The organism is Lysinibacillus boronitolerans JCM 21713 = 10a = NBRC 103108 (assembly GCF_000772935.1).
Classification (GTDB): domain Bacteria; phylum Bacillota; class Bacilli; order Bacillales_A; family Planococcaceae; genus Lysinibacillus; species Lysinibacillus boronitolerans.
Genome location: NZ_JPVR01000070.1, coordinates 1 through 115,343, shown reverse-complemented (window position 1 = coordinate 115,343; position 115,343 = coordinate 1). Strand labels below are relative to the sequence as shown.

At 37.5% G+C, this 115,343-nt stretch carries 115 protein-coding genes, 1 pseudogene and 3 riboswitches (1 of these 119 running past the window's edge); of the genes and pseudogenes, 25 read left to right on the top strand and 91 right to left on the bottom strand.

The features are described from left to right. The 4 genes from CD31_RS08880 to mutY all read right to left on the bottom strand — a co-directional run. Positions 1-178 carry the 5' portion of an ABC transporter ATP-binding protein gene (locus CD31_RS08880; RefSeq protein WP_036076981.1) on the bottom strand. 1,568 nt of this gene lie to the left of the window's left edge, so only the first 178 of its 1,746 coding nucleotides appear in the window; the start codon lies at positions 176-178; the stop codon falls past the left edge of the window. A gap of 179 nt (positions 179-357) precedes the next feature. Beyond that, positions 358-909, bottom strand: a complete 552-nt coding sequence (ntdP, locus tag CD31_RS08875; protein WP_016995055.1) for a nucleoside tri-diphosphate phosphatase — start codon at positions 907-909, stop codon at positions 358-360. A gap of 318 nt (positions 910-1,227) precedes the next feature. Then, positions 1,228-1,404, bottom strand: a complete 177-nt coding sequence (locus CD31_RS22960; protein ID WP_008173504.1) for a gamma-type small acid-soluble spore protein — start codon at positions 1,402-1,404, stop codon at positions 1,228-1,230. Positions 1,405-1,484: 80 nt separating this feature from the next. After that, positions 1,485-2,534 carry an A/G-specific adenine glycosylase gene (gene mutY / locus CD31_RS08870; RefSeq protein ID WP_016995054.1) on the bottom strand — a complete coding sequence of 350 codons (1,050 nt, stop codon included), beginning with the start codon at positions 2,532-2,534 and terminating at the stop codon, positions 1,485-1,487. 200 nt (positions 2,535-2,734) lie between these two features. Between mutY and CD31_RS08865 the strand changes: the two genes are divergently transcribed. Further along, positions 2,735-3,721 (top strand): metal-dependent hydrolase, encoded by a 987-nt coding sequence (locus tag CD31_RS08865; protein ID WP_016995053.1) that lies wholly within the window; start codon positions 2,735-2,737, stop codon positions 3,719-3,721. A gap of 35 nt (positions 3,722-3,756) precedes the next feature. On the opposite strand, the gene CD31_RS08860 is transcribed toward CD31_RS08865, so the two are convergent. Genes CD31_RS08860 through recX form a run of 3 tightly spaced genes read right to left on the bottom strand, consistent with a single transcriptional unit; the run spans position 3,757 to position 5,156 of the window. Continuing rightward, positions 3,757-4,026 carry a YfhJ family protein gene (locus CD31_RS08860; RefSeq protein ID WP_036076979.1) on the bottom strand — a complete coding sequence of 90 codons (270 nt, stop codon included), beginning with the start codon at positions 4,024-4,026 and terminating at the stop codon, positions 3,757-3,759. Beyond that, positions 4,027-4,356: a YfhH family protein gene (locus tag CD31_RS08855; protein ID WP_036076977.1), complete on the bottom strand. Its 330-nt coding sequence runs from the start codon at positions 4,354-4,356 to the stop codon at positions 4,027-4,029. Next, positions 4,353-5,156: a recombination regulator RecX gene (gene recX, locus CD31_RS08850; RefSeq protein WP_036076974.1), complete on the bottom strand. Its 804-nt coding sequence runs from the start codon at positions 5,154-5,156 to the stop codon at positions 4,353-4,355. Before recX ends, CD31_RS08855 begins: the two co-directional genes overlap by 4 nt. Positions 5,157-5,361: 205 nt before the next feature. Between recX and CD31_RS08845 the strand changes: the two genes are divergently transcribed. The 3 genes from CD31_RS08845 to rlmD (CD31_RS08835) all read left to right on the top strand — a co-directional run bounded on the left by CD31_RS08845 (position 5,362) and on the right by rlmD (CD31_RS08835) (position 8,580). Further along, the gene (locus CD31_RS08845) at positions 5,362-6,270 is read left to right on the top strand and encodes a TIGR01777 family oxidoreductase (protein WP_036076971.1); all 909 of its coding nucleotides are present in this window, start codon (positions 5,362-5,364) and stop codon (positions 6,268-6,270) included. Between the two features lie 68 nt (positions 6,271-6,338). Beyond that, positions 6,339-7,163, top strand: coding sequence for a polysaccharide deacetylase family protein (locus CD31_RS08840; RefSeq protein ID WP_016995377.1), 825 nt, complete (start codon positions 6,339-6,341; stop codon positions 7,161-7,163). Between the two features lie 37 nt (positions 7,164-7,200). Then, complete coding sequence (gene rlmD / locus CD31_RS08835) at positions 7,201-8,580, top strand: 23S rRNA (uracil(1939)-C(5))-methyltransferase RlmD (RefSeq protein WP_081977481.1); 1,380 nt, start codon at positions 7,201-7,203, stop codon at positions 8,578-8,580. Between the two features lie 325 nt (positions 8,581-8,905). On the opposite strand, the gene CD31_RS08830 is transcribed toward rlmD (CD31_RS08835), so the two are convergent. Both CD31_RS08830 and CD31_RS08825 read right to left on the bottom strand, forming a co-directional pair. Continuing rightward, positions 8,906-9,541 carry a hypothetical protein gene (locus CD31_RS08830; RefSeq protein ID WP_036076970.1) on the bottom strand — a complete coding sequence of 212 codons (636 nt, stop codon included), beginning with the start codon at positions 9,539-9,541 and terminating at the stop codon, positions 8,906-8,908. Positions 9,542-9,779: 238 nt separating this feature from the next. Next, positions 9,780-10,964: an MFS transporter gene (locus CD31_RS08825; protein WP_036076968.1), complete on the bottom strand. Its 1,185-nt coding sequence runs from the start codon at positions 10,962-10,964 to the stop codon at positions 9,780-9,782. A gap of 373 nt (positions 10,965-11,337) precedes the next feature. Between CD31_RS08825 and CD31_RS08820 the strand changes: the two genes are divergently transcribed. Then, a complete protein-coding gene (locus CD31_RS08820; RefSeq protein WP_016995373.1) occupies positions 11,338-11,523 on the top strand; it encodes an SE1561 family protein in 186 nt (61 codons plus the stop codon). Between the two features lie 40 nt (positions 11,524-11,563). On the opposite strand, the gene CD31_RS08815 is transcribed toward CD31_RS08820, so the two are convergent. Continuing rightward, the gene (locus CD31_RS08815; protein WP_036076966.1) at positions 11,564-12,364 is read right to left on the bottom strand and encodes a YwqG family protein; all 801 of its coding nucleotides are present in this window, start codon (positions 12,362-12,364) and stop codon (positions 11,564-11,566) included. Positions 12,365-12,552: 188 nt separating this feature from the next. Between CD31_RS08815 and CD31_RS08810 the strand changes: the two genes are divergently transcribed. Then, complete coding sequence (locus CD31_RS08810) at positions 12,553-14,091, top strand: fumarate hydratase (RefSeq protein ID WP_016995371.1); 1,539 nt, start codon at positions 12,553-12,555, stop codon at positions 14,089-14,091. Between the two features lie 272 nt (positions 14,092-14,363). Further along, a complete protein-coding gene (locus CD31_RS08805) occupies positions 14,364-16,268 on the top strand; it encodes a heavy metal translocating P-type ATPase (protein WP_036076963.1) in 1,905 nt (634 codons plus the stop codon). Positions 16,269-16,514: 246 nt separating this feature from the next. Here the strand turns inward: CD31_RS08805 and CD31_RS08800 are convergent, their stop codons facing one another. Both CD31_RS08800 and CD31_RS08795 read right to left on the bottom strand, forming a co-directional pair. Then, complete coding sequence (locus tag CD31_RS08800; protein ID WP_016995369.1) at positions 16,515-17,432, bottom strand: YihY/virulence factor BrkB family protein; 918 nt, start codon at positions 17,430-17,432, stop codon at positions 16,515-16,517. Positions 17,433-17,454: 22 nt separating this feature from the next. Further along, entirely contained in the window at positions 17,455-17,781 is a 327-nt protein-coding gene (locus tag CD31_RS08795; protein WP_036076961.1) for a hypothetical protein, read from the bottom strand. A gap of 177 nt (positions 17,782-17,958) precedes the next feature. Here CD31_RS08795 and CD31_RS08790 point away from each other — a divergent pair, with 177 nt between their 5' ends. Beyond that, positions 17,959-18,180, top strand: a complete 222-nt coding sequence (locus CD31_RS08790; RefSeq protein ID WP_016995366.1) for a DUF1128 domain-containing protein — start codon at positions 17,959-17,961, stop codon at positions 18,178-18,180. Between the two features lie 55 nt (positions 18,181-18,235). Here CD31_RS08790 and motB read toward each other — a convergent pair whose 3' ends face one another. Together motB and motA are read right to left on the bottom strand one after the other, a co-directional pair. After that, complete coding sequence (gene motB / locus CD31_RS08785) at positions 18,236-19,000, bottom strand: flagellar motor protein MotB (protein ID WP_036076959.1); 765 nt, start codon at positions 18,998-19,000, stop codon at positions 18,236-18,238. Then, positions 18,984-19,787: a flagellar motor stator protein MotA gene (gene motA, locus CD31_RS08780; protein ID WP_004225583.1), complete on the bottom strand. Its 804-nt coding sequence runs from the start codon at positions 19,785-19,787 to the stop codon at positions 18,984-18,986. The genes motB and motA overlap by 17 nt, the downstream gene beginning before the upstream one ends. A 193-nt stretch (positions 19,788-19,980) precedes the next feature. Here motA and CD31_RS08775 point away from each other — a divergent pair, with 193 nt between their 5' ends. The 3 genes from CD31_RS08775 to CD31_RS08770 all read left to right on the top strand — a co-directional run bounded on the left by CD31_RS08775 (position 19,981) and on the right by CD31_RS08770 (position 22,240). After that, positions 19,981-21,222, top strand: a complete 1,242-nt coding sequence (locus CD31_RS08775; RefSeq protein ID WP_036076957.1) for an aminopeptidase — start codon at positions 19,981-19,983, stop codon at positions 21,220-21,222. A 140-nt stretch (positions 21,223-21,362) separates the two neighbouring features. Continuing rightward, positions 21,363-21,497 carry a hypothetical protein gene (locus CD31_RS24015; protein WP_016995362.1) on the top strand — a complete coding sequence of 45 codons (135 nt, stop codon included), beginning with the start codon at positions 21,363-21,365 and terminating at the stop codon, positions 21,495-21,497. Positions 21,498-21,676: 179 nt separating this feature from the next. Further along, positions 21,677-22,240, top strand: coding sequence for a beta-class carbonic anhydrase (locus CD31_RS08770; protein WP_004225593.1), 564 nt, complete (start codon positions 21,677-21,679; stop codon positions 22,238-22,240). A gap of 72 nt (positions 22,241-22,312) precedes the next feature. On the opposite strand, the gene CD31_RS08765 is transcribed toward CD31_RS08770, so the two are convergent. Beyond that, positions 22,313-22,900, bottom strand: a complete 588-nt coding sequence (locus CD31_RS08765) for a GNAT family N-acetyltransferase (RefSeq protein ID WP_016995361.1) — start codon at positions 22,898-22,900, stop codon at positions 22,313-22,315. A 158-nt stretch (positions 22,901-23,058) separates the two neighbouring features. Further along, the gene (locus CD31_RS08760) at positions 23,059-23,883 is read right to left on the bottom strand and encodes a polyphosphate kinase 2 family protein (protein WP_036076955.1); all 825 of its coding nucleotides are present in this window, start codon (positions 23,881-23,883) and stop codon (positions 23,059-23,061) included. Between the two features lie 199 nt (positions 23,884-24,082). Between CD31_RS08760 and CD31_RS08755 the strand changes: the two genes are divergently transcribed. Next, positions 24,083-24,796: a hypothetical protein gene (locus CD31_RS08755; protein WP_036076952.1), complete on the top strand. Its 714-nt coding sequence runs from the start codon at positions 24,083-24,085 to the stop codon at positions 24,794-24,796. A gap of 28 nt (positions 24,797-24,824) precedes the next feature. Here the strand turns inward: CD31_RS08755 and map are convergent, their stop codons facing one another. Next, positions 24,825-25,580: a type I methionyl aminopeptidase gene (map, locus tag CD31_RS08750; protein WP_004225600.1), complete on the bottom strand. Its 756-nt coding sequence runs from the start codon at positions 25,578-25,580 to the stop codon at positions 24,825-24,827. A 162-nt stretch (positions 25,581-25,742) separates the two neighbouring features. Next, entirely contained in the window at positions 25,743-26,303 is a 561-nt protein-coding gene (thiT, locus tag CD31_RS08745) for an energy-coupled thiamine transporter ThiT (protein WP_036076950.1), read from the bottom strand. 133 nt (positions 26,304-26,436) lie between these two features. Then, positions 26,437-26,544: riboswitch (TPP riboswitch) on the bottom strand. 126 nt (positions 26,545-26,670) lie between these two features. On the opposite strand from thiT, the gene CD31_RS08740 reads away from it, so the two are divergent. Beyond that, on the top strand, positions 26,671-26,994 hold the full coding sequence (locus CD31_RS08740) for a magnetosome magnetite crystal formation protein family (RefSeq protein ID WP_036076947.1): 324 nt from the start codon (positions 26,671-26,673) through the stop codon (positions 26,992-26,994). 55 nt (positions 26,995-27,049) lie between these two features. After that, complete coding sequence (locus tag CD31_RS24010; protein ID WP_280522773.1) at positions 27,050-27,172, top strand: hypothetical protein; 123 nt, start codon at positions 27,050-27,052, stop codon at positions 27,170-27,172. Between the two features lie 40 nt (positions 27,173-27,212). On the opposite strand, the gene CD31_RS08735 is transcribed toward CD31_RS24010, so the two are convergent. The 9 genes from CD31_RS08735 to CD31_RS08695 form a co-directional block, all read right to left on the bottom strand. Next, positions 27,213-30,293 carry an AAA family ATPase gene (locus CD31_RS08735; RefSeq protein WP_036076946.1) on the bottom strand — a complete coding sequence of 1,027 codons (3,081 nt, stop codon included), beginning with the start codon at positions 30,291-30,293 and terminating at the stop codon, positions 27,213-27,215. Beyond that, on the bottom strand, positions 30,290-31,447 hold the full coding sequence (locus CD31_RS08730) for an exonuclease SbcCD subunit D (protein ID WP_036076944.1): 1,158 nt from the start codon (positions 31,445-31,447) through the stop codon (positions 30,290-30,292). Before CD31_RS08730 ends, CD31_RS08735 begins: the two co-directional genes overlap by 4 nt. Before the next feature lie 141 nt (positions 31,448-31,588). Next, positions 31,589-32,491 (bottom strand): SGNH/GDSL hydrolase family protein, encoded by a 903-nt coding sequence (locus CD31_RS08725; RefSeq protein WP_036076942.1) that lies wholly within the window; start codon positions 32,489-32,491, stop codon positions 31,589-31,591. A gap of 29 nt (positions 32,492-32,520) precedes the next feature. Beyond that, positions 32,521-33,750 (bottom strand): aminopeptidase, encoded by a 1,230-nt coding sequence (locus tag CD31_RS08720; protein ID WP_016993483.1) that lies wholly within the window; start codon positions 33,748-33,750, stop codon positions 32,521-32,523. A gap of 1 nt (position 33,751) precedes the next feature. After that, positions 33,752-34,900 carry a DEAD/DEAH box helicase gene (locus tag CD31_RS08715; protein ID WP_036076941.1) on the bottom strand — a complete coding sequence of 383 codons (1,149 nt, stop codon included), beginning with the start codon at positions 34,898-34,900 and terminating at the stop codon, positions 33,752-33,754. A gap of 212 nt (positions 34,901-35,112) precedes the next feature. Continuing rightward, complete coding sequence (gene cuyB / locus CD31_RS08710; protein WP_016993481.1) at positions 35,113-35,814, bottom strand: cysteate racemase; 702 nt, start codon at positions 35,812-35,814, stop codon at positions 35,113-35,115. Then, positions 35,811-37,043, bottom strand: a complete 1,233-nt coding sequence (locus tag CD31_RS08705) for a carboxylate--amine ligase (RefSeq protein ID WP_036076939.1) — start codon at positions 37,041-37,043, stop codon at positions 35,811-35,813. The genes cuyB and CD31_RS08705 overlap by 4 nt, the downstream gene beginning before the upstream one ends. Before the next feature lie 55 nt (positions 37,044-37,098). Further along, complete coding sequence (locus CD31_RS08700) at positions 37,099-38,088, bottom strand: C39 family peptidase (protein WP_036076937.1); 990 nt, start codon at positions 38,086-38,088, stop codon at positions 37,099-37,101. A 232-nt stretch (positions 38,089-38,320) separates the two neighbouring features. Then, positions 38,321-39,817 carry a class I adenylate-forming enzyme family protein gene (locus tag CD31_RS08695; RefSeq protein WP_016993477.1) on the bottom strand — a complete coding sequence of 499 codons (1,497 nt, stop codon included), beginning with the start codon at positions 39,815-39,817 and terminating at the stop codon, positions 38,321-38,323. 234 nt (positions 39,818-40,051) lie between these two features. Here CD31_RS08695 and CD31_RS08690 point away from each other — a divergent pair, with 234 nt between their 5' ends. Next, the gene (locus CD31_RS08690) at positions 40,052-40,645 is read left to right on the top strand and encodes a metallophosphoesterase family protein (RefSeq protein ID WP_036076934.1); all 594 of its coding nucleotides are present in this window, start codon (positions 40,052-40,054) and stop codon (positions 40,643-40,645) included. Between the two features lie 37 nt (positions 40,646-40,682). On the opposite strand, the gene CD31_RS08685 is transcribed toward CD31_RS08690, so the two are convergent. The 6 genes from CD31_RS08685 to CD31_RS08665 form a co-directional block, all read right to left on the bottom strand. Next, the gene (locus tag CD31_RS08685; RefSeq protein WP_036076931.1) at positions 40,683-42,434 is read right to left on the bottom strand and encodes a methyl-accepting chemotaxis protein; all 1,752 of its coding nucleotides are present in this window, start codon (positions 42,432-42,434) and stop codon (positions 40,683-40,685) included. A gap of 282 nt (positions 42,435-42,716) precedes the next feature. Then, positions 42,717-43,301 carry a DUF305 domain-containing protein gene (locus CD31_RS08680; protein ID WP_036076929.1) on the bottom strand — a complete coding sequence of 195 codons (585 nt, stop codon included), beginning with the start codon at positions 43,299-43,301 and terminating at the stop codon, positions 42,717-42,719. Positions 43,302-43,403: 102 nt separating this feature from the next. Continuing rightward, positions 43,404-43,592, bottom strand: a complete 189-nt coding sequence (locus CD31_RS22955) for a cysteine-rich CWC family protein (protein WP_081977478.1) — start codon at positions 43,590-43,592, stop codon at positions 43,404-43,406. Between the two features lie 79 nt (positions 43,593-43,671). Continuing rightward, positions 43,672-43,869: a hypothetical protein gene (locus CD31_RS08675; RefSeq protein ID WP_036076927.1), complete on the bottom strand. Its 198-nt coding sequence runs from the start codon at positions 43,867-43,869 to the stop codon at positions 43,672-43,674. 12 nt (positions 43,870-43,881) lie between these two features. Continuing rightward, positions 43,882-44,091 carry a hypothetical protein gene (locus tag CD31_RS08670; protein WP_004225632.1) on the bottom strand — a complete coding sequence of 70 codons (210 nt, stop codon included), beginning with the start codon at positions 44,089-44,091 and terminating at the stop codon, positions 43,882-43,884. A 44-nt stretch (positions 44,092-44,135) separates the two neighbouring features. Next, the gene (locus CD31_RS08665; protein ID WP_036076925.1) at positions 44,136-44,369 is read right to left on the bottom strand and encodes a hypothetical protein; all 234 of its coding nucleotides are present in this window, start codon (positions 44,367-44,369) and stop codon (positions 44,136-44,138) included. 134 nt (positions 44,370-44,503) lie between these two features. Between CD31_RS08665 and CD31_RS08660 the strand changes: the two genes are divergently transcribed. After that, positions 44,504-44,998 carry a L,D-transpeptidase family protein gene (locus tag CD31_RS08660; RefSeq protein ID WP_036076922.1) on the top strand — a complete coding sequence of 165 codons (495 nt, stop codon included), beginning with the start codon at positions 44,504-44,506 and terminating at the stop codon, positions 44,996-44,998. Between the two features lie 39 nt (positions 44,999-45,037). On the opposite strand, the gene CD31_RS08655 is transcribed toward CD31_RS08660, so the two are convergent. After that, on the bottom strand, positions 45,038-45,805 hold the full coding sequence (locus tag CD31_RS08655) for a DUF2935 domain-containing protein (RefSeq protein WP_016993467.1): 768 nt from the start codon (positions 45,803-45,805) through the stop codon (positions 45,038-45,040). Between the two features lie 193 nt (positions 45,806-45,998). Here CD31_RS08655 and CD31_RS08650 point away from each other — a divergent pair, with 193 nt between their 5' ends. Beyond that, positions 45,999-47,672 carry a ribonuclease J gene (locus CD31_RS08650; RefSeq protein ID WP_016993466.1) on the top strand — a complete coding sequence of 558 codons (1,674 nt, stop codon included), beginning with the start codon at positions 45,999-46,001 and terminating at the stop codon, positions 47,670-47,672. Between the two features lie 44 nt (positions 47,673-47,716). Here CD31_RS08650 and CD31_RS08645 read toward each other — a convergent pair whose 3' ends face one another. After that, the gene (locus CD31_RS08645) at positions 47,717-48,370 is read right to left on the bottom strand and encodes a restriction endonuclease subunit S domain-containing protein (protein ID WP_016993465.1); all 654 of its coding nucleotides are present in this window, start codon (positions 48,368-48,370) and stop codon (positions 47,717-47,719) included. 213 nt (positions 48,371-48,583) lie between these two features. Between CD31_RS08645 and CD31_RS08640 the strand changes: the two genes are divergently transcribed. Then, positions 48,584-48,973 (top strand): helix-turn-helix domain-containing protein, encoded by a 390-nt coding sequence (locus tag CD31_RS08640; protein WP_004225641.1) that lies wholly within the window; start codon positions 48,584-48,586, stop codon positions 48,971-48,973. Between the two features lie 40 nt (positions 48,974-49,013). Here the strand turns inward: CD31_RS08640 and CD31_RS08635 are convergent, their stop codons facing one another. Then, positions 49,014-49,889 carry a radical SAM/SPASM domain-containing protein gene (locus tag CD31_RS08635; RefSeq protein ID WP_016993464.1) on the bottom strand — a complete coding sequence of 292 codons (876 nt, stop codon included), beginning with the start codon at positions 49,887-49,889 and terminating at the stop codon, positions 49,014-49,016. A gap of 195 nt (positions 49,890-50,084) precedes the next feature. Here CD31_RS08635 and CD31_RS08630 point away from each other — a divergent pair, with 195 nt between their 5' ends. Beyond that, positions 50,085-50,498 carry a hypothetical protein gene (locus CD31_RS08630; protein WP_016993463.1) on the top strand — a complete coding sequence of 138 codons (414 nt, stop codon included), beginning with the start codon at positions 50,085-50,087 and terminating at the stop codon, positions 50,496-50,498. Positions 50,499-50,732: 234 nt separating this feature from the next. Here CD31_RS08630 and CD31_RS08625 read toward each other — a convergent pair whose 3' ends face one another. The 3 genes from CD31_RS08625 to CD31_RS08615 all read right to left on the bottom strand — a co-directional run bounded on the left by CD31_RS08625 (position 50,733) and on the right by CD31_RS08615 (position 55,551). After that, on the bottom strand, positions 50,733-52,136 hold the full coding sequence (locus CD31_RS08625) for a SpoVR family protein (RefSeq protein WP_016993462.1): 1,404 nt from the start codon (positions 52,134-52,136) through the stop codon (positions 50,733-50,735). A 44-nt stretch (positions 52,137-52,180) separates the two neighbouring features. After that, positions 52,181-53,338 (bottom strand): sporulation protein YhbH, encoded by a 1,158-nt coding sequence (gene yhbH, locus CD31_RS08620; RefSeq protein ID WP_036076919.1) that lies wholly within the window; start codon positions 53,336-53,338, stop codon positions 52,181-52,183. A gap of 317 nt (positions 53,339-53,655) precedes the next feature. After that, complete coding sequence (locus CD31_RS08615) at positions 53,656-55,551, bottom strand: PrkA family serine protein kinase (RefSeq protein ID WP_036077019.1); 1,896 nt, start codon at positions 55,549-55,551, stop codon at positions 53,656-53,658. Positions 55,552-55,763: 212 nt separating this feature from the next. Between CD31_RS08615 and CD31_RS08610 the strand changes: the two genes are divergently transcribed. Together CD31_RS08610 and CD31_RS08605 are read left to right on the top strand one after the other, a co-directional pair. Next, on the top strand, positions 55,764-56,759 hold the full coding sequence (locus CD31_RS08610; RefSeq protein ID WP_036076918.1) for a M23 family metallopeptidase: 996 nt from the start codon (positions 55,764-55,766) through the stop codon (positions 56,757-56,759). A 263-nt stretch (positions 56,760-57,022) separates the two neighbouring features. Next, a complete protein-coding gene (locus CD31_RS08605) occupies positions 57,023-58,717 on the top strand; it encodes a methyl-accepting chemotaxis protein (RefSeq protein ID WP_036076917.1) in 1,695 nt (564 codons plus the stop codon). Positions 58,718-58,773: 56 nt separating this feature from the next. Here CD31_RS08605 and CD31_RS08600 read toward each other — a convergent pair whose 3' ends face one another. From CD31_RS08600 to CD31_RS08575, 6 genes are all read right to left on the bottom strand, one after another. Next, positions 58,774-59,454, bottom strand: coding sequence for a hypothetical protein (locus CD31_RS08600; RefSeq protein WP_036076915.1), 681 nt, complete (start codon positions 59,452-59,454; stop codon positions 58,774-58,776). 139 nt (positions 59,455-59,593) lie between these two features. Continuing rightward, positions 59,594-61,084: a sodium:solute symporter family protein gene (locus CD31_RS08595; protein WP_036076913.1), complete on the bottom strand. Its 1,491-nt coding sequence runs from the start codon at positions 61,082-61,084 to the stop codon at positions 59,594-59,596. Between the two features lie 21 nt (positions 61,085-61,105). Beyond that, complete coding sequence (locus CD31_RS08590; protein WP_036076910.1) at positions 61,106-61,858, bottom strand: SDR family NAD(P)-dependent oxidoreductase; 753 nt, start codon at positions 61,856-61,858, stop codon at positions 61,106-61,108. Beyond that, positions 61,848-63,599, bottom strand: coding sequence for a methyl-accepting chemotaxis protein (locus CD31_RS08585; RefSeq protein ID WP_036076908.1), 1,752 nt, complete (start codon positions 63,597-63,599; stop codon positions 61,848-61,850). Before CD31_RS08585 ends, CD31_RS08590 begins: the two co-directional genes overlap by 11 nt. Before the next feature lie 107 nt (positions 63,600-63,706). Then, positions 63,707-63,792, bottom strand: a riboswitch (cyclic di-GMP riboswitch). Between the two features lie 219 nt (positions 63,793-64,011). After that, the gene (locus tag CD31_RS08580; RefSeq protein WP_004225659.1) at positions 64,012-64,206 is read right to left on the bottom strand and encodes a hypothetical protein; all 195 of its coding nucleotides are present in this window, start codon (positions 64,204-64,206) and stop codon (positions 64,012-64,014) included. A gap of 141 nt (positions 64,207-64,347) precedes the next feature. Next, entirely contained in the window at positions 64,348-64,842 is a 495-nt protein-coding gene (locus CD31_RS08575; RefSeq protein ID WP_036076905.1) for a YehS family protein, read from the bottom strand. A gap of 185 nt (positions 64,843-65,027) precedes the next feature. Here CD31_RS08575 and CD31_RS08570 point away from each other — a divergent pair, with 185 nt between their 5' ends. Beyond that, positions 65,028-65,231, top strand: a complete 204-nt coding sequence (locus tag CD31_RS08570) for an alpha/beta-type small acid-soluble spore protein (protein ID WP_004225662.1) — start codon at positions 65,028-65,030, stop codon at positions 65,229-65,231. A 71-nt stretch (positions 65,232-65,302) separates the two neighbouring features. Here CD31_RS08570 and CD31_RS08565 read toward each other — a convergent pair whose 3' ends face one another. Continuing rightward, positions 65,303-66,499, bottom strand: a complete 1,197-nt coding sequence (locus tag CD31_RS08565; RefSeq protein ID WP_036076903.1) for an MFS transporter — start codon at positions 66,497-66,499, stop codon at positions 65,303-65,305. Between the two features lie 267 nt (positions 66,500-66,766). After that, complete coding sequence (locus CD31_RS23310; RefSeq protein WP_140423007.1) at positions 66,767-66,949, bottom strand: hypothetical protein; 183 nt, start codon at positions 66,947-66,949, stop codon at positions 66,767-66,769. A gap of 168 nt (positions 66,950-67,117) precedes the next feature. On the opposite strand from CD31_RS23310, the gene CD31_RS08560 reads away from it, so the two are divergent. Then, the gene (locus CD31_RS08560) at positions 67,118-67,621 is read left to right on the top strand and encodes a hypothetical protein (RefSeq protein ID WP_036076901.1); all 504 of its coding nucleotides are present in this window, start codon (positions 67,118-67,120) and stop codon (positions 67,619-67,621) included. A gap of 119 nt (positions 67,622-67,740) precedes the next feature. Here CD31_RS08560 and CD31_RS24170 read toward each other — a convergent pair whose 3' ends face one another. From CD31_RS24170 to CD31_RS08495, 14 genes and pseudogenes are all read right to left on the bottom strand, one after another. Next, positions 67,741-68,100 carry a methyl-accepting chemotaxis protein gene (locus CD31_RS24170; RefSeq protein WP_258860056.1) on the bottom strand — a complete coding sequence of 120 codons (360 nt, stop codon included), beginning with the start codon at positions 68,098-68,100 and terminating at the stop codon, positions 67,741-67,743. A gap of 60 nt (positions 68,101-68,160) precedes the next feature. After that, positions 68,161-68,469 (bottom strand): annotated as a pseudogene (locus CD31_RS24165) (PAS domain-containing protein); the annotation flags it as partial. Between the two features lie 314 nt (positions 68,470-68,783). Further along, positions 68,784-69,572: a carbon-nitrogen family hydrolase gene (locus CD31_RS08550; protein ID WP_036076896.1), complete on the bottom strand. Its 789-nt coding sequence runs from the start codon at positions 69,570-69,572 to the stop codon at positions 68,784-68,786. Between the two features lie 5 nt (positions 69,573-69,577). Continuing rightward, a complete protein-coding gene (locus CD31_RS08545) occupies positions 69,578-70,846 on the bottom strand; it encodes an MFS transporter (RefSeq protein ID WP_036076894.1) in 1,269 nt (422 codons plus the stop codon). Positions 70,847-70,860: 14 nt separating this feature from the next. After that, positions 70,861-71,523 (bottom strand): DUF2848 family protein, encoded by a 663-nt coding sequence (locus CD31_RS08540; protein ID WP_244905054.1) that lies wholly within the window; start codon positions 71,521-71,523, stop codon positions 70,861-70,863. Then, positions 71,516-72,184, bottom strand: a complete 669-nt coding sequence (locus CD31_RS08535) for a GntR family transcriptional regulator (RefSeq protein WP_036076890.1) — start codon at positions 72,182-72,184, stop codon at positions 71,516-71,518. Before CD31_RS08535 ends, CD31_RS08540 begins: the two co-directional genes overlap by 8 nt. A gap of 661 nt (positions 72,185-72,845) precedes the next feature. Beyond that, positions 72,846-73,430, bottom strand: coding sequence for a TetR/AcrR family transcriptional regulator (locus CD31_RS08530; protein WP_036076888.1), 585 nt, complete (start codon positions 73,428-73,430; stop codon positions 72,846-72,848). 30 nt (positions 73,431-73,460) lie between these two features. After that, positions 73,461-73,775: a DMT family transporter gene (locus CD31_RS08525; RefSeq protein ID WP_036076887.1), complete on the bottom strand. Its 315-nt coding sequence runs from the start codon at positions 73,773-73,775 to the stop codon at positions 73,461-73,463. A gap of 3 nt (positions 73,776-73,778) precedes the next feature. After that, positions 73,779-74,120, bottom strand: a complete 342-nt coding sequence (locus CD31_RS08520; protein ID WP_036076886.1) for a DMT family transporter — start codon at positions 74,118-74,120, stop codon at positions 73,779-73,781. 469 nt (positions 74,121-74,589) lie between these two features. Next, positions 74,590-75,597 (bottom strand): DUF4179 domain-containing protein, encoded by a 1,008-nt coding sequence (locus CD31_RS08515; RefSeq protein ID WP_036076885.1) that lies wholly within the window; start codon positions 75,595-75,597, stop codon positions 74,590-74,592. Then, positions 75,575-76,117, bottom strand: a complete 543-nt coding sequence (locus CD31_RS08510; protein WP_036076883.1) for a sigma-70 family RNA polymerase sigma factor — start codon at positions 76,115-76,117, stop codon at positions 75,575-75,577. Before CD31_RS08510 ends, CD31_RS08515 begins: the two co-directional genes overlap by 23 nt. 411 nt (positions 76,118-76,528) lie before the next feature. Then, the gene (locus tag CD31_RS08505; RefSeq protein ID WP_036076881.1) at positions 76,529-77,497 is read right to left on the bottom strand and encodes a tRNA dihydrouridine synthase; all 969 of its coding nucleotides are present in this window, start codon (positions 77,495-77,497) and stop codon (positions 76,529-76,531) included. A gap of 286 nt (positions 77,498-77,783) precedes the next feature. Then, positions 77,784-78,767, bottom strand: coding sequence for a bile acid:sodium symporter family protein (locus CD31_RS08500; RefSeq protein WP_036076880.1), 984 nt, complete (start codon positions 78,765-78,767; stop codon positions 77,784-77,786). Between the two features lie 11 nt (positions 78,768-78,778). Next, positions 78,779-80,164, bottom strand: coding sequence for an FAD-binding oxidoreductase (locus CD31_RS08495; protein WP_036076879.1), 1,386 nt, complete (start codon positions 80,162-80,164; stop codon positions 78,779-78,781). Between the two features lie 224 nt (positions 80,165-80,388). Between CD31_RS08495 and CD31_RS08490 the strand changes: the two genes are divergently transcribed. Further along, a complete protein-coding gene (locus CD31_RS08490) occupies positions 80,389-81,141 on the top strand; it encodes a FadR/GntR family transcriptional regulator (protein ID WP_052125358.1) in 753 nt (250 codons plus the stop codon). Positions 81,142-81,283: 142 nt separating this feature from the next. Here the strand turns inward: CD31_RS08490 and rlmD (CD31_RS08485) are convergent, their stop codons facing one another. From rlmD (CD31_RS08485) to CD31_RS08415, 16 genes are all read right to left on the bottom strand, one after another. Further along, positions 81,284-82,651 (bottom strand): 23S rRNA (uracil(1939)-C(5))-methyltransferase RlmD, encoded by a 1,368-nt coding sequence (gene rlmD / locus CD31_RS08485; RefSeq protein WP_036077017.1) that lies wholly within the window; start codon positions 82,649-82,651, stop codon positions 81,284-81,286. A gap of 109 nt (positions 82,652-82,760) precedes the next feature. Continuing rightward, positions 82,761-82,883, bottom strand: coding sequence for a cytochrome bd oxidase small subunit CydS family protein (cydS, locus tag CD31_RS24005; RefSeq protein ID WP_004225690.1), 123 nt, complete (start codon positions 82,881-82,883; stop codon positions 82,761-82,763). 13 nt (positions 82,884-82,896) lie between these two features. Then, the gene (locus CD31_RS08480) at positions 82,897-83,922 is read right to left on the bottom strand and encodes a cytochrome d ubiquinol oxidase subunit II (RefSeq protein ID WP_016995189.1); all 1,026 of its coding nucleotides are present in this window, start codon (positions 83,920-83,922) and stop codon (positions 82,897-82,899) included. Then, positions 83,919-85,265 carry a cytochrome ubiquinol oxidase subunit I gene (locus CD31_RS08475; RefSeq protein ID WP_036076878.1) on the bottom strand — a complete coding sequence of 449 codons (1,347 nt, stop codon included), beginning with the start codon at positions 85,263-85,265 and terminating at the stop codon, positions 83,919-83,921. Before CD31_RS08475 ends, CD31_RS08480 begins: the two co-directional genes overlap by 4 nt. A gap of 442 nt (positions 85,266-85,707) precedes the next feature. Beyond that, positions 85,708-86,622: a diacylglycerol kinase gene (locus tag CD31_RS08470; protein ID WP_004225701.1), complete on the bottom strand. Its 915-nt coding sequence runs from the start codon at positions 86,620-86,622 to the stop codon at positions 85,708-85,710. Positions 86,623-86,694: 72 nt separating this feature from the next. Beyond that, entirely contained in the window at positions 86,695-87,258 is a 564-nt protein-coding gene (locus CD31_RS08465; RefSeq protein ID WP_016995191.1) for a thioredoxin family protein, read from the bottom strand. Positions 87,259-87,416: 158 nt separating this feature from the next. After that, on the bottom strand, positions 87,417-88,844 hold the full coding sequence (gene gatB, locus CD31_RS08460) for an Asp-tRNA(Asn)/Glu-tRNA(Gln) amidotransferase subunit GatB (RefSeq protein ID WP_016995192.1): 1,428 nt from the start codon (positions 88,842-88,844) through the stop codon (positions 87,417-87,419). Position 88,845: 1 nt separating this feature from the next. Further along, entirely contained in the window at positions 88,846-90,309 is a 1,464-nt protein-coding gene (gatA, locus tag CD31_RS08455; protein WP_004225706.1) for an Asp-tRNA(Asn)/Glu-tRNA(Gln) amidotransferase subunit GatA, read from the bottom strand. 24 nt (positions 90,310-90,333) lie between these two features. Continuing rightward, complete coding sequence (gene gatC / locus CD31_RS08450; protein WP_004225708.1) at positions 90,334-90,621, bottom strand: Asp-tRNA(Asn)/Glu-tRNA(Gln) amidotransferase subunit GatC; 288 nt, start codon at positions 90,619-90,621, stop codon at positions 90,334-90,336. Between the two features lie 233 nt (positions 90,622-90,854). After that, on the bottom strand, positions 90,855-91,994 hold the full coding sequence (locus CD31_RS08445) for a CamS family sex pheromone protein (protein WP_016995193.1): 1,140 nt from the start codon (positions 91,992-91,994) through the stop codon (positions 90,855-90,857). Positions 91,995-92,113: 119 nt separating this feature from the next. Then, entirely contained in the window at positions 92,114-94,117 is a 2,004-nt protein-coding gene (gene ligA / locus CD31_RS08440) for an NAD-dependent DNA ligase LigA (RefSeq protein ID WP_036076877.1), read from the bottom strand. Positions 94,118-94,132: 15 nt separating this feature from the next. Continuing rightward, positions 94,133-96,382, bottom strand: coding sequence for a DNA helicase PcrA (pcrA, locus tag CD31_RS08435; protein WP_036076876.1), 2,250 nt, complete (start codon positions 96,380-96,382; stop codon positions 94,133-94,135). Positions 96,383-96,414: 32 nt separating this feature from the next. Next, the gene (gene pcrB / locus CD31_RS08430) at positions 96,415-97,104 is read right to left on the bottom strand and encodes a heptaprenylglyceryl phosphate synthase (protein ID WP_036076874.1); all 690 of its coding nucleotides are present in this window, start codon (positions 97,102-97,104) and stop codon (positions 96,415-96,417) included. Positions 97,105-97,215: 111 nt separating this feature from the next. Further along, entirely contained in the window at positions 97,216-97,536 is a 321-nt protein-coding gene (locus tag CD31_RS08425) for a YerC/YecD family TrpR-related protein (protein ID WP_004225717.1), read from the bottom strand. A gap of 15 nt (positions 97,537-97,551) precedes the next feature. Beyond that, positions 97,552-98,607 (bottom strand): DUF3048 domain-containing protein, encoded by a 1,056-nt coding sequence (locus CD31_RS08420; protein ID WP_016992376.1) that lies wholly within the window; start codon positions 98,605-98,607, stop codon positions 97,552-97,554. A 69-nt stretch (positions 98,608-98,676) separates the two neighbouring features. Further along, positions 98,677-100,398: an adenine deaminase C-terminal domain-containing protein gene (locus CD31_RS08415; protein WP_036076871.1), complete on the bottom strand. Its 1,722-nt coding sequence runs from the start codon at positions 100,396-100,398 to the stop codon at positions 98,677-98,679. A gap of 199 nt (positions 100,399-100,597) precedes the next feature. Here CD31_RS08415 and CD31_RS08410 point away from each other — a divergent pair, with 199 nt between their 5' ends. Next, the gene (locus CD31_RS08410) at positions 100,598-101,023 is read left to right on the top strand and encodes a YgaP-like transmembrane domain (RefSeq protein ID WP_052125357.1); all 426 of its coding nucleotides are present in this window, start codon (positions 100,598-100,600) and stop codon (positions 101,021-101,023) included. Positions 101,024-101,129: 106 nt separating this feature from the next. On the opposite strand, the gene purD is transcribed toward CD31_RS08410, so the two are convergent. The 14 genes from purD to CD31_RS08340 form a co-directional block, all read right to left on the bottom strand. Then, a complete protein-coding gene (gene purD / locus CD31_RS08405) occupies positions 101,130-102,386 on the bottom strand; it encodes a phosphoribosylamine--glycine ligase (protein ID WP_036076870.1) in 1,257 nt (418 codons plus the stop codon). Between the two features lie 82 nt (positions 102,387-102,468). Further along, entirely contained in the window at positions 102,469-103,995 is a 1,527-nt protein-coding gene (gene purH / locus CD31_RS08400) for a bifunctional phosphoribosylaminoimidazolecarboxamide formyltransferase/IMP cyclohydrolase (protein ID WP_036076868.1), read from the bottom strand. A gap of 113 nt (positions 103,996-104,108) precedes the next feature. Beyond that, positions 104,109-104,678, bottom strand: a complete 570-nt coding sequence (gene purN / locus CD31_RS08395) for a phosphoribosylglycinamide formyltransferase (protein WP_004225729.1) — start codon at positions 104,676-104,678, stop codon at positions 104,109-104,111. Beyond that, positions 104,678-105,733, bottom strand: coding sequence for a phosphoribosylformylglycinamidine cyclo-ligase (gene purM, locus CD31_RS08390; protein WP_036076859.1), 1,056 nt, complete (start codon positions 105,731-105,733; stop codon positions 104,678-104,680). The genes purN and purM overlap by 1 nt, the downstream gene beginning before the upstream one ends. A 95-nt stretch (positions 105,734-105,828) precedes the next feature. Beyond that, a complete protein-coding gene (gene purF / locus CD31_RS08385; protein ID WP_004225733.1) occupies positions 105,829-107,253 on the bottom strand; it encodes an amidophosphoribosyltransferase in 1,425 nt (474 codons plus the stop codon). Continuing rightward, on the bottom strand, positions 107,229-109,463 hold the full coding sequence (gene purL, locus CD31_RS08380) for a phosphoribosylformylglycinamidine synthase subunit PurL (protein WP_016992381.1): 2,235 nt from the start codon (positions 109,461-109,463) through the stop codon (positions 107,229-107,231). The genes purF and purL overlap by 25 nt, the downstream gene beginning before the upstream one ends. Then, entirely contained in the window at positions 109,450-110,133 is a 684-nt protein-coding gene (purQ, locus tag CD31_RS08375) for a phosphoribosylformylglycinamidine synthase subunit PurQ (RefSeq protein WP_036076857.1), read from the bottom strand. Before purQ ends, purL begins: the two co-directional genes overlap by 14 nt. Positions 110,134-110,135: 2 nt before the next feature. Then, positions 110,136-110,384 (bottom strand): phosphoribosylformylglycinamidine synthase subunit PurS, encoded by a 249-nt coding sequence (gene purS, locus CD31_RS08370; RefSeq protein WP_016992383.1) that lies wholly within the window; start codon positions 110,382-110,384, stop codon positions 110,136-110,138. Positions 110,385-110,386: 2 nt separating this feature from the next. Continuing rightward, positions 110,387-111,097, bottom strand: coding sequence for a phosphoribosylaminoimidazolesuccinocarboxamide synthase (gene purC / locus CD31_RS08365; protein ID WP_036076856.1), 711 nt, complete (start codon positions 111,095-111,097; stop codon positions 110,387-110,389). A gap of 128 nt (positions 111,098-111,225) precedes the next feature. Then, complete coding sequence (gene purB, locus CD31_RS08360) at positions 111,226-112,521, bottom strand: adenylosuccinate lyase (RefSeq protein WP_016992384.1); 1,296 nt, start codon at positions 112,519-112,521, stop codon at positions 111,226-111,228. A gap of 13 nt (positions 112,522-112,534) precedes the next feature. Then, on the bottom strand, positions 112,535-113,659 hold the full coding sequence (gene purK, locus CD31_RS08355; protein ID WP_036076853.1) for a 5-(carboxyamino)imidazole ribonucleotide synthase: 1,125 nt from the start codon (positions 113,657-113,659) through the stop codon (positions 112,535-112,537). Then, positions 113,656-114,144, bottom strand: a complete 489-nt coding sequence (gene purE, locus CD31_RS08350; RefSeq protein WP_016992386.1) for a 5-(carboxyamino)imidazole ribonucleotide mutase — start codon at positions 114,142-114,144, stop codon at positions 113,656-113,658. Before purE ends, purK begins: the two co-directional genes overlap by 4 nt. 212 nt (positions 114,145-114,356) lie before the next feature. After that, positions 114,357-114,455: riboswitch (purine riboswitch) on the bottom strand. Between the two features lie 93 nt (positions 114,456-114,548). Further along, positions 114,549-114,743, bottom strand: coding sequence for an NETI motif-containing protein (locus tag CD31_RS08345; RefSeq protein WP_036076850.1), 195 nt, complete (start codon positions 114,741-114,743; stop codon positions 114,549-114,551). 136 nt (positions 114,744-114,879) lie between these two features. Next, on the bottom strand, positions 114,880-115,146 hold the full coding sequence (locus CD31_RS08340; RefSeq protein ID WP_036076848.1) for a hypothetical protein: 267 nt from the start codon (positions 115,144-115,146) through the stop codon (positions 114,880-114,882). Between the last annotated feature and the right edge of the window lie 197 nt (positions 115,147-115,343).

Genomic DNA, 115,343 nt, shown 5'->3' with positions numbered 1-115,343 from the left:
CTTTTGTTTTTTCTACATCTGTTAAGTCATCTGCTGCAATAATGTCATCCAATACAATCTTAATGAGCAGTGGAATAAATAGTGGAATAGCAAATTTTACTATACCAATGATAATCGTTAAAATAATTTCCCATGTATATGGTTTAACAAAGCGCATATATCGCTTAATGCTTCCCAATTTATCATCACATCCTTACAAAAAGAAACAGACATTCGAAGATGAATGCCCTAAGTATTATAGCAATATTTTGATTAAAATACAGTTATAGTGACTTTATAGCGAACTATTTCGATTTTGCCTTTACAGCTCTCTGTTCCCCACCAATAAAAAACACCTATTAGTTAAACTAATAGGTGTCATGAACGATCATCTGACTGCATATCAAGCTGGAATTTGTAACGATTTGTCCAGACATCGATGAAATCGGGTGCAAAAGGTCCTCTTTTTTGTTGAATCCAGCTTATCAATTTATCGACATTGCGCTTTAAAATCTTATCTATGACATCAGGATAAGACATTTCCTTACGATGGAGCTCATATTCATCCTCGTCTAAAAGGGTATAAGACATGTCAGGAAAAACTTTAATATCTAAATCATAGTCGATATATTTAATGGCATTATTATCGAAAACAAATGGTGAGCTTAGATTGCAATAATAATACACACCGTCTTCACGTAGCATACAGATGATGTTAAACCAGTGTTCCGCATGGAAGTAGCAAATAGAGGGCTCTCTCGTTAGCCATGTACGACCATCGGATTCTGTCACAAGTGTCCGTTCATTTGCACCGATTACGATATTTTTCGTTCCTTTTAAAACCATCGTTTCTTGCCAAACACGGTGGATACGGCCATTGTGCTTATAACTATGTATTTGTATCGTTTCTCCTTCTACCGGTAATGCCATTTTGTTAGCCCACCTTTTCGTCTATGCTACCTAAATCTAGCAGTCTCTAGTATATTATAGCAATGTGTACGCGAAAGGTGTAGTTAGAAAACCACAAATTTCACTACGCTATTTTGAATTTGTATAAAATTTAGTCAATTATAAGCGAATTTTATTATAATGTCAGCTTTGATGGGATTTTTTAGTTAATTACTTAGAGGATTTCCTTTACAGCTGACGATTTACTTACCTAAACAATTTAAAAGGGGCTGTCTTTTTCATCTTTTCGGATTTAAGACAGCCCCTTAGAGGTAAATGCAATTATGCAGTTACAAAGTGTTACTCACCTAAATCTTGGTTAGTTTTTGAGAAACGACCAGAAGCTGGAGCTTTCTTTTGCTCTGCTTTCGCATTTTGCTTTTGCACTTCATTTACGTCTGTTTCATAACCAAATTCTTCACTTTGACGTTGCATGTTTTTATTCGGTTGGAAATTTTGGTTGTTTTGTTTTTTCATCCTTCATTCACCTCCACGCTAGTTATTGTGTACGGAGGTGATGACTTTTATGCTCATGATTTGATGATTTTAAGAAGGATTTATTTTCCTGCGGTTTGCTTTTTTACTTCATCCCAAATTTTTAGCATAGGAACAGGCATCGGTAATAATTCTATTTGCTCACGGCTTAGCCAATCACCTAGCTCAGTGGACTCGGATTTTATATAATAGCTATTTAAATGCCAAGTTAAATGTGAAAAAACATGTTTAAATGTAAGTAGCTCCTGTTTGGCCTGTGCATTGACTGTATATTCCTTTGTAAAGTTTTCTGCTGAAGATTGACTTGTATCAATCATTGGAAATTGCCATAGGTTAGCTAGCAGACCTTCCTCAGGACGTTGCTGCATTAAAAATTGACCTTTGTCATTTTCATATACGAGCACATCATATGTGAGATGCTTCATTTTTATCTTTTTTGATTTGACAGGTAATTTTTCTGGCTCTCCCTCATTAAAAGCGGTGCAATACTCTCTGACTGGGCATAATAAACATTTTGGAGAGGTAGGTGTACAAATAAGTGCACCTAGTTCCATTAAGCCTTGGTTAAACGATGAAGCATGATGAGGATCAATTAGTTCCTCAACCGCCACTTCAAAAATTTTCTTCGTTTTCGGAAGGGCTATATCATCATGTATATCAAGCACTCTACTTAGAACCCGCATAACATTACCGTCAACTGCATGTTCAGGCTTATTATAGGCAATACTTAAAATAGCGCCTGCAGTATAGGGACCAACACCTTTTAATTTAGATATTTCATGGCGATTGTCAGGTACTATACCGCCGTAATTTTCTAAAACCTCACGAGCACCTGCTTGTAAATTGCGAGCTCGGGAATAATAGCCAAGACCTTCCCAATGCTTTAATAAATATTCTTGGGGTGCTTCCGCAAGCAAATCTAATGTTGGAAAACTTTCCATAAAGCGATTGTAATAAGGAATAACTGTGTCGACACGTGTCTGTTGTAGCATCACTTCAGATACCCAAATTTTATAAGGGTCTGTTGTGTGTCTCCAAGGCAAATCACGCTTCTCTGTGTTAAACCAGTCAACTAATGATTGTCGAAATTCTGTTACATATGGGTAATTCACAGTGACCTCCGTTGTTTTTACGATTTAATTTATGATGAAAAGGGTATACAATAATGAAGTAAAGAATATTCGTGAAAGATCGACAATAATCGTCTCTTTCACATGAATGTCAAAATATTTCAATATACCTTTTATTATTTTTGAAATAAAGTTGTATGCACATTGTACTCGATTTTAATGCATACTAGGAGTGGATATTTTTGGATTCAGGTACACATTTCGTTATGGGTATTGCCCTTGGCGGTCTTGCATTAGCCGACCCTGTAGTAGCCGATCATTCAATGACTTTTACAGCAGTAATGGCAGGTACAATTATTGGCTCACAAGCTCCAGATGTTGACACTGTGTTAAAACTACGTAATAACGCCATCTATATTCGACATCATCGAGGAATTACACACTCACTACCAGCTGTAGCTATTTGGCCTATTTTAATTACCATTGTTTTATCACTAATTTTGCAAGACGTGAATGTGTTACATTTATGGCTTTGGACATTTTTAGCTGTGGCGCTTCATGTTTTTGTCGATATTTTTAACGCATATGGTACACAAGCAATTCGACCCTTCTCTCGAAAATGGGTTGCATTAGGTGTCATTAATACATTCGATCCCATAATCTTTTCCTTACATTGTGTCGGAATTGTGTTATGGGCATTTGGTACAAATCCAGTATGGACATTCAGTATCATGTATATCGTTATCGTGATTTACTATATTTTACGATTTGCCGTGCAAAAAGCAGTAAAAAATGCGGTGCATCATACCATTCAAGATGAAGAATATGTCATTGTAGCACCTACTATGCGCTTTTTTCACTGGCGAATCGCAGCCAAGTCCAAAACTCATTATTATGTTGGGCGTGCATATGGAAGGACTGTTAATATTTATGATAAATTCGAAATTAAGCCTTTGCCTAAAACGGCTCTTGTAGATGCTGCAATGAAAGATCCTAACTTAGCTGCATTTGTGTCCTTCTCCCCTATGTACCGATGGGAGATTTCAGAGCTTGAAAACGGCCTAATAGAAGTACGGTTAATCGATTTGCGTTACCGTAGTGACAATCGTTATCCTTTCGTGGCCGTAGCACATTTAAATGAGGCGAATGACATCATTACGTCTTACACAGGCTGGATCTTTACAGAAGATAAGCTCCAGAAAAAACTTCAAATTGGTGCAAGTAATTAAGCAGTAAACCCTGACCAATATTGGTCAGGGTTTTATTATTGTACCATATCATCACTAGCATCTAGTAAATGTATATATTTCGGATTACGCCCGGCAAATGCGTGTAGTTTATCACCGTAGCTAGCAATTAATTGACGAACAAGCTTTTCTGTATACTCTGCTCCACGATAATCATACCCTGCTTTCGCGGCAGTTGATTCAAAATCACTCCATAACAACTCTACCCAAACCTGCGCCCGTCCAACAGACATCTGAGGATTCTTTGCAAGTAACTCTGCTGTTAGTTTCTCAATTTTTTCATCCATTTATTTGCCCACCTTTACTGGAGAAAGGATAGATACTGGTAGTGCCTCTTGGTACTTGTCCCCGCCTAAACGGTGACCCCAAGCAAAGCGTCCCTTTAAATAATCTACTTGGAAAAACTCATTATCTGAACCATCAATACGATACATTTCTCCTGGAACGATCGTATCAAGATCCACTAAATAAGCCGCAGCCATTAAAGCTTTGCGTTCATAAACAGCAAATTCATTGATGATTCCTAGCTGTTCAGCCTTTCGAGCTTTCTCTTTTAGAAATGCAATTTCCTCTCGCAATTCATGTTCAGACATAGCTGCATAATTTTTTTCACTCATTCTTCATTCTCCTTCTCTTCTATAAAACGGTCTATTACTTCTATAGGAAACCCTTTTTGATAGAGCGCCTGTTTAACCTTCATCTTTAGCTCATAACCAGTATACTTCGATACGTACTTTTTCCAAACTTTTTCGCCTTGAGCATCGAGTAACTGCTGCCAGTTGTCATCATCCTGCCCTATCTCAACTTGGCTAAGCACCTCTTCCACTATCGAAAAAGCATAACCTTTTCTTAATAAGTAATCTTGAATTTTGGTCTTAATTTGTGTTGGCGTCCTCTTGCTCTCCGCACGAACAATTTTCTCAGCAAGTTGCTTAGCAAGTTTTACTTGTTCCTCAAAACTATAAGTAGCAAGCACCTCATCCTGCAAGTTTTTCTCAATGCCTTTTTTGATCAGGTCTTGTCTAATGGCTCTCGGCCCTTTTTTCATAGTGGCTTTCTTTGTATCAAGCAATGCCTTTGAATAGTTTTCATCATTAATAAAGCCATAGGATTTTAACTTTTGGATCGCCTCTAACACTACAGCTTCTCCAAATTCTAAGGCGAGTAGTTTTTTCTTAACCTCATGCTCACTTCGCATTTGATAAGATAAGAAGTTTAGCCCCTTATTAAATGCCTTACGTATCTCATCTTCATAGGCAATTTCTTGGATTTCAAATTCATCGAGCACCTTTCCCTTTGTTAAACCAAACTGAATAAGAATGGCTTCATCAACCGGAAAAGCATACTCTTCATTTAAATAGATATTGTAGCGTTCAGGATTGTTTTTTTGACGTGCAATTTTCGTGATCATACGCATAGCAAACACCTCACTATTGTCATTATAGCATTTCTTTATAGGGAATCTGACAATTAGCGCGGTTAATTCCCCTCTGTTTGCGGGTATTCTCTTCCCTTCCACGGGTAAACTTCCTGCTCGCAATGAATGCCTAAAGATGTTTACTTTCTGGTTACATGATAAACTTATTAGTAAGCTTTTTTATTCGAGAAAAGAGGTGCTTGTTATGAAAATTGTGATTGCAGGTGGTACTGGCTTTGTTGGAAAAGCTCTTATACAGCTATTGCAGGACAACGGACATGACCTTTTTGTCTTAACACGTCATAAGTCTAGGCTAGAAAACGGCGTTCACTATGTTCAATGGCTACAGCAGCAGGAGCAATCTTTGGAAATCTTTGAAGGTGTGGATGCCTTTGTGAATTTAGCAGGTGTTTCATTAAATAATGGTCGTTGGACAAAAAAGCAAAAGAAAGCAATCTATTGGAGCCGAATGAATGCCACATTGGAAATAGTACGAATAATGGACATGCTCACAATAAAGCCAAAAGTCCTTATCAATGCTAGTGCCGTTGGTATTTACCCAACTTCCACAGAAACCATCTATGATGAAGATTTTACGGATTACGCAACTGATTTTTTAGGCACCACAGTCCACGATTGGGAGCGACATGCGAAACGAGCAGAAGCATTAGGCATTCGTGTAGCACTTGCACGCTTTGGTGTCATCTTAGGTAGAAATGGTGGCGCACTTCCACCAATGCTATTGCCCTATCAAATGCATGTGGGTGGAACGATTGGCTCTGGAGAGCAGTGGCTTTCATGGGTACATATTGAAGATGTAGCACGTGCGATTTATTTCGCTATTACAAATGAAAATATACATGGTCCATTTAATATAACAGCACCGCATCCAATGAGAATGAAGGAATTTGGTCAAATGATTGCAAAAGTTATGGACAGACGTCATTGGCTAGCTGTTCCTAGCTTTGCGATGCGTTTAGCTCTCGGCGAACAAAGCAAACTTGTGTTAGAAGGACAACAAGTGCTACCAACCCTTTTAGAACAACAACATTTTATATTTAAATTCCCTTATTTAAAGCAAGCACTTGAAAATTTGTTAAAGACTCAAGATTAGAAAAAATTAAGTTGGATAATTTTTTTAGAAATTACGCATTCTAATGAAAAAGAAAGGATGCGTTTTTTATGTGGAAACAACATATTGTAGGCGCGGTAATTGCTACTTTTATTATTGCCGCAGGAATTAGCTTTAATCCATTTTTTGCTGCCGGTTCTGATGAACACCATTGGGGCTTTAAACGCGCTCAAAACGGAGAGCAGGCAGAAGCAGGCGCACAGCTCGATCAGTTACTCGACAAATATGGTGCGATTTATAAAGGGAAGGCAGATAAAAAAATTGCCTATTTAACATTTGATAATGGCTATGAAAACGGCTTTACTGAAAGTATCTTGGATACATTGAAAAAAGAAAATGTACCTGCAACTTTCTTTTTAACTGGCCATTACTTAGACAGTGCTAGCGATTTGGTGAAACGCATGGTGAAGGATGGTCATACTATCGGGAATCACTCATATGGACACCCTAATATGGCTCGACTTTCGCCGGATGGCATGCGTGCAGAATGGCAAAAGTTTGATGGCAAATTACGTGAATTGACAGGCATCGATCGTACAACATATGCTCGTCCACCTGAAGGTATTTTTAATGCAAAAGTGCTAGAAGTGGGCAATGCTGAAGGTTATCGCCATATTTTTTGGTCTGTGGCCTTTAAGGATTGGTTGAAAGATGAACGTCGTGGGGCAGATTATGCTTATAATGCACTTATGGAACAATTGCATCCTGGTGCTGTTATTTTAATGCATACAGTAGCACAGGATAACGCAGAAGCATTACCAATGTTTATTGCAGAAGCTAAAAAGCAAGGTTATACTTTCTTATCACTTGACGATTTAGTATTAGAATACGAAGATTTCCCTGTTGCTTTGCAATCGCCTGCTCCTTCGCTATAATGGGGAGATGACATTATAGAGCAGGGACGTGGAACGTTTGACGCAGCAAACAACAATGACCGTGGGACAAAAATTCCCACTAACAATAAAAAGGCTAGGTATTAATGGTGAAGGTGTAGGATTTTATAAACGCAATGTAGTATTTGTAAAAGGAGCTATTCCTGGAGAAGAGATCACAGCACAAGTAACAAAAACACAACGTAATTTTGCTGAAGCAGAGATTTTAGCCATTCGTAAAGCTTCAAAACATCGTCAGGAAGCACCTTGTCCAGTGTACAATGAGTGCGGCGGCTGCCAGCTTCAGCATATGACCTATGAAAAACAGCTAATAGAAAAGCGAGACATTGTTATACAAGCATTAGAGCGTTATGCCAAACCTTTACTCGAAACAATTGAAGTACGAAAAACTCTTGGTATGGATGATCCTTGGCATTATCGTAATAAAAGCCAATTCCAAGTGCGTAAAGAAGGCAAGCGTGTTTATGCGGGTTTATTCGCTGAAGGAAGTAATAAGCTATTAAACATTAATGATTGCCTCGTTCAGCACCCAATTACTTCCAAAATTACCGTCGCCACTCGAAAAATCTTGCAAAAGCTAAATATTACTATTTACGATGGTCGTACACTAGATGGTTTAGTGCGTACGATTGTTGTACGTACCGGGATTCGTACCGGTGAGACACAAGTTGTTCTTGTCACAACACGAAAAGAAATCCCTCATTTAGCTGAATTAATTTCACGTATTAAAAAAATTGATCCAAGTATTGTATCCATTGCACAAAATATTAACCGTGAAAAAACATCATTAATCTTCGGTGATGAAACCATTGTACTTGATGGCAAAGAAACAATTCATGAAGAGCTTGGCGAATTGGCTTTTGATTTATCTGCCCGCGCCTTCTTCCAACTAAATCCAACACAAACAGTTCATCTATATGATGAAATTAAAAAGGCTGCTGCTTTAACAGGAAAAGAAACAGTCGTTGATGCATACTGTGGCGTTGGCACAATTGGATTATGGTTAGCAGATAAAGCAAAGGAAGTTCGTGGAATGGATGTCATCCCTGAAAGCATTCAGGATGCCCGTAAAAATGCTCGCAACCATGGCTTCAAGCATACAAAATATGCGGTGGGTACAGCGGAAAGTGTCCTAGCAAAATGGCGCAAGGAAGGATTTACACCAGATGTAATTACGGTAGATCCGCCACGCACAGGACTAGCACCTGAGTTTATTCGAACAGTCCTTAAACTAAAACCTAAGCGTTTTGTTTATACCTCCTGTAACCCATCCACTTTGGCAAAGGACTTACAACAATTAGCGAAGCTTTATGACGTTGAGTATATTCAACCCGTCGATATGTTTGCACAGACTGCGCAAGTGGAATGCGTGGCAAAACTTGTTTTAAAAAACAAATGATATGAAAAGGACGTATCCCTTTGGAAACGTCCTTTTTCTAATGCACAGCACAAGCTGCCTGGTGGATGATGGATGGTCCAGAAAAGTCGATACCTTAACCAATAACCCAGGATTTAAATGACTATTAAATGTTAAATTTTCAGCTTTTATCTAAAGAACTTTAAAACGTAAGCTTTGTACTTTCACCTTTTACCTTTGAGCTTTCAAATCAGTTTAGTTGAAAGTTACATTGGAGTAAGGCATGTTTTACGTTTTAACTCGCACACATGCCTTGAAGCGCGAGCGACTTTTCGTTTTCCATTTTCGCTAGGCCATGCAAATTTTGTTAAACTTGTACTTCAATAAAGGTTGTGGCATTCGACTCTGATAAGACAGCGTCAACCTCTGATTCAAATTCTTCAATCCGATTGCTCAATTTCTCAATTTGTTGTTTAACATTTAGGGGATCAATGATTTCAAACTCATTTCTTTTCATAAATGTTTCGGTATGTAATTTGACTTCCTCTGGTGATTGTTTATCTTTATTGCCCAGTATGTTAATTAAATAGGTTTCCAGCTTTGCAGGTAACGCATCATTTTCTTTGGCAACTGTATTAATAGCTGAACGATGCTGATGTTGTATAACTTCTAGCAAATTCTTTTCGTATTGAATGGATTGTTTCCGTTCAATTGCCTCTGCTACAGTCATTTCCTCTTTGCCCACCATCACCTTTGTGTTTGCATTGGACTGCACAACTAACGCTTTTATTTTATTTCGATAGGAAATTAAACCTACCACTTTATCATAAGATGCTTGCATTTGTTTTTCATATTCAGGAATGTCTACACCATTAATTTTACGATTGCTTTTTCGATTAGCTACGACTGCGCTAACCTCATTTGTTGCTGCTTCAATTCGTAGAGTCAGCATTTTTAATTCTGTTAAAGCACGGTGGATAGATAGTTTTTTCATTTCTGTCATGATAAAAACCTCCTTTTTAAGCAAGTGTTCTTTTATTATAAATAGAAGGATTGATAATGTCCAAAAATCTCCATTTTCTTTTTTATTGCTTTCATTAGAACATGTCTGTATAATAACTTTCTAGGTGCCAAACCTATGTAACATGGACGGAACATCCTTGTTACGCAAAAAACGCCATAACAGCACGGATTTGCTGGGCGTTTTTTGTTTTTTGAGCGGGAGATGAGCCCCGCTCTTTTTATTTTGCCATCGTTGGTTGTTGATGCTTGCGGCGTCCAAATATAAATAAAACGATTGCAACGGCTAGCAAAAGCATAGCCACAAGTAAAAGGAAGCTATAATTTTTTACATATTCTAAATAAACTCCACCTAAAAATGGACCTGTTAAGCTACCAATACTTAGAGCAATTCCGCAAAGTAAATTCCCCGTAGGCAGTAGCTCCTTTGGCGTCAAATCAGCCATAAATGTAATCCCTAAAGAAAACATCGAGCCAACCAGTGTACCCGTTAAGAAAAATGCGACAGCTACAGCGAATTGTGAATGCTCTAAAAAGCTTGCAATCGCAAAAATAATTGCGCCACCAAATGAACCAATCATCAAAATATTTCTTCTCCCTACTTTATCTCCTAGTGCACCGAGCGGCACTTGCGTTAAAATACCACCAAATGTAAACACAGATAAAATGATAGGAATCATGCCGACTTCAAAGCCCTTGCGTAATGCATAGACAGGAAACAAGGCATTTAGTGAAGACTCCAGAAAACCATAAACAAATGGACCTAAAAAGGCAATCCACCCAAATAAAATAGCCATTTTATACCGTTGCCATCCTCTGGCATTTAAATCACCTGTTAAACGCTCAGGCTTTTCATTTTGTAAGAGAAATACAAAGGACCATGCAAAGAGGCACATTATTGAAGATACGTTAAACGGTAGCGCTTCAGCAATTTCAATGAGCTTCACCATAAGTGGCCCAACAGCAAAACCTATGCTAAATGATAAGCCATAAATGGCCATCCCCTTCCCTAAGCTTTTATGATCTGCTGTACTTGTAATCCATGTTTGAGTGGCATAATGCAAGGCATGATCGCCTACACCAATTAATAAACGAAGGACAAACCAAAAGGTCACACTTTTCCATAAAGGAAATGTAAGTAAAGACGCAAAAACTAGTGCTCCACCAATTAAAATAATCGGTTTATAGCCCCATCTGCGTAAGGGCTGCTCGATAAATGGTGAAATTAGTAATGTCCCTATGTATAAGCCAGTTGCATTCAAGCCATTCAATGCAGAGGATACCCCATCTCGTTCAAATATTATCGAAATAAGCGGTAAAAGCATCCCTTGAGAAAAGCCTGATATGGATACAATTAATACTAGAATGGTAAATCTTTTTTTGCTGTAATCTGAGAAGTACGTCATTTTTTCCTCCAATATCAAGTCATTCTTCCAAAGAACAGCATACCAAAAAGCCTTAGCGCTCACCACATGTGATTTTACGCTAAGGCTTAACTAATACTTATCCTCATTTAATTGTATAAACACGAATTTCGGCTTTTGAATATTACCGATTACTTGTTTAAACTCCCTCCTTTTCGAGTTAGCGTTGGCAAATGACTTTTTTTCAATCAGCTCCTTTACTTTATCTTAAAACAACTTTAACATACATCCTCAATATTGTAAATATTCTGTCTATTGTTTTTTAAAATTAATCTCTTAGTCCTAGGTGTTTACCTAAACATTGAAATTTAAGCTCAAATCCGCTACGATGAAAGGGATGAAATGAGGTGTACGAATGTCAAAGCCAATCACTGATAAAGAGCAACAAGTAACCTATTTAAAAGAGCGTCTAGAGATGTTTTTAGAAGTATTAGATGCCCTTGATCCTGAAACAGCTGAGTTAGAAGATATTGATCGCTTAATCCAAATGATGGATGATTTAGAGGACAAAATGGAGCAATTTCATGCTCGTGAACAATAATGAATAAAAAACAAGCGAGCATCGTGTGCTCGCTTGTTTTTTAATGACAATCCCAATTATAAAGTACCTTGCTAAAATCTTTATTCATTAACTCTTCCTCTGTGATAAAGAAATTGCCAACGCCACAATCGCCCCAAAGAATATTGTCGCCGACACTATCAATCTGTAACAGCATAATGATTGAATCTTTATAATCTCCATAAGCTCGAGGATCCTCTTGCGTAAAGAATGGATACCCTCCAATTTTATGTCCATCACCAGTCATAGCATCATAGAAGCTGTCTTCTAATGCTTCATCATTCTCCAAAGCTGTTAAGATGCTAGCGTACTTGTCGTTGCTTCTAAAATCATCAATCGACATTGGTTCAACGCCTGTAGTAAAGGATAATGCCATTTCACGCTCAACAGGAAAATATAGTTCCTCATCATCTATTTCTATAAAAGAAAAATCTTGAATAAGCTGTGCTTCATCTTGCGTAACTTGTTCATGAAATATTACACGAAAGCCTTCTTGATTTTGCCCATTATCAAAATCCATTCCTAAAACATCGTCATAACCATCAATATAAAATTGCAGTATCCCCTCTTTTGGGAAATTGGATAAATGCTTTGGAACCTCTGCAAAGTTAATTTGAGCTAATAGCTTTAACGGTTGTCCCTTTTTGTTTTTCGGATAGTCCATTGCCAACGGGAAATAAGGATCTCCTGCAAACTTACTTTGAAATAAAGTTGTTTTACTTATCTCCGTATCAACCAATACTACAGGCTTCAATGTTCCTTCTATTAAAGGTCTATATTGTTCGAAAGCTTCTGGTAATTCAAGTAAAGTTTTAGCAGTCATGCAAGTTCCTCCTAATAATGGATTTATTCTATTTTAGAACAAACGTTCTGTAAAATCAATACCCCTCTTCCATACTATTAAAATATGCTTTAATTTAGGGCTCTTAGATAACGGCTCTTTTTTTCATTAGTTGAAAAGAGTATAATGTAACGTGGAAATAATCAATTTTTCTATGGGGGGCAATACCAATGAATCTACAAACTTTGGAGAAGAGTCTTTACGATTTAATTACTGAAACATCTACAAATCTACCTAAGGATGTACGTCGTGCTATTAAAAAAGCAAAAGAAGCTGAGAATGCTGGTACTCGTGCAGCAATGAGCTTAGACACAATCGCAAATAATATTATTATGGCAGAAGATAACGTGTCACCAATTTGTCAGGATACAGGACTACCAACTTTCAAAATTTATACTCCTGTTGGCGTAAACCAATTAGAAATTAAAGCTGCAATCAAAAAAGCAATCAACGATACAACTGCAGATGCTAAATTACGTCCGAATGCGGTGGATTCATTATCTGGTGCAAACAGTGGTAATAATCTTGGTGATGGTCTGCCAGTGATGAAATTTGAACAATGGGAAAAAGATTACATTACAATTAAGTTAATTCTAAAAGGTGGCGGCTGTGAAAATAAAAACATTCAATACAGTCTACCATGCGAATTAGAAGGTCTTGGTCGTGCAGGACGTGACTTAGATGGTATTCGTAAATGTATTTTACACTCCGTATACCAAGCACAAGGTCAAGGCTGTTCTGCTGGTTTCATTGGTGTAGGTATTGGTGGAGACCGTTCTTCTGGCTATGATTTAGCAAAAGAGCAATTATTCCGTCATGTTGAAGATACAAATCCAAATGCAGATCTTGCAAAATTAGAAGAGTATGTTGTTAAAACAGCTAACACATTTGGTATCGGTACAATGGGCTTCGGTGGTGAAGCAACATTATTAGGCTGTAAAATTGGCGTCATGCACCGTATTCCAGCTTCTTTCTATGTATCAGTAGCATATAATTGTTGGGCTTACCGTCGCATGGCTGTGGACATCGATCCTCAAACTGGCGAAATTTTGAATTGGCACTACCAAGAAGGTGAAAAAATTACCTTCAAAGAGAATGAAGTAGCTGCTACAACAGAAGATACAACTACAGATGTAGTAGAACTTACTGCGCCAATTACTGAAGAACAAATTCGTTCATTAAAAGTTGGCGATGTTGTTTCTATTACTGGTCGTATGTATACTGGTCGTGACGCCATCCACCACCATTTAATGAGCCACGATGCACCAGTTGACTTAAATGGACAAGTTATTTATCACTGTGGACCTGTAATGGCTAAGGATGAAGAAGGCAATTGGACAGTAAAAGCGGCTGGTCCAACTACTTCAATTCGTGAGGAGCCTTATCAAGGCGATATCATGAAAAAATTCGGTATCCGTGCTGTTATTGGTAAAGGTGGAATGGGACCAAAAACATTAAAAGCGCTTAATGAGCATGGTGGCGTTTACTTGAATGCAATCGGTGGAGCAGCACAATACTATGCGGACTGTATTAAAGGCGTTGATGGTGTTGATTTAATGGAATTTGGTATTCCTGAAGCTATGTGGCACTTAAATGTTGAAAACTTTACAGCAGTTGTAACAATGGATTCACATGGTAACTCACTACATGCAGATGTGGATAAATCATCATTAGAAAAACTTGCTTTGCATGCAGAAAGAGTTTTCTAATTAAATAGTAAGTAGCGGTAACTCGTTTTATTGCACAATTTTGTAAGGCACAGAATATTCCTAGTGAATAAACTGTGCCTTTTTCAATTTACAATCTTTGTCTAATTGTTTAAAATTCATCAAACTTCCTACTTTATTTTTATAAATTCCTTTGTTATAATAATTCTAAATAAAACAGATGGTAATTGAAATCCATTTTCAATTGAATAGCTCGAAATAATGTTATTTTATAAAGGTTTTGATATTGATTTTCATTATCAGGAGGGATATAGATGGAATACTCTAATCGAGAAAACATAAACTTAATTGAGAAAATAAAAGAACATGCAGAATTAATCGCTGCATTAATGGCTGGAATTTTCATCTTACTTGCATGGCGTTTAGACTCAAGTGGACAAACAACAGCTTCTGTTCTATTATATTTAATTGCCTTTTGTGTAGGTGGTTTCGCTAAAGCAAAAGAAGGCATTGAAGAAACCATAGAAGAGCGAAAGTTAAATGTTGAGCTATTAATGGTATTAGCAGCAATTGGCTCAGCAGCAATTGGCTATTGGACTGAGGGTGCCATCCTAATATTTATTTTTGCAGTAAGTGGTGCACTTGAAACATATGCGATGAATAAAAGTCATCGTGAAATTTCAGCCCTTATGAATTTACAGCCAGAAGAAGCATGGTTAGTGCGTGGTGGATTTGAGCCGATGAAGGTGTCCGTTTCCACATTACAAATCGGGGATCATTTATTGATTAAACCTGGTGAACGCATTCCTGCAGATGGAATTATTTTCAAGGGCCAATCTTCCATTGATGAATCAGCTATAAGCGGGGAGCCCCTGCCTATCTCAAAAGGTGAAGGTGACGAAGTATTTGCAGGCACAGTAAACTTAAATGGTGCTATTACAATGGAAATGACAAAGGCGAATTCAGAGACACTTTTCCAAAAAATTATACAGCTCGTCCAAAGTGCTCAAAGTGAAAAATCTCCCTCTCAGCAATTCATTGAAAAATTTGAAGGGACTTATGTAAAATTTGTTTTACTTGGTGTTGCCGTCATGATGTTTCTTCCCCACTTCTTGCTCGGCTGGGACTGGACAACAACCTTTTACCGAGCAATGGTGTTATTAGTAGTTGCTTCTCCTTGTGCACTCGTTGCGTCTATTATGCCTGCAACACTTGCTACGATATCAAATGGTGCAAAAAATGGTGTGCTATTTAAAGGTGGTTTACACTTAGAGCATCTTAGTGTATTACGTGCATTGGCTGTCGATAAAACAGGTACTTTAACTCAAGGAAAACCAGTTGTGACAGATTTTATTGTTCGTGATGGCGTAGAACGTGATACGGCTTTAGCAATTCTCGCAGGAATTGAATCTCAATCCAATCATCCCCTTGCCCAAGCTATTACCTCATATGCTAAGGCTGAAGGAATCGACGTATTGCCACAGGCAACAATTGAAGATATTCCAGGCTGGGGTATTAAAGGAACGATTCAAAACAAGGAGTATCAAGTAGGCAAACCAGAGTTTGTTGATGCGCAACTTGCCAACAATTTTGCAAATAGTGCTGTAACTAGACTTGCAGCAGAAGGAAAAACAGTTATATTCATTCGCGACCAACAAGGAATTGTTGCATTAACAGCGCTAAAAGATACTGTACGCAATGAAGCTAAGAAAGCTATAACACTATTAAAAGAACTTGGTATTCAAGTGGTGATGCTTACAGGCGATAACGAAAAAACAGCCAAAGCAATTGCTCAGGAAGCTGGCGTTACGGAATATGTTGCGGAGTGTCTGCCCGAAACAAAGGTAACTGAAATGAAACGATTACTTACCCAACATCAATTCGTAGGTATGGTCGGCGATGGTATTAATGATGCCCCTGCACTGGCTACTGCAACTACTGGCATTGCTATGGGTGAAGGCACAGATGTTGCGCTTGAAACAGCGGATGTTGTGCTGATGAAAAACGACTTATCAAAAATTGCCTATGCTGTTCGTTTATCACGTAAAATGCAACGTATTGTGAAACAAAATATTTTCTTCTCTATCGGGGTAATTGTCTTATTAATCGCCTCTAACTTTTTACAAGTAGTCGACTTGCCTTTAGGCGTAATCGGACATGAAGGTAGTACAATTCTAGTTATTCTAAATGGTTTACGTATGCTCAATAAAAATGTTTAACATCAATCAAGCCTCAGCGTAATTACGTCCAGATTGTTTTCAAGCTTGCTTGAAAGCTCCTCTTCAAAATCTGTGACATCCGCTGGGGCTTTTATCTTGTTTCAGGCGTTTTCTGGACACCCATTGAACAATTGGTGCATTTACCTCACCACTTATAGAGGTGGACGTTTTCAGCTGAATCAAGATAAAATAGCCTCGCTACTCATTATGAGTATAGCGAGGCTTTTGCAAAAGCTTATTATTTCCTTATCGACGAATTTCCTTTTGAAGCGCTCTTTTCTGCATTGTAGCGTTTAATACGCCACCAAAGATTAAAATGATTCCCGTAAAGTATAGCCAGAGCATTAAAATAATGACGCCACCAATACTACCATATGTAGCAGAATAATTTGCAAAATTATTAATATAAAAAGAGAAACCATATGTGACTGCTAACCAAGCAAGTGTGGCAAATAGCGCCCCTGGCCATACGCCCATTATTTTCAAACGTGGACTTGTATTTGGCACAAACCAGTAGATGCCCATTAATACGATAAAAATCAATAATGGCGGTATTGACCATCTTAATCTATGCCAAACTGATTCAAACTGCTCCTCTATTCCGACGATTGAGAAGAGGAAATGGCCAATTTGCTGACCAAAGACTGGCAATAAGAGAGCAACGGCAATAACAATAACGAGGGCGATTGTAAAAACTAGTGATAAGCCCCTATCTAATATACCTGCTCTCCCTTCTGTATCATAGGCTTTATTTAAGGCACGAATTAGTGCATTAATGCCTTTAGATGCAGACCAAATTGTACCTAAAACCCCAATGGAAAGTAAACTACTGTTTCGATTTGTTAAAATCTCATTCAGTGTATTTTCAATAAGCTTATACACTTCATCTGGTAATATATTCACTAAAAATGAATAGACCTGAGTTGTTTGCAAGTTAAGATATGGTAGTAGTGTTACCAAGAAAATAAGTAAGGGGAAGAACGATAGTAAAAAGAAATAAGCCAATTGTGCAGCAAGCGCAGATATTTCAACTCGCTTGAGTCGACCTATTAAATCTTGGATAAAGCCCTTGGATGTCATAATATCAATCGCTCCCTCATCTGGAGAGACAAACGTTTTTACAAATCCAAAAGTATTATGCAATGTTGCTTTTTTCTTTTCCATACAATTCCTCCTAAAACGCCCTTCACTCCTTATGAGGTAACGTAAAGGCTGTTTTCGTATCTTCAATCATTCCCTGTATCGTGGAAGGTAAATCCTTAAATTCATCCACCTTTTCAGCAATTGTGTTGACATTATCTGACACGCTTTCACAAAGCACCTTTGCCGCGAGTACTTTTTCCTCAACCAAAACCTGCAATTCTTCTCGATTTGCTGCATAGTATGAGATGGCTTCCTTCATCTTTTTTGTTGAGGCAATTGTTTTTTCACGTGTAGCGCGATCTAACATACTTAATGCTGCTCCTACTGCTGCTCCTGCTACAATAGATGCTAATAATTTACTTTGACCCATATTAAAACCCCCTGCTTGTATAGTTGGATATTCCCTATTATTTCATAAATAAACAGTCTTCTGCACTTATTCTACCCAATAACAGTCTATTTTTAAAGCAATGCCCAAATACGGAGTTGACATTTTTTTTATTCAATGAAATGATATGTGCGAGGATTACGAAAGGTAGGGTAAAAAATGGATTTATCAGTTCCGTCTAAAGAAAACGTTGTGTATATGGTTGATCAAATGAAGGACAAGCTTCGTATGGTGAATGTCGATGCGATGAAATCAGAAAACTTCGATGAAGCAAATTATGAAGATTTAGTGTATCTATATGAAATGGTTATGAAAAGAGAAACTTTTAGTCCAAGCGAAATGCAAGCGATTGTTGCTGAATTAGGATCTTTACGTAAATAGGTAAAATGAAAAGCTATTAGCTAAAGACATTTGTCTGCTGCTAATAGCTTTTTTATTACTGTGAACTCTTCGTTTCTGAACCATCCTCAGTAACTAATGGTTGAATTAATACTTCTACACGACGATTCTTTGCGCGTCCTTCGGCTGTGTCATTCGGTGCGATCGCGCGATACTCGCCGTTTCCTTTTGCACTAAAGCGCGTAGGATCTAATTGGTCATTACTTTCAATAAGAAGGTTTAAAAAATTCGTTGCACGCAATACAGATAGCTCAAAATTTGATGAAAAGTTCGGACCTGCTGGTACATTATCTGTATGCCCTGTAATAACAATGTTTCGGGCTGGATCAGATACCAGCATTGTTGATAGCTCTTTGGCAATAGGGACATACTCAGGTTTAACTATTGCCTGCCCTGGATCGAATAAAATACTATCACGGATAGTCACTAGTAGCCCTTCATCCGTCATTTCTGTGGCAAATTGATCTTCCATTTCATTGACTGCAATAAAATTATCCACACTATCTTTTATTTCAGCTAACTCCTGTTGATCCTTTAAATAGGCAGAGTTTTGCTGTGGCGTTTGGTCGCTATCCGCATTCGGAGTAGGCACTGGTGCAGGCTGGTCTAGAAAACTAGTTCCACCATCAAAGACTTGACTAAAAACTGCCGACATTCTTTCTAGCTTTTCTTGATCGACTGAACTTGAGGCAAACAAAATAATGAACACGGCTAGCAGCAAAGTTAAAATATCTGCGTATGGCACTAACCAAGACTCATCAATATGTTCATCATGCTTTTTTTTCTTAGCTTTCTTTGCCAAGGCCACCCGCCCCGCTTTCACCAGAAATTTGACGACGTTCTTCCATTGTTAAGTATGATGATAGTTTCTGTTCAATAACACGTGGTGCCTCCCCTTCTAATACTGAAAGGATACCCTCAATCATCATTCTCTTTTGTTTTACCTCTAAAGCAGATTTACGCTTTAGCTTGTTCGCAAATGGATGCCATAAAACATACCCTGTAAAGATACCGAGTAGTGTAGCCATGAAGGCAGCTGAAATAGCATGTCCTAGCTTTTCGATATCATTCATATCAGCCAATGCGGCGATTAACCCTACTACTGCACCAAGAACCCCTAAAGTAGGTGCATATGTACCTGCTTGCGTAAAAATAGCTGCTCCACTAGTATGACGTTCTTCCATCGCTTCTACTTCTTCTGTTAGGACATCACGTATGTAGTCAGCATTTTGACCATCAATTGCTAATGTAAGGCCATTTTTTAAAAATGGATCTTCAATCTCTGAAGCCTTACTTTCAAGTGCTAGTAGCCCTTCGCGACGAGCTAAGTCAGCCCATTGTGAAAACATTTTAATAATCTCTATATCATTTGCTAATTTTGTTTCTTTAAAAAGAATTTTAAATAGCTTTGGCACACGCTTTAACTCCTGCATAGGAAAGGCAATTGTTACTGCGGAAATAGTACCAAAAATGATAATTAGGATAGCTGCAGGGTTATAAAATGCAGATAAACTTACACCCTTCATTACCATCCCTGTTAATAATGCTACTAAAGCAAGTATTAACCCTATAATCGACGACTTATCCATTCTAGAACCTCCAAATCTCTACTATCTAATGTTATTTCGTCTTTTTTTCCATATTTTAAATATATTTATTTCTAGTATAAATGTATTTCATATATTTTTCGATGTAATTAATGCTTTTTATTCACATTTCGACCATTTTTGATTATATTGAATTAAGAATAATACACTTAACTGTCTTAAATTGAAGGGGGATATGATTTTGTTATTATCGTTTGACACAAAATTACTAAAATATGCAGAGTTAGCGGTGAAAGTAGGAGTAAATATCCAAAAAGATCAGTATCTTTATATAAGCTGTTCGACTGATAATCTAAAACTCGCACAAATAATTACTAAAATAGCCTATAAAAATGGTGCAAAACAAGTTTTTGTCGATATATCCGATGATGAACTTGTACGTGCTCGCTATGAAGGAGCACCAAAAGACTCATTTGATTTTTTCCCACCATGGAAAGTGCAGGAACGTGAATGGTTAGCTGAACACGGTGCTGCCTTCTTAAGCATTAGCTCACAAAATCCAGATTTATTAAAAGGTATTGAGCGTGATCGAATCATGGCATTCCAAAAAGCATCTGGCCAAGCACTTGCAAACTATTATCATTGGTTGCAAGCAGATAAATTTAGCTGGTCGGTCATTGCTGCTCCTTCTAAAGCTTGGGCAGCAAAGGTCTTCCCTCACCTACCAGAAGAACAGCAAATAGATGCATTATGGCAAGCTATCTTTGCAGCCACACGTATAGACGTTGAAAATCCTGTTGAAGCTTGGCATGCCCATGATCAGGAATTACATAGCAAAGCTGATTACTTAAATGCAAAGCAATTTAAGTCACTGCACTATACGGCACCAGGCACGGATCTAACAATTGAACTGCCTCCACATCATGTGTGGACAGGAGGTAGTAGTAAAAGTACACAAGGCCAAACATTTATGGCCAATATGCCAACTGAAGAAATTTTTACAGCACCGTTAAAAACAGGTGTTAATGGTTATGTATCAAGCACTAAGCCTTTAAGCTATGGCGGCAATATTATAGATAATTTCACCTTAACATTTAAAGATGGTCGAATCATTGACGTCAAGGCGGAGCAAGGCCAAGAAATTTTAGCTTCTCTTATTGAAACGGATGAAGGTGCTCATTACCTTGGTGAAATAGCATTAGTGCCACACAAATCACCTATTTCACAATCCAACCTATTATTTTACAATACATTGTTTGATGAAAATGCATCCAATCATTTAGCCATTGGTAGTGCCTATGCATTTTGCATTGAGGGCGGCAAAGAAATGACTTCTGAGGAACTAAGTGCGCATGGTCTTAACCAAAGCTTGACACATGTAGACTTTATGATTGGCTCGAATAAAATGAATATAAACGGAATAACACATGATGATCAAATAGACCCGATATTTCGTGATGGAAATTGGGCATTCTAAATAATCCATTCCTACTAATAGTATTCTAGGCTAAGTATGTTAAGGTTGTCATAAATTATCCTTAGATTTTCCTAGTAACCTATTGTATAATTGTTTTAGGGAGTTTTAGTAGATCATTTAAGTAGAGAGGAGCTCTAATAATGTTCGTTACAACTGTTCTTGGCTTTTCAGTAGTTTTATTAATTTCAATGGGATTCTTCATCCACTACCTACAAGTTGGTTTAGATAGCAAGTCTTCAGTAACTGTAGATCCAAAGCCAAACGAAAAATTTTAATGTGTAAAAAACAGCTACTATTATAGGTAGCTGTTTTTTTATAGCTTATAAGTTATTTCATCTACTAAAGCGTATGAAACTGCTTCTTTATTGTAAAAATTATCTGAATACAGTCTTTATTGTTTGCATATTGAAAATTTTGCTCTACAATATTTTTTGTAAGGAAGGGAGCAATATTCATGACAATGTTACAAGATATTCTAGAATTTAACAAAGAGTTTGTACAAGAAAAAAAATATGAGCCATTCATCACTACGAAATATCCTGATAAACGTATTGTTGTTTTATCTTGTATGGATACTCGTCTTGTAGAGCTTTTACCAAAAGCGATGAATTTGCGTAATGGCGATGTAAAAATAGTGAAAAGTGCTGGTGCGTTAGTAAGCCATCCTTTCGGTGCAGTTATGCGTAGTTTATTAGTTGCTGTTTATGGCCTACAAGCTGATGAGGTGTATGTCGTTGGACATTATGACTGTGGTATGAGTGCGGTTGATCCTGATGCCATGCTTAGCGAAATGGTACAACGAGGCATCGATCCAGAAACAATCAAAATGTTGGAATATTCCGGTTTTGATTTAAAAGAATTTTTACGAGGTTTCGGTGATGTAGCAACAAGTGTTAAGAAAAGTGTCGATACAATTCGTAATCACCCACTAATGGTTAAAGACGTACCTGTTCATGGTTTAATAATTGATCCAAATACAGGTCATCTAGATTTAATTGAAGATGGTAATAAACAATAAAATTATTTCTTGATACATTCATAAAAGAACAAGTGCCTATCCTCACTATGTGGAAGATAGGCACTTATTATTCTATTCATCCTCTAAACGTGCATACATATAGTGATCTACCCAATGACCATTGATATACAGTAGCTTTCTTAGCAGACCCTCCTGCTGGAATCCAGCCTTCTCTAATACACGCATGGAGGCATTATTTTGTGTTGATACATAGGCCTCTACACGATGTAGACCAATTTGTTCAAATGCAAATCGAACCACCATATTCACAGCTTCTGTGACAATGCCCTTTCCAACATAAATCTCATCCATCGCATAGCCAACAAATGCACTCGAGTACGGTAAGCGTTTGACAGCATAAAGTGCAATATGCCCTATTAGATTGTTTGTACCATGCTCAAAAATACCAAACGTAAATTCACGCTTTGACTCCATTAAATAGAGACTTTCTTGGATTTTTTTGTATTGAGCATCGACTGTATAGTATTCAGGTCTTTGTAGTGGCTCGTATATAGACCAAAAATATTTATTACGGCTTACGAGACCCGTTAAACTTCGTGCATCTTTTTCTTGGAATGTGCGGATGTAGCATTTTTCCCCCTTTATCGTTACCACATTCCCACCCTTTTTTCTTAATAGATTCCAAATTTTAAGCACCATTTCTCCACACTAGCCTTCCAATAAAAATCAATACATTTCTCTTTGTTACATTGGTCAATCCGTCATTCCAAACCCTATTTTTATATTATTGTATGTAAAAAAAGAGGCTGCTACAACCAAAACAGCTCATGTCTTATTGTCATAACAGCACAATTCAATTATTTAGTTTTTTGTTCTTTCTTTTTCTCGTTTACTATTTCTAAGCTGGAGGAATCAGCATCCTCTAGTTGTGTATTGTCTAACACATTTGTTAAATGAAGACCACGTTTTTGAGCCTCTCGTTCAATGTGTGCAATGGTTTCTTGTAGCACCTGTACACGGGCATACTTTTTGTCATCTCCAGCTACTAAGATCCATGGCGCATCTTTTTTATCTGTCTTTTCAAACATCGCGTTTGCTGCTTCAATATACTGAGGTGTTTTATCTCGATTGCGCCAATCCTCGGCTGTTAACTTCCAAGATTTGTAAGGGTTTTGTTCACGTTCTTTAAAGCGTTTTAATTGCTCCTCATCTGATACATGAAGCCAGAACTTAATGATTATGTAATCTCCTGCAGTTAAAATCTTCTCAAAATTATTAATTTCTTCATAAGCACGAGACCATTCATCCTTTGTTGCAAATCCTTCGATGCGTTCTACTAATACGCGACCATACCACGAGCGATCAAAAATAGCGATTTGCCCATGCTGAGGCAATTTTCTCCAAAATCGTTGTAAATAATTGTAGCGTAATTCATGAGCTTGAGGGGCAGATATAGGATGTACAACATAACCGCGAGGATCGACACGTTCGATTAATCGTTTAATAGCGCCACCTTTACCAGCCGCATCCATTCCTTCGAATACCAAAATCAAGCCAATCTTGTTTTTTAATAAAAATTGTTGTGCGTTCAACATCTCATATTGGAGTACTTTTAATTTCTTTTTATACATTTTTTTGTCTAGTTCAACAGTTAGATCTAGATTTTTCAAATTTTGTGTCATGAAACTTCACTCCTTTTATTTGGATATTCTTATTGTACTAAAGAAAGATATGGATGCCTATCAGACATGGTAAATTGTAGGTATAAATAGTAAAACAACACAATACATTGTTGGAAATTTCCGTTATAATAAAAAAAGTGACAGTACTATACTTATTTGTCTTTTCCCTATACAATCTAACACGAAGGGAGAGGAAAACATGCCTCGGTTTATTATGATGACAATCTCTTATCTTGTCTCAATCATCCTAACCTTTTCATCCTTTTTCGTGAACATCAACGGTCAATCTTTGCTAGAAATCGCTAATCGTTTTTCTGTTGTATTTGCACCAGTTAGTGTAAGTCATGTAATTTGGATTATCATTTATTTTTTACTCGGTTATTGGTTAGTTATGAACATGAAAAAGACAACTTTGAAACAGTCTGCGCTTTTTAGTTGCATAAATATATTACAAGCATTGACGTTATACGTCTGGCATCATGAGTTATTTATTGTTTCTCTTGGCATTACATTACTCTTAGTCTTGTATTTATTTATGTTGTATAATACGTACCCTCTTCAGGACAAAGCCTTGTCTGGTCGTATTCCTTTCTCCATTTATTTGGCATGGATGACATTTATTTTTATAACAAATACAAGCTTTACGTTAACGGCTTATGGTTGGAATGGCTTTGGTCTCAGTACGCCTCTTTGGGCAGTGATTTTACTGACATTAGGAGGAGTAATTGCACTACATATCCGTTTCCATCACTTTGATGTTATGTTTCCGAGTGTTTTTATTTGGGCTTATATTGGAATCGCCATACATAATGGTTTTGATGAGCTACTTGTCACTACAGCTGCTTTATTTTTATGTGGTGTTCTCTTTGTTGGCATTTTATTTATTAAAAAAAATCCTGCCTACCAAAAATAAATTGGTTAGCAGGATTTTTCATTGCATTCTATTCTTCGTCTAATGACGTTAAGATAATCGGTTTATCTTTTGTCACAATGACTGAATGTTCGATTTGAGCTACAAGTGATTTATCCGGTGTCACGAATGTCCAGCCATCACCAGCTTCTACGATATGCTCTGCATTTGCTGAGATAAATGGCTCAACCGCAAGTACCATACCTTCTTTCATAATGGTAGAATCCCATGCATCGTAATAATTTAAAATATGGTTTGGTTCATCGTGTAAAGATTGACCTAAGCCATGACCTGTTAAATTCATAATAACAGTTAGGCCATTAGCATTTGCCTCGCGTTCAACTGCTTTACCAATTTGATTTAATTTAGATCCAGCCTTTACCTTTGTCATTGCTCGATCAAAAGCGCTTTTGGCAACACGACAAAGCTTTTCTTTGTCCTCATAGCCATCACCAACAACAAATGAAATTCCTGTGTCAGCAAAATAACCATTTAAAGAGCCAGAAACATCAATATTTACGATATCCCCTTCTTGAATAACACGCTTTCCTGGAATACCATGTGCTACTTCTTCATTAACACTAATACATGTATACCCTGGGAAATCATATTCTCCCTTTGGTCCAGAAATAGCGCCTGCCTCTGCAAACATGCGGCCAGCAATTTCATCAAGCTCAAGTGTTGTAACACCTGGTTTTGTAGCAGCTTTCATCGCTTCACGAATTTCAGCACAAATGCGTCCTATTTTTTTAAAAGCTTCAATCTCTTCTTGCGTTTTTACAATCATGTATAACGTCCCTTTCATCTAATATCTATTCTTTAATATAACATAACTTTTTATGCGTATAACGATAAACGCTTTAAATATTGTATGCTTACCTACTTTGCAAAGTGCTAAAAGAGCTATTCACGACAAAAAAGTCCCTCCACTCATGTGAAGGGACTTGCATTAAGCTTTTCTTTGCATTAATTGTGGAGCGGCTGTGAATAAAAGAACACCAACGATTGCCGTTAATATAGTTGCTGGTAGCATATATGTACCATTATAGATGATGGAATAGATCCATGCATTTTGGTCGCCCGCATATTCGGCAAAAAATACAGCACCAGCAATTGTATGTGCTGTGTATCGTAAGAAGCCTGCGAAAACGGTACCTATTATTATATAAAGTGCCATTTTTGTTTTATTCATATGTTTAGCAGCGTCTAACACTGGTCCACGTACAACCGCCGCTAAACCTACAACTGTAAAAGCAACTCCATAATCCAATAATCCTTGTAGCCAGTGCACTATATAGGAACCAAACATTGTTTGCATAACACCCACAAGTAGTCCCGTTGTTAACCCAGCTACTAAGCCCCAGCGAAATGCTATTAACATAATTGGTACCATAACAAGACTAACTGAACCGCCTTGTGCCCATACTTTAAAGGAAACTTGATCCAGTACGAGACCAATCGCTGCAAAAATCGCAATCTCCACTAGCATTAATAGTCTTTTTTTGTCCATACATATTCTCTCCTTTGTTCCGATGTAGGATACAAGAGCAGGAATAGAAAAGCGCTGATACGTCTCTTTCTGACACCTTTTTCCTTTAAGAATGAAAAAACGATGTCAGGACAGAGCCTCACATCGTACAAGTGTCGGTTTCTATCCACATCCCTACGCAAGCGTTAACTTACAGGTTCGAAGAGTCAAGGCATTACGTGCCCAGTCTCAGCTGACATCATCAGCTCCCCTTGTGGTCGTTACATCTGAATTTATTTGAACAATCTCATTGTACGCAATGGATAGGAGGATTACAACCTTCTATACAATATATTTTTTGAAACTTTGCTGTTTTTCATGCGTAAATATTTAAAAAGGAGGTACAACTATGGAGAATCAAAAAATTTTAGCTGCCTTTAGTTATCTTAGTATTTTCTTCGCCCCTTTTATCGTTCCATTAATTGTTTATTTTGTGACAAAAGACAGTGATGTAAAAAGACATTCGATTCGTGCACTTGTCTCTCATTTAATACCTTTTGTTTTTGGCATTCTATTCTTTATTGTCTTTGTTTTTTCTACATTTAGTTTAGATCCAACCTCCAGTAACAAGACCATGATGATTATTTGGTTTACTTCATTCGCCATCTATGCGCTCGTCTCACTAGGTATTGTGATTTGGAATATAATTCAGGCTGTTCGTGTTATCCGTTAATGTTTTATTTTTAAGTGAAACAGGTAGTAGTAATTGTAAAAGGAGCTGTTTTGGGATGAAAGTATCAAACGTTGTAAAAACTGCCGTCAAGTTAGCACCTATTGTTATTCCTATCGTAAAAAAAGTAATGGCTGCAAAAAAGGGAACAACGCCTACAACCCCAGCTAGAAAAAAATAAAACGAAGGCGTATTCCTTTTTCCGGAAATACGCCTTCGTTTTATTTCACTTCAAAATGGGTTTGACTATGGCCATTCAATGTTTTTTCCACATGTAAAACCGCTGGCATCGCAGATTTCAATTCAGGTACATGAGAAATTACACCAATCATGCGACCAGAATCCTGTAAATCAATTAATGTATCAATTGCTTTATTTAGTGATTCCTCATCAAGTGAGCCAAAGCCCTCATCAATAAACATCGTTTCAATATGAATATTACCTTGGAAGCTTTGAATCACATCTGCCATCCCCAATGCAAGGCTTAACGAAGCATTAAATTTCTCGCCACCTGATAATGTTTTGACATCTCGTAATTGATCCGTATAGGCATCATAAACATCAAGACCAAGTCCACTTTGCTTCGCATGCTTTTCTAACCTATCTGAGCGTCTAAGCTCAAATTGACCGTTTGATAAATGATATAGCCGTATATTGGCAGCTACTGTAATTTGATCTAAGTAATTAATTTGGATATAACGCTCAAAGGATAGCTTTTTCGAGTTTTGTCCATTTAATAATCCATAGAGCTCCTTTACTCGCCCTGCTTCTTGTTCAAGTAAATGAAGCTCTTTCGCTATTTCTTTCACCTTTTCACTAAAGCCTTGGCATGCTTGTGCAAATCCATTCATCTGTTGCAAACGTTTAAATGCTTCCTCATAGGAAATACGATGCTGTTCTACCCTTGCTTCCATCGCCACTAAATCTTGCTTCTCTTTCCCTTGAAGATATGTAGCCCCTTCGGTAATCTGGATTTGCAACGTGTGTACTTGTAAAGCATAGTCGCTACATGCTTTTCGAAGTGCATCTAATTGTATGACACTCCGTTTAGCAGTAGCATAAGCCTCATAGCTTTCGAAACCTATTTCTTGCATATTTGCTGTAAATTGCTGAAGCTTTTCATTTATTTTAAGCTGCAATTCCTCAAAGGACTGTTTGGCAATTTCTACAGTTAGTGTTGCATTGCTAGCCGCTTCCTTTGCAGCATGTAAATTTTCTTGACTTGCTTGCCAACTTTTTTGAAGCGCTTCTTTCTGTTTGCTAACAGCCATAAGTTGTTGCTTTAATTGCTGTAAAGTTGGTAAATTAGCAGGCATCTGCTTAAGCTGTTCTTCTACAACTGCTTCTAATTTTGTCCATTCTTTTATCTGCTCCGCTAAATATTGCTCTAGCTTTGTTTGCTTATTCCGTAGTTGCTCTATTCGATCATGCTGATGCTTTATTTTTAATCGCACATCAGCTAGTTGATGATTAATGGCTTTTAATGCAGCAATCTCCTGTTCCACTTCATGTAAGGTAACGATGATTTGTGATTGGTCTTCTTGTTTAATATTTTGTGCCTCAAGTTGTTGCCAGGTATCTTGAAGTAGTTGCTGCGTAGATGCTAAAAATGCCTCTTTCTCTAGATACTTACGTTCGTCTGCGGATGCCTTCGCTCTTAATGCTTCCACTTGAGTAAGCTCAATCACTTCCAGTTGCTCATTGTGTGCTTTCTGATGTGTCATACTACCACAAACAGGACAAGGCTCTCCTTCCTTCAGCTGTTTGGCTAAAATACTAGCCTGACTCGTCAGCCACCGTTGCTGCAAAAGTTGAAGAGCCTCTTTACTTTCTTGATAGAGACTTTCTGAAGCAACTACATCCTGCCTAGCTAACTCTACGGCATGTTTATATTTCTCCGCTTGCTTGATTAAAGCAACCTGTTCCCGTAGTTTCGGTAATTGTTCTAAATAGCTTTCATAGGGTTCAACCTGTTTCTCATAGCCTTCTAATGATTGAGAAAAATGCTGTAATTGCTCTTGTTCATTTTCCAAAAGTTTGAGGTTATCATGTACTGCTCGTTTTGCATTTTCAGCATACTGCTCTGCTATTTGCAGCTGTTGTACATTGTGTTCATACGCTTCAAATTTCGGTAATAGCGCTAGCATCTCTATTTCCTGCTGTAAGATTTGCTGTCGTTCAGATTCTTTAGCCTCTTCTATCTCATAATTTTCTTGTGCTTCTTGCAACTGTTCTTGTGACTGCTGTTGCTTAACCTTTGCTTGTTGAAAAGCTAGTTCTTTTACATTCAGTTCAGCACGTAAATCCTTGCATTGTTGTTCTTGCAGCGTAAGTCGCTCTGCTTGTTCTGCTAAAGCAATCTCCTGCTCCTTTGCTTGGTATAAATCCTGCTGTTGTAAAAGGGTTTGCAACCGCTGCTGTCGATTAGCTTGCTCATCGAATTGCTCATTAAGCGTTTTTGCTAAGCGATAATATTCCTGCTCTTTTTGATGAAGGCTATACGCTTCTTCATAGTGTAGCAGTTCACTTTCTCCACATTTCTTATAGTAGCTAAGCTCCTCATCAAGCGCCTCTGTCAGTTGATGTAGATTCTCTGTATTATCAGCAATCAATGTGAATAAAGCGGATGAACGCTGTGGTAAGGCACCCACAATTTGACCAAGTAAATGTTCTTTTAATTGTTTGGCACGCTCAACATCACTTTCAGCCTCTTTACGCTTGGCATCAAGCTTTTTTGCCATGACACCGAAACGATCTGTTTTAAAGATTTTCCGTAAAATTACTTCCTTATTTGTTGAATCAGAGGTTAATAGTTTTCTAAATTCACCTTGAGGTAACATCACAATTTGGCTAAATTGATCTTTTGTGAGACCAATAATTTCCTGTAACTTCTTATCGACTTCAAGCGTTTGCTGTTTCTCTACAATGCTATAATCCAGCTTTCCCTCTTTTACTTCTGCTAGCTCTATTTTCTTCCCAGTAACCGTTTTATTTTTTTCTTTAATATGACCTGGCTGTCGTACTATTTGATAGACTTTCCCATGCATTTCAAAGACGAGCTCTACAGCTGTATATACATCATCAGGCGCAAAGCCGCTTCTCAGTAAAGCTGTATCCTGCCGATCCTCCCCACTACCTGATCCGTAAAGAGCATAGCAAATAGCATCGAAAATAGTTGTTTTACCTGCACCCGTTTTTCCAGAAATGGCAAACAATCGATGCTCCCCTAGCTCTTGAAAATCAATTACTTCCGTGTCTTTATATGGACCAAACGCAGTAATTGTTAACTTTAATGGCTTCATTTTACAGTCTCTCGCTCCTCATCTAATAATTCCTGTAACATCTCTGTGAATAAGCGTTCCGTATCTTCATCAGGCTGAACGCCAATAATATTAGTGAAGAATGAACGGAATAAATCTATATCCTCTAGTTTTTCAGCCTCTACCACTTGTAGTTCACGTGATGTATCTTGCCTTAGTACCTTCCGTTCCACATGCATAGCGTGGGGATATACACTACGAATACGTTCCATCGGTGAAGTCACAGATATTGTATCCGTCAATCTAACAAATACATAATCCTCACTTGGTGTGTGCGTTAATAACTCCTCTAATTGACCTTCTACTACTCGCAGATCTCTTCTTGGCACAAGCTTTCTTTTACTTACTGTTGTATTACCTTGTTCATCTAATTCGATGATTAAAAAGCCTTTTTCATGTGAATACTCAGATAACGAATATTTTAAGATAGAGCCTGCATAGCGAATGGTTTCATTTAAGACAAAATGTGCCTTATGTAAGTGCCCAAGTGCCGTATAGTGAAAAGGCTTAAATAAAGCTGCATTCACACAATCTGAGCCTCCAATGGAAAGTGGCCGCTCGGAATCACTAGTATTGGCTTCTTCCTCACCATACTTCGTCACAAAGGCATGTCCAACAAATACATGACGCTTACTTGTGTCCATGTCTTCCGTGATATGCTCAATAATTTTTTGCATGGCGTCTTGATGAGAACGGATTGATTCTTCTTCAAAGATGTTGCGAATAGCTGCTGGCTCCGCATAGGGCACTAAATGGAAATGCACTTCTCCATGTTGATCATTCAAAACAATAGGTACATGATTTTTTGTAAATTGACCCTTAATATATAAACCACTATCACTCATTAAACGACTACCAAAATTTAAACGACCTGCACTATCATGATTTCCCGCCACTGCTAGAACAGGAATCTTCTTCTCTAATACTATTTTCGCTAATACATCATTTAATAAATTAACTGCCTCAATAGGAGGCATCGAACGATCATATAAATCACCTGCGATGATAATTACATCTGGTTTTTCCTCATCTATTGCTTGTATAAATTGTTGAAGAATATAATGTTGATCTTCTGTCATATAGACGCCTTGAACAAGCTTTCCTAAATGCCAGTCTGCTGTATGAAATATTTTCATTCTAGTACCTCCTAGTCTTCTCTATATTTTAGCATGACTATTCCCCATCTAGTGCTCTCTAAAGGTTTAGTAGTTCTAGCCAAAATTGGTTTTCATAGAAAAAAGCATCTTATTAGGTAAGATGCCTTAGATATCAATTATTTAGATGTATTTGATAAATGCCTTATATCCTGGGAATCCCTGAATCACGTAAGTCGTACGTGGAGATTGATGTTGTGCTACTTTTTGCTGCTGAGGCTTCACTGAGAATTGTTGCTTGAGGATATCCTCAAATGACATAGGATTTGGCTCTGGCAATTCTGATGAAGAGATGTTTAATGCACCACTACCACTATAAACCTGTAAAAATGAGTTAGCCATTTGTCGATAGCCTTCAAAATTTGGATGGACATCTGCACTATTTGGTAAGTAGTTAGTTGCATTCAATCCAAAGGCATCATAGACATTTATATAAGCCGCTCCAGCTTGCTCTGCTTGTTGTTGTAAAATCGTATTTAATCTAACTAGCTGTGCATTGGTTCCTTCTTTTTGCGTCGGATGAACTGTTGGATAAGCAAAATAATAGCCTATGACATAGATTTTTGCATTAGGCGCACGTTCTTCTAATTCAGCCAAAATCGATATCATATTTTTTCTTGCCAAATTTAAAGCGTAATCTGCCTGAAGCTGTGAAAAAGCTAAGGTCCCTGCATTTGGGTTTACCTGGACAAGACGTAATAAATCATTAGCCCCTGCTGAAACTGTAATAAGTGTCGCATTTGCTAATAAATTTTGTGCTTCCTCAGTTCGTATTCGTTCTAATACATCCGCCGTAGTAAAGCCAGGAAAAGCCAGTTCTTTTGTATAAAATGATAATTGACCAATCGAACTTAATTTCATGGCAATCAAATCACTATACCCTACATCAATTTCTTTGTAGGGTGTTTGACCCGCTGCTAAGGAATCACCAATCGCCACATAGCTTTCTGTTTGAGCAAAAGCAGATGAAACCCAAAAAGTTATGAATAATATTGTCATACCTAGCAAGCTACATATTCGTTTCATCTGCTTCCCTCTTTTCTTTTTACTAAAGGTTAAAAAGCCCAGCTACCCTTGCGGAAAATTGGCTCAACTGTACCATCAGGTAAAATACCATCAATGTCCATTTCACCACTGCCAATCATGAAGTCTTCATGCGTCACAGAAATATTGGCACCCAAAGCTTCAAGTTGACCGTTTTCTAGGTCTCTACCGCCTTCTAAGCAAGTCGGATATGCCTCACCAATGGCTAAATGGTTTGAAGCATTCTCATCAAACAGCGTATTGAAATATAAAATCTCCGACGCTGAAATAGGTGATTCGTGTGGGACAAGTGCTACTTCACCTAAGTAGGATGAGCCTTCATCCACTTGAATAAGCTCTTGCAATAAATCATGCCCTACTTCAGCCTCTGCCTTAATAATTTTGCCCTCTTCAAATGTTAATTTAAAGCCATCGATGATATTGCCCTGATAGACTAATGGCTTCGTATTACTAACATAACCGTTTACACCTTGTTTCATTGGAAGTGTATAAACTTCTTCTGTTGGCATATTAGCCACAAAAACATTATCTTCTGGTGTTTTACTACCACCAGTTAGCCATTTATGCTGTGGTGCTAAAGCAATTGTTAAATCTGTACCTGGAGCTGTATAGTGAAGCTTTGCATACTTTTTATTATTCAAAAGCTGTGCACGAGATTCTAAATTAGCTACATGCTGACGCCAATTATCAACTGCATTGCCTTCCCCAATATGCACTGTTTTAAAGATAGCTTCCCACAATGCAGGCACCTGCTGCTCTTCTGGTAATTGAGGGAATACCTTTGCTGCCCATTTAACTGAAGGAACAGCTACAATGGACCAAGCAATTAAATCCTTCATGACTGCATTCCGATAGTTTTTCAATGCTGCCCCTGATACTTTTTGATGTGTTGCTAGTCTGTCTGCTGGAATTCCTGTTAGCTTATCAGGATCTGCTGCATCAATCCATAATAGAGCTCCTTTACGTTCAATCAGTTCATCACGCATTTTCACAACCCATTCAGGGAAGCGATTAAATTCCTCATCGGAAGCATGCTCAAAATAAGCACGATCCAATTCATCATCGGAAAAGTTTACATGAACACGGCCTGCCCCAGCCTTATAAGCCTCTTTTACAACTAAACGGGCAAAATCTAAAGCATCCACAGATGTATTGACTAATAAGTACTGACCTGGTTGGATGTTCACACCCACTTTTACTGCAAGCTCTGCATATGCCTGTAATTTCTCTTCAAATGTCATACTATTTCCCTCGCTTCTGTCCAATTGTTTTAGAATTACCTTCAATCAGCTGGCCATCATGCCATATTTTTTGCACAGGCTTGCCTGGAAGTTCCCTTGTCCATTTTTTATAGGTTTTTTCATCACGATAAGATAATAAGGTTAATACTTCACCATCTGCTCCAGCACGGCCAGTACGACCAGAACGATGCAAATACTGTTCAATTGTTCGTGGAACATCAACATGAATAACATGTGTTAAACCAGCAATATCTAAACCACGAGCTGCAATATCTGTTGCAATTAAAATACGTGCGTCCCCTTTACGGAATGCATCTAACGCTTTTTTACGTTCTTCTTTCTTCATATCAGAATGGAGCGTAACAATCGGTGCTGAACGGTATTGTAGTTTTGTTTCCTTCATTAATAATTGATCGATATTATTAACAAAAGCCAGCGCCCTTAAACCCTCAGTATGGGAAAGTCTGCGCAGGAAATCCGTTTTATCACGCTCTTCTACCTTCACAAAAGAATGGACAACTTTACCGACCTTTAACATGTCCTCAGGCTTAATTTTAAAACGTAGAGGCTCAAACATCATACGACTTGCCACTAATTCAATTTCCTCTGTAATCGTAGCCGAAACAACAACTACTTGTCGGCCATAGGCAGAACCTTCGATAAAGGATTTAATAACAACACGGTATTCACGACTTAGTAATTGATCACATTCATCTAAAATAACCGTTTCGACTTCTTTGAGTTTTAACTTTCCTGCTCGTGCTAATTCGTTTAAACGTCCAGGTGTGCCAACAACAATTGTTGGCTTTTTCTTCAACTTTTCAATTTGACGAGCAGAATTGGCACCACCAATCAGCTGCTGAACAGTAATGTCTGTTCCAGCTGTCCACTCACGAATGACTTCTACGATTTGCATAGCAAGCTCTTGTGAGGGAGCTACGATCAGTCCTTGTGTTTGCTTTTTTGCCCCATTCACTTTATTTAATAATGGTAAGACATATGCTAACGTTTTACCTGATCCTGTCGGTGACTCCGCTACAATATCTTTGCCTTCAAGCATAGCTGGTATCATTTCATCTTGAATTTTCATGGGTGTTTCAAAGTTCCATTTTGCTTGTAGTTCTTCTTTTAATAAATTAATGACTGACATGTTATTTCCCACCTTCTATCTACTTGACACTAGTTTAACACACTCCGTAGGTTCCTACTTTATATGTACGTAAGCAATTGTCTAATCGTTTCAAGAAAACATTGCTTGCTTTCATAAAAAATCTGCTTCACTCAACACGGCTGACCACAACTCTTTCAAGAATTGTAGCTTACCCGTGAAAAGCAAGCAGATTCTTTTCAATTCATTTAACACTAATCGACTAATTCATAACCACAAGCTAAAATGGCACATTCAGCTAAAACGATTAATGAATCAATATAAATGTTACTTAGCTTCAAATCTCTGTTAACAATAGAAAGCTCTGTACAACCTAATACAATTCGATCGCAATTTAATGCTAGCATCGCCTCTTCTATCGGTTGCCAATCTTCTAGCGTAACATCCTTCCCAGCCTTGACGTAATCATAAATGATCGACATCACATAGGATCTCATTTCATTATCTGGAACAACTGGTGTAATACCAAATTCCTCAAGTGCATCCTGATACATCCGTGACGTTAACGTGCCTGTTGTTGCTAAAATTCCTACACGCTTCGCTCCTAAATCAGCAGCACGCTTCGCTGTTTCGCGAATCATATGCAATACAGGTATAGGAGAACCTTCTTCAATTTCATGATAAAACGTATGTGCCGTATTACATGGGATAGCAATTACGTCTGCTCCTACCGAAGCTAGTTTTTTTGCATCCTCAATAATGACAGGAACTGGGTTATCCTTTGTATTATCTAAAATAAAAGCCGTACGGTCAGGAATATTTGTATCATTATCAATGATGGTATGTAAATGCTCCTGATCTTTTTGTGCCTTCGTACGTCTTACAATCATTTCACCAATAAACATTGTTGCTAGTGGACCAACGCCACCAATTATACCTAAAGTTTGTTTTTTCATGTGTTAGACAGACCTTTGTTATTAAAATATTTCTTATAGCTGCGATAAAAGCTTAAATTATCTAGCGTGACATTCAACCAACGTTTTGCATTCATATCCTTATAATTAAAAATAGAATCTGTAGCCATACCTTGACGAATTAAACTTTTCGCTTCCATTACTAGTTGTTCATTTTGAACATATTTGAACAGCACACCATTCGGTACAATTGTCCAAAGATGCTTGTTCTTCACGTATGTTAGTTGTTGTTTACTTCCGCGAACATAATCGTCCGCTACATACTGCATTAAATTGAAGCCACTGGCCGTCACATAATAATTGGAAAGTTCATTATGTAATTCAATACTCAACAATTTATATTGACCATCACGATCATCATATTTCATATCAAATGTGGCAAAGCCATGGAATTGTATCGCTTCAAGAAATGACTTAACATTATCCATTAATTCCTGATGATAGGTTGTCATAATCGCTACATAACGCCCTATCCCTTCTGGAGAATGCTCTTCTAAAATAGGATTTCCTACCGCAAGAAGTTTTGCCTTTCCATCTTGTCCTATATATGCATTAACAACACGCATGTTAGCGTCTTCTCCAGGAATATATTGTTGAATCATCAGATCATCACGATAAGCTGATTCTTTATAGATAGCACGTAGTATACTATCCTTTTCGTCCTTATCATATGCAATATATACTTTTTTCTTACCAGGAAAAATACATGTAGCATATTTTGTCATATTCATCGGCTTAATGACAACTGGATAATCAAATGGCATGTCGTAGTCTTCATAATCATTCACCGTGCATACATGTGAGGCAGGGTATTGAAAACCAAATTGTGCGCATAGTTCATACATGCTTTCACGAGTTAAAAGTTGATGCGCAAGTGGTGCGTCTACATAAGGAACTAGAAAATTCTCTACTAACTCCTCTTTATGTTCAACGATTTTTTTGACATAAAACTCATCACAGGCTAATAGCAGTAATTTTTTTTCTTTGAACTCCTCCGCAATAGCTTTTAAAGCGGTCACAAATCTTTCTTCGATATGAAGTCGTGGTATCTCACGAAAAGTCCATAAATCACTTTGTTGAATTTTTTCCATGTTCGTATGGTTTAGTGCAAGCGGCTTCACTCCATAGGCTTCGTAAAATGCTCTGGCCATGCCATAAGCATTCATTTCATCTCCAAGTAAAACCGGTAAAAAAACGTGCTCAATGGCCATTCTACTCAACTCACTTTTGCTTTTTTATTAGTGTAACATACTAACGATTTGTAGCTTATTTATGAACAGCTACAGCCTGTTTGCCTAATTCCTGATAACTTTTGAAAAATTGTTCGACATTGTACGTAACATACCCTTTTAAAGGATCCATTACGACTACCTTATCACCCAAATGTCCCGTCAAGACAACTGCATGTAAGTTCATAAAAGCATCATGCGGAGTTGTTTCCCCTGTATAAATCCAGCCTCTTTCTGCTTTTCGTTTAGGCTTTGATAAATCTAGCGTTACCCATGTCACGACAGGAATACCTTCACGCACAAGCTGTAAAATCTCATCCTGTGAGGCGTTACTCATATTTTTGACATGTAAGTCAGCTTGTTTATCTGTAATAACTGCCTCAGCCGCTTTGACAATTGGAGCAGCAAAAACATACATGCCGCGAGCTTTATCACGAGGATTACCTGCAAAAGCTTCATTTGGATTTGGTCCAAAACGTTGATTGCCTACTGTTCGTATTTCTTGCTTTGGTAAATATTTGTCAGTCATTTCAAGTTTTGACACGTTCATTCCAAAATAATTTAATACAGCTGTGAGTGATGTAATTTCACAACCATGTGGCAGCTCAGGATTTTGCATGACAACAGGGACATCTAACTCCTGATCGTCTCTTAAAAAATGTGTTTCCAATCGATAATAGGGCTTTGTTGTATCGTAAGTGAAATTCTCGATTGTTGTATACCCATCGTTTGTCGAACTATTTTCAAGTGTGGTTGCAGCAATTGCATATTCTCGCCCTGCCTTTAGCTTTGAAAATACAGCCTCTCCCTCTTCTGAGCCAATTGCTTCTTCCACTACATCACCTGTTTGTACATCTGTAACCGTAAGGAAAAGATTTGGAATAGGTGCCCCGCTATTAAATTCTACTGTTAAAACCGTTAATTGACTTTTTTGTTCAGCATCTTGCCGTGAAAATGGCTGACAGCCTGAAAGTAACATAATAATCAAAATGCCAATAAGTAAAAGGCGTTTATACCACGTCCACAAGACAAATTCCGCTCCTATTCTAAGGCGAAGAGCACCCCCTTCGCCATTCTAATTATTCAATTTGTCGTAGTAGACTCTATTATACGATACTTTCATAGCCGTTCCTATTTTATCTTGATTTAGTAGCTATTTTTTGTACCAAAGTGAGCGGCAAAATTACACAAATCTCCTTCTTTACGAGTAAGCTTAAAAAATCTGAACAGTAATTATACTAAGAGATAATTGAAGTGACTCACATCGTTGTCACTTTCGGCCGTAATGTATGCTTTAGTACCTTACCAGAGGCATTACGTGGCAATTCTATTAAAAACTCAATTTCATATGGTACTTTATATTTAGCAAGTCGTGTTTGACAATAGGATAGTATCGAATTTTCATCAAGAGATTTTCCATCCTTTAACACTACAAATGCTTTTGGTACTTCTCCGTATACTTCATGAGGCAACCCAACCACTGCTGCTTCTAAAATTTCTGGCATTTGATATAGAACTTCTTCTACTTCAATTGGGTAAATATTCTCTCCACCACGGATGATCATATCTTTTTTTCGATCTACAATATATAAATACCCTTCCTCGTCAAAGCGTCCTAAATCACCTGAGTACAGCCAGCCATCTCTAATCACTCTTGCTGTTTCCTCAGGGTTGCGTAAATAGCCCTTCATTACTTGTGGTCCTCTTACGCAAATTTCCCCCACCTCTCCAGCCGGTACGGTCTTTCCTTCACTATCAACTACACATACCTCTGTCTGTGCTAATGGTTTTCCCACTGAGCCAATTTTCGTCAATGCATCCGTATCTAATAAAGAGGTTGCTGCAGGTGAATTTTCGGTTTGACCATAAAGATTTTGAACCTTTACATTTGGAAATGCTTCTTTTACTTGCTTTACAAGCTCATATGGCATTGGGGCAGCCCCGTAACATAATAAACGTAAATGATTAAAGCTATGTTCCTTGAATCCAGGAGTATTTAAAATGATGGTATACATAGATGGAACACCAAAGAAAATTGTCGCCTCTGTAGCTACAATTTGAGCTAATGTTTTAGTTGGTGAAAATACTTCTTCAATGACCACTGTTCCTCCTTGATAAAACATAGGCATAGCAAATACATGAAGACCTGCACAATGAAACAATGGCGTACAAATAAACATCTTGTCCCTGTTAGACATATTCATAGAAGACGACCAGATATCTGCTGTAGCCACGATATTCTGATGCGTTAGCATGACGCCTTTGGGTTTACCTGTTGTTCCTGACGTATACATAACCACTGCCGTATCGTGAGCCTCTAATTGCACAATTTTTCTAGCACGATTATTATACTCAATTATGTTTTTCATTTCTTGAAATCCGATCGTATGTTGGAATGAATAGGAAACGTCCTCTAATGCTTCTGTTAATCTTTCATCAAAAATTAAGCCCTTTGCTTGTGAATGATTAAAAATAAAATCAACCTCAGGAGCAGCTAATTTAGTGTTAATAGGCATCACGATAAAGCCAGCTAATTGGACACCTAAATAAGCGATTAAAAATAAATCTGAATTGAGCGTATATAAGGCAATCACATCATCTTTTTCAAAATCTTGTTCCTGCAAGTAAGCCGCAAATCTTTCTACACGTTGATAAAAATCATGATAGCTTAATGCTTTTCCATCATACAACGTTGCAATTGCATTTGGTTGCTGCCCTGCATAGTCTTCAAGAATATCTGTCATAAACATATTCATTATAAGCCCTCCATACATTCATTTTTTTATTACCGAATGGGAAACTATTAAACTTCTTAAAATTCAGAAAATTACGATTATATTTTATCAAGCAATGTATTTCTTGGCAATTTTTCCACACATTCAAAATATGTAGCCGAACTAACGAAATATTCTTAGACATTTTACTTTTCTAGCAATTTCTATTGGGTGTATGATACTTGTACGATTATTTTTAGGAAAGGCCGGGTTTAAATGCTTTATGCACTTTTAGGAGATTTACATTCTAATATAGAAGACACTAAGGCTGTTCTAGCTCATATTCAACAAACAGCAGAGGAAGCAAAGATCATTGGGCTAGGTGATTTATATGAATGCACTGTTAGTAAGAAAAAGGCACAAACCATATCTGGCTTACCTTTGCAAAAGGCGGCCATAATAGAAAGAGAATTTGAAAAACTGCTAACCTTCCCCTCTATTCGAGGCAATCAAGAAGAACGTATTACTCAGGTCACTGGTATCGAACGTTTTAAAGCATTACCTGAGACAATAGAGATTGATGGGGCCACGCTTATGCACGGTCATCAATTTCAGTGGAATGTAAGCTGGCAGCCGACTTTCCCACCCTTTCAAAAATCATTATTTTTCTTTGGGCATAGTCACGAATCAGGTCTTTATCATCAACAAAAAAAGCTGCCGATTCGTATTCGCTTCGGGCAGCCAATTGCGTTACAAGACAAGCAGTATGGTGTGAATGTAGGCTCTGTTATCAATCACCGTGAATGGTGTCTTTATGATAGCCAAAAGCGAACAGTGACATTTATGTGTGTCCCACCTATTAATCTATAAAAGAGCAAGCTAGTCTATATTAGCTTGCCCTCCATTTTTAATGAATGTATTGCTTTTTCTCGCTCAATAAAATTTCCTTTAACTCTTTTAATTTTTCAATTACAACATACGATTCATCCGTAATTTCTTTCAGGTATTTTTCAGCGCCCGTTTTATTGCCTACATTGTATTCACGCACTGCTTTTTTTGCTATATCATGCACGTGAATAAAAGGCTGTTCTAACTCTGCGTAAACACGCTCATCACCTAACAGTTTTTTTCCGGTGCCGTAATACCATTCGCCGAGGCGTGATTCTTTTGGAGACCCTACATCCTGCTCCGTCATCGTTTCAAAGCCTAGTAGCAAATTGTAGATTTTCCATCTCCACAATAGATGGTCAGTAATGGCTAATTCAATAATATCCTCTTGGCTAATAATAAAGTTTTTAGAAATCGTCGTGGATCGGTATCCATCAATCATTTTACTTAACTTATAAATGGCAGAGCCCATATCAAAAACGATTACCTTACTTTTTTGCATGCTCTCCGTAATAGTATGGTTACGTTCAGAAATAGTAGTAGCAGATTGAGCCTGTACCTTTGTCGTTGTAGCTATTTCCTCAAAGCGCGCGCCCTGCTGCTGCAAGTTTTTATTTAGCTCTGCTAGCGTCTGTGATATATATAAAGTATCTGTAACACCTTGATGTAAATCTTGGGAAAATTGAGTCGTCAATGAGCTAATATTATGGGTAATATGAAGTAGTTCCTGTATATCTGTATGTATAGATTTGACAGATGTACTTGTATCATCAGCAAGTTTCCTTACTTCCTCTGCAACAACCGCAAAGCCCTTTCCTGCTTCTCCAGCACGGGCTGCCTCAATTGATGCGTTTAAAGCCAACAAATTTGTTTGATCTGCTATTTTTTTAATTAATTCCATCAATTTCGCTACACTATTTACACGTTCAACTAAACGCTTAATATCTTCCTGCATTGCTTTATGACCTTCATCAGTCGTCTGTAAAATAGATGATACTTGTTGTAATGATTCTAAATCCTGATTTAATTTTTTAAAGGCATGCTTTGTTTGCTCTGAAATATCACCAACAGATGTGGCAATTTCTTCAATACTCTCGTCCAACTCATGCATTAATTGATCTGCTGCAACAATCTCCTGTTGCTGAATCTCTTGAAATTCAATCAATTCCTTAATGGTATCTAACTGTGTATTATAAGTAATAATTTCACCTAATCCATTTACAACAGATCCTGCTTGAATTTCAATATAGGTCTCTAAAATAATTTGCTGATCAATTGTTACTAAGCTATCGTAAGACAATAAAACATCCAGCATTTTCTCTTCATCACGAGATAGTTCTTTGACAATCAGTGGAATGATTAGTTGGTTGATCAGTGTATAGGCAGAAATCATCCAGTTTGGTAGTACACCAATTCGAGCATGAACATACGCAATTTTCCGTCGCTTAAAGACATAATCTAAATCCAATTCATCATCAAATAAGCTTATAAAGTGTGTATCAAACAGCCCTTTTAAGCGCTCTACTGATGAATGTGTATTGATGACATGATTAAACTCTGGAATTTCCAGTAGACGAGCATAAAAATTATCGAGTATATGCTGTCGATTATTCTCGTAAATTTTACGTAAAAACCCAACAGATTCTCGCCTAATTCTAGATAAAGCAAGGAAATCCAATTTTTCTTTAAAGCGTTCATTTGTTTCGATGTCTGAATTTTTCGCAGCTGAGAAATAATCATAACTTTGATTAATCTTCTTCCTTTTGAACATAGCTCCCACTCCTAGTTGTATTAAAGTAAAATAAAATTACCAATATTTTAAAGCCAATTATAGATTTTTCTTTATTACCTTCAACTAATAAAACATATATATTTTACCAACAATAGAAAGACAAAAATAGATGCTCATTTAATTCTTTACACATTATTATTTTTTCGTCCACTTTATTGACAATTTCTTATTTTCTTAGTTAAACACTGTCTTTATGCAGAAAAAGCGCTAAAATCCCGATTGATCTTAGCGCCTTCTTCCCATATAAAATTATCGTTAATGTTAGCACTCGCAATCGCAATTTTGTAAGCTATCCAGTAGCTTTTCCATGGCTTCTAGTTGCTCACATAGCGTTTGAATCATGCATCGTAGGATTGGAATTAATTCTTGACAGATGCAGAACCTAAGCACATTTTGTGCCAGTCTTATGCCCCCCTGATGATGGACAATCATTTCCCGAAGATAATTGATATTAATACTATTAGAGACTGGTGGAGCACACATTGCATTGAACATAGCTTCTGTAATTTCTTTGTAAGCACACATATACTCGTATAATTTATACTCTGAATTTTGCACGACACAACATCGGTTTTGTATCGCTTCAAGACTCTCAAGCATTTCTGTATGTGTTCGAATGATTTCTAATGCGAGATTTTGCACAGGTATATTCGTTGTATAACGTAAAACATTTTCAGACATTTGGATTGCTGCAACTTGATGAGGGATGATTTGCTTAATAAAATTTTCTGAGATGCTACAAGTAATGGTAACATAGGTCATACCCTGCATCATTTTTTTGAGGATTCGCTGATATTCCTCTAAATATGCCTTTGTCACATTACTAAGTTCAATTGGTTTAGCCATTAGACACACTCCTTTCAGAGTAATGTATGCCTGCTAGGTTGTTGTGCGATAGACAATTGTACCAATTGCTCAATTTTTATCAGGCTTAATCATCGTAAAAAACTATACTTGCTCTTTCTTATATGTATCTATGCATGTTGAACAAATGCATATATTTGGCTTTCTTTGCACTGTTTTTAACAGGTGTTCGGGAATGCTGACTGTCATACACCAGCACTCTTTTTCTCCTTTTGCCACACCACATTGATTTTCTCCCCCACATAATGGACATCTCTTTTCTTCAGTTGACATGCTCTTACAACTCCTTTATTTTTCACCATTGTAAAATAAAAAGGGAAGAGCGCTCAATACCTTGCTCCTCCCAAAATGTTTAATATTGATGCTTGTGTATGTCTTGTTTCACTTCTTCAATATCTGTGTCACTATAAATGGCTGTTCCATGCCCACCGCTTTTTGCTAACAGGGCCTTCACTTCATTATACGATAATCCTGCCTCTGCATTTTTTTGCTTCACTTCGTTAATATTTGTGCCTGCAGATGTAAACTGGACGTCTTTTTCATGATTCATTATTTTTACCTCCTATAGTTCATCTGGCTGCATTTCAATTAATTCGTCGCCTTCTCTTTTTACACGCTTATTGAGTTCCTCTATCGGAATGGCATCTACAGTTTGCATATCTTCATGCAGATCGAAAAGACTGATCGTATCTGATTCAACCATGTCAGGCTTGTCCTTACTATTTAAATTCATGAACATTTTCTTTTCATGTGGTATTTTTTCGATGTCCATTCTGTCACACTCCTTTTCCTATAATGTGTGTAAAGCTGAACAGATTATGTGTCTTTCTCTTTCGCACTTTTATCAATTCGATGATACTCAGCTATTTGAATAACTCGTACATGCTTTGTGTGCAGTTCATGGTATATCCCCCTACTATCCGTAAAGGAAATATATTGATCACGTTCATTTTTCACTAATTTTTCTGCCTCTTGTTGCGATTCAATAAAAATGAATCTTCGAACATAATGTATCTCATCAAAAAAATACGTAATTTTAAATTCCTTCATCTTTATGCCCCTTAATCCTGCAATGTCACTGCTTATTCTGTCCAGAAACAGAAAAACCTTGCATTCCTAAAATTACATAAAACATTTGAAGCATATAGTAGAACAATAAACCATTGCATTGGAGGGAATAATAATTGATTCATACTGTCAAAGCTGGTGAAACCCTTGCTCAAATTTCTCAAGATTACCGTACACCTTTGGCATCCATTATCGCTGCTAATCCAGGAATTCAGCCTGATCATCTTTTCATGGGTCAACAAATCATCCTCCCCGGCTTGCCCGAGCCCGAAACAATTCCTTACCGTATTGAGATATCTACCAACAATCGATGGCTACGTTTATATAGAAACAATATCCTTCAAAAACAATACCCGATTGCAGTTGGACGCATGCTTCACGAAACACCAGTAGGTAGTTTTATGATCATCAATAAAGCACCAAATCCTGGCGGCCCCTTTGGCACGATGTGGATGAGTCTTTCTAAAGAACACTATGGAATTCATGGCACAAATGATCCTAGCTCGATTGGGCATGCTGTTTCACATGGGTGTATCCGTATGCAAAATCGAGATGTTGAAGAGCTAGCCAGTATTGTGCCAATAGGAACAGAAGTAGTGATTCATCCCTAACTTAAAAGGCTATCTAGTGAGTTTAGATAGCCTCTTGTTTTACTGATCTTGTTCTCTAGCCTGTGCAAGCTTCGTTAAATAGTATTGCTCTTCACGCCACATATGATCCGCCATCGGAGCTGTAAATGTACCTAGCACCTCTGCACTTAGCTCCATTTCTTCTAGTTCTCTTAAAAATGTTTTAAATAATGTCATTTCAAGCTCAACATCTTTATTAAAGCGTTTTAAAGCAGGAAAGGAATTCATATTCGTACGTAAATAGCCTGTTAATTCAACAGCCTTTAAATAAAATTGCTCAAAGTGTTGGGCAAACTCATGGCTCTTTTGCTTCAAGCGCTTCTCAACACCATCTAAATCATCCTTGATAATGCCTGCATGTCCGGAGGCATCTAAAAGCCAAACTAAATGATGATGAAGCTCATGAAAAATAGGTGGTGCTTCTCCTTTTTTCAAATAACCCAGCACATTTTGATATTCTTCTAATTCATTAACCATATGGTTGACAAACGTAGGCGTTAAATGAATCCCGATATCTCCCAATAATTGATGCCTAAGTAGATGAAGCTTGAACTGCTTAAATTGCTCAACATTGTCGTCCACAGACACTGAAAAAGATACAGCATTTGTTTCATCGAGTGAAGGGACATAGGTAAGTAGCTGCGAGAATTGATAAATATACGTATGGGCTCTTTGAATATCATCCTCTTCTGAGGGATAAAGGGCGTCATGAATAAATTGAGCATGGTTTTGCATGATTTCTAGCCAAAATCTATGCTCAAAAATGGCATGTTGCACAAAATTAGACAAAGGTCTGCCTCCTCTTATTTTGATTTTAGCTCCACTGAGCTGTCTTTGCTTTTTGTTATCTCCCCATTCTATTCTTCGTGCTATCCAATTAGTCGCACTGCAAATTTCGTATAGGATGAAATGCTAAAAGCTATACTACCTATGGCAAAGGCAATTATTGATGGCTTTATTTAAAACTATAGGAGGGAATACGTTGTCAACAAGTAAACAGCTATTATCCATATTCGCCCTAGGTGGCATAAATGAAATCGGTAAAAATATGTATGTAGTACAATATGCAGATGACATAATTATTATTGATTGTGGAGCAAAATTTCCGGATGAAACCCTGCTCGGAATTGATTTAATCATTCCTGATATTACGTTTTTACTTGATAATAAGGAGAAAATTAAGGCATTAATTGTCACGCATGGACATGAGGATCATATTGGTGGAATTCCCTATTTACTAAAAAAATTAAATGTCCCTGTGTATGCTACCCGATTCACGCTCGGACTTATTGAGTTAAAGCTTAAGGAACATAAACTTTTAAGAGAAACGGATTTAATTGAAATTCATGCTGATTCAGCCCTACATTTAGGACAAATCGATATTAGTTTCTTTAGAACTAATCATAGTATACCCGATTGTTTAGGAATCGTTTTAGCTACCCCTGAAGGAAATGTTGTCCATACGGGAGACTTTAAATTTGATCTAACGCCCGTTAACAACCAGTTTGCTGATATTCATAAAATGGCTGAAATCGGTTCAAAGGGTGTGCTTGTTCTTATTTCAGAAAGTACAAATGCAGAAAGACCAGGTTTGACCCCTTCTGAGCAACTTGTAGGGCATCATATAGAGGAAGCCTTTTTACATGCTGAACGAAAAGTAATCATCTCAACCTTTGCTTCAAATGTTAATCGCATCCAACAAATCGTACATGCAGCAATTGCCACCAATAGGAAGCTAGCTTTAGTAGGGCGTAGCATGGTCAATGTCGTTGATGTCGCGATTGAACGAGGTTATTTATTTGTACCAGAAGATCTGTTAATTGATGCACGAGAGGTCAAATACCTCCCACCAGAAGAGGTGGTCGTCCTCTGCACTGGTAGCCAAGGCGAGCCTCTAGCTGCCCTCGCACGAATAGCAAATGGCAATCACCGTGAGATAAAAGTTTTGCCAGATGATACAGTCATTCTTGCCGCTTCACCAATCCCAGGTAATGAAAAGGGCGTTTCTCGAATTGTGGACAATTTGTTCCAGCTTGGTGCTAAGGTTATTTATGGTTCTTCCAGTCATACAGGTATGCATGTATCAGGTCATGGTCATCAAGAGGACTTGAAACTTATGCTGACCTTTATGAAGCCTAAATTCTTCATTCCTATTCATGGTGAATATCGTATGTTACATCAACATCGTTTATTAGCAGAATCTGTTGGCGTTCAAAAGGGACATACATTTATTATGAAAAATGGGGATGTTGTTGATATTGAACATGCGAAGGCAAGGCAAACACGGAAAATTCCTGCTGGGGATACGTATGTAGATGGGATTGGCATTGGTGAGGTCGAAGGAATTGTCCTCCGTGATCGCAAGCAACTTTCAGAAGACGGAATGCTTGTTATTGTATTGACACTCAATAAAGCTGATGGTGCTTTTATTTCAGAACCCGATACCATTTCACGTGGTTTTGTTTATGCAAAAGATTTCGAGGCACTATTAACTAAAGTCAATGTGCTTACCAAGGAAATCGTCAATGAGCTTCAAGAAGAAGGCAGACAGCAAATACATGTCCTTCGCCGAGAAATTAAAAGAGCTGTTGGACAATATTTATTTACCCAAACAAAGCGAAAGCCCATGATTTTACCAATTATTATTGAAATTTAGCAAGTCGGTGCAAGGATTGCCCAATCCATTTGCACCGACTTATGTTAATTGCTCAACCTTTGAAAGGAATCATTTAGAAAATCTCCATTAAAAACCTTATGTAACATATCAGCATATAGATATTGGAGCTGTTCAAAGCTATGATGTAAGTTTTTCGAATGCTGATTCACTTGTTTTGACACATTATCGAAATACTGTGGAAGCTTTTCTACCGCTGTGACTAAAGAATCTTTATTTATTAATAAATGTTGAATAGCATTTAATAGTTGAGCTACTCTATGCTGTATATCAAGAGGAGGTAATTCAATTATTAAACGAAAGATATGACGCCTCTCTTTATTTATTTGATACCATTTAAAAAAGTGAAATAAATAATCACTAACAACAATGGATTCATTCGGAATAATGGCAATGATATCATGACCGATACACACAGCTTTTTTACATTGATAAATAAGGGTTTCCTTTAAATTCAATTTATTGAGAAGGATGCTTTTTGCAGGTACTAGCGACAAATCAAATGAATCAACCGTGTGATCAATCTTTGGTACTTGACTAGCATCATCATCTACCAATAATTTCAATAGTGTTGCTTTGGTGATAAAAGGAGTACCTTCCGTAGTAAAACATTGATCATTCACAATTAAATGACCAATTTGTACTTTTGCTATTTCTTCTAAAAAAAACTGCTTCACCATATATGAACCCTCCAATCCTCTGTCCCAATTAATACCCTGAATACAATCCTCATTAACGCATTATACCTAGTTATTTATTTAGGTCATTTGTCTGAATAAAGTATTACTCTAAAGATTGTACCATTTTAATATAACTTTTTCTCTATTATACCACTATAATAGTATAGTCATTTCCATTGTTTTTCACTAGCTTTTAACTTAGAGGTGAATCATATGTCAGATTTTTTAAAGCTAGTAGGTGAACAACTTCGGATTATTCGGTTATCTAAAGGACTTAGCCAAGAAGAAGTGGCTGAAAGGACAGGGAAGTTAGGTTTCAGTAAAGGAAGGGTTTCCAATATTGAGCATGGACAATCTAATATTACCTTAAGTACTTTGGAAACAATCATGAAGGCATTAGACATTACCCCTGAGGAGCTATTTAATTTTCAAAAATTATCTGGCGTTACTGATATTGAGGAGAAAAACCTCATGCTAGACATTCATCGCTCATTATTAAGAGAACGAAATTTAGACGAGGTCAAATATGTAGTTCGTATTACGAAGGATTTTTTAGATACCATTGATTCTCAATCAAAGAAAAACAGCTCCAACGGTCAATGACCAGTGGAGCTGCTTCTTTATTCAACATAACTTTTAGTAGCTACATACCAAACTTTTGACGATAGCCACATTTTCTACATAATTCTTCTACAGCTTCCCTTCGTGAGAAGCCTGCTACGATCTTATTGGCACGTTCCCCTTCTACAATTTCGGAGAAGGATTTTTCGTGTACATTTCCTAAATTTATGACACCTTCCCCATCCAAACAGCAAGGTACAACGGTCCCATCCACCAATATAGCTGCTTGACTACGCAGTGCATGACAAAAACCCTTACCTTCATCCTCAGGCTCTAGAAGACTTGGCCATCTAAACTCATGATCCTGATTTAAATACACATGAGGGGCAATTTTCACCCCTTTTCCAGGCTCTACTTTTTCTTCTATACGGTAATCAAGATTATACTCATTTTCTAACATTTCTAAAGTCTCACGGTTGCGACGGGCTGCAACATCCGAAACATGATCCTGTTGTAGATTCCATAAACGATAGGAAATAATCGTATTGTATTCCCTAGAATCTCGCACAAAATCTAAAATATCCCCTAAATATTTTTCGCGATTTTCGGAGCCTTCATGCCCATCAAAGCTATGCAACGAGAAATTAATTTGGCGTAATGCTGGCTTTCCTAATATTTTCTCGCGGTTCTTTTTAATTAGCGTACCATTCGTTGTAATATTCACTTTAAATCCTTTTGCATGGGCAGCATCTAATAGCTGATCAATTCTTGGATGTAGTAATGGCTCTCCTTTCACATGCAAGTAAATATATTTTGTATGTGGACGAATTTCATCTAATATTTTATTAAATTGTTCGACTTTAATAAGCCCTTTTGCACGAGCTGTTGGTGGACAAAAACTACATGCTAAATTACAGACACTCGTAATTTCTATATAAACCTTTTTAAATGTTTTCAATGTTACTTCTCCGTTCCCATTCACTAAATAATCAAATCTCATTCATTTTAACAAATTTATTGGATAGATAGCAAAAATCGTTGAGTTTCCATCTAGAACTCCTACCTTTTCTCTAGGTAACATGGCTACACGTACAGGTGGGTTCACGAAGCACTAATATCTTAATAGTAATAGGAAAGGAAGGGAGGAGAAACGATGTCTAATTTTAATTCTAAAAAATTTTATGGACCTGATGAACCTGAGCAGGAATCCTCTAACAAGCAAGGGAAGAATCATATAACAATCAATTTTACATTCAATATAGGAAATACTGATTTTCACTTTGAGCAACGAGCGGAAGGCGGAGGCCAAATCAATCATGATGTAGGTACAAATGCCAACCAAGGTGGTCAAAATGCTAGTAATGGTAGTCATACACGCAACGTCAATTCGCAATTTGCTGACGGTAATGGAAGAAGTGGTATTGCTGGTAATAATAATGACGAGGCTGGTGGGCAACAAGGCATTAAAGTACGGGATAGTCTTGTCATTGATAGTGATATTCATTCATCCTCTAACCATAGTGAAAGTAATGAAGAGCCTGATGTATTAACTGAAGAAGGTGAGTAGATTTGTTTAAAAAAGTCATATCAGTAGCAGAAAACAAGACGAGTGATTGTTTCCTTTCCACCAACGTCCTTTTTATGGAGTACGAAGAGCTCTGTACTCTGCAACTGGAAAGCAAGTAGCCTGCAACTGATTGCATGACCTTTCACAAAAAGACTATTGATGGTTTTGTTTTTCAACACGATGAAAAAACTTCTATCTGCTTGATGGTACCCTCAACAGATAGAAGTTTTTTTATTACACATTGCGTTTATAGTTTTTTGTGCCATCATATGAATAAAGCATCGGCTTTTTATCCACATAGGTTTCTAAATGAACAGGACGTCCCCATAGCTGGTAAATATAAGGCAATACATTTTCTAAATAGTGTGGATCTAACTCCATCCCTTCATAGCCATGAACTAAATATAGCTCGCCATTTCGCAAATAATCACCATTTTTTACGACAATGTATGGGAAGCCTCCATTTACACGCATGGATACAAGCTGATCGCGAACCATCTCGTGATCCTTATCCGTTATACGGTATTCATTCCCTTTCTTTTGGAACAAGTACAAATCTTCACGCTTCGCTAAATCCTTTGTTAAATAGTTTCGAATAAAGGAAATATCTGATTCTACCTCTCTAACCTCAAAAATCTTTTCACGTCCTGTATTTGGCAAAACACCTAACCGTTTCATTTCCTCAGTAGGGTTATTATAACGATTTTCAATATCCTCGAAAATTTTAATCCCAAGATAATATGGATTAATCGATGTTTTGGAAGGCTGCACAACCCCCGCATTTAATTTGGCATATTCGATTGTTTCAGCAGTTGTTAGCTTTAGCTCCCGCATGATTCGTTGATGCCAGAAGGAGGCCCAACCCTCGTTCATTATTTTTGTTTCTAACTGAGGCCAAAAATAAAGCATTTCCTCTCGCATCATTGTTAATATATCTCGTTGCCAGTCTTCCAATTCACGGCTATGCTCCTCTAAGAATAACAACAGATCCTTTTCTGGCTGAGGAGGAAATTGCCTTAATCGGCGTCGGATTGGTTTATAAACTTTTTCTTTTTCTTCTATACTCCATAAATCATCGTACGGTGATTTTGCTGGTGGTTTTTCCTCCTCAAGCTCATCCTCCTCACTCCAGGATAGCTTCGGTCGTAAAATAGATGGATCAATATGCTCTTGAATAGCTAAAACAGCATCTAAAAACTGCTCCACCTCATCCTTGCCATATTCTCTCTCATAGCCAGCTATTCGCTCCGCGGTTGCGGTCATACTTTCTACCATATCTCTTCTTGTATTAGAAAAACGTATATTATTTTTGAAGAAATCGCAGTGTGCTAAAACGTGGGCAATAATCAATTTATTTTGCGTTAATGTATTGGTATCGAGTAAAAATGCATAGCAAGGATTTGAATTAATCACAAGCTCATAAATCTGACTAAGCCCTAAATCATATTGAAGCTTCATTTTATGAAATTGTTTACCAAAGCTCCAGTGGGAAAAGCGCGTAGGCATACCGTAGGCGCCAAATGTATAAATAATATCTGCAGGACAAATTTCATAACGCATTGGATAGAAATCTAAGCCAAAGCTTGAGGCAATTTCGGTAATTTCATCTATTGCTCGATGAAGCTCTTTTGTGTCCATGTTACGCCCCCTCCTTTGAACGTGGTGCTGAGCAAACTTCCTTGTTACTCTTCATTTTTCTTGAAAAAGCTCTTTAAGGCGTCATAGACATCGCCTTTTTTTCTCAGAATATGGTATCTAAATTTAGGATCATCAATTTTTTTATACGTATACATAAGCGTTGAGAAACGGTTATGCTGATTCACCTCACCATAGCCAAACATGCTGGATACATCCATTAATTCTCCTACTAGCTTTAAGCACTTTTCATTATCCATCGATATATTTTCACCGTCTGAAAAATGGACAGGATAAATATTGTAGCGAGATGGATGATATTTATCCTGAATTAATTCCAATGCCTTTTTATAAGCTGAAGAACAAATGGTTCCTCCACTTTCACCCTTTGTAAAGAATTCCTCTTCTGTAACAACCTTTGCCTCTGTATGATGAGCAATAAATTCAATTTCTACTGTTTCATATTTTGATCGTAAAAATTTCGTCATCCAAAAGAAGAAGCTTCTGGCACAATATTTTTCAAATGCTCCCATCGAGCCACTTGTATCCATCATGGCGAGCACTACTGCCTTGGATTCTGGTTTCTCCACTTCATCCCATGTTTTAAAACGTAAATCGTCATTGTGGATTGGCGTTATTTCTGCTTTCCCATGCATCGCATTGCGCTTTAATGCATTTAAAATGGTACGCTTTTTATCGACATTACCCATGAGTCCCTTTTTTCGAATATCATTAAACTCTATTTTTTCTGTTTTAATATCTGCCTTTTCTTTTTGCTGTAAATTAGGTAACTCTAGTTCATGGAATAAAACATTTTGAATTTCCTCAATACTGACTTCCGCTTCATAATAATCTTGGCCAGGCTTGTCACCCGCTTCTTTTCCTTTACCTGGAGCCTGATTGGCCTTACTTCCATCGCGCGCTACTACATCTCCAACACTACTATCCCCTTGTCCTTGCCCTACATGCTTAGAATTATCATAGTTATATCGAATCTTATATTCATCAAGTGACCGAATTGGTATTTTAATAACCTCGCGACCATTGGACATCACAATACTTTCTTCGCTAACTAAATCAGGTAAATTATTTTTAATCGCATCTTTCACTTTTTCCATATGGCGTTGCTGGTCCTGGTGCCCTTTACGATGGAGGGACCAATTTTCCTGAGAAATGACAAAGCGTTTATTTTCGTGTTCAGTCATTTTTATCCTCACCCATCTATCAAATTCGCTTTTTCTATACTATGCTTGTGAGCTAAATTTTTGAACTTTTTTCATAAAATCAATTGCTTCCAGATTTTTTTGAGCTTCCTCGAAAAGCTACTCTTCAAAATCTGTAACATCCGCTAAGACTTTATCTAGATTTTTTCATTGAACCAAAGAGAACAATTTGTGCATCCATCTCGCCACCTATAAAGGTGAGCGTTTTCTGCTGAATCAAAATAAATCTCTCATCCTGATAATAAAAGGAGTGCCCTAAAAATGGGACACTCCTATCTGAATTGGAACAATCAACATAGTTATCGATTGAGCAAACTTCCTACATATTGTAGCAGCTCATTTGCTGATGTTGTATTATAGCCATGTTCATCAACAAGCCTTGCCACAACCTCATTAATCTTCTTCAGTTGCGATTCATCTGGCATCTTAGAAGAAGTAGTAATTTTCACGACATCTTTCAAATCTGCAAATAATTTCTTCTGAATGGCTTCTCGCAATCTTTCATGAGAATTATAGTCAAAACGTTTACCTTTCCGTGCATAGGCAGAAATTCGAATAAGAATCTCTTCACGGAATGCCTTTTTAGCATTTTCTGAAATGCCAATTTGCTCCTCAATCGAGCGCATTAATTTTTCATCTGGGTTCATTTCTTCCCCAGTAAGTGGATCATAAATTTTATTTTTATTACAAAATGCCTCTACATTATCGAGGTAGTTGTTCATCAATGTTTTAGCCGATTCCTCATAAGAGTACACAAAAGCTTTTTGTACTTCATTTTTAGCAATTTCATCATATTCTCTACGAGCAACCGCAATGTAATTCATATATTTTTCACGATCTTCTTGAGAAATAGATGCATGCTGATCTAACCCATCCTTCAATGCTCTTAAAACGTCTAATGCATTGATCGATGGTATCTCTTTGCGGATAATAGCAGAAGAGATACGGTTAATAATATAGCGTGGATCAATACCGTTCATGCCTTCATTTGGGAACTCTTTCTTCAGCTCCTCTAAGTCAACGGAATTAAATCCCTCCACATTTTCTCCGTCGTACAAGCGCATTTTTTTAATCAGATCCACACCTTGTTTTTTCGGTACCTCCAATCGAGTGAGTACCGAAAAGATTGCTGCGGCCTTTAAAGCATGCGGTGCAATATGGACATGGGACATATCGCTCTCTTTTATCATCTTTTCATAAATATGCTCTTCCTGACTAACTTTCAGGTTGTAGGGAATTGGCATAACGATAATTCGAGAATGTAATGCCTCATTCTTTTTATTCGAAATAAATGACCGATACTCCGTCTCATTTGTATGAGCAACGATTAACTCATCTGCACTAATTAAAGCAAATCTTCCTGCTTTGAAATTTCCTTCCTGAGTTAGTGATAATAAATTCCATAAGAATTTTTCATCGAGCTTCAGCATCTCCTGGAATTCCATCATTCCTCTATTGGCTTTATTTAGCTCCCCATCAAAGCGGTAAGCACGAGGATCCGACTCTGAACCAAATTCGCCAATTGTAGAAAAATCAATACTTCCTGTTAAATCAGCAATATCTTGCGATTTAGGGTCTGATGGTGTAAATGTCCCAATACCCACACGTTTGTCTTCTGAAAAAGTAATACGTTCAATCATCACATTCTCAATGCGTCCATCGTATTCCTTTTCAAGCCGCATTGTATTTAAAGGCGATAAACTTCCTTCAATTCTAATACCATATTCCTCAAAGAACTCATTACGCAAATGATGTGGAATTAAATGGAGTGGATCTTCATGCATTGGACATCCCTTAATTGCGTAAACCGCACCCTCATCTGTTCGCGAATATTGTTCTAATCCGCGTTTCAGTAAAGTAACGATTGTTGATTTACCACCACTAACTGGTCCCATTAATAATAAAATACGTTTTCTAACATCTAACCTGCGTGCTGCTGGATGGAAATATTCCTCCACCAGTCTTTCAATTGCTGTTTCAAGCCCAAAAATTTCTTGTCCGAAAAATTTGTACATTTTTTGCCCATCGCGTTCCTCTACACCAGCACTTTTTATCATATTGTAGACGCGTGAATGGGCTGTTTGAGCAACTTCAGGTCTTTCCCTAATGATGTTTAAATAATCTGCAAATGTCCCTTCCCACTTCAGCCTGTTTTCTTCTTCGCGATAGTTTTTCACTTTATCTAAAATGTTAATAGCCTTCCCTCCATTCAGGGCTTGATTTATAACATAGTATGAAGTTAACAGCATGATGATACCATTACTTTTTCTTTGATGAAGTTTCTTCTTATTATTTCTATTTTTCGGGGCAAAAAAATGGCAGATATATCAACTGTTTTCATACATAGAACCTTACTGAATGAAGATAAAAATTTCGGTTATTCTAACGTTAGAAAGGAGGTCCATCATTGCATCGCCATTTTACATTTCTTTTCACATTTTTATTTTTAGGAATTATGCTGTACCCCTCTGTCTCTTTTGCAAAGGAAGAGCTAACAGAAGAAGAAATTTTACAGCAGCGTATGTCCTATTATGTACAATTTGACGAATTACTCATTCCTTGGCATTTTTTAGCTGCTATCGATCAATATGAAAGAAACCTACAGTCAGTTCGTAAAGATATCCCTAAACGAGAAGGTTATTTGGCTATCCAATTTTCTGATGAATACTGGTCAGGTGCATTAAATCCTATAAAAGAAGACACTTCTCCTGAGACAATCAGCTATTTCGGAGGAATGGGCCTTGATGGCAATCACGATGGGATCGCCAGTCCTAAGGATGATGAGGATGTCATTTTCTCGATGGCTAGTTATTTAGGGAAATTTGGAACCACTGATGAGGATTTTAAATTAGCTTTATGGGAATATTATGGAAGCGAAGAAGCAGTCAATCAAATATTCACCATCTCCACATTGTACAGACATTTTAAAACAATTGAGCTTGATGCACATACCTTCCCGTTAAATGTTCGCTCTGATTACAGTTACAGGGGCACTTGGGGCGCCAATCGTGGTTGGGGTGGACGCCGAATTCATGAAGGAACTGATATTTTTGCCAGCTATGGAACGCCAGTATTATCTACCTCTTATGGAATTGTTGAGGTAAAAGGATGGAATCAATTTGGTGGCTGGCGCATCGGTATTCGCGACAATCATAATTCCTATCACTATTATGCCCACCTTGGTAGCTATCATAAGGATATTGAAGTCGGTTCAATTGTAAAACCTGGTACTGTTCTTGGTTATGTTGGAAGCTCTGGGTATGGGAAAGAAGGTACATCTGGCAAATTCCCTCCACATCTTCATTATGGGATATATAAATTTAATGGCAGAAACGAATGGGCTTTTGACCCGTATCCTTCACTTCTACAGTGGGAGCGGCAAGCAAAAAATCAAAAACAATAAAGAAACTTTTACTTATGGCACTTGAAGCAAATTGCTTCAGGTGCGTTTTCTTTCCACATAGGAAATTCTACATAAATATATAAATCAGTTGTTAGACATCTATATATATTTAACTATTAATAAAAGGAAAACAATTATGTCATTGTACTAAAAAACTATTTTTAAATATTTCTATCGAAAGGCTTATTAATATGCATAAATAGTTATAAAATAGTATTTGTGATTGAAAAAATTTCTCAATGAGATAGTAAAGGGATGGGAAAATGAAAGGCATAATCAAGTTTAAAACACTTAAAACTCGAATTTTAAGTGCATTTATTCTTTTGTTAGTTTTAGTAGTTAGCTTTACAACCTACACTTACAATTCCAATACAAATATGGAAAAACAGGCAAAAGATTTAGTAAAAGAAGATTTAGTTGTTTTAAATGCAAGTAAAAATTTAGCACTCTCTATGAGTGTCCGCCTATCTGCAGCGTTAAATTATGTGTTGACAGGTGACGAAAAATACAAAGAATCATTTGATGAATATCGCAAAATGGCTGAGGAAAATAACGCTATTCTAGACAAATATGAAAAATCAGATGAACGCGAACAACTAGTAGCTATCGCCCGTGATTGGAGTACCCTTGTCAACACAGAGGTATTTGATATCTATCAAAAGGGCAATAAAGAATTAGCTTTAGAAAATTTAATGGATACTCATGGACTCGTTACGAAAGTACGATATGGTTACGAAAAACTGGCAGATGAACATGCTCAAGCCATTACAGATGTTGGTAATGATGTTGTATCAACAAGCTCTGAGAATCGAACAATTGGTATCGCCTTTAGTTTGATCCTAACTATAGCTGGTATTCTAATTGCCATTATCACAGCTAATACCATCTCTAAACCTGTTACAGTCGTAGCCAATCGAATGAAAGAATTAGCAGATGGAAATTTGCAGCTAGAGTCTCTACCTGTCAAAACACGAGATGAAATTGGAACGTTAATGGTGGCAGCAAATGATATGAACGAAAAACTAAAACAAACGATCCGCTCTATCTACACGGTTTCTGAAACAGTAGCAGCTAGTAGTGAAGAACTTGCTCAATCATCGAATGAAGTACAAGCAGGTACTGAGCAAATTACAATAACGATGCAAGAGCTAGCATCAGGTACAGAAACACAAGCATCCACAACAGGTGATTTGGCAGAAACAATGACAGCATTCAAGCGTAGCATTCAGGAAACGACACAAGAGGGCATTGAATTAAGTGAGCATTCTAGTCATGTTCAAAAATTAACGGTTTCAGGGAAAAGTTTAATGGTTCAATCTACCAAACAAATGGCTACAATAAATGAAATTGTATTAGACTCTGTGAAAAAGGTCGAGAATTTAAATGAACAGTCTGCTGAAATTTCCAAGCTTGTGTCAGTTATCGATGATATCTCAAACCAAACAAATTTACTTGCATTAAATGCAGCAATCGAAGCAGCACGAGCAGGTGAGCATGGCAAGGGCTTTGCTGTTGTGGCAGATGAAGTCCGAAAGCTTGCTGAGCAAGTACAGTTCTCTGTTACGGATATTGCAACAATTGTCCATCGTATTCAAGGTGAGACTGGCAATGTAACATCTGCCCTTCAGACTGGCTATGAGGAAGTAAAAAGAGGAACAACACAGCTCGATGAAACAAATGAAACATTTGAAAAAATTTCGGATGCAGTTGGGGATATGATTGATAATATTTCAACCATTTCAACGAATTTAAATCAGCTTGCTCAAAATTCAGAAACCATTAATGCTTCTATTGATGATATGGCCTCCATTTCACAGGAATCCGCTGCTGGCGTTGAGCAAACAACAGCAACCGTTGAGGAAACCGCTGCTACAATGGATGAAATCGCTAGAAGTGCAAATCAGCTTGCTGGAATGGCCGAGACGTTAAATACGCAGCTACAACAATTTAAAATTTAATCATCTAGACAACAAAGGCTATCTCAAATTTTTCTATTTTGAGATAGCCTTCTCTCTTATTGCCAATGACTTATCGGCACTCGTTCTAATTCATGACGTTTAATAATAACACTTATCTTTTGAAACCATTTCTCACAAAGCTCCATGGCTTCTTTATAGTCATCATCCTCTTTTGATATAGGATCTTCACTATTATCTATGAACATATATTCTTGAATAGGCTCTGATAAATGATCTACTACTAGCTTTAACGATAGCTGTGAGATTGTATCTTCTTCTACATCCTCCTCCTCTTCTTCTACTTCATCTGCTTCAGCAAGTAAGGAACCACTCATTAGATGATTCTTTGTTTTAACCGTAAATACTTCATCTTCCATGATGGCAACCTCATATATTCTGTTAAATGGAACCTCTATTATTTTTAGTTCTTCGTCTAAAGCTTCTCTTCGTGCAAAAATAAGCGTGTTTGTCTGTTCATTTAACAATAAAGCATTTAAAGCATCACTGGAAACTGTACATTGTGTATGAGGAATAGCCATTATCTCCTCCTCACTAGCCTCCGTCATGGCAGTTAAAGTTTGTATGGCAATATAACGCTCTTTTAAATAACGGATACTACCTATACCAACTAAAGCTAGCCCAATTAAAAAAAATAGCTGCTTAATAATGACTAATTCAATGGCCTTTGCTAGATAAAGATAGATAATCCCTAATAAAATGAAGAAAATATTTTTCATTTTTAATTCCCGCCTTTATCAAGATACTCACTAGAAAAATTTAGTTGATGTACTAGCAATAGTATTCTTGATTCTATCTTTTCATTCTAATAAAAAACACGAATCCATTGAACTTTTCAATGAACCCGTGCTTTTGCTTTTAACGACCAATTAACTCTTCTTTACTACTTACGTCGTCTAATGTTTTATCTTTTTCTATTTTGTGCATCTCAAGAACATGCTCAGATGGCGGAACGAGTAAGCTCACCACGACAATGGTGATACCAGTTATTACAACACCCGAAAATACAGGAGCCTGCCATAACTCATTTAATAGACCTATAAAGCCTTCTGATTGGACTGTCAGACTAGGTACGAATGTTAGAGATGTCACAATGTAATAAACTAAGCCAACAGAAATACTTGCCCAAACTGCAGGAGTACTCACACGTTTCCAAAATGGTCCTAGAACGATTGGCCAGAATATTGTCACGAAAATAATATCCCATGCTAAATAAGCTAGATCAATTACTTTTTGGAAGCTTAAAGCTAGCACTAAACCTAATAAAGCACTAGATAGAATAATAGAGCGCGAGAATCTTAGTAGCTTCTTGGGATCAGGGTTACGATTAATAAAATCTAAATAAATATTCTTTGTCACAATCCCCGAAGTCGCTACATAACATGCAGCTACTGTGGACATCCCCATGGCTGCCATGGCTGTTAGGAAAATAGCTGCTAGTAAGGGCGGAAAATAACCTTGTGCAAAGGTAAGCATCAATGTTTCTGGGTTTGTGCTATCTGGATAAATAGACTTGAATGCTTCCCCCAGCATCCCTGGAATCCAGCTAATTGCAATGACAATAATACCAGCAATAATCATACTGCGCTGTGCCACTCGCGGACTTTTCGCAGCCGCTACCCTCTGCCCAAGGTCAACTGCAGGAATATCTCCAAGTGCTAGTACAAGATACAACGTCCAGAATTCAGCTCCTGCCTTCTCAAATAATGTACCAATATTCCACCACTCAGGATTAAATGTAACGTCTGGATAGTAAAACAAAATAAAAATGGTAATACCCAAAATACCTGCCACTGCAAGCGCACCTTGCACAATTTCAGTATAGGCAACTGCCCATAAACCACCAATTACTGAATAAATAGCTGTTAACGATACAAATAGAAGTGCCGCAGGTATAAAATCAATTTGCAACAATTGCTGAATAATATATGTTCCACCAACTGTTAACGCCGCTGCATTAAAAACACCAAAAGCAATTGCCATAACAACCCCTGTATAGGCTCCTAGCTTTTTACTACCATAGCGTAAACCGTAGTAATCTGCTAATGTCCAGCCCTTTAAACGTCGTAATGGCTTTGTCCAAATGAGTGCTCCAAGAATCATACAAGTCCCTAAACCACCCATTGTTGCCGAGCCTTCAAAGCCACCACTTGTATAGCCAGAGCCTACCGCTGCAAAAAAGAAGGGAGCTGCTAATAAAGCAGCGACTAAACTACCCGTTACAACGGATAAAGGCATGCTCCAGCCAGCAACAATTAAATCTTCGGCTGTGTTGACACGCTTATAGCCTTTATAGCCAATGTAATAGATAAATAATAAGTATAAGCAAAAGATAATAATATTTAACATTATTTACTCCTTCGTTTTCCATTATCCGTTCATTACGACGCCACCATTTGGCGTTAAGATTTGGCCTGTATAGAAGTCAGCATGATTAGAGGCTAAAAATAATACACTTTTCGCAATCTCTTCTGGTTGCGCTAAACGTTTTAATGGATATTTTGCAGATTCTTCCTCCACATAGTTATCGCCAAACTCTTGTAAAATGTCCGTAAATGTTCCACTAGGAGCAACTGCATTGACAAGTATAGAAGGTGCTAATTCTCTTGCTAAAGCCTTTGTAAAAGCATTAATAGCACCCTTCGCAGCTGAATAATGCGTGAATTCTTCACAACCTAAGCTACCAATATCAGATGAAATATTGATGATTTTTCCTGTATTACGTTCCTTCATTCTTTTAGCTGCTTCACGGCAATTATAAAAGCAGCCATATAAATGAACTTTAATCATGCGATCCCACTGCTCATCCGTTAAATCTGTAATGCTGGAACCCTGTGCAAATCCAGCATTATTTACAAGAATATCAATTTCCCCGAGGTGCTCGTCCATAAATTGATGCATCGCTTGTACTTCTTGTGAGTTAGAAACATCAGCGTGGAATATTAAAGCTTTCACACCATACCTTTCGGCTTCAGCACGTACAGCTTCTGCCTCTTGCTCATCCCCAATATAATTAATTAAAATATTGGCTCCATGTTGCGCAAAGCCTAATGCAATTGCTTTACCGATTCCTTTACTAGAGCCTGTTATTAAAACATTTTTCCCTGTAAAATTAATGTCCATTATGATCATTCTCCAATTTGAATTTTGCCACAAGACCTTGCAGCTCTTCTGCTGTTTTGCCCAATGATGAAGAGGCATCCTTTACTTCCTGCATGGTAGATAATTGCTCTTGTGTAGATTTCGATACATTTGAAGAGAATTCTGCTGATTGCTCTGCAGATTGTTTAATATTATTAACAGATGCCGCCACTTCTTCTGAGGAGGCAGAAATTTGTTGTGAGGCTGCTGAAATTTCACGTATTTGGCTAGCCACCTCTTCTGAGGAAGTAAGAATTTCTTTAAAGATTTCACCTACCTCATTGGTAAATGCCATCCCTACCTTAACATCCTCTTTGCCTTTCTCCATAACCGTGATAGAAGCGTTTGAATCAGACTGAATAGAATTAATTAAATTGTAAATTTCTGTTGCGGATTGAGAGGATTGTTCAGCTAAGCGTCTCACCTCATCCGCAACAACGGCAAAGCCTTTACCATGTTCACCTGCTCGTGCCGCTTCGATGGCAGCATTTAATGCTAATAGATTTGTTTGATCCGCAATAGCAGTAATTAAGCTAACAATTTCACTTATTTTTTTAGTATTAACATGTAGTCCATTAATGGTTGCCCCTATTTGTTCAACAGAATCATTAATTAACTCCATTTGCGCAATAACTTGTTGTACAACTTCATTTCCTCTTTCCGAAGCCTGTGATGCTGAAATAGATGATTCCGCAGCTGTGTTTGCAGAATCAGCAATTTGCTGAATACCTGTTGCAGTTTCTTCCATAGCAGCAGCAGTTTCTTCTGTCATAGTCATCGAAGCCTCGGCATTTTGTGTAATTTGATTCATATCTAGAGCAATATTTGTGGAGCTGTTATAGGTTTCACCAGCATGTACCGTTAATTGATTGGCGGCTGAAGAAACGTGATTGGATGTATTGCGTATGTTTAAAATAATATGTTGCAAATTGGCCACCATTGTTCGGATGGATTCAGATAACTTTCCAATTTCATCCTTTGATGTCTCTAAATCAACATCGATTAATTCACCATTTGCCACTTGATTGGCTACATTCACTACTTTTTTCAGTGGCTTTAAAAGTCGATCTATAATTATGTAAACTAAAATTAATAAAATTAAAATACCAATAATGGCAATGACAATTTGCTTAATCACACTTGTTTTAATAATCGTATTGATATAATCAGCGGAGTAATCAATCCCTAATAGGGCGATTAGTTGGCCATTATCATCTTTAATAGGACTAAAAACCGTTCTCCAAGAACCAAAAGGATCCTCGAAAATATCAGTTACCTCTGTACTATTATTTTCAATAGCTAATTTTGCTGTTTCTACATGTTCATCCGCTAAATCATTAAAAATTTCACCAGCTTCATATACTTCATTTAAATTAGAGGTATAGCCAATTGGATTGACGCCACCCTCATCCTTTACATCCCAAATATAACTCCAGCTCATAATACCTTGCTGTTCTTGAATCATATCAAGTTGCTTTTGGATCTTTGTAAACTTTGCGTTTGTTTCCCCTTTTTCGGACAGCAGCTCTTTTACTTCATCACTGTCTAAGTTCATAGCAGTTAATAAACCAACACTTTTTAATTCTTGCTCCAAATCCACATTCATCCGATTATTCAATTCACTAATACTTTGCGTCGTAATAATAGCGATAAGCAGTAATACAACAATAGAGACTGTTAGTAAAAGCTTATTTTTTAGTGATGTGTTTTTTAACAACTTCATTTCCCCTTTTCCTCCTTTGAACTTTACTTGCAAAAAAAAATGCCTATTCCAAAAGAAATAGGCATAAAAGAACAAAAACTAGAATTAGAATGATACAACTAGCACTCTTTTGCAACCCAGCCGTCATAGCATTTATTGCCTTAGACCTGTAGCTTTGCGTCTTTACTTTTCAGTAAATTTGCCTATATTTCCCTACCAAAATTAACACAGTAGGTAAAAGTAGTCAATGTTCTCTTCTTAAAACATACATACTTTATACTATCTTAACCTTCATTAATAATTATTTATGTGCTTAAAAATACATTATTTTAAAGTTTTTATTCATCTATTGAACAAAATAAAACAGCTACAACCTCAATTAGCGTTGTAGCTGTTTATTTTCATTTCACTTACCCCTAAGTGTTTGAATAAATTATACGTTTTGTGTAACAAGTAATACGGATGGTATAAAGGATAATGCAAACATAGCGATATACCATACTGAAGTACGACGTAATGAAAAGCGTACTTTTTTTCGTTCCGCATAAAAAATATCTAACATAACCGCAACAATAAAAGGCATTGTAATACATGCAATAGCTACTAATAAGATGTCAAAATAAATCATACAAGCACCCCTTTGTCTGTGAACATTTTTCATCTTTTTTGTGAACATTTTGTGATAAATTTATTGTACACAATTTCGTCACAAATTGTCAACGAGTTTCAAAGAAAAAATTGGCACTTGATGATTGATATTTATTGGGCATTAGGCTCTATATTTATATGTTAAGCCCCTTAAAAAATTTCGTACGAATGAATCGCCACACTCTTTATAATTACGATGACTTGGATTTCTTAAAATAGCACCTAATTCACCTTTTGTAACTTTAATGCCGCCTTCATATAAAATTTCAAGCATCTCCTCAGTTGTTAAAGCTAAAGCAATTTTTACTTTCTTTAGTAGCATATTATTTGGGCTTTCTTTACCTGACACAGGTAACGGTCCAACAGCCTGTCCTTCCTTGGGTTTCTGAGGCCCACGTTTAAAAGTAATTAATCCATTTAAAAATGCCTCTAACATTTTATTATTACATTTGATGTATTCTTCTGGCGCTTCTTCCTCATCATTAATCTTAATCAGCATATTTAATACTTCTTCCTTTGTATAATCCATGCCACCAAGTTTGAAAATTTCTACCATATCTACATTTTTTATATCGAACGCATAGCGTAAACGAATTAAGATATCATTATTCGTCATTTTATATTCCTCCTTTAATTAACCTTATATAGTAAAGAGCCAGGCTTAATTATAACAGAGTGTTTGCTGATTATTGCTAGCTTTCCACAAGTTGTTGTTGTTAGCAAATAGCGTGTGCATTTCCTACTTTTTAAATGTATGAAAAGTTTAATCGCAACCATTCTAAGGTCAAGGAGGTGAGAACAATGGCTAACAATAACCGCAGTTCAAATAAACTTCTAGTACCTGGTGTACATGAGGCTGTCAATCAAATGAAATATGAAATTGCACAAGAGTTTGGCGTTCAGCTTGGGCCAGAAGCATCTTCTCGCGCAAATGGTTCCGTTGGAGGAGAGATTACAAAACGCCTTGTTGAAATCGCTGAAAAACGTTCAAAGGGTTTATTATAATTAAATACTAATAAAGAAAAGAACGAATCCCATTTGCAGAAGTGGAATTCGTTCTTTCGTGCTCTATAAAATTATGCTGTTTGCAATTCCTTACCTGAGCTCTTAAGCGTTAGCATAACGATAAAGGAAATACAATACAGTGCTGCTAAGTAAATCATAACAACAGTCATATCGTAGCTTTGTAAAATATAGCCAACAAAGATTGGTGAAAACCCACCTATAGCTCGTCCAAAGTTAAAAATGGTGTTTGTTGCTGTACTGCGAATTTGTACTGGATAGAAGCTACTAATTAATGCTCCATATCCTGCAAACATCCCATTAGAGAAGAATCCTACAACCGCACCGCCTATTAATATCGCAACTGCGCCCGTTGCAAACGAGTAAAGGAATACAGCACATGCAGAGGCTACTAAAAAGATACCGAATGTCCGCTTAGCACCAAAACGATCCATAAATCTACCAAACGTCAGCATACCAATAATCATTCCTACAGCAGTACTAATTGTCCATAATGCTGAGCTTGAAACCGATAAACCTTGCGATTTCTGTAACATCGAAGGTAGCCAAATCATCAGACCATTATAGCCTGCAATTTGAACAGTAGCCATTAAAATCAGCGAGAGTGTTGTCATGGTGATACGTGGTGAAGCAAATAACTGTGCCAATTTCCCGTTCTCTTGCTTATTGTTTTGTTGTTTCTGCGCTGCTAACCATTCTGGTGATTCATCAATATTTTTACGTACAATAAAGGCGAAAATAACTGGTAGTAATCCTACAAAGAATAATGCACGCCACCCTAAAGTTGGTAAAATAATAGCACTTAACAATGCTGCTAAAATCACTCCATATTGTGCGCCCACACTGACATAGGAGGATGCTCTGCCTTGTTTATTCTTTGGCCAAGCCTCCGCTACAAGGGCCATACCAATACCATATTCTCCGCCAGCACCTAAACCAGCAATAAATCTATAAACATAAACTTGTTCAATACTTGTTGCTACTCCTGTTAAAGCCGTTCCGATGGCAAACAAAATAATCGTATAGGTAAACACTTTTACTCGACCATATTTATCTGCTAACACACCGAAAACAATACCACCAAGTAGCATCCCCATATTCGTGATGGATGAAATCAATCCACCCGTTGCAAGATCAATATTAAATTCTGCAATAATCATTGTCATAGCAAAAGAAATAAACATAATGTCCATTCCCTCTAGCGTCAGCCCTGCCACTGAAGCGACCACGGTTTTTTTACGATAATCCATTCTTTCTAGCCTCCAATTTTCTAGTTGTCGATCTCTTTTAGTGAATGGATTATAGCTGTCTTGTCCATTCTCTTTTGAAGCCTCACGGGACTTCCTTTAAAAGAGGGGTATGGATCAATAATAAAAGCCCTTCCGTCACAGAGGACAAAAGGGCATGACAAAGCAAAGATATTAGCTTAAAAATATCACATAGCCCTTTTCAGCCTCTCTGGACCGTATTAAAGGATTTTTATATCGTTCATTTATACCGTTCTACATTCTATAAGATTACGAAAGAAAAAGCAATGGTTGAATAGTGGAAATACAAGTCACTAATTCTATAAAGTTTTGAGCAATCTGATAAATTAGATTGGCAGGTACAGCCAAATTAAGGTTTTGGCCATTACCGAAGCCTGCCGTAATCAGACCAACCATTGCCCATGCATATCCCCATAAATTAGTCCTCTTCATCCTATTAAGAGCTGTTTAAGCAGCTCAATGGTCTTCAAACAAAGCGCCCGATTGTAGAAGATTATAAACCACTTTGAGAACATTTCTTAACAAATTCTCTAATGCTTTCGAATTTTTACATTAAAATTCGTTTAGCTGCAATGTATATTTATATTAAGGGGGAATAGCATGAAAAAAATTAAGTTAGGTATATTTTTTTGTATCCTTGTAATTTTAATAGGTTGTTCCGATAAAGAAGAAAAAACTTCTATTACTCAAGATCTTACAACTCAAATTAACGAACTTAAAGAAGAAAATCAGAAATTAAAAGATGAATTGCAGAATTTGAAAAGTGATTATAGTGTATATCTCCAACAATTTGATAGTACATCCAGAACGATTATGAGATTGATCAACGAAGAACAATATGAACAAATAAAAACTGATTATCACGCTGATTTTAATGTGTTACATGGTGAGATAAACTTCAAGACCCCAGACAATACAAATAGCGCGGCATTCCCAATTGAGAAAGCAAAACTCCCAATGTTCATTGCTTATTTAAATGTTCAATCCAATAGTACAGAAGTTGGTTATTATTTAGAAAACTTGGAAAAAGAAGAAAAGCTTTTGATAAGTTTTGTATACGATCACAAAGGAAATTTCCAATATATATATATTGGTGATGTTTAATAAATACAAGTTTAATTCAGTTTGTTTGGAATTAAACAGATACAATTATTTTTAAAAAATTTTCATTTATTATAAAACCCAGGCACAAAATTAAAGTGCCTGGGTCCTTTATGAAATCATCATCCAAACTCATTCATTATTTTATCAATCTTTAGTTGAGTGATTTCAACTAACTTTTGTAAGTTTTCCGTGATATCACTAACCTTTGTTACTTCATCGGTAATGTGATTTAAGTAAGAGTTGACATCCTTTATAGCTTCATCAGAATTATTGGCTAATTTACGGACCTCATCTGCAACCACTGCGAATCCTTTCCCATGTTCCCCCGCACGGGCTGCTTCAATGGCTGCATTTAATGCTAATAGGTTTGTTTGAGAAGCTATATATCTTATAGATTTAGATACCTCACTTATTAACTTAGTGTCTTCTTTTAGAGAATTAAGAGCTTGAATGTTTTCATTAGATTTTGAAACAACCATATTCCCTAACTCTGTAGACATATCATTTAATTGAGCTATAACATCCCTTGTTTTATTTTCACGTTCTGTAATATCTGTGGCAATCTTCAAAACATGACTTACATTTCCATTGTCATTTCGAATTGGTATATAGGTAGCTTCAAGCCATAATAAATTTCCCCATTTATCAACTCTCTGCATTTTTTGTTGGAACTTTATTCCTTTGATGAGGTTATCCCATAATAAAACGTATTCTTTACTGTTTTTAAATTCCTCAGTACATAATTGTTTATGTCTCATATTCTTCATTTCTTTTACTTCATATCCCAAAGTGTTTGAGAAGTTTTTATTAACCCAAATTATTTCGCCTTGTAAATTAAACTCGATCATGGCTAAATTTAATTCAAGAGCAGATAAAACTGCTTTTTCATTCAAAACTTGTGTAGTAGTTATAAAATTATCTGTGCTCAATTGATTTAACCTCCATTACTTATGGACCAGCAGTCAGCTTTTAGCATTCTTTATGCTCGATCGGGATATTTTCCTTTGGTCGAAAATTGAATATGAAAGGAGAATAGTTTCATGATGTCGATATTAACAAAAAATACATTCGATTTAAGAAGTTACCGTAAAACATAAAGGCTTGTTATCGTCTTACAAAAATAACTAAACATTCGAAGGTGATAGTTTGATCACTAAATACATTATAATTTTCTATATTTCTCTGGTACCCTAGTCTCGAATATGGGAACTTCTCTTCTTATTTGCAGTACTTTTTCAAAATCTAAAGTTGCTCTTATTTCACCAACTTCTTGGTCTAATTTCTGAACGATGTCTCCCCAGGGATCTACAATTTGCGAACAACCTGCGAATACTACTCCTAATTTTATTCCGGTAACATTGGATGAAACAACATACATTTGGTTCTCAATTGCGCGAGCACGAATTAACGTATTCCAGTGAGTTTCCCTCGCAAGTGGCCATTCTGCTACAATATGTAGAACTTGAATACCTTGCAATGCTAAGTCACGGATAATTTCAGGGAATCGTAAATCATAACAAATAATAACCCCCATCTTTACACCTTCAAGTTCAAATACTTCAACTTGATTATGACCGCCTGTTAGAAATTTTGGTTCATTTAACATTGGAACAAGATGCATCTTATCGTATACATGAACAATTTCGCCCATTCGATTGACAACAACAGCGCGATTATAGATGTCTTTACCTTCTAATACAGCAATCGAGCCACCTATCAAATTTACATTAAACTTCTTAGCCAGTGATTGTAAAAATTCAATGGACTGATTACCATCCACTTTACAGATTTCTCTCAGTTCTTCCAAAGCATAGCCGGTTGACCACATTTCAGGAAGAACTATAACATCTAAATCATCACTGTAATTTGCTTCTAACCAGCTTTCTATGATTCTCCTGTTTTCTTCTGGTTTTCCAACTTCCAATTCCATTTGAAATACTAAATAATTCACACTTGTCACTCCTCAATTGTACTTAATAATGACTTATCAGGTTTTACAAACAACCATAATATAGCTGCAATAAATACAGGGATTATAGTTAGTCCTAACGTGATATTCCATCCAAATTTCTCTGCCAACCAACCGCATAACAACGGTGAAACAAATGCCCCTAGATTTCCCCACAAGTTCATCCAACCCGAAACGGAACCGGAAAAGTTTCTGCCTAAGTCTGTAGCAGAAGCCCAAGAACATACTACTGTGAAACCTAGTGAACCTAAGCATATCGATAACCATAAAACATTTTGATATGGTGACACAGTCTTAACAGCCAGGTACATTGAAATAATAAATACGATTAAACCCAAGATAGCTAAAGAAGATCTAGAAATTTGTTTTGAAAAACCTTTACGTACTAAACGGTCAGATAGCATGCCACCTGTCATTACAGTTATTAAAATTGCTAACCACGGTAGGCTTGCAGCAAATCCCATTTTACTTAATGAAAATCCTCTATCCTCAAGTAAGTATGTAGGTAACCAAACTAAAAAGAACGTAATGATATATAAAACAACAAAATATTGCAGTCCTAATGCCCAAAACCTATAGCTTTTCAAAAATGTTTTCCATGGTGCTCTTGCCTTATCGGTATTAACAATTTCTCTGCCTTCTAATATATATTCTTTTTCTTGTTCATTTACTAATTTATGAATTTCTGGATAGTCCCTACCAATTATCCACCATACTCCTGCAATGACTATTCCTATTAACCCAAAAATATAAAATACTGATTGCCATCCAAAATATTGATAAATATAAACTGTAACAATAGGAGCTATAACTGGTCCAAAATAGGAACCTGCCAATAAAGCACTAGATGCTCTAGCCTTTTCATCTCTTCTAAACCAGTTTGTATTAAATACGGCGTTAGCTGGGAACATTGGCCCTTCTCCTACGCCAAATAAGAATCTCACCGCATATAACAACCCATGAGATTTAACTAAACCAGTTAATCCCGTAAATACAGACCACCATATTAGAGCAAAGGTGACCATTTTTCTTGGGCCAAATTTTTCTGCTAAAAGACCTGCTGGAATTTGCATTAACGCATAACCTAATGAGAATAATGATGCAAGCATCCCAAATTGAACTTTATCTAAGCCTAAATCATCCATCATTGGTTTAGCAATTATCGAAATATTCGATCTATCCATGTAAGCGATTACACCAATAATAAAGAAAAAGAATGCTAGTCCCCATCTAACTTTTGTTGGTTTCTTTTTCACAAGAAGTCTCCCCTTTAGTTAACAATTGAATAATGATGTTTAATTTTTCTGTTTAACTTCGGGTGTTCAATTTCGTATTCAAATTTTTCACCGAAAATGAATCCACTTTTTGTTGGAACAGTACCTGAATAAATAACAGTGTTTTCTAGATCCTTTTCCCCTAAGCTATCTAGTTTACCAAATAAAACATCAACTTCTAAAAGTGCTTCTAAAGTATCTTCTTGATATAAATATTTTTCTCCATTTGAAGTTACATAGGAACGTAAAATAATGTTATCCCAGTCTTCCTTTAAATCCGCTAATCTCCAAAAGTCCGATGCAATCGGTTTATCACATATTAGTTTAGACTTTAAAATATCTTCTTTTTCTACTTCCCGATCCGTATGATCGCTACCAAGGGTAACTAACCACTCTTTTCCATCGTGAAATAAAATATATTCTGCTTCCCCAGAAGAATATCTGCTTCCTTGGCATTCATTAGAAAAATTTAGTTGTTCTAGTTTTTGTGGGTATATCATAGGTACACTAGGTGGGGGTGCAATTCCTAATTCGCTTAATTCATCAATGTGCTCCTGAATTTTTTCTATATTTCTCCCTCCATACCCAACAACAATTACTTTCTTAATATTAATTTCGTGTTTTTTAACCTCTCCATTGGAAAGATGTAAATTAATCACTTTCTTCAAATGAATTCCCCTTTAATTGGTTAATAATAACATTTTTTGTATTTCTGACATGGATATTTGAAGCTATCAGAACTTTATTTATATCTTGTGATTTTAAAGCTTTTATAATTTCCTTATGTTCAGAAATTGTTTCTTCAATGCGTGATTTTTTAGTTATCGCTTTTAATCCAAACCATCTTATCTGATCACTAATTTCCTCAAACCATTTTTCTATTCGCTCATTTTTTGCAAATAAAACGATTTGAGAATGGAACTCCTGATCTAATTGAATAAATTTTTGCAGGTTTGTTTTATTTTTTTCCTGTTCCTTAATGTAATCTTCTAAAATTTTTATTTGTTCTAATGTTATATTTCCACATACTTTTTCAAGTGAAAAACGGTCAAAAATCATCCGAATTTCCATTACTTCCTTTACATTTTCTTCTGTCATTTCATTAATAAACGTACCAACTCGTGGCTTAGATATTATCCATTTTTCTCTTTCTAACAACGACAGAGATTCTCTTATAGGAGTTCTACTTATTCCTAACTTTTCACTTAGATCTCTTTCATATATTGCTTGACCCGGCAATAGTTCATAATTCAAAATTGCTTTCTTAATTGCTTCAAAAGCTATATCTCTTAAAGCCTTACCTGTCTCTATTTTTTCCATTGTTGAAACCCTCCTGGCATGTGGTATGCCAAGTATACTGTAATTGTAAAGTTCAATCAATTTAAAATAGGGTTAAAGAATTGGTATGTGGTATACCAGATGTCTTTGAAGATGCCCTATTGGTATGTGGTATACCAGAAAGATAAAAATAGAGAGTACCCTAATCTGTCTCTTTTCTCATAACCTCCTTTGGTATGTGGTATACCAAGTATACTGCGGTTGTAAAATTCGGTCAATTCAAAAAATATTATTTTGCGAAATTAAGTGTACAGTTTTTTTCTCAAAAAGCCACAAGTACCTAAACGTAACTAGTAAATGATAAAAAATGAGGGCATTTTACAAAGGAGTAGAAGATGACTGATATAGTGTTTTAAGGATTAATAGAAAGTTTTGTATTAACTTCAGTAGTCTTTGGATTTGTAAGTTTGAGGGTGATGAGAGCAAAATAATCATGACAACAATCGTTGTCTATGGTTTGTCTTTATTATAACGGCGCTAACAATGGTGATAGAAGCCTTAAAGTTGAGCTTTAGGTAAAGATAGGGGAAGGTAAATCCTTCTCCCTAATCTAAGAAGCATTTTCTCTAGTATGCTATCAAAGTTTATACAATAAATAAGAATTTAATCTTATTATACCCTGTCACCCAGACTCAGAGGTCATCTATTTCAATATCCCTTTCCAGAACACCTTCCAAGTAGATGTTAGCCTTCTTTCATATTCTTCAAATGAATAATTCATGAGATAGAACAACATGCCATCTAGGAGACATATAAAAGCTGTTGCAATGTTCTCTTTATCGATAAACTGATGATCGTCTGATTCAACATCTAAAATTCTATAAAGTAATTTTCTAATTTCATTTTCAACCATACTGTTTTTTTGAGTGATAAGTTCTTTAAATCTTTCAGGTGGGAAAACGCCATACCGTTTAAGAAAAACCCCTCTGTCATTCATATAGTAGTATTCATTTAATTCTCCTAACAACTTATATAACTGATCTTTAGTGGAAAGTGGACCTATAGTAGATGCTTGATCATCAATAAATTTAACATAGTCATCAATCACAAATTCTACTATTTTTTCAAAGAGTTCATCTTTACTTGAAAAATAAGCATAAATGGAAGGTGTCTTAATGTTGACTTTAGTTGCGATATCTTTAAGAGAAGTTTCCTCATACCCTTTTGAGGAAAATAATCTTAATCCATGTTCTAGAATGTTTTGTTTCGTTTCTTCTCCCTTTTTCATTTCCTCACCTCAATTTAAAAGTAAAACAATTTAGGACACAAGCTTAAGACCTACGATACTAATTATAATACCACCAACTAACAGTAATTTTTTTATACTTTTAGGCTCATTAAAGATGAACATACCAAGTAACACACTTCCGGCTGCCCCAATACCTGTCCACAGACCATAGCCAATACTAATAGGAATTTCCTTTAATGATAGTGAAAGAAAGAAAAAGCTCAATCCCATGCACACGATCAACAATATTGTCGGTTTAAGTTTTGTAAATCCTTCAGTTAATTTAAGGCTAATAATGCCTCCAACTTCAAATAAGCCTGCCATTACTATAAAAAGCCATCCCATATTTTATTCACCACTTTCCGTTTCTGTTTCATTGGATACTATTTTTAAACCGATAATACAGCTGATTAATATGAATACTAAAACAACTTTCGTAAAGCTCACTGGATCACCTAACAAAGTCATACCTACTACAGCTGTTCCAAATGCCCCTAGTCCTGTAAACACCGCATAGGCCGTTGACACAGGAAGAGTCACTAATGTTTTCGAAAAACACCAAAAGCTTAAAACCAATAACAACAATGTAGGAATTAGAACACTTATATTTGTAAAGCCATCAGAATACTTTAATCCAAGAGCCCAGCCGACTTCAAAGATACCTCCAAGAATAAGATAAAACCAAGCCATAAAAAATCTCTCCTTCTTTTTTAATAACTGTAAATTAACTAACGTTCGTTAGATTTTTAAATAAAAAAATAACAGTATTTCGATGATATTTATACAAACTACCTAACGTTAGTTAGATTTTATAATAAGTAACCTAAAAATACAACCCCTATATCTTAGGGATACTGGTTAAAAACTAAGTTCGCCTTAATGCGAATTTTTTTATATAGTGAAACTTTACTCAACTATTTTGCCCTTTAGATGAAGAAAGACGCATTCCTTAATTAAAGAAATGCGCTCAATTGTGGAAGATTATAGCTCCTTTAATTGAAGTATAAGAACGATAACAGGTATGAACGTTGATTTAACAAAATTCGTGCCTTCTTTGTGCGTTTCCAAACTTTCATTTGAGAACGTTTTTTATATAATTTTGTATACAATATTAGTTCTTGTTACACTAAAGCGCTTGTTAGCGAATAAGGATAAATAGTTAATTTAATTCAATCGTAATAGGTTCGAAATCAATTCGTTTATTATCACTTTGACTATTACTTACATGAGCGAATGGATAAAATGTAATCGATGTTGCCTCAGGATCTAGTCCATGAATTGTTGCATTCCATGTGATATCTTCACTCGAATCCCCATCCTTCGTACCAGATCCACCGTTATATGGAACTTCATATTTATTGCCTAAATTATCAATCGCACTCAATTCAGCCTCAACATAATTCCATCTTTCATGAACAGCAGGATCGATATCTTGTAAGTAGTTAATCGTTAAATTAACATCTGTTTTGATTGCATCGATTAGCTCCACCGTTACACCCTCTTTGTTTACTTGCTCATTAATTACGATCTGTTTTCCTTCTAGCTTGCTTAAAGAAAATTCAAAATACCAGTCGCCTTTCATTACTTTTCCCCCCGAATAAATTGCTTGAGGACTCCATTCTATATTCACTTTATCTTGTTTTTTATCACGCATAGACAACGTCATCATGCCTACATAGCCGACACCATTCACATACCCTCCATCATAGCTTCCATTCACTATATTCTTTGGCAGATTCTCAAAAGTCGGGGATGAGCCTAAATCTTCTTCAGCTCGTATAATATATGAAAGGGTTACTGTATTGCCGTCGTAAAATGCTTTTTCAATAATTATTTCAATTCCGTTGCTTTCCTGGACTATACCAATATCTGTACTCACCTCTTCATATGCTTGATAGTAGTCTTCCAGTTGGATAAAATAGTCGAATGCCTGACCAATAATCGGGATTTTCGTTACAAAGTTAGCAAATGCAGGTGATACGTAAGCAGATGAAATGAGACCCATCGTTAAAATTCCCACAGCAGCCGTATATTTAACTATTCGTATAAAGGGGAATTTCCGTTGCTTCTCCTCCTGCTTAAAAGCGTCAGCCAAAATAGCATCTAATTCTTTAGAAGGAACATAAATTTCATTCATTGCCTCCTTAAATCGGTCTTGTTCGTTCATCTATGTACGCTCCCTTCAATGTCTTTTTGATTTTCGCTAACGCTCTCTTGCCGTTCGATTTGACAGTACCAATCGGTTCGCCAAGTACCTCTGCTATTTGTTCGTAAGTTAAATCCTGATAATATTTTAAGAGTAGGACTGTTTTATATTTTTCATCTAATCCATAAATGACATCCAATAAATCCAGCTTTTCATCAGATGTTGCGATTTCAGTGGAGAGAGTGCTAAGTTTAATTTCATCAATTAAAATTACGTTCTTTTGTTTTTGGAGTACACTTAGTGATGCATTGATACAAATTTTCATCAGCCATGTCGTGAAATACTTTGGCTCTCGTAGCTGATGAACCGACTCAATTGCTAGCAACACCGTTTGCTGGAAAACATCCAAAGCATCCGCCTCATTTCGAACATAGCTATAAGCAGCCCTGTAAAGCTTCTCTTTTTCTTGATTCAGCAAAAACAGCAGTGCTTCTCGGTCCCCTCTGATTGATTGTTTTATTTTCTTTTCGTTAACCGCCATCCTTTTCACCACCCTATCTATTAGATAGCCTACCATCAAAAAAAGATGCACTTTTCTAAAATAAAAAAGACGTATTCAATGAATAAGTCCTTATTAAACATTTTTTTAATTCAAATAAACTGTGGGGTTAGTTGAATTAAAAACGTCCCAAAAGCGTCGTTTGGTAATCTTTCATAAAAGTTGCTATTCAACAATCTGGCTCGTTTGTGGAACAAGTAAAAAATCCTGCATAGCAACACAGGATTTTTAATCAAATCTTTTTATAAACGTAGCATGTTTTTTATAAATATCGTGACTTTATTTCAAATCTACATTGAAAGGAGCAAAGAAAAGGAAATCTCATCCCCTACTCTTTGCTCCTACTTCTACTGTTATTTACTTGACTTTATTGGTAGTTCCATCATTTCATTGTCATTCAATATTGTTTGATTCAAAGTTGTCCAGCAATGCACGCACTTCATCCGTTGATTTTGTGTTCATCAATTGACTTCTTAATTCGCCAGCTCCTCGGAATCCTTTGACATAAATTTTGAAGAAGCGATGAAGCCCTGTGATGGAACGTGGTAGTTCTTCCGCATATTGATCTTGAAGATCGAGCTGCAGTCTTAAAAGATTAAGATACTCTTTACTGCTATGCTCTTTTGGCTCTTTTTCAAAAGCAAATGGATTTTTAAAAATACCTCTCCCAATCATCACGCCATCAATACCATATTGTTCAGCTAGCTGCATTCCCTTTTGACGGTCAGGAATATCTCCATTGATTGTTAGTAGTGTATTTGGTGCAATACGGTCACGTAACTTTTTGATTTCCGGGATAAGCTCCCAATGCGCATCTACTAGGCTCATTTCCTTTCTTGTTCGTAGATGAATCGAAAGGTTCGCTATATCCTGCTTTAAAATATGCGTTAGCCACTCTTCCCACTCATTTACATCCTTGTAGCCAAGTCGCGTTTTCACGCTAACAGGCAGTCCGCCCGCTTTTGCTGCTTGAATTAATTCTGCCGCCACATCTGGTCGAAGAATTAGGCCACTCCCCTTCCCTCTTGAAGCTACATTCGGTACAGGGCAGCCCATGTTAATATCAATGCCTTTAAAACCTAGCTCTGCCATGCCAATACTCATTTCACGGAAATACTCGGGATTATCTCCCCAAATATGTGCCACCATTGGCTGCTCATCTTCTGTAAAGAGCAAACGGCCACGCACACTTTTCTTTCCCTCAGGATGACAATAGCTATCCGAATTTGTAAACTCAGTAAAAAATACATCTGGTCGACCTGCTTCACTTACGACGTGACGAAAAACAACATCCGTCACATCTTCCATCGGTGCAAGCACAAAAAAAGGCCGTGGTAAATCGCGCCAAAAATTATCTATCATGTTAATTCCAAATCCTCTCACTATGGACATATCGCCAAACTCTCAGTCAAAAAATATAAAATATTACATTTGCCTCATTACCTAATACAAATAGAAGTATTATTTATGAAGAGCAATGTAATTATCAACAAGGTTTATTTTAACGAAAATCCGTCCTAAATGATATTTAAAAAAACAAAAAGCAGATGGTATAGATTGTTTCTATCTCATCTACTTTTATTATACCTAATTTTCATTTCTATATTTTTTCAAATAAATCCATTGTAAACATTGGATAATTATCATCCTACATTTGAGTTCTGCTGTTCTCTTCTTGTATCTGTTTTTTATGGTGTACCTCTGGTCTCTCTGGTTTTTTCGACCAATAAGTAGCGAGAATCGGACCAGAAATATTATGCCAAACAGCCCCAAGTACACTAGGTAAGGCGGCTAAAGGACCGAAGTGGGCAGTGGCTAACGCTACACCTAGACCAGAGTTTTGCATTCCAACTTCAATAGAAATAGCTCTTCGATTGCTTTCATCAAGACCTAATACACGAGCTGTTAGATAACCAAATAACAATCCGAATGCATTATGAAGCACTACAGCTGCAAAAATAATGGAGCCTGCCGAAGCGATGGTATTGACATTACCAGCAACAACAGCAGAAACAATAATCATAATAGCAACTACTGAAATAAGAGGAATCACATTAATACTTTTTTCTACGATTTGAGGAGCAACTCTTCTTATAACTATCCCTAGGATAATAGGGATAATGATTACTTGTATAATTGAAGTAAACATTGCTATTGGATCAACTGGCATCCATTTACCCGCAAGTAATAATAGGATGAGTGGTGTGGCAATTGGAGCTAATAATGTCGAAAAGGAGGTCATTGTGATGGACAAAGGTACATTTCCTTTAGCTAAATACACCATGACGTTTGAAGCAGTTCCACCTGGCACAGATCCAAGAAGGACTAGCCCTGCAGCTAATTCTGCTGGCAAGTTCATTATATAAGCAATTAAAAAAGCGGAAAGTGGCATGATAACATATTGAGCACATACACCAATAATGACTGGTACAGGATTCGTTATAACCAATTTAAAATCTACTGCTTTTAACGTCAGACCCATGCCAAACATAACAATGCCTAACAAAATCGTGATATACCCTCCAAATATTAAAAAGGGCTCCGGAGCTATAAAGGCAATAACAGCAATACAAATAACCCAGATGGCAAAATATTTTCCAGCTATCGTACTAATCGCTTCTAAAATTTTCATATTTCCACTCCCTATATTTTTATTTTCAATATTTTATTCGGATTGAAAAGTGTGTCAGGATCAAGTGCTTGTTTAATCTTTTCCATCACAAGAAGTGCTTTACCGTGTTCTTTCTCTTGATATTTCTGCTTACCAACGCCCACACCATGTTCTCCTGTGCAAGTTCCTCCTCGTTCTAGTGCATACATCACAATCAACTCATTTAATTCATCAGCTTTCTTTATTTCCTTTGGATCATTCATATCAATCATTAATAGTACATGGAAATTTCCATCACCAACATGTCCAACAACCCCACCTGTAAGCGCTAACATATCAAGTGCTTCTCTTGCATGTTCAATAGCACCTGCTAGCTCGGATATCGGTAAGCAAACATCGGTTACCATTAGTTTTTTTCCTGGATGTCCATGGACATAGGCGTAAGCTAAATTATGGCGAGCTTCCCATAGCTGATTTCGGGCTGCATTATCCATCTCAAATTCAATATTTTTGCAATTATGAGCCGCTACAATCTCTTTCATAAATTCTACATCCTGTCTTAAGCCAGCCTCATTTCCCTCAAATTCCAAAAATAAGGTTGGTTGTTCCTCATAAGCTGTTTGACTATACAAGTTCACTTGTTTCATTGAAGGTTCATCTACAAGTTCAACTCTTGCAATGGGAATTGCCGCTTGTAGAATACTCACAACTCCTTCCACAGCATCATTCACTGTTTCGAAGGACGCTCTAGCAGCCATGACACATTCAGGAATACCATAAACTCTTAACGTCAACTCAGTAAAACAACCAAGTGTTCCCTCTGACCCAACAAATAGACCGTTTAAATGATAGCCCGATGAAGATTTCTCTGCTAAATTCCCTGTATGAATCACTGTTCCATCTGACAGAACAACCTCTAAATCTCGAACTTGATCGCGCATAGTTCCATATTTAACAGATGTTGTCCCACTAGCATTTGTTGCGGCCATTCCTCCAATTGTCGCATCTGCTCCTGGGTCTACAGAGAAAAATAATCCATATTTCTTCAACTCTTTATTCAACTGAGAACGTGTCACCCCAGGTTGAACTTTCACAAGAAAGTCCTTCTCTCTAACTTCTACTATTCTGTTCATGAGTGAAAAATCAATCGTTATCCCATGATTATAAGGAATCACATGTCCTTCTAAGCTTGTGCCTCTTCCAAATGGCACTATTGGTACTTTGTATTGATTTGCTATGTTCATTATCCTACACACTTCTTCCGTCTTTGTCGGAAACACCACAATATCGGGTAGACAGGCACTATGATAGGATTCATCACTGCTATGCTGTTCTAAAATCGTTTGATTGATTGTCACCTCAATTTCTGGAAGAACTCTACGTAGAGCCATCACCAATTCTTCATTTGTAGTAATCATTTTTTCCTTCCCCTTTTGCTCTCATAGTATTTGGATGTTTAATTGATAAATTTATATGTCATACCAATTTTCCGTATTCTTAAAATTGGTCCAACCTTTTTACATTGTACTAAATATTCAGAAAATATCAACTATTAATTTTTTTCGTAAATTGATAAACATGCTGTATTTCTGTATGATTAAAGCGTTTATAGTACTATGTATTTAAGGTGGTGAGATAGGTAATGCCTCAACCAAAGAAAAAAGCGTATCAGGTAATCGTTGATCAAATAAAGGAATATTTTTTAAATGGTGAATTACAGCCTGGGGATAAACTCCCGACAGAAAGAGAATTAGCGAGTCGTTTTAATGTAAGTCGGACATCCGTAAGAGAGGCACTTCGAAAGCTTGAAATAAAGGGATTTATTGAAATTAAACAAGGCAGTGGTAGCTTTATTAAAACAGCAGAATCCCATACTTTAGGTGAAGAGCTTTCCTCTACAATTATAAATACTGAAAAAAAATTAATTTATGAAATGTTGGAGCTTCGCCAAGCACTTGAAGTAGAGTGTGCCTTTTTAGCTTCACGACGAGCTACTTCTATAGACTTAGAACGAATTAGTGAAGCATTAGACATGATGGATCAAGGTAAAAATGATGTAGAATTAGGAATTCAAGCAGACCTAAGTTTCCATCATAATATTGTACTCGCCTCACATAACTCAATATTTTTACAATTATTTCAAACCCTTAGCGAGCATATGCAGGACACAATCCGAGCTACCCGCAGACAACGCTTGGAAGATCCAGAACGAGCGCAAGAAACCATCGATGAACATAAAAAAATTTACTTAGCCATTGCTTCTGGAGATGCGAACCAAGCCAAGCAACTCATGGAAAACCATATCACGCAAATAAGACGAGAATTGACAGAGTCTCTTTTAAGTCATATTGGAGAAAAAACAATTAAACTAGAGATACGCATGGATGATATGTAGCATATTGAAATTAACGGAAAAAACTCGGATTCGTATTTGATCGAATCCGAGTTTTTATTGATAAACAAATAAGAAAAAATATTTTTACTGAAATACGTCCTAAAACGTAATTTTTATATTGTGTAGGTAGTTGAGTAATGTGTTACTCGTTTAATTTCAACCATGCTACTGCTTCACAATGCGTCGAATGCGGGAACATATCCACTGGCTGGATTTCCTGTGTTTGATAGCCGCCATCCTCTAAAATGCGAAGATCGCGTGCTAGTGTGGCTGGATTACAGGACACGTAGACCACTCGTTTTGGTCGTTGCTCTAGAATAGTAGTTAGCAGTGCTTCATCGCAGCCTTTGCGCGGTGGATCAACTACTAGTACGTCTGCTTCCTTGCCCTCTTTATACCATCTTGGGATAACTTCCTCTGCTGGTCCTGCCTCAAAATAAGTATTTGTAAAACCATTAAGCAATGCGTTACGCTTGGCATCTTCAATCGCTTGTGGGACAATTTCCACGCCCATGACAGCCTTTGCTTTTTGAGCAAGGAATAAAGAAATCGTACCAATTCCACAATACGCATCAATGACACGTTCATCTCCCTGTAAGTCAGCATAATCTAGTGCTTGCTTGTAGAGGACCTCTGTTTGCTCTGGGTTGACTTGATAGAAGGAGCGAGCCGAGATTTCAAAACGTACGTCACCAATAGTATCAATAATAATGTCTTTACCCCAAAGGTTGATTGTGTCATCACCAAAAATAACATTGGTTTTCTCACTATTCACATTTTGCATAATCGATGTAACGTTTGGCACTAGCTTTTGGATTACTGTAATAGCTGCCTCTTTTTGTGGAAACTTTTTCTTTTTCGTTACAAGGACAACCATGACTTCGCCTGTTGCTCGTGCTTTACGGATAACGACATGACGCAACATGCCCTCATGTGTATGCTCATTGTAAGAGCGAATACCTAACGTTGCTAATTCCTTTTTCAAGCCTGCAAGAATTGCATCTGCTTCTCCTGTTTGAATTAAACAGCGATCCATATCCACAATGCTATGCGTTTTTGTTTTATAAAAGCCTGCAATTGCTTGTCCTGTTTCATTTTCAGAGAAAGGAATTTGCGCTTTATTACGGTAGTGCCAAGGTTCTTTCATACCTTTTACTGGGTGAACAGGTGCATGAATTTTACCAATGCGCTGCATCACATTGCGCACCATATTTTCTTTCCATTTTAGCTGCCCCTCATAGGATAAATGCTGTAATTGACAGCCGCCACACTGCTTGAAGTAATTACATGGAGCTTCAACACGGTCTGGAGATGGCTTGATAATATCTATTACCTTTGCAAAGCCATAGTTTTTTAATGTTTTTAACACATGGATTTCGGCCGTTTCGTTTGGCAGTGCACCTTGTATGAATAGTGGATAACCATCAACCTTTGCGACACCATTACCATCATGTGTTAGATCTTCTATATAAACTGAAAGTCGTTCATTTTTTTTCACGGGTGCTGACATTCGTACATCCTCCATTTCAATCTCCTTATTGTAGCATGTGTTGGCAAATGAAAAAAGAACAAGACTTGGCTGTTACGTGTCTCTGCTAATTAACTTGAAAAAAGAGTCGCTATTCGCGACTCTTTTCCTGCTCTTTTGTAATATGATAATCTCTTGGTGCCCACCAAAATGCACACAAGATACCAAGAATGACGACAATAAAAGGTGCATAAAAAATTAAAAAACTTTGCATACGTGCTTTCCTCCTATGCGTGATTGTCTTCTTTTCCTGTCACATATTTTTTATTGAATAAGAATAGTTTCATCAATAAATAAAGTGAAGGTAGAAGAAGACACAGTCCTAAAATAAATGCGATAACTAATGCGATCGCCATTTGTGTGCTTGTAAAGCTATCGTAAATGGTTAAGTACGGATACAGTAGGTATGGATATTGAGCAATTCCATAAGCAAAGAAGGCTACGGCAAATTGAGCAATTAGGAGCCCAACTGCAAGTCCGTACTTTTTCCGCATGGCAATGAGTACGACTGTGACAATAAATAAGACAGCTGAAATCGCAAACATCCACCATAAATTCACCATATGACTGTAGCTCTCTGGGTTGATGGATTTCATTTCATACATAATGCCCAGAGCACTAATCATAAGCGGTGCTGCCCACACAAGTGCATATTTTCTCATCAGTTTCGTTGCTTCGCTATCATTTGCTTTATGCGCGTACCATGTTAAAAATACGGCTGAAATATACAATACAGCAGCGATACTTAGCACCACAATGCTCCAAGCAAATGGACTTGTGTATAAAGTCCAGTAGTTCAGCACAGGTTGCCCATCAATTAAATCAACATAGCCTCCACCAGCAATAGCAAAGACCACAGACAAGGAAGCGGGAATTAATAAACCTGCCACACCATATGTCAGCGTATATCCGATATGTCCCCGTGTACCATACGATTCAAAGGCATAGTAGGAGCCACGAATTGCCAAGAGTACAAGTGAAATACTGACTGGCACAAGTAAAATCGTTCCGTAATAAAAAGCAGTTTGTGGGAAAAATCCTACGATTCCTACAAAGAAGAATACTAAAAAGACATTAGTAACTTCCCAAACAGGCGATAAATAACGTTTAATAATATTTGTTAAAATATGATTTTTTCCAATAAGTAGGCTGTATGCATTAAAGAAGCCAGCACCAAAATCGATTGATGCGACGATGACATAGCCAAATAGGAATATCCATAATACTGAAATACCTAAAATCTCTAATGTCATAGGATGTCACCGCCTTTTTCAGAGTGGCGATCTTCAATCTCGCGTTCGATTGGGTTCTTTTTAAACATTCTTACCAATACGACAATACTTCCCACTGCTAATACTGCATAGACGCCTGCGAATAAAAGCAGCATTAAATCCACATGGTCGCTCGTCGTAGCTCCCTCAGGCGTACGCATTAGTCCATAAAGTATCCATGGTTGACGTCCAACCTCGGCAAGCCACCAACCTGCTTCAATCGCAATTATTGAAAGTGGTCCTCCCGCTACGATAATCCATCTATACCAACGTGAATGAATAAACTGCCAGCCCCGTGCTTTCCCTACAACATAAAGTAATGAAACTAGCACCATAAACATACCAATGGAAACCATGATATCAAAGAGATAGTGAATATAGAGTGGCGGTAAATCCTCTTCCTCAAATTGATCTAAGCCGGTTACCTCTGCATTAGGATTAAAATGTGCAAGAATGCTTAAAGCATACGGAATTTTAATAGCATATTTAACTTCTTCTCCATCTAAGACACCAAATAATACAAGGGAAGCCTTACCTTCTGTTTCAAAATGCCATTCTGCAGCGGCTAGTTTTTCGGGTTGATATTCAGCTAAGTATTTTCCTGAAAAATCTCCTATTACAGCGGCTGCAATGGAGAAAATCAAGCCAATTTTCATTAATAAAAGTAGTGACTTTTTATGGTATACATGTTTCGAGCCCTTTAACATTCTAAATCCTGCAATAGCTGCTAGGACAAATGCCGATGTCATGTACGCTGTCACAAGTACATGTGCAACCTTTGTTGGCATGGCTGGGTTAAACATTGCAAGAAAAGGTTGAATATTAACAAGTTCTCCATCTACAATATCAAATCCTCTTGGTGCGTTCATAAAAGCATTAACGATGGTAATAAAGACCGCTGACATCGACGCTCCGACAGCTACAGGGATTAACAATAGCATATGCTTTTTCTGACTATCAAAGCGGTCCCAAGTATATAAATAGATGCCCAAGAATATGGCTTCAAAGAAAAATGCAAACGTTTCCATAAAAAGTGGTAACGCAATTGTTTGACCAGCAAGTTGCATAAAGTTAGGCCACAATAATGAAAGTTGTAAGCCAATTGCGGTTCCAGTTACCACGCCGACTGCTACAGTAATGACGAAACCACGGGCCCAACGTCTTGCCATTAAAATATAATGCTCATCATTCTTTTTATACCCAGTCCATTGAGCAATCATAATCATTAACGGAACGCCCACACCAATAGTTGCATAAATAATATGGAACGATAATGTTAACTCCGTTAATGCTCGGCTCCAATAGACCGCTGATTCATTAATCATCTCATTTGCCCCCCTTAACTTCCAAATATTCTTCCAAGAATAGAAAGTAGCATAATGATTGCAACACCAAAGCTTAGCCATATAAGCTTCTTTTCTTGTGACTTATACAAAGGCAACACTTCCTTTCCCTTATCCATACCCCCATTTTCCACTATTCCAACGAAAAAAACCTTAATAACGGACCGAAATTTCAGTCTATTATTAAGGTTTCAAATTTTGTTCAAGTAATATACGCACATTTGCCAAACATTTTTCTAATTTCATTCACAATCTTGCTTCTAGTGCTTAGTTTATGGGATTTAGTCAGTTTTATTCTAGTGATGGAATTTTTGTTAAGAGGATTTGGAGAGGTAACTTTACCTTTGAGAGCACTTCAAGCAATCAACCAAAAATACAAAATAAAGCTCATCCTCAATAAAATTGGATGAGCTTTTCGGGTTCATTAAATACGGTCTTCTTCTCGAATATCTGCTAGTGGGACAAAGATTTCGATGTGACGCTTTAGGTTTTCAAATGTAGCGGGGGCATCTCCGCCATATTCGCCATCGAGGTTAAGGTGGACCTCATTTTCTGTAGTAACTTTAACAACGCTAGCTTTTTTGTAGATGACACGATCATCATTTAAATGCTCGCCTCTTAATGCCATGGCAGCTAGTTGAATAAATTCAGGAAGACTAACTTTTTTTAGCACTATTAAAGTAAAGTAGCCGTCATTAATACTTGCATCAGGAGCTAGTTTTTCAAAGCCGCCTACTGAATTCGTTAACCCACATAGGAACATCATAGCGTCGCCATCAAATACTTCCCCATCATATTCAATGCGCATATGTGAGGCTTTGATGGATGGAATCATCTCAACTGCCTTTACATAATAGGCTAACTGACCAAGCATTGTTTTCATTTTGCTTGGTACTTCATAAGTTAGTTCTGTAATACGTCCGCCAGCAGCAATGTTGATGAAATAGCGTTCGCCATTTAAGAGTCCAACATCGACTGGTAATGTATCCCCTTGAATAATAATGTCTACTGCCTCTTCAATATTTCGAGGGATATGCACGGCACGGGCAAAATCATTTGTAGTGCCCATCGGAATTAGACCAACTTTCGGACGGTTTTCAAATGGACTTACACCTGAAACAACTTCATTTAATGTGCCATCTCCACCCACTGCGATGATGATATCAAAACCGCGTTCTACCGCATTTTTTGCTGCAAGCGTTGCATCGCCTTCACATGTTGTTGCATGACAGGATGTCTCATAGCCTGCTACCTCTAGTTTTTCCAACACCTCTGGTAGATGTTTCTTAAACACTTCGCGTCCAGATGTAGGATTATAAATGATTCTTGCTCGTTTCATAACATACCTTCCTGCTTCATAAGATTCTACTTCATTCAACGATTTATACGTTGAAATGTTGCAATGCTCTTGTTATTTTTGTAATGCTTCTGTTACTTGCTTCTTAAAGTCCTCATAAACATATGTCCAATATGTTTGATTTGAGATATTTTCCTCACGAATTTCTGCATACAGAGCCTTTTGAGCCTCTTCAAATGTTGGATCTTCTTTATCTGGTAAGCTTGCTCGTTTCGTTACGACGAACTCTTGTAATTCAGGTGCACGTGGTCCCCATTTTCCAATCACTTCACCAGCATCATCTAGTAAGAGATAAATCGGAATTGCACGACCACCGTTTGTTAAATATCGATCAATTAGCTCTGTATCAGCATCACGGAAAACAGTACGCATTTCTAATCCTGCTGCTTCAGCAACACGGCGAATAATCGGATTATTTAACATTGCGTCTCCGCACCAATCTTCTGTAATGGTTAAAATGTTAGGTTGCTTTTCCTTTAATAACTCGATAAAACCATCGTTTGTTGGTACTTGAAAGCCATCATAAATACGAAAGCTTTCTTCTTTCAACGTCGTCATGTTCTCCATATATTGTTGTATTGATATAGCTTCATTAAAATACTGTTGTTCTGTTTTCATTGGCTCGTCCCCCTTATTATTATCTATTCTATATTTTGCTATGAATACTCTTTTTAAACAACTATTAAGTTTCGTAAAATGCAAATTTGTTACATTTTTTGCAAATTAATAGCCGAGGGAGCAAGGAAGCTCTCTCGGCTATTATGTTACAACGAGTATTATCGTTTGGCAATTTCTTGTTGTAATAATTTATTAACCATTGGTGGGTTAGCTTGACCTTTTGTTGCCTTCATAATTTGACCAACTAAGAAGCCAATCGCACGGTCTTTACCATTTTTGAAGTCCTCGATAGATTGGGCATTGTTATCTAAAACTTCTGTTACGATAGCTAGTAATGCACCTTCATCGGAGATTTGAACTAAGCCTTTTGCTTTCACAATATCCTGTGCAGAGCCGCCATTTTCTACTAATTCAGCAAATACTTTTTTACCGATCTTAGAAGAAATTGTACCGTCCGTGATTAATTTCACCATTTCAGCAAGGTTTTCTGGTGTTAATGCTGTATCTTTAAGATCTTTTTGCTCTGCGTTTAAATAAGCAGAAACATCACCCATTAACCAGTTAGCAGAAAGCTTAGCATCTGCGCCATTTGCTACCATTGCCTCGAAGAAGTCTGAGATCTCTTTAGAGATAACAAGAACTCCAGCATCATATGGTGTTAAGCCTAATTCTTCAACATAGCGCTTTTTACGGGCATCTGGAAGCTCAGGAATTTCAGATTTCACACGCTCTAACCATTCATCATCTATTGAAAGACGAACTAAGTCAGGCTCTGGGAAGTAACGGTAATCATCTGTTCCCTCTTTAACACGCATTAAAATTGTTTTACCTGTTTTTTCATCGAAACGACGTGTTTCTTGCTCAATCACGCCACCTGATAACAATACATCTGCTTGACGTAATTCTTCATGCTCTAAACCACGACGAACATAGTTGAAGGAGTTCAGGTTTTTAAGCTCTGTTTTTGTACCAAATTCTTCTTGACCATAAGGGCGAATAGAAATGTTGGCATCACAACGTAGTGAGCCTTCTTCCATTTTACAATCAGATACGTCAGTATATTGAATAATCGATTTTAATTTTTCTAGGTATGCATATGCTTCGTTTGGTGTACGAATATCTGGTTCAGAAACGATTTCAACCAGTGGTGTACCTTGACGATTAAAGTCAACTAGTGAGTGGTCACCAGCATGTGAAAGCTTACCAGCATCTTCTTCCATATGAAGACGTGTGATACCGATACGTTTTGTATAGCCGTCTACTTCAATATCAATCCAACCATTTTTACCAATTGGTTTATCGAATTGTGAAATTTGATAAGCTTTCGGATTATCTGGATAGAAGTAGTTTTTACGGTCAAATTTTGTCTCTTGTTCGATTTCCATATTGAGTGCAAGCGCTGCACGCATAGCGAAATCTACTACATTTTTGTTTAGGACTGGTAGGACCCCAGGATAGCCTAAATCAATTACTGTTGTATTTGTATTTGGTTCAGCACCAAAGTGAGCTGGTGCTGGAGAGAAGATTTTTGAGTTTGTTTTCAACTCAACGTGTACTTCTAAACCAATGACTGTTTCAAAGTTCATGTTATTTTCCCTCCCACATTTGAGGAACTTCTTTATGGAACTCAGTTGCTTGTTCAAAAGCATGAGCTACACGGTAAATAGTCGCTTCATCGAAGTATTTACCAATTATTTGTAAACCTAATGGTAGACCATTTTCAAAGCCACAAGGAATTGAAATCGCTGGTACACCTGCTAAGTTCATCGGGATTGTTAAAATATCGTTAGCATACATTGTCATTGGGTCATCAACGTTTTCACCAATTTTGAATGCTGGTGTTGGAGCTGTTGGTCCAATGATAACATCAAAGTCTTCAAATACTTTATCATAGTCTGCTTTGATCAGTGTACGTGCTTGTTGTGCTTTTTTGTAGTACGCATCATACGTACCTGCACTTAGTGAGTAAGTACCTAGCATGATACGACGTTTTACTTCATCACCAAAGCCTTGTGCACGTGTTTCTTTATAAAGATCCATTAAATTTGTCACATTTTCTGCACGGAAACCATAACGGATACCATCGAAACGAGATAAGTTAGAAGACGCTTCAGATGAAGAAAGGATATAGTACGCAGCTAGTGCATATTTCGAGTGAGGAAGTGATACTTCTTCTACAGTAGCGCCTAAGCCTTTTAATACCTCTAATGCTGCAAGCACTGATTGACGAGCTGCTTCACCAACACCCTCACCAAGGAATTCCTTTGGTACTGCGATACGTAAGCCCTTTACATCACCAGTAAGAGCTGCAGCGTAATTTGGCACCTCAACATTCGCAGAAGTCGAATCATTAGGATCTAATCCAGCAATGGCTTCTAGTAATAGCGCATTATCTTCAACATTGCGTGTAATTGGCCCAATTTGATCTAGAGAAGATGCGAATGCAACTAGACCAAAACGAGATACACGACCATATGTAGGTTTCATCCCTACAACACCGCAGTAAGCTGCAGGTTGACGAATTGAACCACCTGTATCTGAACCAAGAGAGAATGGTACTTCACCTGCTGCTACTGCTGCTGCAGATGCACCTGAAGATCCTCCTGGTACGTGGTTTAAGTTCCATGGATTTTTTGTTGTTTTATAGTATGAGTTTTCGTTTGAAGAACCCATTGCAAATTCGTCCATGTTTAATTTACCGACTGTAATCATGCCAGCTTCACGTAGCTTGTTGACAACAGTTGCATCATAGATTGGCATAAAGCCTTCCAGAATTTTAGAGGCACATGTTGTTTCTAAGCCTTCTGTTACGATGTTGTCTTTCACACCGATTGGTAGACCGAATAATGGTCCACGCTTTTCAAATGGTACTTTATCCATTTCAGCAGCTTGGGCAGTTGCTTTTTCTTCGTTTGAAGCAAGGAATGCTTGTACATCGCCATCAAGCTTTGCAATACGCTCGTATGCTTCTTTCGTTAAGTCAGCGATTGATAAGTTACCCGCTTTAATTTCCGCTTGTAACTCCTTAGCTGAACGTTCAAATAACGTCATGAGGAATCCTCCTATGTTTTAGTATTACATGATAGCTGGTACTTTTACTTGACCATCTTCTTGTTCTTTTACGTTTAACATCATTACTTCGCGGTCTAAACCTTTTACTGCTACATCTTCACGCATTACATTCACTAATGGTAAAACGTGCGTTGTTGGTTCAACATTTGTTGTATCCAGTTCATTTAACTGCTCCGCAAAGTCTGTAATTTTTCCAAGCTGTTCAGCAAATTTCTCTGCTTCTTCTTCTGTAATTGCAAGACGCGCTAAATTTGCCACGTGCTTTACTTCTTCTTTTGTTAATTTAGCCATTTTTCACACCTCCGAATACTTGTTCAATTCATTGTTTTTATTGATAACAATAGGGTTGAATAAAGTTAACCATGCCAATAATCATAACATTTTTCATATTAAAAATCACAACTTTCACTAAAAATATAGAAACTTTCACTACTATAACAAAGTGTTGTCTCTATCACCCTGTAGTGTTCCTCAATTTCTATCCATCTATATAAAAAATATAGCCAGCACAAAGGCTGACTATATTAATCATAAACATGCACATAAGGGTCTTTGTCGTTGGGCTTTTTAATGATTAATGCCTCAGGACCATTCACTGAAGTAACACTCACTTCCACATGAATATTATCAAATTGATTGATTAAAATACCCGTCAAATATTGTGTAAATCCTATTATTTCTGCTTTACCGAAAAATTGGATCGGAATTTCAATCGAAAGATTTTGTATTTGTTTATTACGATAAAAACCAGTACCAATCACACTTGTGTAGTTAGAAAAGTATTTATCAACATCTTGTTTAAAATTCTTGAAGTTATTGTTGACGTCTCGGTATACATCTTGTGAATCATCTGTTGGGAATAAGACGTAATTTTCATCTATACCTTTCCACTCATCGATGTTATTCTGTCCAGATTTTGCTACACCATAACTAAAATAGGTCCCTGGAATAATTTGATTGCGGGCTTGTTGCTTAAACAAACCGACCACAATCGGTACATCCTTTAACTCATCACGTGAACGTAAACGAGAAACGATTTCAGCAGCCATTTTTTTGCCTTGCTCAATAAGAGTAGACTCTGAAATTGGTTCCTCGTAATATTCGCCATACTGTTCTTTTTGATAATAATAGATAGAATTTAAGGCAAGACCGATTGAAATCCCACCTAGTTTCACTTTATTATCCTTCGTTTTTGTTAAGTAGTTTTGCTCTACAATATGGGATAAATAAACTGGAGCCTTTGTTGCTCGCTCCTCTGGTGTCATTGTATCTGTTGTCGGTGGATTTAATCCATCCTCTGTTTGTGAACTACGAGCAAGCCAAGAGCTTACTGTACTTTCAGCTAAATATTGACCTTCTTGGAAGTAGTAGTTTTCTGTGTCGAACTCATTTTGAGATAAACGCATTAAACCTGATTCAACTTCCTTCATATCATATTTCGTATAAACGTTAGATACCACTAGACCTCTACTTGCACTCTCTTTATAAGGGATAAGCGTCTTATAATAAGATTCATCAATTTGTATGCTTGGGATAATTGTTGTTTCAGCTTTTTCTTTCTGTTGCGTTTCCTGTGTAAGCTCTGTCTCCTTCTTATCAGAAGGCACACAGCCGACTAGCATTGCAGCAGCTACGATTGCTGGAATGAGTCGAAAAGACTTCATTATTTAGTGCTCCTTTACTAATAGTCAATTTTAGGTCGACGAATCTTTTCGACGCCTTGATGTAACGGTTGTGCACTCCACATCGCTTCCTTCTTAGAAGGGAAAATGTTGTGCGCTTATTAGATGAGGTTAAGTTGTTCAATTAAGTTATCTTCAGTCCAAACTTCAATACCTAGTTGCTCAGCCTTTGTTAGTTTAGAGCCTGCATCCGCACCTGCGATCACCAGATCCGTTTTTTTGCTAACACTACCCGTGACTGTACCACCTAACTCTTCTATTTTCGCTTTTGCTTCGTTGCGTGTCAATTGCTCAAGTTTACCAGTTAAGACAATTGTTTTACCTGCAAAAGGACTATCACCTATCGCCACTTCTACTTTTTTACCTTTATATGTCATATTCACGCCTGCCTCAGCAAGACGCCCAATGACTGCTCGTGCATCTTCATTCGAGAAATACTCCACTAACGATGAAGCCATTTTATCGCCAATTTCATAAATTGCCACAAGCTGTTCCTCTGTTGCAGCCATCACCGCTTCCATTGAACCAAATTCTTCTGATACAATTTTGGCTGCTTTTTCACCAACATGACGAATTCCTAGTCCAATTAATAAACGCTCCATCGAATTTTCCTTCGAAGCTTGAATAGCATTTACTAAATTAGTGGCTGATTTTTCGCCCATACGTTCCAATTCCACCAGTTGCTCCACCGTTAAATGATAGAGATCTGAAACATCATGTATTAAATCTGCACGCAATAATTGCTCCACTACTTTATCCCCAAGACCATCAATATTCATGGCGTTTCGAGAAACAAAATATTTTATGCTCTCTGCAATTTGGGCAAAGCAGGCTGGATTTACACAGCGCAGGGCCACTTCGCCTTCAATACGAATCAATTCACTATCACAAACAGGGCAATTTTTTGGCATAACAAAAGGTACTGAATCCTCAGGACGTTGCTCTATTAGCACACCTACAACTTGAGGGATAATGTCTCCAGCCTTTCGAATAATAACTGTATCTCCAAGACGAATATCCTTATCACGGATTAAATCCTCATTGTGTAAAGAAGCGCGTTGAACCGTTGTTCCCGCTACTTGGACTGGAGTTAAAATCGCTGTTGGAGTAACAACACCTGTACGTCCTACTGTTAAATCAATATCAAGTAACGTTGTAACAACTTCTTCTGCTGGGAACTTATAAGCAATCGCCCAACGTGGACTTTTTGCTGTATAGCCTAGCTCGTCTTGCTGTGCATAACGATCCACCTTAATCACGATACCATCAATTTCGTACGCTAAAGTTGGACGATTTTCTGTCCAATGTTCTATAAAGGCCATTACTTCTTCAATGGTTGTGCAACGTTGACGCTCTTTGTTAGAAGGGAACCCAAGCCCCTCTAAATAATCAAGCATTTCTGCATGTCCATCCATTCCATAAACCTCACCATCTCCACCAATGGCATAGATAAAAGTTGATAGTTGGCGACTTGCTGCAATTTTAGGATCTAATTGACGTAATGAGCCAGCAGCGGCATTCCGTGGATTAGCAAATAATTCTTCCCCATTGCTGGCACGTTGCGCATTTAATTTTTCAAATGATTTTTTTGGCATGTACGCCTCACCGCGTACTTCGATTGTAATAGGCTCTTTTAAACGTAATGGGATCGCTCGAATGGTCTTTAAATTGGCGGTAATGTCTTCTCCTATCACACCATCTCCTCTTGTAGCCCCTTGTACAAACATGCCATTTTCATATTTTAATGAAATAGCCAAACCATCTATTTTTAGCTCGCATACATAAGAAAATTGGTCTCCGATTGCCTGACGCACTTTACGATCAAATTCTCGTAAGTCCGCTTCATTAAAAGCATTTGAAAGACTAAGCATTGGGTAATCATGAGTCACTTTCCTAAAGCCCTCTACCACTGCTCCACCAACACGCTGCGTAGGAGAATCGGGGTAAATAAGGGATGGGTTCGCTTCTTCTAATGCAATCAGTTCCTGTAATAGCTGGTCATAGACACTATCTGCTACGACAGGTTTATCTAATACATAATAGGCATAGCCATATTCATGTAATAATTTATTTAACTCCGCTATTCGCTGTTCTATTTCGTTCATTTACCGTTCCTCCGCTTACGCTTTTTCAATCGGTGCAAATTGAGCAAGTAATCGCTTAATACCAATTGGTTGTGGGAATGCGATATCAAGCTCTGTACTATCACCTTCACCTTTTACACTAACAACCATACCTGTTCCCCATTTTTTATGAATCGCCTTATCTCCAGCCTTCCACCCAAATTGATCTCCACCCGTTGCTTGTAAACGTGCTGTAGCAGGTTGTGTTTGCTGAATAGCACCAAGTGTACGCTTTTGAAGGCCACCTGTTGAACGATTTGTAGCAAATGGTACTGTTGATTTTGTCCCTGCCTTCGAAATGGACTCTGTAATATCTTGAGAAATTTCACCTAAAAATCGTGAGGCATTATTAAAGCTTGAACGACCAAAAATCGTTCGGCTTTGTGCACATGTCAAATATAAACGTTCCTCAGCGCGCGTCACACCAACATACATAAGGCGACGTTCCTCTTCCATTTCATCTTGATCGTCTAGCGAACGGGAATGAGGGAAGATGTTTTCCTCCATACCGATAATAAAGACAACAGGGAACTCTAAGCCTTTAGCGGCATGCATCGTCATTAAAATAATATTGCCCTTAGATGCATCCTCTTTGTCGAGTGCATCTATATCAGCAATTAGGGCTAAATCTGTTAAAAAGGCAATTAAGCTTTTATCATCACTGCGCTCCTCAAAAGCCTTTGTGACAGATAGAAACTCTTCAATATTTTCTAAACGGCTTTCTGCTTCAATTGTTTTTTCGTTTTGTAGCATTGCTCGGTAGCCTGATTTATCAATAACTTGCTCTACAATTTCAGTGACAGATAGATATTCCTGCATTTGTGTAAAGCCTTTAATCATGGCATAAAATTGCTCCGCTGAATTTGCTGCTTTCCCTGATAGCCCCATAAAGACAAGATCATTCATCGCGTCAAAAATTGAACGATCCTGATCTATTGCATAACGTGCCATTTTTTCAAAGGAAGTTGCACCAATACTGCGCTTTGGCTCATTAATAATACGTGCTAGTGATAAATCATCATCATTATTGGCAATAAGTCGTAAGTATGCTAGTAAGTCCTTTATCTCTTTTCGATCATAGAACTTTGTTCCGCCTACTATTTGATAGGCCATATTGGACTTAACAAGCACTTCCTCCATTACACGAGATTGAGCGTTTGTACGATATAAAATAGCAAAGTCATCAAATGAACGATTTTCTTTTTCAATTAACTGTTGAATCGTTTGTACAACAAATTGCGCTTCCTCTTGCTCGTTATAAGCTTTAAATAGTGCAATCTTTTCACCCTCTGAATTTTCTGTGCGTAATTCTTTTGGGTAACGTGTTGTATTATTTTGAATGACGTCATTGGCTGCCTGTAGGATGCGTTTAGTTGAACGATAATTTTGCTCAAGCATAATCACCTTTGCAGCTGGATAATCCTTCTCAAAGGATAGAATATTTCCAATGTCTGCACCCCGCCAACGATATATAGACTGATCGGAATCCCCTACAACACAAATATTTTTAAATTTCTTTGCCAGTAACTGTACAAGTAAATATTGCGATTTATTGGTATCCTGGTATTCATCTACATGAATATATTGAAATTTATTTTGATAATATTCTAGCACTTCAGGTACACGTTTAAATAAAGTAATCGTTGTCATAATTAAATCGTCAAAATCGAGGGATTGGTTACGGCGTAATCTTTTCTCATAGCCTTTATAGACACGTGCAACAGTTTGTTCATAAGGGTTTTTATCATTCATTTGTCCAGCGTAATCATCCGCTGTTATACACTCGTTTTTTGCTGCACTAATAGCATTTAAAATTGCTCGTGGCTCAAAACGTTTTGGGTCAATATTTTCTTCCTTCATCACATTTTTAATGACTGAAAGCTGATCCGTAGAATCTAAAATAGAGAAATTACGAGAAATGCCTAGCTGATCGATATTACGACGTAAAATTCTTACACACATGGAGTGGAAAGTCGATACCCACATGCTATCGCCAGTACCATTGCCAAGAATGCCATCAATACGGTCACGCATTTCTCGTGCTGCTTTATTCGTAAACGTAATCGCTAAAATTTTAGAAGGATATACTTCCTTTTCGATAACTAGGTACGCAATACGATGTGTTAAAACTCGTGTTTTTCCTGACCCAGCACCCGCCATAATCAGTAATGGTCCTTCAGTTGTTTTAACTGCTCTTTCCTGTTCAGGATTCATGCCTGCTAGTAAATTTTTTGTTAACTGTTCCATTTCGCACCGCCTTACAAACATTTGTTCTAAAATTATAACGTATTTTTAACAGCCTTAACAGTCGCAAGTGCAGCTTTTAAATCTTCGTAAATAATATTTCCCACTACTACCGTATCTGCAACCTGCGCCATTTCCTCTGCTTGCTTTGCAGATGTTATGCCACCACCATAAAAGAGTTTAGTATGCTTTAGTTCGTTTTTAACAGCACTAACTACCTCTAGATTGCCATACATTCCACTGTACTCTAAATAAAAAACAGGCAGTTTAAAGAAATTTTCTGCCATGCGTGCATAAGCTACCACATCATCAATCGTTAAATCTGTTTTCGCACCCGTTACATGGGCTACTTTACAATCAGGATTTAAAATACAATAGCCTTCCGCTACTAATTCATCCCATACCATAATATCGCCGTATTCCTTAATAGCCTCATGATGTAAATTTTTAATCCATTTTGGATCATCACTATTTAATACCGTTGGAATGAAATAATAGTCATAACCTGGTGTTACCGCATCGATCGTAGAAATTTCAAGTGCTATTGGCACCTCAAAACGACGCACGCGAACAAGTAAATCTAATACCCCATCTAATGTTACATTATCTGTTCCACCAACCAAAATAACGTCTGTCCCAGATTCACAAATTTTTTCTAGGTCTTCATCTGAAATGTCCTTCGCTGGATCTAGCTTGAACACATGTCTCCATTCTAAATAATCCATCTATGTTTACCACCTATCATTTTCTATCTATTCGTTTACAAGTATAGCTTATGATTCACGACAAAAAAATGAAAAAGACCGAGTAGAACTTCTACTCAGCCTTTTATCTGACTATTCTTTTGGTGCTTGAAAGGGTTTTTCATCAGGATACAAACGACCTAACATTTCATCATATGTATCATTCCCATAATCGAAGCAGCGACGCACTCGCGAAATAGTTGCAGTACTTGCCCCTGTTTCCTTTTTAATGGATTCGTAGGTTTTCTTTAATCGTAATAAATGTGCAACCTCAAAGCGTTGTGCCAACGATTGAATTTCACTAATCGTACATAAATCATCAAAAAACTTATAGCATTCCTCGATGTCCTTCAACTCTAACACTGCTTTAAATAATTGATCTGTTTGATGCCCCCGAATTTTTTCGATTTGCATGCAATTTTCCTCCCTTTAAGGCTGCGTTTTCACCATTGCTTGTAACCCTGGCGAAGATGGTACGAAATGAACCCACGACTTTCCTGGTACAAGCTTTACAGGATCCCCTGTTTGCTCTACAGCCATTGGTATTCCATTAACATTAGCCCATTTGACTTCCCTCAAATAGCCATTTTGAAATACATACGCATTTCCACCAGACGTTAAATCAATTGCTTGGCGACCAATATCATCAATTGTTTGGTGATCCATTTCGAAAAATAGAACATTTGCCAATGACACTGTTTCGCCTGTTAACATATCTTTAGTGTCCACGCTAGCCGATTGTCGTTCATAGTGATTAGTTTGATGATCATACACATACGCGTTATGGAAATCTTCATTATTTCCGTAATAAATGTCAACTTGACTTGTTTCAATACCTATTTTACCACGTTCATCTGGTTCATAAAAAGCCTGAAGTACTTTTTCACTGTAATTCATTGAAGCGCCTACCATTTCAGCACCTTTTAGAATGTTTTCTGCTGTAATATAGGAATTGTGTGGTGCAACGCGGTCGTTAGAACGTTTAAACAGAATACCATCATAAGCCATACCGTTGATATTGTCGACGATACGATGATCAAGCATTGTTTTCGCCTCTGGGCTATAGCCATGTGCTACATAAAAGGCATCAAATCCCTTGGCCATATCGATAAAATAAGAGCGTGCACTGCGAACTGGCCCAATATTTTCAGGCAGTTCACTTTGGTATACTGCTAAAAAGCGTGTCACATTACCTTCTGCAAGCATTTCATAAACAATATCCGCCGCAGCTAAGCCTGATTGTGGACGTGCCGCTGGATGATTATTAATGGTTACGATAATTGGTCGTTGTGTAATTTCTTCTTTTACAGCCTCCCCAGTAAGTGGTGCAACAAAAGCTGGTTGTTGCACAGGCTCCTCCACAACTGCTTCTTCCTCTACAATTGGTTCATCATCCTCTTTGACTTTTGGTGTATCCTTTGAACATCCCCCGATCACCAAAGCACTAAATGCAATAGCAATCCATAATTTTCTCGATTTGAACACAAGCATATCTCTCCTTTGAACAATTACACATATTTGTAATTGTTTAAACAACTGAAACACTTTCATGAATTAGCGCATAACAGCAGGTAATAATAACTTATTCTTCATGACATCGAAAATTCCTTGTGGTGTTATACGAATATACGGTAAATGAGTAGATTGTAAAAATAATAGTGTATAAATGGCATCTCCTAATTGATAGCCTCGATCTGCTAAAGCTTGTTTTAAAGCCTTTTCTTTCTCTGTTAAAGTGAATACATCTCCATCATATAAAAGTCCACCAATTGTTAATGGGATATCCGCTATAACTTCTCCTTTTTCGACGAGAACAATACCACCATTCATGGCCTTCATTTCTTCGAAGGCTTTCATCATATCGTCTTTATTTTTTCCAATTAACAATATGTCACCCGTGTTGGAGTAAGAGGATGCAAAGCCTTGGACATCTGTTGCAAATCCTTTAATCATTGTATTTACATGCCATTTGCCTTTTCGGTTAATGAGCATTAAATAGCACTCATCATGATTTGCCAATTGCCCTTCTTTAGTGATTAAAGAATTATAAGGCTTTGTAATGACATCATTGACTAATTGAATACCAAACGGCATAGAAAACTGGAAATCCTGTGAATCTAATGAAAAATCTAAATCTAAAGCTGGGATGGCAGAATAATCAATTGGCGCCATTCTATGCACACGATCCCCATCACGCTTCAACCAGACACCCTTTGATATGACACTTTCTGGAACAGGATGATATTCATCTTGTAAAATATTGAGCGAAGCAAAACGCCCTGTCGCGATAAAACCATGTAAATTGGACATGTTATAATAACGTGCCACATTATAGGAAGCCATTTGATAAGCATCGATAGGAGATACCCCTGCATCTAAAGCTACTTGAATGCATTTATCCATCACACCATCCTCATGGAATGAAGGTGTCGAACCATCTGTCGTCATCATTAAATGATCAAAAATTGGAAGCTGTTTTTCTACTATTCCTTTTAATAGATGCGGTAAGTCCGGTCGAATGGAGGAATGACGTAATGTAACCGCATAGCCTTGCAGGATACGACGCTCTACTTCTTCCACTGTCATTGCCTCATGATCTCCATCAGCACCAAGCAGTTTCATACGTGCCAACGTTCTTTCTGAAGCTCCTGGGAAATGTCCTTCAATTTTTTTTCCGAGTCCCTTAGCCATTTGCATACGATAAAGCATTTGATCGTCACCATGCAACAGCTTAGGCCAGCCTGTCAGCTCTCCACCAAGCAAGACATCACTTCGCTCTAACCACTCTAATATAGAGGTATTAGAGAAAACCTCTTCCTCTTGCTCCAATTCAGTTTGTGAATCAAAGCGAGTCCACCAATAAAAAGAAAAGGGCAGCTTTTTCAAACTCTCTAAAATTGAAAACGCTTTCTTATTTTCCAAATTTAAAACAAAACTTAAATTATCCGAAATAAAAGTCGTTGTCCCGAGCTGACCACAAAAATCTGCAAATGACTGTGGATGATAAAGCTGAAACGGATGAACATGTGGTTCAATATAGCCAGGTACAATTGTTTTTCCTGTACAATCCACCACTTCTGTTCCTTCTAATAAAGGAGGCATTCTGTCACCAGCATAGACAATGCGATCTCCCAAAATCCAAATGTTTCCTACTATAAATTGTTTTAACATACTATGCAAATAACGTGCATTTTTCAGTACGATATCTGGTGCCTTTTTCCCATCGATTACTGCTAATTGCTGACGTATTTTTGTTATTTTCCATACTGGATCCATACTATTCGCTCCTTCCTAAATTACGTAATTTTTCATTGTGTAAATCCAACTTGAAATCACATACTACTACTGCATAATCGCATATTTTCATAAAAATTATGCTTTATGCAATCATCTTGTTTCAATCGTAACACAGCACTTTCATAAAGCAAAGTGCACCTCGCTTATTTTTTCCACAATGACTAAAGGAGGAAGTATGATGATGCAGCAAGCAAATTTAAGCGAAAAGAATGCATTTTGTCGTTTTGCCATGGGGACGAGTTTGACCGCATTTGGTATCGCTAAAGTTTCTAAAAATCCTAATTGTACAAAAGGTCGATTAATGATTGCATTAGGTGCCATGAAAATGGCTGAGGGACTTTTTAAATATTGTCCAACGAAAGCACTTTTAAGCTCCAATATGCAGAATGCCATGAACACCTCTATGCAAAGTATGTTCAGCGGGCAAAATTCTATGTCTACTGAACAAATCGATAAGCTCATGAAGGATTTTTCCTCTGCTATAGCTGGTAATTCTTCAGGTTCACAAGCTACTGCTTCAAAACAATCTGACACCAGCACTTCAACTCAAAATTCCTCAAATAGTAGCGATTCTTCAACGAATAAAGCTCAGAATCCTTCTTAGTCAAAGGAGCCGTCCCAATCTATTATTGAGACGGCTCTTACCTCTTACGTTTTGAAACAACAAGAGGTTTCAAAAGACAATAAAAAATATTTAGTGAAAATAATAATTACTTAAATGTACGCCAACCAATATCTTTACGGAAGAAAAAGTGCTCCCATGTTTCCGTTGCAATACCTTCATAAACCTTTTCCTGTGCTTCTTGTAAAGTAGCTGCTTTTGCACCAACTAACAGTACACGTCCACCATTACCAACGAATTGACCGTCTACTAATTTTGTACCTGCATGGAAAACTGCATGTGATGTCGAAAGTGCCTCTAAACTCGGTAATACCTTTCCTTTTTCAACGTCTCCTGGGTAACCCTCTGCTGCAATGACAACACCAAGCATCGCTTCTTCTGACCACTGTAAATCAAAAGGCTGTTCATCCATTAGCGCCATCATAAATGCACCAAAATCTGAAACCATACGTGGCAATACAACTTGCGTTTCTGGATCACCAAAGCGAGCATTAAACTCTATGACCTGAGGACCTTTCTTCGTTAAAATTAACCCTGCGTATAAAATACCTGTAAAGGAAGCACCATCTGCCTCCATCCCTTTAACAGTAGGTTCTACAATCGTTTGAAAAGCAATATCAACTACCTCTTGTGGAATTTGTGGTACTGGTGAATAAGCACCCATACCTCCTGTGTTTGGCCCTTTATCACCGTCATAAGCTCGTTTATGATCTTGTGCAATAACCATCGGATAAATTTGCCCTTTATGCACAAAGGACATGAAGGAGAATTCTTCACCGTCTAAAAATTCTTCCACGACAACACGTGAAGAGGATTCACCAAAGCGTTGATTTCCAATCATATCCTCTACTGCTTCAATTGCTTCTTCCTCTGTCATTGCCACAACAACACCCTTACCAGCCGCTAAACCATCCGCCTTAATGACAATAGGCGCTCCTTGTTCTTTAATGTAGGCTATTGCTTTTTCTGCTTCAGAAAACGTTTCATGTGCTGCTGTAGGAATATTATATTTATTCATAATTTCTTTTGCATAGGATTTACTGCTTTCTATTTGAGCAGCCACTTTTGTAGGACCGAAAATACGTAAACCTCTAGCTGTAAAGAAATCGACAATGCCTTCAGCAAGCGGCTGTTCCGGGCCAACAAATGTTAATGCTATATCATTTTCCTTAGCAAATTGAGCGAGACCTGCGAAATCCATTGTATCAATAGCAACAACTTCTACCTCGCCTCGCATCCCATCATTTCCTGGCGCTACAAATACGTTGTTCACTGATGGAGAGATGCTAAATTGTTTAGCGATTGCATGCTCACGACCGCCGCTTCCGATTACTAGTACATTCATTTTTAGAGAATCCTCCTCTTTGTAAGTAAGACCGAGATGAACCAACATCTCGGTCTGTTTTGTTCCCTATATGCTTTAACAATTAATGTTTAAAGTGACGTACGCCTGTGAATACCATTGCAATGCCGTATTCATTTGCTTTATCAATGGAATCTTGATCTTTAATCGAACCACCTGGTTGAATAATTGCTGTAATTCCTGCAGCTGCTGCAGCCTCCACCGTATCACTCATTGGGAAAAATGCATCTGATGCTAATGCAGCACCTTTTGCTTTTTCTCCAGCTTGTTCAAAGGCGATTTTAGCTGCACCTACACGGTTCATTTGACCTGCGCCAACGCCAAGTGTCATGTGAGAGTCTGTTACAACAATCGCATTTGATTTCACATGTTTGACAACAGACCAACCAAGTTGCAATGCTTCCCATTCTTGCTCTGTTGGTTCACGATCTGTCACAACTTTAATATCCGCATTGCTAAAGCCATAACGATCTGGTTCCTGTACAAGTAGGCCACCCTCTACTGATACTACATTGAATGAATCTTGTTTCGCTTGCTCGAAAGGAATTGTTAGTAAGCGGATATTTTTCTTTTTCGTTAAAATATCTAATGCTTCTTGTGAGAAAGCAGGTGCAATAATAATTTCTAGGAAAATATGACTTAGCTTCTCAGCAGTTGCTGCATCCACTTCCATATTTAATGCGATAATACCGCCAAAAATAGATGTTGGATCTGCTTCATATGCTTTATCGAATGCTGCCTCTAACGTGACACCTGTGCCAACACCACATGGATTCATATGTTTCACCGCTACGGCAGCTGGCAATTCAAATTCTTTTACAATTTGTAAAGCTGCATTACCATCTTGAATATTATTGTAAGATAACTCTTTACCATGCAATTGTGTAGCAAATGCTAATGAAAAGTCAGAGCCAAGACGCTTTTGGTAGAAGGCCGCTTTTTGATGAGGGTTTTCGCCATAGCGTAAATTTTGCTTTAATTCATATGTCATCGTTAAGCTCTCTGGGAACTCTTCTTCAGTCAGGTAATTTGAAATATAAGAATCATAAGCGGCTGTGTGACGGAAAACTTTCGCAGCTAGTTTACGACGTGTTTCAATTGTTGTGGCACCTTCTGCTTTAAGTTCCTCTAATACAGTTGCATAGTCATTGCTGTCCACGATTACTGTTACATATTGATGGTTTTTTGCAGCAGAACGTAACATTGTTGGGCCACCGATATCAATGTTTTCAATTGCATCATCCCAAGTTACATTAGGCTTTGAAATTGTTTCAACAAATGGATATAGATTAACACAAACAATTTCAATTGGCTCAATTCCATGCTCATTCATCTGTGCTTGATGAGACGCATCGTCAAACTTTCCTAATAGACCACCGTGAATCATTGGATTTAATGTTTTCACACGACCATCTAAAATTTCAGGAAACTTCGTTACTTCATCTACTGCTGTTACAGCTACCGCATTATCCTGTAACATTTTTTTTGTACCGCCAGTTGATAAAATTTCATAACCTAATGCTACTAATTCCTTTGCAAATTCTAAAATACCATCTTTATTGGAAACACTGATTAATGCACGTTTTGTCACAACAATATCCTCCTAATTTTTATCGTGCTGTCCACGAACTGACTTGCTTCAATAGATTAATAGAGTTAGGTCTTACTTGTTGAGTAGGATTCTCGACCTAACTCCCTCTTCAGTTACTGTAATAATTGCTGTAATGCCTTTGTATATAATAAATGCTCTTGTTTATGAATTTCAGCTTCTGTTGCCTCGCGATTTCCTTCAATGACAGGTACCGCTGCCTGAGCGATAATTGGACCAGTATCCATCCCTTCATCAACAAAATGCACTGTTACACCTGTGATTTTCACACCATGATTGATGGCCTGTCCAATAGCGTCTTTTCCAGGAAAAGCCGGCAGTAGGGAAGGGTGAATGTTAACAATTCGCTGTGGAAAGGCTGCTAATAATACATCACTGATTAAACGCATATATCCTGCAAGCACAATCCATTTCACATCGCATTCATGTAAAGCTTCGATTATAGCTGTCTCATATGCTGACTTCGAGACAAACTCTTTTGGATTCAATGCTAACACTGGAATCCCAAAGTTTTCAGCACGTGTTACTACAAATGCTCCAGGCTTATCTGTGACCACAAGTGCGACCTTTGCATGAAGTTCACCACGTTCAATGGCCTCTTGAATGGCTTGAAAATTACTACCGCTGCCTGACGCAAACACGGCGATTTTTGTTGGTGCAGTCATTACACTAAACTCCCATCATGTGAGCCATTAAATACTACGCCATCACCTTTAATAACACGTCCGATTGTATAGGCCTTTTCACCATTTGCTTCTACTGCAGCAATTACTTTATCAGCTTCAGTTGCTGGCACAGCCATTACAAAGCCAATACCCATGTTAAACACATTGTATAAATCTTTATCTTCTAGCTGACCTTTTTCTTTTAGGAATTCAAAGATACGTAATACAGGCCAAGAACCTAAGTCGATTTCCGTTGCTAGTCCTTCTGGCATCATGCGTGGTAGATTTTCATAGAAACCGCCACCTGTAACATGTGCACAGCCATGTACATCTGCTGCCTTTAAAGCTGCTAGCACAGGTTTAGCATATAGCTTTGTTGGCACTAGAAGCGCCTCACCGATTGGGCCTAGATCTTCATAGCCTTCTATAATCGCATCCACAGCATACTGATGATCTGCAAAGACAATTTTACGCACTAAAGAATAACCGTTTGAATGTACACCACTTGAGGCAATCCCAATCAGTACATCGCCTTCTGCAATTTTTTCACCTGTCACAATAGCAGACTTTTCACAAGCACCCACTGCAAAGCCAGCTAGATCATATTCATCTTCTTCATAAAGACCAGGCATTTCTGCAGTTTCGCCACCTATTAGGGCCGCACCAGATTGCACACAGCCATCTGCAACACCTTTGACAATTTGTTCGATTTTTGCAGGCTCTGCTTTTCCAAGAGCTACGTAATCTAAAAAGTACAGTGGTTCTGCTCCTTGGGCAACAATATCATTTACACACATTGCTACACAGTCCACACCGATTGTATCGTGTTTGTCTACCATGAAGGCTAGCTTTAGCTTTGTTCCAACACCATCTGTCCCTGAAATAAGAACAGGTTCCTTAAGATTAAGTTGTGACAAGTCAAACATGCCACCAAAGCCACCAAACGTCCCCATTACACCTAGACGGTTCGTACGTTCAACATGAGACTTCATTCGTTTTACGGCTTCATAGCCCGCTTCAATATTTACACCTGCTTGTTCATATGCCTTTGACACGCAGAGTTCCTCCTTATCATCCAAGTCGCCTAAGTTTCCTAGATAGAAATGACTGTAAATTCTCTAGAGTACACTAATTTGTTGCGATGTTTTTCTTAACGTAATAATTCTTTTTCATGAGGCAAGATCGTATCCGGGAAAATCTCTGTTGGATATTTGCCTGTAAAGCAAGCAAGACAAAGCCCTCTGTTTTCATCTTCATATGGTCGTGCAATTGTTTCTACCATCCCCTCAACAGAAAGGAAAGTTAGAGAATCTGCCCCAATTGCTTCACGAATTTCATCTACATTATGACTAGAAGCAATCAGTTCTTCGTGCGTTGATGTATCAATGCCATAATAACAAGGATTTGTCATCGGCGGTGAGGAAATAACAACATGAACTTCCGCTGCACCAGCATCTTTTAGCATTTTGACAATGCGACGAGATGTTGTACCACGAACGATAGAATCATCTACCATTACTACTTTTTTTCCTTTTACGACTTGAACAACAGGTGAAAGTTTCATTTTTACACCACGTTCACGTAACTCTTGTGTCGGCTGAATAAACGTACGACCAACATAACGGTTTTTAATAAGTCCTAATTCATAAGGGATTCCACTTTCCTCTGCAAAACCAATCGCTGCGGAAATACTTGAATCAGGAACACCTGTTACAACATCTGCCTCAATATGTGCACACTCACGAGCAAGCTGTTTACCCATACGTTTTCGTGCCATATGAACGTTAATACCATCAATATCCGAATCAGGACGTGCTAAATAAACATATTCCATCGCACACATTGAACGTTTATCCATATCAGCAAAACGATCTGATTTTACGCCCTCATCGTTAATAATGATTAATTCGCCTGGTTCTACCGAACGAACGAATTCTGCACCAATTAAATCGAATGCACAAGTTTCAGAAGCTACCACCCAGCCATCTCCTAGCTTTCCAAGAGATAATGGACGTAAACCATGTGGATCACGTGCAACAAGCATTTCATCCTTTGTCATAATTAAGAAAGAATAGGCACCCTTTAAAAGAGATAGGGCATTTTTCACCTTCGCCCGGAATGGTGAATGTGAGCTTTTCTTAATAAGATGCGCCAGCACTTCTGTATCCGAGCTAGAGTGGAAAATGCTACCTTGTCGCTCTAGATACTGCTTTAAATGTGTCGCATTGACTAAGTTACCGTTATGAGCAATTGAAAGGCTACCAGTTGAGGAGTGGAATAATAATGGCTGTACATTTTCGATACCGCCACCACCAGCAGTTGTGTAACGAACATGCGCAATAGCTGCTTTACCGTTCACTGCTTTTAATTTATCTTCGTTGAAAACATCATTAACTAGTCCTTCGCCTTTCACCGCGCGAAGATGCTGTCCGTCTGAAACAACAATTCCAGCGCCTTCTTGTCCACGGTGTTGAAGAGCATGAAGCCCGTAATAGCTAAGGTGTGCTGGATTTGGGTTACCCCAAATACCAAACACCCCACATTCTTCGTTTAAGCCTCTGAGTTCAGCAAGCATGGGATTGCTCCTTTCCAATTAGAACGGAATTCCTCCACTGTACCTTCTACAAGCACACCTTTGTCCCCGTTGATTTTCACAAGTGCATCGTTTGTTACGACACCAATTTTTTGAGCATCTTTGATGATTTCTACAAATGCTGCAGCATTTTCTTCTTTAACTGTGACAACAAAACGAGATTGACTCTCACTGAATAACGCTGTTGTTGCAGAGCCTGTTAATGTTACGTCCACACCAAGACCGTTTGCGCCAAATGTTGTTTCCGCAATTGCAACAGCTAGACCGCCCTCTGCTACATCATGAGCAGATTGAACAAGGCCTGCTTTAATCGCTTTTAATAAAGCTTGCTGACGTGTCGCTTCAACCTCTAAATCGATAGATGGCGCTTTCCCTGAAATAACACCATTATTTAATAGCTTTTGAAGCTCTGAACCACCAAATTCTGTTTTTGTCTCACCAATAACAAAGACAATATCCCCTGCAGCTTTTACTTCCTGTGTCGTTACATGGGCTAAGTCTTCAATAAGACCAACCATACCAATTGTCGGCGTTGGATACACCGCTTCGCCTGAACGCTCATTATAAAGTGAAACGTTACCTCCAATTACTGGCGCATTTAATGCCGTACAAGCTGCTGAAATACCATCAGCAGATTTTTCAATTTGCCAGAAGATTTCTGGTTTCTCTGGATTACCAAAGTTTAAGCAGTCTGTAATCGCAAGTGGCGTACCACCAGTTGCCACGATATTACGAGCTGCTTCGGCTACCGCGATAGCACCACCTACTTCAGGGTCTAAATAGATATAACGAGAGTTACAGTCTGTTGTCATTGCTAACCCTTTATTTGTGCCACGTACTCGAATAACGGCAGCGTCAGAGCCTGGTTTAACAACTGTTGATGTACGTACCTGATAATCATATTGATCGTATACCCATTCTTTAGAAGCAATTGTCGGTGCTTTTAATAAAGCATTTAGTGTTTCTTTATAATCTGTCACAGCAGGCTCAGTGTTTTCGATTGCTTGGAACTCTGCATAGTAAGCAGGCTCTGCAGATGGTTTATGGTAAACAGGTGCATCTTCTGCTAATGCGTCTGCAGGTACCTCTGCCACTATTTGTCCTTTGTGTAGCAGACGAAGCATTTTGTCATCTGTAACGCGGCCAATCGCTACTGCATCTAAATCATATTTATCGAAAATCGCTTTAATTTCATCTTCGCGACCTTTTTTCACAACTAAAAGCATACGTTCTTGAGACTCAGACAACATCATTTCATATGCTGACATTCCTGTTTCACGTTGAGGCACTAAGTCTAAGTTCATTTCTACACCAGAACCAGCCTTTGAAGCCATTTCTGCTGAAGAAGAAGTAAGACCAGCGGCACCCATATCTTGAATACCAACTAAAGCATCAGATTTTACAACCTCTAAACATGCTTCAAGTAAAAGCTTCTCCATAAATGGATCGCCAACTTGTACTGCCGGACGTTGGTTTTCTGATTCCTCAGTTAATTCCTCAGAGGCGAATGTTGCACCATGAATACCATCACGACCCGTTTTCGCTCCTACATACATCACTGTATTACCTACACCAGCTGCAATACCTCGTTGAATATCTTTATGATCAATTAAACCGACACACATAGCATTCACAAGTGGATTACCTTCATAGCAAGGATCGAATTGAATTTCGCCACCTACTGTTGGGATTCCAATACAGTTACCATAACCTGCGATACCCGCTACTACTTCTTCAAATAGATATTTACCACGTGCTGACTTTAATTCACCAAAGCGTAATGAGTTTAACATAGCGATTGGACGTGCACCCATTGAAAAAACATCACGGATAATACCACCCACACCCGTTGCAGCCCCTTGATAAGGTTCTATTGCAGATGGATGGTTATGCGATTCCATTTTAAATACGACCGCTTGCTCATCACCAATATCCACAATACCCGCACCTTCACCTGGTCCTTGTAGTACTTGAGGTCCTTTTGTAGGGAATTTACGTAGTACTGGCTTTGAATTTTTGTAAGAGCAGTGTTCAGACCACATTACTGAGAAAAGACCTGTCTCTGTCCAGTTAGGTAGACGTCCTAAAATACCTTCTACCATTGCAAATTCTTCGTCTGACATCCCCATTCCAGCGTATAGCTTTTCATCTTTAATTTGCTGTGCTGTTGGCTCAAACTTAGTTGTTGACATGATTTTCCCTCCACTGCTTCACGATTGATTTAAATACTGCTAGACCGTCTGCGCCGCCCACCAGTGCATCAACAGCTCGCTCTGGGTGTGGCATCATCCCTAATACATTGCCGCGCTCGTTTATAATCCCTGCGATATCTTCTAAAGAACCGTTTGGATTGTCACCTGAGTATGTGAATACGATTTGATTATTATCTCTTAGTGATTGTAAAGTTTCCTCGTCACAGTAGTAGTTACCTTCACCATGTGCGATTGGAATATTGATGATTTGACCTTGCTCATATTGATTTGTGAATAATGTATTGTTGTTTTCAACTTTAAGCTGCACTGTACGGCACATAAATTTGAGGTTTTTATTGCGTAATAAGGCTCCTGGCAATAAACCTGCTTCCGTTAGGATTTGGAAGCCGTTACATACACCTAATACAGGTTTACCAGCATCTGCTGCCTTCTTAACTTCTGCCATAATGTTAGATTGATTAGCCATTGCGCCACAACGAAGATAATCTCCATAGGAGAATCCTCCAGGTACTAAAATGCCATCAAAACCACTTAGATCTGTTGCTGTATGCCATACATATTCTACTTCTTCACCTAGCTCGTCTTTAATCGCATGATACATATCGATATCACAGTTTGACCCAGGGAATACGAGTACTGCGAATTTCATGATTAAATAGCCTCCTCGACTTCGTAACGGTAGTCTTCAATTACAACGTTCGTTAAAACCTTTTCACACATTTCTTTTACTAGAGTATCAATGTCACGTTCTGTATCTTTAATTGATAGTTCAAGATATTTACCGATACGTAAATCTTCTACTTCACCGTAGCCCATTTTAGCTAAAGAACCCTGTACTGCAGAGCCTTGAGGATCAAGAATGCTCTCACGTAATGTTACATAGATTTTTACTTTTTTCATTGTTATTTGCCTCCGAGTCTAGAAAGTATAATAGTATAAACTTCAGTTAAATTACCAAGGTCACGACGAAAAACATCTTTGTCTAACTTTTGCTTTGTTGTAGCGTCCCAAAGTCTGCAAGTATCTGGTGAAATTTCATCAGCTAATAATACATTGCCATCCATATCACGACCAAATTCTAATTTAAAATCAATTAATGTGACATTAACGTCTTCAAAGATAGGTTGTAGAACTTTGTTAACGGCTAGTGCGCCATCATAAATAGCAGTTACTTCAGAAGGTGTCGCAAGATCTAGGACGTCAATATGCTCTGTTGTAATAAGTGGATCGCCTAATTCATCATCTTTATAATAAAATTCGACGATTGGTCTTTTTAAAGCTGTACCCTCTTCAAGACCAAGACGTTTTGCTAAACTTCCTGCAGCGATATTACGAACAACCACTTCAATCGGAATAATTTCTACTTTTTTTACAAGCTGTTGCGTATCAGATAATAGTTTTACGAAATGTGACGCAATTCCGTTAGCTTGTAATTTTTCGAAAATTAATGAAGTAATGCGATTATTTAAAATGCCCTTGCCTTCAATTTCTTCTTTTTTTTCTCCGTTGAATGCTGTTGCACTATCCTTATACTCAACAAGAAGAACATCGGTTTCCTCTGTTGTGTACAATTTTTTTGCTTTACCTTCATACAAAAGTTGACCTTTAGTCATTTCGTTTTCCCCCTGATATTATGAGATACGCTTGTAATAATGTTCAGAATTGAACCGTATCTCTACGATTCAACTCTGAAACTTTTACTGGTGGCTCTAACATTTATTATTAGATGGCTAAATAAATATTAGTTAAGTCCTAGTCGTTCAAAAATCATATCAACATGCTGTAAGTGGTAGTTGTAATCAAAACAATCATCCAACTCTTCTTTTGTTAAATAAGATGTGATTTTTTCACTTGCATCGACTAATGTACGGAATTGAACTTGCTCGTCCCAAGCCTGCATTGCTAAAGGTTGTACTGTATCATAAGCTTCCTCACGTACTAAACCTTTATCAATCAATGCTAGTAAGATGCGTTGAGAATAAATAAGACCAAATGTACGATCCATATTACGTTTCATGTTCTCAGGGAATACTGTTAAGTTTTTCACAATATTACCGAAGCGATTTAGCATATAGTTAAGAGTAATTGTTGCATCAGGTAAAATAACGCGCTCTGCAGATGAATGTGAAATATCACGTTCATGCCATAAAGCTACATTTTCATAAGCTGTCACCATATAACCACGCATTAAACGAGACATACCAACCATGTTTTCAGAACCGATTGGATTACGTTTATGTGGCATTGCTGATGATCCTTTTTGACCTTTTGCAAAAGCTTCCTCCACTTCACGTGTTTCAGATTTCTGTAGCCCACGAATTTCTGTTGCGAATTTTTCAATTGAAGTAGCGATTAAAGCTAATGCCCCTAAATACTGAGCATGGCGGTCACGCTGTAAAGTTTGTGTTGAAATCGGTGAAGCTGCAAGGCCTAATTTATCGCAAACATATTGCTCAACACGAGGATCGATATTGGCATATGTTCCAACAGCTCCCGACATTTTCCCTGTTTCAATTACTTTGGCAGCCGCTTCAAAGCGTTCAAGGTTACGCTTCATTTCCTCATACCATAAACCAAGTTTCAAACCGAAAGTTGTTGGTTCAGCATGAACACCATGTGTGCGTCCCATCATAACTGTATGTTTATGTTCTTTTGCCTTAGCAGCAATAATATCAATGAAATTTACGATATCTTTTCGTAAAATATCATTTGCTTGTTTGATTAAATAAGAAAGGGCTGTATCTACTACGTCTGTAGAAGTTAAACCATAATGTACCCATTTACGCTCTTCTCCAAGTGTTTCAGAGACAGCACGAGTAAAGGCTACAACGTCATGACGAGTTTCTTGTTCAATTTCTAAAATACGATTCACATCAAATGAAGCATTTTCACGAATTTTAGCAACATCCTCTTTTGGGATATCGCCTAACTCTGCCCATGCTTCACAAGCTAAAATTTCAACCTCTAGCCAAGCTTGGTATTTATTTTGTTCTGTCCAAATTGCGCCCATTTCGGGTCTTGTGTAACGTTCAATCATCGCTTATCTCCTTCTATTCTGACCAAATGCCAGAACTCTCGATTTGTTGTAGTGTAGCTTCTAAGTCTTTTGTCATAATCGTCACATGGCCCATTTTACGGTTGACCTTAGCTTCAGCTTTCCCATAAAGATGTATGGACCATTCAGGATATTTAGCAATTGAGTTACTGAGTGGCACGACATGCTGCCCTAATACATTGACCATAATGGACGGTGCCCATAATTGCGGCTTACGTAACGGCCATCCACAAACAGCACGAATATGCTGATGAAATTGTGAAACATTACATGCTTCAATTGAATAGTGACCAGAATTATGAGGTCTTGGTGCTAATTCATTGATAACAATACTACCATCTTCTAATACAAACATTTCTACTGCTAGCGTTCCTACTAAATGTAAGTAATCTGCAATTTTCAAAGCTTCTCGTTCCGCAGCTTGAGCTGTGCTTTCAGTTATGCGAGCAGGTACAATTGTCTCGTGAAGAATATGTTGAACATGAATGTTCTCTCCAACTGGCTGACAATACGATTCACCATGACCATTTCTTTGAACAATGACCGATACTTCCTTTACGAAAGGAACAAATCCTTCTGCAATACACTGCGAATGCATGAATAATTCTTTCGCTAAAGGTAAATCTTCAGTTGATTCTAAAAGCTGCTGTCCCTTGCCATCATAACCACCTCTTGCTGTTTTGACTATACAAGGATAACCAATCAAATCAATATTGGCTACTAATTCTTCATAAGTTTTTGCGACAATATATGGTGCTACTGGGCAACCAGCTTTCACAATAGCTTCTTTCTCTGTTATACGGTTTTGTGTAATACGTACCAACTCTGCTCCTTGAGGAACATAAGCCATTTGAGATAAACGCTTTAAGCCTTCATAATCAATATTTTCAAATTCATAAGTGATAACATCACTTACTTCTGCAAGTTCTTCTAGAGCAGCTTCATCATCATATGGAGCTACAATACGAATATCAGCTACCTGCCCACACGGTGAGTCCATTGCTGGCTCAAGAACAGCCACTTTAAAACCAGACTCCTTTGCAGCCAGCGCCATCATTCGACCAAGTTGTCCTCCGCCTATAATGCCTATCGTTTGTCCAGGATAAATAATCTTCGTCACACTAAGTCACCTGTACTTTCTAATACTTGCTGCTTTGTTGCTTCACGTCTAGCATCTAATTTATTAGCAAGCTCCGCATCTGTTGTTGACAAAATTTGAGCTGCAAGTAACCCTGCATTAGTCGCTCCTGCTTTGCCAATTGCTACAGTTGCTACAGGTACGCCACCAGGCATTTGAACGATGGATAATAGTGAATCAAGTCCATTCAGTGCACGTGATTGAACTGGTACACCGATGACAGGTAATGTTGTTTTAGCTGCCACCATTCCTGGTAAATGTGCAGCCCCGCCTGCTCCAGCAATAATTACTTGTATTCCTCGTCCTCGAGCTGCCTCTGCATATTCAAACATTAAATCAGGTGTACGATGTGCAGATACAACTTTCTTTTCGTACGGTACTTGTAATTCTTCTAAAATATCACATGCATGTTTCATTGTTTCCCAGTCACTTGAACTACCCATAATGACACCGATTTTCGGATTCATAAATTGTCGCTCCTTTTAAACGATAGAAAAATGATCAATTATTTATTGTGCTAGCCTCTATTTTGATTAGCTACTGCAATTCTTATTTATTTACAAAGAAAATCCCCAAATAAACTACTCTCTACCATTACACGTGAAAGCAGTTTACTTGAGGACTATTAGGACAAGATCATCTCCATGTACATAGCTGTACAAAGACCTTCTCACCATATGCCAAAAGTGCTTTCCCGCATAGTCCAGCATTTACGGTGCCGGGTAGAGACACTAGAGCCAATCCTCTAGCATATATGTGGGATTTATTTGTTTTTCCTTCTCACATTTTAACAAGGGATTGTCTTATCGTCAATGCAAAAATGCGAACATTTTTTATTAGGTTAAAAAAAACGTTCGGTTTTTAGTCAAAATCATTCGATATCTTGAGCAGGTATACCTTTAAACTGTATTTTTTGGCGTAAATAAGCTGGCTCACCATCTACGATATGAAAAAGCGGCTCTTCTTTTCGTCCTATGACCATAAAGCCGTCTTTCCGCATTCTTGCCAAACAATCCTCAATTGACTCGTTTTCTTGTACCTCATACCAAATTTGCTTTTTTCCCAACTTTTTCTTCCTTTCCACTGTACATATTCATTCAACCAATTTGTAATTCATTATACCTTTTGTTGCTTACAGAAGTATGTAAGAACTTAAATATATAGAAAAACTGCAGATTTCTCTCCGCAGTTTTGATTAATGACTATGAACCATAAAATACCTTTAAATAGATACAAAAAAATAATAGCTGTAGGAACAAATGAAGGACAACAAGAACCAGACGATATCCTTTGATGCCTAATAGAGCACTGACAATGCCTAAACCACCTAAAATAAACGGCATAAACATATTTATATGATAGAGAAGTGTAAAAAAGCCTCCATACCATTTTGCTGAATCATAACCAAACATAAAGAATATAAGTAGAAGACTCGAGATCGAAATCGCAGAAAAAATGTTCTGCCTCATTTTGATTCCTCCATTATTAAATCCAAAATGTATCTAGTTGAAAGAATTTATCTTTAAATCTGCTTGAAAATATTAAATATATTATAGCATTTTATGAATAGTTCACATAATAAAAAAAGCCATGGAATAGATCCATGACTTTTTTTTATTGCCTAGCGACGTCCTACTCTCACAGGGGGAAGCCCCCAACTACCATC

Excerpts from the sequence above, each read along its gene's own strand:
- ntdP (WP_016995055.1), bottom strand. The coding sequence starts at position 909 with ATGGCATTACCGGTAGAAGGAGAAACGATACAAATACATAGTTATAAG.
- CD31_RS22960 (WP_008173504.1), bottom strand. The coding sequence starts at position 1,404 with ATGAAAAAACAAAACAACCAAAATTTCCAACCGAATAAAAACATGCAA.
- CD31_RS08860 (WP_036076979.1), bottom strand. The coding sequence starts at position 4,026 with ATGGATGAAAAAATTGAGAAACTAACAGCAGAGTTACTTGCAAAGAAT.
- CD31_RS08855 (WP_036076977.1), bottom strand. The coding sequence starts at position 4,356 with ATGAGTGAAAAAAATTATGCAGCTATGTCTGAACATGAATTGCGAGAG.
- recX (WP_036076974.1), bottom strand. The coding sequence starts at position 5,156 with ATGCGTATGATCACGAAAATTGCACGTCAAAAAAACAATCCTGAACGC.
- CD31_RS08845 (WP_036076971.1), top strand. The coding sequence starts at position 5,362 with ATGAAAATTGTGATTGCAGGTGGTACTGGCTTTGTTGGAAAAGCTCTT.
- CD31_RS08840 (WP_016995377.1), top strand. The coding sequence starts at position 6,339 with ATGTGGAAACAACATATTGTAGGCGCGGTAATTGCTACTTTTATTATT.
- CD31_RS08830 (WP_036076970.1), bottom strand. The coding sequence starts at position 9,541 with ATGACAGAAATGAAAAAACTATCTATCCACCGTGCTTTAACAGAATTA.
- CD31_RS08825 (WP_036076968.1), bottom strand. The coding sequence starts at position 10,964 with ATGACGTACTTCTCAGATTACAGCAAAAAAAGATTTACCATTCTAGTA.
- CD31_RS08820 (WP_016995373.1), top strand. The coding sequence starts at position 11,338 with ATGTCAAAGCCAATCACTGATAAAGAGCAACAAGTAACCTATTTAAAA.
- CD31_RS08815 (WP_036076966.1), bottom strand. The coding sequence starts at position 12,364 with ATGACTGCTAAAACTTTACTTGAATTACCAGAAGCTTTCGAACAATAT.
- CD31_RS08810 (WP_016995371.1), top strand. The coding sequence starts at position 12,553 with ATGAATCTACAAACTTTGGAGAAGAGTCTTTACGATTTAATTACTGAA.
- CD31_RS08805 (WP_036076963.1), top strand. The coding sequence starts at position 14,364 with ATGGAATACTCTAATCGAGAAAACATAAACTTAATTGAGAAAATAAAA.
- CD31_RS08800 (WP_016995369.1), bottom strand. The coding sequence starts at position 17,432 with ATGGAAAAGAAAAAAGCAACATTGCATAATACTTTTGGATTTGTAAAA.
- CD31_RS08795 (WP_036076961.1), bottom strand. The coding sequence starts at position 17,781 with ATGGGTCAAAGTAAATTATTAGCATCTATTGTAGCAGGAGCAGCAGTA.
- CD31_RS08790 (WP_016995366.1), top strand. The coding sequence starts at position 17,959 with ATGGATTTATCAGTTCCGTCTAAAGAAAACGTTGTGTATATGGTTGAT.
- motA (WP_004225583.1), bottom strand. The coding sequence starts at position 19,787 with ATGGATAAGTCGTCGATTATAGGGTTAATACTTGCTTTAGTAGCATTA.
- CD31_RS08775 (WP_036076957.1), top strand. The coding sequence starts at position 19,981 with ATGATTTTGTTATTATCGTTTGACACAAAATTACTAAAATATGCAGAG.
- CD31_RS24015 (WP_016995362.1), top strand. The coding sequence starts at position 21,363 with ATGTTCGTTACAACTGTTCTTGGCTTTTCAGTAGTTTTATTAATTTCA.
- CD31_RS08770 (WP_004225593.1), top strand. The coding sequence starts at position 21,677 with ATGACAATGTTACAAGATATTCTAGAATTTAACAAAGAGTTTGTACAA.
- CD31_RS08765 (WP_016995361.1), bottom strand. The coding sequence starts at position 22,900 with ATGGTGCTTAAAATTTGGAATCTATTAAGAAAAAAGGGTGGGAATGTG.
- CD31_RS08760 (WP_036076955.1), bottom strand. The coding sequence starts at position 23,883 with ATGACACAAAATTTGAAAAATCTAGATCTAACTGTTGAACTAGACAAA.
- CD31_RS08755 (WP_036076952.1), top strand. The coding sequence starts at position 24,083 with ATGCCTCGGTTTATTATGATGACAATCTCTTATCTTGTCTCAATCATC.
- map (WP_004225600.1), bottom strand. The coding sequence starts at position 25,580 with ATGATTGTAAAAACGCAAGAAGAGATTGAAGCTTTTAAAAAAATAGGA.
- thiT (WP_036076950.1), bottom strand. The coding sequence starts at position 26,303 with ATGGACAAAAAAAGACTATTAATGCTAGTGGAGATTGCGATTTTTGCA.
- CD31_RS08740 (WP_036076947.1), top strand. The coding sequence starts at position 26,671 with ATGGAGAATCAAAAAATTTTAGCTGCCTTTAGTTATCTTAGTATTTTC.
- CD31_RS24010 (WP_280522773.1), top strand. The coding sequence starts at position 27,050 with ATGAAAGTATCAAACGTTGTAAAAACTGCCGTCAAGTTAGCACCTATT.
- CD31_RS08735 (WP_036076946.1), bottom strand. The coding sequence starts at position 30,293 with ATGAAGCCATTAAAGTTAACAATTACTGCGTTTGGTCCATATAAAGAC.
- CD31_RS08730 (WP_036076944.1), bottom strand. The coding sequence starts at position 31,447 with ATGAAAATATTTCATACAGCAGACTGGCATTTAGGAAAGCTTGTTCAA.
- CD31_RS08725 (WP_036076942.1), bottom strand. The coding sequence starts at position 32,491 with ATGAAACGAATATGTAGCTTGCTAGGTATGACAATATTATTCATAACT.
- CD31_RS08720 (WP_016993483.1), bottom strand. The coding sequence starts at position 33,750 with ATGACATTTGAAGAGAAATTACAGGCATATGCAGAGCTTGCAGTAAAA.
- CD31_RS08715 (WP_036076941.1), bottom strand. The coding sequence starts at position 34,900 with ATGTCAGTCATTAATTTATTAAAAGAAGAACTACAAGCAAAATGGAAC.
- cuyB (WP_016993481.1), bottom strand. The coding sequence starts at position 35,814 with ATGAAAAAACAAACTTTAGGTATAATTGGTGGCGTTGGTCCACTAGCA.
- CD31_RS08705 (WP_036076939.1), bottom strand. The coding sequence starts at position 37,043 with ATGGCCATTGAGCACGTTTTTTTACCGGTTTTACTTGGAGATGAAATG.
- CD31_RS08695 (WP_016993477.1), bottom strand. The coding sequence starts at position 39,817 with ATGAATATGTTTATGACAGATATTCTTGAAGACTATGCAGGGCAGCAA.
- CD31_RS08690 (WP_036076934.1), top strand. The coding sequence starts at position 40,052 with ATGCTTTATGCACTTTTAGGAGATTTACATTCTAATATAGAAGACACT.
- CD31_RS08685 (WP_036076931.1), bottom strand. The coding sequence starts at position 42,434 with ATGTTCAAAAGGAAGAAGATTAATCAAAGTTATGATTATTTCTCAGCT.
- CD31_RS08680 (WP_036076929.1), bottom strand. The coding sequence starts at position 43,301 with ATGGCTAAACCAATTGAACTTAGTAATGTGACAAAGGCATATTTAGAG.
- CD31_RS22955 (WP_081977478.1), bottom strand. The coding sequence starts at position 43,592 with ATGTCAACTGAAGAAAAGAGATGTCCATTATGTGGGGGAGAAAATCAA.
- CD31_RS08675 (WP_036076927.1), bottom strand. The coding sequence starts at position 43,869 with ATGAATCATGAAAAAGACGTCCAGTTTACATCTGCAGGCACAAATATT.
- CD31_RS08670 (WP_004225632.1), bottom strand. The coding sequence starts at position 44,091 with ATGGACATCGAAAAAATACCACATGAAAAGAAAATGTTCATGAATTTA.
- CD31_RS08665 (WP_036076925.1), bottom strand. The coding sequence starts at position 44,369 with ATGAAGGAATTTAAAATTACGTATTTTTTTGATGAGATACATTATGTT.
- CD31_RS08645 (WP_016993465.1), bottom strand. The coding sequence starts at position 48,370 with ATGGTGAAGCAGTTTTTTTTAGAAGAAATAGCAAAAGTACAAATTGGT.
- CD31_RS08640 (WP_004225641.1), top strand. The coding sequence starts at position 48,584 with ATGTCAGATTTTTTAAAGCTAGTAGGTGAACAACTTCGGATTATTCGG.
- CD31_RS08630 (WP_016993463.1), top strand. The coding sequence starts at position 50,085 with ATGTCTAATTTTAATTCTAAAAAATTTTATGGACCTGATGAACCTGAG.
- CD31_RS08625 (WP_016993462.1), bottom strand. The coding sequence starts at position 52,136 with ATGGACACAAAAGAGCTTCATCGAGCAATAGATGAAATTACCGAAATT.
- yhbH (WP_036076919.1), bottom strand. The coding sequence starts at position 53,338 with ATGACTGAACACGAAAATAAACGCTTTGTCATTTCTCAGGAAAATTGG.
- CD31_RS08605 (WP_036076917.1), top strand. The coding sequence starts at position 57,023 with ATGAAAGGCATAATCAAGTTTAAAACACTTAAAACTCGAATTTTAAGT.
- CD31_RS08600 (WP_036076915.1), bottom strand. The coding sequence starts at position 59,454 with ATGAAAAATATTTTCTTCATTTTATTAGGGATTATCTATCTTTATCTA.
- CD31_RS08595 (WP_036076913.1), bottom strand. The coding sequence starts at position 61,084 with ATGTTAAATATTATTATCTTTTGCTTATACTTATTATTTATCTATTAC.
- CD31_RS08590 (WP_036076910.1), bottom strand. The coding sequence starts at position 61,858 with ATGGACATTAATTTTACAGGGAAAAATGTTTTAATAACAGGCTCTAGT.
- CD31_RS08585 (WP_036076908.1), bottom strand. The coding sequence starts at position 63,599 with ATGAAGTTGTTAAAAAACACATCACTAAAAAATAAGCTTTTACTAACA.
- CD31_RS08580 (WP_004225659.1), bottom strand. The coding sequence starts at position 64,206 with ATGATTTATTTTGACATCTTATTAGTAGCTATTGCATGTATTACAATG.
- CD31_RS08575 (WP_036076905.1), bottom strand. The coding sequence starts at position 64,842 with ATGACGAATAATGATATCTTAATTCGTTTACGCTATGCGTTCGATATA.
- CD31_RS08570 (WP_004225662.1), top strand. The coding sequence starts at position 65,028 with ATGGCTAACAATAACCGCAGTTCAAATAAACTTCTAGTACCTGGTGTA.
- CD31_RS08565 (WP_036076903.1), bottom strand. The coding sequence starts at position 66,499 with ATGGATTATCGTAAAAAAACCGTGGTCGCTTCAGTGGCAGGGCTGACG.
- CD31_RS23310 (WP_140423007.1), bottom strand. The coding sequence starts at position 66,949 with ATGAAGAGGACTAATTTATGGGGATATGCATGGGCAATGGTTGGTCTG.
- CD31_RS08560 (WP_036076901.1), top strand. The coding sequence starts at position 67,118 with ATGAAAAAAATTAAGTTAGGTATATTTTTTTGTATCCTTGTAATTTTA.
- CD31_RS24170 (WP_258860056.1), bottom strand. The coding sequence starts at position 68,100 with ATGGTTGTTTCAAAATCTAATGAAAACATTCAAGCTCTTAATTCTCTA.
- CD31_RS08535 (WP_036076890.1), bottom strand. The coding sequence starts at position 72,184 with ATGGAAAAAATAGAGACAGGTAAGGCTTTAAGAGATATAGCTTTTGAA.
- CD31_RS08530 (WP_036076888.1), bottom strand. The coding sequence starts at position 73,430 with ATGAAAAAGGGAGAAGAAACGAAACAAAACATTCTAGAACATGGATTA.
- CD31_RS08525 (WP_036076887.1), bottom strand. The coding sequence starts at position 73,775 with ATGGGATGGCTTTTTATAGTAATGGCAGGCTTATTTGAAGTTGGAGGC.
- CD31_RS08520 (WP_036076886.1), bottom strand. The coding sequence starts at position 74,120 with ATGGCTTGGTTTTATCTTATTCTTGGAGGTATCTTTGAAGTCGGCTGG.
- CD31_RS08515 (WP_036076885.1), bottom strand. The coding sequence starts at position 75,597 with ATGAACGAACAAGACCGATTTAAGGAGGCAATGAATGAAATTTATGTT.
- CD31_RS08510 (WP_036076883.1), bottom strand. The coding sequence starts at position 76,117 with ATGGCGGTTAACGAAAAGAAAATAAAACAATCAATCAGAGGGGACCGA.
- CD31_RS08505 (WP_036076881.1), bottom strand. The coding sequence starts at position 77,497 with ATGATAGATAATTTTTGGCGCGATTTACCACGGCCTTTTTTTGTGCTT.
- CD31_RS08500 (WP_036076880.1), bottom strand. The coding sequence starts at position 78,767 with ATGAAAATTTTAGAAGCGATTAGTACGATAGCTGGAAAATATTTTGCC.
- CD31_RS08495 (WP_036076879.1), bottom strand. The coding sequence starts at position 80,164 with ATGATTACTACAAATGAAGAATTGGTGATGGCTCTACGTAGAGTTCTT.
- CD31_RS08490 (WP_052125358.1), top strand. The coding sequence starts at position 80,389 with ATGCCTCAACCAAAGAAAAAAGCGTATCAGGTAATCGTTGATCAAATA.
- rlmD (WP_036077017.1), bottom strand. The coding sequence starts at position 82,651 with ATGTCAGCACCCGTGAAAAAAAATGAACGACTTTCAGTTTATATAGAA.
- cydS (WP_004225690.1), bottom strand. The coding sequence starts at position 82,883 with ATGCAAAGTTTTTTAATTTTTTATGCACCTTTTATTGTCGTCATTCTT.
- CD31_RS08480 (WP_016995189.1), bottom strand. The coding sequence starts at position 83,922 with ATGACATTAGAGATTTTAGGTATTTCAGTATTATGGATATTCCTATTT.
- CD31_RS08475 (WP_036076878.1), bottom strand. The coding sequence starts at position 85,265 with ATGATTAATGAATCAGCGGTCTATTGGAGCCGAGCATTAACGGAGTTA.
- CD31_RS08470 (WP_004225701.1), bottom strand. The coding sequence starts at position 86,622 with ATGAAACGAGCAAGAATCATTTATAATCCTACATCTGGACGCGAAGTG.
- CD31_RS08465 (WP_016995191.1), bottom strand. The coding sequence starts at position 87,258 with ATGAAAACAGAACAACAGTATTTTAATGAAGCTATATCAATACAACAA.
- gatB (WP_016995192.1), bottom strand. The coding sequence starts at position 88,844 with ATGAACTTTGAAACAGTCATTGGTTTAGAAGTACACGTTGAGTTGAAA.
- gatA (WP_004225706.1), bottom strand. The coding sequence starts at position 90,309 with ATGACGTTATTTGAACGTTCAGCTAAGGAGTTACAAGCGGAAATTAAA.
- gatC (WP_004225708.1), bottom strand. The coding sequence starts at position 90,621 with ATGGCTAAATTAACAAAAGAAGAAGTAAAGCACGTGGCAAATTTAGCG.
- CD31_RS08445 (WP_016995193.1), bottom strand. The coding sequence starts at position 91,994 with ATGAAGTCTTTTCGACTCATTCCAGCAATCGTAGCTGCTGCAATGCTA.
- ligA (WP_036076877.1), bottom strand. The coding sequence starts at position 94,117 with ATGAACGAAATAGAACAGCGAATAGCGGAGTTAAATAAATTATTACAT.
- pcrA (WP_036076876.1), bottom strand. The coding sequence starts at position 96,382 with ATGGAACAGTTAACAAAAAATTTACTAGCAGGCATGAATCCTGAACAG.
- pcrB (WP_036076874.1), bottom strand. The coding sequence starts at position 97,104 with ATGGATTATTTAGAATGGAGACATGTGTTCAAGCTAGATCCAGCGAAG.
- CD31_RS08425 (WP_004225717.1), bottom strand. The coding sequence starts at position 97,536 with ATGCAAATCGAAAAAATTCGGGGGCATCAAACAGATCAATTATTTAAA.
- CD31_RS08415 (WP_036076871.1), bottom strand. The coding sequence starts at position 100,398 with ATGGATCCAGTATGGAAAATAACAAAAATACGTCAGCAATTAGCAGTA.
- CD31_RS08410 (WP_052125357.1), top strand. The coding sequence starts at position 100,598 with ATGATGCAGCAAGCAAATTTAAGCGAAAAGAATGCATTTTGTCGTTTT.
- purD (WP_036076870.1), bottom strand. The coding sequence starts at position 102,386 with ATGAATGTACTAGTAATCGGAAGCGGCGGTCGTGAGCATGCAATCGCT.
- purN (WP_004225729.1), bottom strand. The coding sequence starts at position 104,678 with ATGACTGCACCAACAAAAATCGCCGTGTTTGCGTCAGGCAGCGGTAGT.
- purF (WP_004225733.1), bottom strand. The coding sequence starts at position 107,253 with ATGCTTGCTGAACTCAGAGGCTTAAACGAAGAATGTGGGGTGTTTGGT.
- purL (WP_016992381.1), bottom strand. The coding sequence starts at position 109,463 with ATGTCAACAACTAAGTTTGAGCCAACAGCACAGCAAATTAAAGATGAA.
- purQ (WP_036076857.1), bottom strand. The coding sequence starts at position 110,133 with ATGAAATTCGCAGTACTCGTATTCCCTGGGTCAAACTGTGATATCGAT.
- purS (WP_016992383.1), bottom strand. The coding sequence starts at position 110,384 with ATGAAAAAAGTAAAAATCTATGTAACATTACGTGAGAGCATTCTTGAT.
- purC (WP_036076856.1), bottom strand. The coding sequence starts at position 111,097 with ATGACTAAAGGTCAACTTTTGTATGAAGGTAAAGCAAAAAAATTGTAC.
- purB (WP_016992384.1), bottom strand. The coding sequence starts at position 112,521 with ATGATTGAACGTTACACAAGACCCGAAATGGGCGCAATTTGGACAGAA.
- purE (WP_016992386.1), bottom strand. The coding sequence starts at position 114,144 with ATGAATCCGAAAATCGGTGTCATTATGGGTAGTTCAAGTGACTGGGAA.
- CD31_RS08340 (WP_036076848.1), bottom strand. The coding sequence starts at position 115,146 with ATGAGGCAGAACATTTTTTCTGCGATTTCGATCTCGAGTCTTCTACTT.